Annotated in this window: 115 protein-coding genes and 3 tRNA genes (2 of these 118 only partly in view); 53 read left to right on the forward strand and 65 right to left on the reverse strand. The window is 72.9% G+C overall.

Translation table 11 applies throughout. The annotated features are described in order from the left end of the window. The 4 genes in view from HD595_RS13015 to HD595_RS13030 are tightly spaced (at most 52 nt apart) and all read right to left on the reverse strand, a layout consistent with a single transcriptional unit that may run on beyond the window. A protein-coding gene (locus HD595_RS13015; protein ID WP_253768763.1) for a heavy metal translocating P-type ATPase crosses the window boundary here: on the reverse strand, positions 1-627 show its start. Its footprint begins 1647 nt before the window's first position; only the first 627 of its 2274 coding nucleotides appear in the window; it begins with the start codon at positions 625-627; its stop codon lies beyond the left edge, outside the window. 27 nt (positions 628-654) lie between these two features. Beyond that, a complete protein-coding gene (locus HD595_RS13020) occupies positions 655-1680 on the reverse strand; it encodes a hypothetical protein (RefSeq protein WP_253768764.1) in 1026 nt (341 codons plus the stop codon). Beyond that, a complete protein-coding gene (locus HD595_RS13025; protein ID WP_253768766.1) occupies positions 1677-1892 on the reverse strand; it encodes a heavy-metal-associated domain-containing protein in 216 nt (71 codons plus the stop codon). The genes HD595_RS13020 and HD595_RS13025 overlap by 4 nt, the downstream gene beginning before the upstream one ends. A 52-nt stretch (positions 1893-1944) precedes the next feature. Further along, complete coding sequence (locus HD595_RS13030; RefSeq protein WP_175595108.1) at positions 1945-2226, reverse strand: metal-sensitive transcriptional regulator; 282 nt, start codon at positions 2224-2226, stop codon at positions 1945-1947. A 159-nt stretch (positions 2227-2385) separates the two neighbouring features. Between HD595_RS13030 and HD595_RS13035 the strand changes: the two genes are divergently transcribed. The 3 genes from HD595_RS13035 to crcB are packed head-to-tail and all read left to right on the forward strand — an operon-like array spanning position 2386 to position 3634. Beyond that, positions 2386-2892, forward strand: a complete 507-nt coding sequence (locus tag HD595_RS13035; protein ID WP_253768767.1) for a fluoride efflux transporter FluC — start codon at positions 2386-2388, stop codon at positions 2890-2892. Beyond that, complete coding sequence (locus tag HD595_RS13040) at positions 2889-3275, forward strand: DUF190 domain-containing protein (RefSeq protein ID WP_253768768.1); 387 nt, start codon at positions 2889-2891, stop codon at positions 3273-3275. Before HD595_RS13035 ends, HD595_RS13040 begins: the two co-directional genes overlap by 4 nt. Then, entirely contained in the window at positions 3272-3634 is a 363-nt protein-coding gene (gene crcB / locus HD595_RS13045; RefSeq protein WP_253768770.1) for a fluoride efflux transporter CrcB, read from the forward strand. The genes HD595_RS13040 and crcB overlap by 4 nt, the downstream gene beginning before the upstream one ends. Positions 3635-3643: 9 nt before the next feature. On the opposite strand, the gene HD595_RS13050 is transcribed toward crcB, so the two are convergent. The 3 genes from HD595_RS13050 to HD595_RS13060 all read right to left on the reverse strand — a co-directional run bounded on the left by HD595_RS13050 (position 3644) and on the right by HD595_RS13060 (position 5618). Then, positions 3644-4069 carry a hypothetical protein gene (locus tag HD595_RS13050; RefSeq protein ID WP_253768771.1) on the reverse strand — a complete coding sequence of 142 codons (426 nt, stop codon included), beginning with the start codon at positions 4067-4069 and terminating at the stop codon, positions 3644-3646. A 135-nt stretch (positions 4070-4204) separates the two neighbouring features. Continuing rightward, positions 4205-4801, reverse strand: coding sequence for a TetR/AcrR family transcriptional regulator (locus HD595_RS46710; protein WP_253768772.1), 597 nt, complete (start codon positions 4799-4801; stop codon positions 4205-4207). A gap of 1 nt (position 4802) precedes the next feature. Beyond that, on the reverse strand, positions 4803-5618 hold the full coding sequence (locus tag HD595_RS13060; RefSeq protein WP_253768774.1) for an oxidoreductase: 816 nt from the start codon (positions 5616-5618) through the stop codon (positions 4803-4805). A 69-nt stretch (positions 5619-5687) separates the two neighbouring features. Between HD595_RS13060 and rph the strand changes: the two genes are divergently transcribed. Both rph and HD595_RS13070 read left to right on the forward strand, forming a co-directional pair. Continuing rightward, positions 5688-8384 (forward strand): rifamycin-inactivating phosphotransferase, encoded by a 2697-nt coding sequence (gene rph / locus HD595_RS13065; protein WP_253768775.1) that lies wholly within the window; start codon positions 5688-5690, stop codon positions 8382-8384. Continuing rightward, entirely contained in the window at positions 8371-9318 is a 948-nt protein-coding gene (locus tag HD595_RS13070) for a DNA polymerase domain-containing protein (RefSeq protein ID WP_253768776.1), read from the forward strand. The genes rph and HD595_RS13070 overlap by 14 nt, the downstream gene beginning before the upstream one ends. Before the next feature lie 22 nt (positions 9319-9340). Here the strand turns inward: HD595_RS13070 and HD595_RS13075 are convergent, their stop codons facing one another. The 3 genes from HD595_RS13075 to HD595_RS13085 all read right to left on the reverse strand — a co-directional run bounded on the left by HD595_RS13075 (position 9341) and on the right by HD595_RS13085 (position 12980). Continuing rightward, entirely contained in the window at positions 9341-10480 is a 1140-nt protein-coding gene (locus HD595_RS13075) for a hypothetical protein (protein WP_253768778.1), read from the reverse strand. A 152-nt stretch (positions 10481-10632) separates the two neighbouring features. Then, positions 10633-11412 (reverse strand): MerR family transcriptional regulator, encoded by a 780-nt coding sequence (locus HD595_RS13080; protein ID WP_253768779.1) that lies wholly within the window; start codon positions 11410-11412, stop codon positions 10633-10635. A gap of 32 nt (positions 11413-11444) precedes the next feature. Continuing rightward, entirely contained in the window at positions 11445-12980 is a 1536-nt protein-coding gene (locus HD595_RS13085; protein ID WP_253768780.1) for a serine hydrolase domain-containing protein, read from the reverse strand. A 163-nt stretch (positions 12981-13143) separates the two neighbouring features. Between HD595_RS13085 and HD595_RS13090 the strand changes: the two genes are divergently transcribed. After that, positions 13144-13539, forward strand: coding sequence for a hypothetical protein (locus HD595_RS13090; RefSeq protein WP_253768782.1), 396 nt, complete (start codon positions 13144-13146; stop codon positions 13537-13539). A gap of 6 nt (positions 13540-13545) precedes the next feature. Here HD595_RS13090 and HD595_RS13095 read toward each other — a convergent pair whose 3' ends face one another. After that, complete coding sequence (locus HD595_RS13095; protein WP_253768783.1) at positions 13546-15402, reverse strand: alkyl/aryl-sulfatase; 1857 nt, start codon at positions 15400-15402, stop codon at positions 13546-13548. A 148-nt stretch (positions 15403-15550) separates the two neighbouring features. On the opposite strand from HD595_RS13095, the gene HD595_RS13100 reads away from it, so the two are divergent. From HD595_RS13100 to HD595_RS13115, 4 genes are all read left to right on the forward strand, one after another. Then, positions 15551-16180 carry an HAD family hydrolase gene (locus HD595_RS13100; protein ID WP_253768786.1) on the forward strand — a complete coding sequence of 210 codons (630 nt, stop codon included), beginning with the start codon at positions 15551-15553 and terminating at the stop codon, positions 16178-16180. Positions 16181-16379: 199 nt separating this feature from the next. Next, positions 16380-17702: a serine hydrolase gene (locus tag HD595_RS13105; protein WP_253768788.1), complete on the forward strand. Its 1323-nt coding sequence runs from the start codon at positions 16380-16382 to the stop codon at positions 17700-17702. Between the two features lie 126 nt (positions 17703-17828). Further along, a complete protein-coding gene (locus tag HD595_RS13110) occupies positions 17829-18332 on the forward strand; it encodes a GNAT family N-acetyltransferase (protein ID WP_253768790.1) in 504 nt (167 codons plus the stop codon). Between the two features lie 58 nt (positions 18333-18390). Continuing rightward, positions 18391-19326: a ribose-phosphate diphosphokinase gene (locus HD595_RS13115; RefSeq protein WP_253768792.1), complete on the forward strand. Its 936-nt coding sequence runs from the start codon at positions 18391-18393 to the stop codon at positions 19324-19326. Positions 19327-19354: 28 nt separating this feature from the next. On the opposite strand, the gene add is transcribed toward HD595_RS13115, so the two are convergent. Both add and HD595_RS13125 read right to left on the reverse strand, forming a co-directional pair. Next, a complete protein-coding gene (gene add / locus HD595_RS13120; RefSeq protein ID WP_253768794.1) occupies positions 19355-20329 on the reverse strand; it encodes an adenosine deaminase in 975 nt (324 codons plus the stop codon). After that, positions 20326-21288, reverse strand: coding sequence for a nucleoside hydrolase (locus HD595_RS13125; RefSeq protein ID WP_253768795.1), 963 nt, complete (start codon positions 21286-21288; stop codon positions 20326-20328). The genes add and HD595_RS13125 overlap by 4 nt, the downstream gene beginning before the upstream one ends. Before the next feature lie 79 nt (positions 21289-21367). Between HD595_RS13125 and HD595_RS13130 the strand changes: the two genes are divergently transcribed. Both HD595_RS13130 and HD595_RS45775 read left to right on the forward strand, forming a co-directional pair. Continuing rightward, entirely contained in the window at positions 21368-22405 is a 1038-nt protein-coding gene (locus HD595_RS13130; protein ID WP_253768797.1) for a LacI family DNA-binding transcriptional regulator, read from the forward strand. A gap of 130 nt (positions 22406-22535) precedes the next feature. Then, positions 22536-22724 (forward strand): SDR family NAD(P)-dependent oxidoreductase, encoded by a 189-nt coding sequence (locus HD595_RS45775; RefSeq protein ID WP_301309497.1) that lies wholly within the window; start codon positions 22536-22538, stop codon positions 22722-22724. Here HD595_RS45775 and HD595_RS13140 read toward each other — a convergent pair. Next, positions 22672-23040, reverse strand: a complete 369-nt coding sequence (locus tag HD595_RS13140; RefSeq protein WP_253768798.1) for a hypothetical protein — start codon at positions 23038-23040, stop codon at positions 22672-22674. The two genes, HD595_RS45775 and HD595_RS13140, sit on opposite strands and share 53 nt — an antisense overlap. 191 nt (positions 23041-23231) lie before the next feature. Here HD595_RS13140 and sigJ point away from each other — a divergent pair, with 191 nt between their 5' ends. Beyond that, positions 23232-24161 (forward strand): RNA polymerase sigma factor SigJ, encoded by a 930-nt coding sequence (gene sigJ, locus HD595_RS13145; protein ID WP_253768800.1) that lies wholly within the window; start codon positions 23232-23234, stop codon positions 24159-24161. Between the two features lie 86 nt (positions 24162-24247). Continuing rightward, the gene (locus HD595_RS13150) at positions 24248-24730 is read left to right on the forward strand and encodes a carboxymuconolactone decarboxylase family protein (protein WP_253768801.1); all 483 of its coding nucleotides are present in this window, start codon (positions 24248-24250) and stop codon (positions 24728-24730) included. A 61-nt stretch (positions 24731-24791) separates the two neighbouring features. On the opposite strand, the gene HD595_RS13155 is transcribed toward HD595_RS13150, so the two are convergent. Continuing rightward, a complete protein-coding gene (locus HD595_RS13155) occupies positions 24792-25337 on the reverse strand; it encodes a TetR/AcrR family transcriptional regulator (RefSeq protein ID WP_253768803.1) in 546 nt (181 codons plus the stop codon). 78 nt (positions 25338-25415) lie between these two features. Here HD595_RS13155 and HD595_RS13160 point away from each other — a divergent pair, with 78 nt between their 5' ends. Genes HD595_RS13160 through HD595_RS13170 form a run of 3 tightly spaced genes read left to right on the forward strand, consistent with a single transcriptional unit; the run spans position 25416 to position 27081 of the window. Beyond that, a complete protein-coding gene (locus tag HD595_RS13160) occupies positions 25416-26090 on the forward strand; it encodes an FMN-dependent NADH-azoreductase (protein ID WP_253768804.1) in 675 nt (224 codons plus the stop codon). Further along, the gene (locus tag HD595_RS13165; protein WP_253768805.1) at positions 26087-26401 is read left to right on the forward strand and encodes a DMT family transporter; all 315 of its coding nucleotides are present in this window, start codon (positions 26087-26089) and stop codon (positions 26399-26401) included. Before HD595_RS13160 ends, HD595_RS13165 begins: the two co-directional genes overlap by 4 nt. A gap of 20 nt (positions 26402-26421) precedes the next feature. Further along, positions 26422-27081, forward strand: coding sequence for a maleylpyruvate isomerase N-terminal domain-containing protein (locus HD595_RS13170; protein ID WP_253768806.1), 660 nt, complete (start codon positions 26422-26424; stop codon positions 27079-27081). Between the two features lie 92 nt (positions 27082-27173). On the opposite strand, the gene HD595_RS13175 is transcribed toward HD595_RS13170, so the two are convergent. Then, positions 27174-28010 carry an alpha/beta fold hydrolase gene (locus tag HD595_RS13175; protein ID WP_253768807.1) on the reverse strand — a complete coding sequence of 279 codons (837 nt, stop codon included), beginning with the start codon at positions 28008-28010 and terminating at the stop codon, positions 27174-27176. Between the two features lie 71 nt (positions 28011-28081). Between HD595_RS13175 and HD595_RS13180 the strand changes: the two genes are divergently transcribed. The 5 genes from HD595_RS13180 (at position 28082) to HD595_RS13200 (ending at position 32883) form a co-directional block, all read left to right on the forward strand. Beyond that, positions 28082-29047: an ArsR/SmtB family transcription factor gene (locus HD595_RS13180; RefSeq protein WP_253768808.1), complete on the forward strand. Its 966-nt coding sequence runs from the start codon at positions 28082-28084 to the stop codon at positions 29045-29047. Between the two features lie 85 nt (positions 29048-29132). Continuing rightward, positions 29133-29654, forward strand: coding sequence for an NUDIX domain-containing protein (locus tag HD595_RS13185; protein WP_253768809.1), 522 nt, complete (start codon positions 29133-29135; stop codon positions 29652-29654). A gap of 399 nt (positions 29655-30053) precedes the next feature. After that, on the forward strand, positions 30054-31160 hold the full coding sequence (locus HD595_RS13190; RefSeq protein ID WP_253781145.1) for a hypothetical protein: 1107 nt from the start codon (positions 30054-30056) through the stop codon (positions 31158-31160). Further along, on the forward strand, positions 31157-32491 hold the full coding sequence (locus HD595_RS13195) for a hypothetical protein (RefSeq protein WP_253768810.1): 1335 nt from the start codon (positions 31157-31159) through the stop codon (positions 32489-32491). Before HD595_RS13190 ends, HD595_RS13195 begins: the two co-directional genes overlap by 4 nt. 62 nt (positions 32492-32553) lie before the next feature. Beyond that, positions 32554-32883, forward strand: coding sequence for a hypothetical protein (locus HD595_RS13200; protein ID WP_253768811.1), 330 nt, complete (start codon positions 32554-32556; stop codon positions 32881-32883). A gap of 228 nt (positions 32884-33111) precedes the next feature. Here HD595_RS13200 and HD595_RS13205 read toward each other — a convergent pair whose 3' ends face one another. After that, a complete protein-coding gene (locus tag HD595_RS13205; RefSeq protein ID WP_253768812.1) occupies positions 33112-33678 on the reverse strand; it encodes a TetR/AcrR family transcriptional regulator in 567 nt (188 codons plus the stop codon). A gap of 73 nt (positions 33679-33751) precedes the next feature. Here HD595_RS13205 and HD595_RS13210 point away from each other — a divergent pair, with 73 nt between their 5' ends. Both HD595_RS13210 and HD595_RS13215 read left to right on the forward strand, forming a co-directional pair. Then, positions 33752-34945 carry an FAD-dependent monooxygenase gene (locus HD595_RS13210; RefSeq protein WP_253768814.1) on the forward strand — a complete coding sequence of 398 codons (1194 nt, stop codon included), beginning with the start codon at positions 33752-33754 and terminating at the stop codon, positions 34943-34945. A 69-nt stretch (positions 34946-35014) separates the two neighbouring features. Then, complete coding sequence (locus HD595_RS13215; RefSeq protein WP_253768815.1) at positions 35015-35845, forward strand: NmrA family NAD(P)-binding protein; 831 nt, start codon at positions 35015-35017, stop codon at positions 35843-35845. A 10-nt stretch (positions 35846-35855) separates the two neighbouring features. Here the strand turns inward: HD595_RS13215 and HD595_RS13220 are convergent, their stop codons facing one another. The 6 genes from HD595_RS13220 to HD595_RS13245 all read right to left on the reverse strand — a co-directional run bounded on the left by HD595_RS13220 (position 35856) and on the right by HD595_RS13245 (position 43373). Next, complete coding sequence (locus HD595_RS13220) at positions 35856-36860, reverse strand: ABC transporter ATP-binding protein (protein ID WP_420540703.1); 1005 nt, start codon at positions 36858-36860, stop codon at positions 35856-35858. Continuing rightward, the gene (locus tag HD595_RS13225) at positions 36857-37855 is read right to left on the reverse strand and encodes an ABC transporter ATP-binding protein (protein WP_253768816.1); all 999 of its coding nucleotides are present in this window, start codon (positions 37853-37855) and stop codon (positions 36857-36859) included. The genes HD595_RS13220 and HD595_RS13225 overlap by 4 nt, the downstream gene beginning before the upstream one ends. Next, the gene (locus tag HD595_RS13230; RefSeq protein ID WP_253768818.1) at positions 37855-38751 is read right to left on the reverse strand and encodes an ABC transporter permease; all 897 of its coding nucleotides are present in this window, start codon (positions 38749-38751) and stop codon (positions 37855-37857) included. Before HD595_RS13230 ends, HD595_RS13225 begins: the two co-directional genes overlap by 1 nt. Continuing rightward, entirely contained in the window at positions 38748-39803 is a 1056-nt protein-coding gene (locus HD595_RS13235) for an ABC transporter permease (RefSeq protein WP_253768819.1), read from the reverse strand. Before HD595_RS13235 ends, HD595_RS13230 begins: the two co-directional genes overlap by 4 nt. Next, on the reverse strand, positions 39800-41614 hold the full coding sequence (locus tag HD595_RS13240) for an ABC transporter substrate-binding protein (protein ID WP_253768821.1): 1815 nt from the start codon (positions 41612-41614) through the stop codon (positions 39800-39802). Before HD595_RS13240 ends, HD595_RS13235 begins: the two co-directional genes overlap by 4 nt. Positions 41615-41732: 118 nt before the next feature. Further along, positions 41733-43373, reverse strand: coding sequence for an ABC-F family ATP-binding cassette domain-containing protein (locus HD595_RS13245; protein ID WP_253768822.1), 1641 nt, complete (start codon positions 43371-43373; stop codon positions 41733-41735). Positions 43374-43419: 46 nt separating this feature from the next. On the opposite strand from HD595_RS13245, the gene HD595_RS13250 reads away from it, so the two are divergent. Both HD595_RS13250 and HD595_RS13255 read left to right on the forward strand, forming a co-directional pair. Further along, positions 43420-43788, forward strand: a complete 369-nt coding sequence (locus HD595_RS13250) for a ribosomal maturation YjgA family protein (protein ID WP_253768823.1) — start codon at positions 43420-43422, stop codon at positions 43786-43788. Between the two features lie 31 nt (positions 43789-43819). Beyond that, positions 43820-44362 (forward strand): type 1 glutamine amidotransferase domain-containing protein, encoded by a 543-nt coding sequence (locus HD595_RS13255; RefSeq protein ID WP_253768825.1) that lies wholly within the window; start codon positions 43820-43822, stop codon positions 44360-44362. 63 nt (positions 44363-44425) lie between these two features. Here HD595_RS13255 and HD595_RS13260 read toward each other — a convergent pair whose 3' ends face one another. After that, entirely contained in the window at positions 44426-45502 is a 1077-nt protein-coding gene (locus HD595_RS13260; protein ID WP_253768826.1) for a Gfo/Idh/MocA family protein, read from the reverse strand. A gap of 109 nt (positions 45503-45611) precedes the next feature. On the opposite strand from HD595_RS13260, the gene HD595_RS13265 reads away from it, so the two are divergent. Beyond that, positions 45612-46238 carry a TetR/AcrR family transcriptional regulator gene (locus HD595_RS13265; RefSeq protein WP_253768828.1) on the forward strand — a complete coding sequence of 209 codons (627 nt, stop codon included), beginning with the start codon at positions 45612-45614 and terminating at the stop codon, positions 46236-46238. Positions 46239-46252: 14 nt separating this feature from the next. Here HD595_RS13265 and HD595_RS13270 read toward each other — a convergent pair whose 3' ends face one another. Continuing rightward, entirely contained in the window at positions 46253-46837 is a 585-nt protein-coding gene (locus tag HD595_RS13270) for a TetR/AcrR family transcriptional regulator (RefSeq protein WP_253768830.1), read from the reverse strand. A 64-nt stretch (positions 46838-46901) separates the two neighbouring features. On the opposite strand from HD595_RS13270, the gene HD595_RS13275 reads away from it, so the two are divergent. Further along, positions 46902-47828, forward strand: a complete 927-nt coding sequence (locus tag HD595_RS13275; protein ID WP_253768832.1) for a zinc-binding dehydrogenase — start codon at positions 46902-46904, stop codon at positions 47826-47828. Positions 47829-47901: 73 nt separating this feature from the next. Next, a complete protein-coding gene (locus tag HD595_RS13280) occupies positions 47902-49428 on the forward strand; it encodes an amino acid permease (RefSeq protein WP_253768833.1) in 1527 nt (508 codons plus the stop codon). Positions 49429-49439: 11 nt separating this feature from the next. Here HD595_RS13280 and lipB read toward each other — a convergent pair whose 3' ends face one another. From lipB to HD595_RS13300, 4 genes are all read right to left on the reverse strand, one after another. Beyond that, the gene (gene lipB / locus HD595_RS13285; RefSeq protein ID WP_253768834.1) at positions 49440-50075 is read right to left on the reverse strand and encodes a lipoyl(octanoyl) transferase LipB; all 636 of its coding nucleotides are present in this window, start codon (positions 50073-50075) and stop codon (positions 49440-49442) included. A 26-nt stretch (positions 50076-50101) separates the two neighbouring features. Further along, a complete protein-coding gene (locus tag HD595_RS13290) occupies positions 50102-50284 on the reverse strand; it encodes a PspC domain-containing protein (protein ID WP_175595164.1) in 183 nt (60 codons plus the stop codon). Between the two features lie 62 nt (positions 50285-50346). Next, positions 50347-50853, reverse strand: a complete 507-nt coding sequence (locus HD595_RS13295; protein ID WP_253768836.1) for an HAD domain-containing protein — start codon at positions 50851-50853, stop codon at positions 50347-50349. Continuing rightward, positions 50850-51773, reverse strand: a complete 924-nt coding sequence (locus tag HD595_RS13300; protein WP_253768838.1) for an AraC family transcriptional regulator — start codon at positions 51771-51773, stop codon at positions 50850-50852. Before HD595_RS13300 ends, HD595_RS13295 begins: the two co-directional genes overlap by 4 nt. A gap of 74 nt (positions 51774-51847) precedes the next feature. Here HD595_RS13300 and HD595_RS13305 point away from each other — a divergent pair, with 74 nt between their 5' ends. From HD595_RS13305 to HD595_RS13315, 3 genes are all read left to right on the forward strand, one after another. Beyond that, entirely contained in the window at positions 51848-52657 is an 810-nt protein-coding gene (locus tag HD595_RS13305) for an NAD(P)H-binding protein (RefSeq protein ID WP_253768840.1), read from the forward strand. Between the two features lie 120 nt (positions 52658-52777). Further along, entirely contained in the window at positions 52778-53659 is an 882-nt protein-coding gene (locus HD595_RS13310) for a MurR/RpiR family transcriptional regulator (RefSeq protein WP_253768842.1), read from the forward strand. A gap of 40 nt (positions 53660-53699) precedes the next feature. Further along, entirely contained in the window at positions 53700-54530 is an 831-nt protein-coding gene (locus tag HD595_RS13315; RefSeq protein ID WP_253768844.1) for an undecaprenyl-diphosphate phosphatase, read from the forward strand. A 13-nt stretch (positions 54531-54543) separates the two neighbouring features. Here the strand turns inward: HD595_RS13315 and HD595_RS13320 are convergent, their stop codons facing one another. Together HD595_RS13320 and HD595_RS13325 are read right to left on the reverse strand one after the other, a co-directional pair. Then, the gene (locus HD595_RS13320; RefSeq protein ID WP_253768846.1) at positions 54544-54921 is read right to left on the reverse strand and encodes a hypothetical protein; all 378 of its coding nucleotides are present in this window, start codon (positions 54919-54921) and stop codon (positions 54544-54546) included. Further along, complete coding sequence (locus tag HD595_RS13325) at positions 54893-56056, reverse strand: MFS transporter (protein WP_253768848.1); 1164 nt, start codon at positions 56054-56056, stop codon at positions 54893-54895. The genes HD595_RS13320 and HD595_RS13325 overlap by 29 nt, the downstream gene beginning before the upstream one ends. Positions 56057-56147: 91 nt before the next feature. Here HD595_RS13325 and HD595_RS13330 point away from each other — a divergent pair, with 91 nt between their 5' ends. From HD595_RS13330 to HD595_RS13345, 4 genes are all read left to right on the forward strand, one after another. After that, a complete protein-coding gene (locus HD595_RS13330) occupies positions 56148-56531 on the forward strand; it encodes an ArsR/SmtB family transcription factor (RefSeq protein WP_253768849.1) in 384 nt (127 codons plus the stop codon). Then, positions 56521-59100, forward strand: a complete 2580-nt coding sequence (gene hrpB / locus HD595_RS13335; protein ID WP_253768851.1) for an ATP-dependent helicase HrpB — start codon at positions 56521-56523, stop codon at positions 59098-59100. Before HD595_RS13330 ends, hrpB begins: the two co-directional genes overlap by 11 nt. Positions 59101-59106: 6 nt before the next feature. Continuing rightward, positions 59107-59919: a hypothetical protein gene (locus HD595_RS13340; protein ID WP_253768853.1), complete on the forward strand. Its 813-nt coding sequence runs from the start codon at positions 59107-59109 to the stop codon at positions 59917-59919. A 291-nt stretch (positions 59920-60210) separates the two neighbouring features. Continuing rightward, positions 60211-61707 (forward strand): amidase, encoded by a 1497-nt coding sequence (locus tag HD595_RS13345; protein WP_253768855.1) that lies wholly within the window; start codon positions 60211-60213, stop codon positions 61705-61707. 70 nt (positions 61708-61777) lie between these two features. On the opposite strand, the gene HD595_RS13350 is transcribed toward HD595_RS13345, so the two are convergent. From HD595_RS13350 to HD595_RS13360, 3 genes are all read right to left on the reverse strand, one after another. Beyond that, on the reverse strand, positions 61778-62617 hold the full coding sequence (locus HD595_RS13350) for a hypothetical protein (RefSeq protein WP_253768857.1): 840 nt from the start codon (positions 62615-62617) through the stop codon (positions 61778-61780). Then, positions 62614-63150, reverse strand: a complete 537-nt coding sequence (locus HD595_RS13355) for an RNA polymerase sigma factor (protein ID WP_253768859.1) — start codon at positions 63148-63150, stop codon at positions 62614-62616. The genes HD595_RS13350 and HD595_RS13355 overlap by 4 nt, the downstream gene beginning before the upstream one ends. A gap of 75 nt (positions 63151-63225) precedes the next feature. Beyond that, on the reverse strand, positions 63226-64278 hold the full coding sequence (locus tag HD595_RS13360; RefSeq protein ID WP_253768861.1) for a YihY/virulence factor BrkB family protein: 1053 nt from the start codon (positions 64276-64278) through the stop codon (positions 63226-63228). A gap of 118 nt (positions 64279-64396) precedes the next feature. Between HD595_RS13360 and HD595_RS13365 the strand changes: the two genes are divergently transcribed. Continuing rightward, complete coding sequence (locus HD595_RS13365) at positions 64397-65824, forward strand: alpha/beta hydrolase (RefSeq protein ID WP_253768863.1); 1428 nt, start codon at positions 64397-64399, stop codon at positions 65822-65824. Here the strand turns inward: HD595_RS13365 and HD595_RS13370 are convergent. The 5 genes from HD595_RS13370 to deoC all read right to left on the reverse strand — a co-directional run bounded on the left by HD595_RS13370 (position 65821) and on the right by deoC (position 70213). Then, positions 65821-66717, reverse strand: a complete 897-nt coding sequence (locus tag HD595_RS13370; protein ID WP_253768865.1) for a LysR family transcriptional regulator — start codon at positions 66715-66717, stop codon at positions 65821-65823. The genes HD595_RS13365 and HD595_RS13370 overlap by 4 nt on opposite strands. 108 nt (positions 66718-66825) lie before the next feature. Next, positions 66826-67677, reverse strand: a complete 852-nt coding sequence (locus tag HD595_RS13375) for an aldehyde dehydrogenase family protein (protein ID WP_253768867.1) — start codon at positions 67675-67677, stop codon at positions 66826-66828. Continuing rightward, positions 67670-67867: a hypothetical protein gene (locus tag HD595_RS13380; RefSeq protein WP_175595187.1), complete on the reverse strand. Its 198-nt coding sequence runs from the start codon at positions 67865-67867 to the stop codon at positions 67670-67672. The genes HD595_RS13375 and HD595_RS13380 overlap by 8 nt, the downstream gene beginning before the upstream one ends. Beyond that, a complete protein-coding gene (locus tag HD595_RS13385; protein WP_253781147.1) occupies positions 67857-69275 on the reverse strand; it encodes an aldehyde dehydrogenase family protein in 1419 nt (472 codons plus the stop codon). The genes HD595_RS13380 and HD595_RS13385 overlap by 11 nt, the downstream gene beginning before the upstream one ends. An 8-nt stretch (positions 69276-69283) precedes the next feature. Further along, the gene (gene deoC, locus HD595_RS13390) at positions 69284-70213 is read right to left on the reverse strand and encodes a deoxyribose-phosphate aldolase (RefSeq protein WP_253768869.1); all 930 of its coding nucleotides are present in this window, start codon (positions 70211-70213) and stop codon (positions 69284-69286) included. 295 nt (positions 70214-70508) lie between these two features. Here deoC and HD595_RS13395 point away from each other — a divergent pair, with 295 nt between their 5' ends. Continuing rightward, complete coding sequence (locus HD595_RS13395; protein WP_253768871.1) at positions 70509-70655, forward strand: hypothetical protein; 147 nt, start codon at positions 70509-70511, stop codon at positions 70653-70655. 116 nt (positions 70656-70771) lie between these two features. After that, complete coding sequence (locus tag HD595_RS13400; RefSeq protein ID WP_301309500.1) at positions 70772-73642, forward strand: ATP-binding protein; 2871 nt, start codon at positions 70772-70774, stop codon at positions 73640-73642. 51 nt (positions 73643-73693) lie between these two features. On the opposite strand, the gene HD595_RS13410 is transcribed toward HD595_RS13400, so the two are convergent. From HD595_RS13410 to HD595_RS13475, 14 genes are all read right to left on the reverse strand, one after another. Beyond that, entirely contained in the window at positions 73694-74260 is a 567-nt protein-coding gene (locus tag HD595_RS13410; protein ID WP_253768873.1) for a TMEM165/GDT1 family protein, read from the reverse strand. Positions 74261-74516: 256 nt separating this feature from the next. Then, positions 74517-75557 carry a UDP-N-acetylmuramate dehydrogenase gene (locus HD595_RS13415; RefSeq protein WP_253781148.1) on the reverse strand — a complete coding sequence of 347 codons (1041 nt, stop codon included), beginning with the start codon at positions 75555-75557 and terminating at the stop codon, positions 74517-74519. Between the two features lie 227 nt (positions 75558-75784). After that, complete coding sequence (locus HD595_RS13420; protein WP_253768875.1) at positions 75785-76801, reverse strand: hypothetical protein; 1017 nt, start codon at positions 76799-76801, stop codon at positions 75785-75787. Positions 76802-76871: 70 nt separating this feature from the next. Continuing rightward, positions 76872-77300 carry a MaoC family dehydratase gene (locus HD595_RS13425; protein ID WP_253768877.1) on the reverse strand — a complete coding sequence of 143 codons (429 nt, stop codon included), beginning with the start codon at positions 77298-77300 and terminating at the stop codon, positions 76872-76874. Continuing rightward, positions 77300-77749, reverse strand: coding sequence for a MaoC family dehydratase N-terminal domain-containing protein (locus HD595_RS13430; RefSeq protein ID WP_253768879.1), 450 nt, complete (start codon positions 77747-77749; stop codon positions 77300-77302). Before HD595_RS13430 ends, HD595_RS13425 begins: the two co-directional genes overlap by 1 nt. A 234-nt stretch (positions 77750-77983) precedes the next feature. After that, entirely contained in the window at positions 77984-78148 is a 165-nt protein-coding gene (gene rpmG, locus HD595_RS13435) for a 50S ribosomal protein L33 (RefSeq protein ID WP_019632658.1), read from the reverse strand. 70 nt (positions 78149-78218) lie between these two features. Beyond that, positions 78219-78292: transfer RNA gene (locus HD595_RS13440), tRNA-Met, on the reverse strand. A gap of 248 nt (positions 78293-78540) precedes the next feature. After that, on the reverse strand, positions 78541-82074 hold the full coding sequence (locus HD595_RS13445; protein ID WP_253768881.1) for a protein kinase domain-containing protein: 3534 nt from the start codon (positions 82072-82074) through the stop codon (positions 78541-78543). 50 nt (positions 82075-82124) lie between these two features. Further along, the gene (locus tag HD595_RS13450) at positions 82125-82559 is read right to left on the reverse strand and encodes a DUF6196 family protein (RefSeq protein ID WP_253768883.1); all 435 of its coding nucleotides are present in this window, start codon (positions 82557-82559) and stop codon (positions 82125-82127) included. Between the two features lie 21 nt (positions 82560-82580). Then, positions 82581-82654: transfer RNA gene (locus tag HD595_RS13455), tRNA-Met, on the reverse strand. A gap of 130 nt (positions 82655-82784) precedes the next feature. Beyond that, positions 82785-82857: transfer RNA gene (locus HD595_RS13460), tRNA-Thr, on the reverse strand. A gap of 79 nt (positions 82858-82936) precedes the next feature. After that, entirely contained in the window at positions 82937-83140 is a 204-nt protein-coding gene (locus HD595_RS13465) for a transposase (protein WP_175595713.1), read from the reverse strand. 70 nt (positions 83141-83210) lie between these two features. Further along, positions 83211-83738 (reverse strand): C40 family peptidase, encoded by a 528-nt coding sequence (locus HD595_RS13470; RefSeq protein WP_253768885.1) that lies wholly within the window; start codon positions 83736-83738, stop codon positions 83211-83213. A gap of 56 nt (positions 83739-83794) precedes the next feature. Beyond that, positions 83795-84817 (reverse strand): lysozyme, encoded by a 1023-nt coding sequence (locus HD595_RS13475; RefSeq protein ID WP_253768887.1) that lies wholly within the window; start codon positions 84815-84817, stop codon positions 83795-83797. A 4-nt stretch (positions 84818-84821) separates the two neighbouring features. On the opposite strand from HD595_RS13475, the gene HD595_RS13480 reads away from it, so the two are divergent. The 3 genes from HD595_RS13480 to HD595_RS13490 all read left to right on the forward strand — a co-directional run bounded on the left by HD595_RS13480 (position 84822) and on the right by HD595_RS13490 (position 86862). After that, complete coding sequence (locus tag HD595_RS13480; RefSeq protein WP_253768889.1) at positions 84822-84992, forward strand: hypothetical protein; 171 nt, start codon at positions 84822-84824, stop codon at positions 84990-84992. Between the two features lie 108 nt (positions 84993-85100). Beyond that, positions 85101-86138, forward strand: coding sequence for an ATP-binding cassette domain-containing protein (locus HD595_RS13485; protein WP_253768892.1), 1038 nt, complete (start codon positions 85101-85103; stop codon positions 86136-86138). After that, positions 86119-86862, forward strand: a complete 744-nt coding sequence (locus tag HD595_RS13490; protein WP_253768894.1) for an ABC transporter permease — start codon at positions 86119-86121, stop codon at positions 86860-86862. Before HD595_RS13485 ends, HD595_RS13490 begins: the two co-directional genes overlap by 20 nt. A gap of 27 nt (positions 86863-86889) precedes the next feature. On the opposite strand, the gene HD595_RS13495 is transcribed toward HD595_RS13490, so the two are convergent. The 8 genes from HD595_RS13495 to HD595_RS13530 all read right to left on the reverse strand — a co-directional run bounded on the left by HD595_RS13495 (position 86890) and on the right by HD595_RS13530 (position 96506). After that, complete coding sequence (locus HD595_RS13495; RefSeq protein ID WP_253768896.1) at positions 86890-88005, reverse strand: calcium:cation antiporter; 1116 nt, start codon at positions 88003-88005, stop codon at positions 86890-86892. An 81-nt stretch (positions 88006-88086) separates the two neighbouring features. Continuing rightward, the gene (locus HD595_RS13500) at positions 88087-89436 is read right to left on the reverse strand and encodes a glucosidase family protein (protein ID WP_253768898.1); all 1350 of its coding nucleotides are present in this window, start codon (positions 89434-89436) and stop codon (positions 88087-88089) included. Further along, positions 89426-90466, reverse strand: a complete 1041-nt coding sequence (locus HD595_RS13505; protein WP_253768900.1) for a LacI family DNA-binding transcriptional regulator — start codon at positions 90464-90466, stop codon at positions 89426-89428. The genes HD595_RS13500 and HD595_RS13505 overlap by 11 nt, the downstream gene beginning before the upstream one ends. Then, positions 90467-92176, reverse strand: coding sequence for a glycoside hydrolase family 36 protein (locus tag HD595_RS13510; RefSeq protein ID WP_253768902.1), 1710 nt, complete (start codon positions 92174-92176; stop codon positions 90467-90469). Between the two features lie 2 nt (positions 92177-92178). After that, complete coding sequence (locus HD595_RS13515; RefSeq protein WP_253768904.1) at positions 92179-92988, reverse strand: carbohydrate ABC transporter permease; 810 nt, start codon at positions 92986-92988, stop codon at positions 92179-92181. Next, the gene (locus tag HD595_RS13520; protein WP_253768906.1) at positions 92985-93908 is read right to left on the reverse strand and encodes a carbohydrate ABC transporter permease; all 924 of its coding nucleotides are present in this window, start codon (positions 93906-93908) and stop codon (positions 92985-92987) included. Before HD595_RS13520 ends, HD595_RS13515 begins: the two co-directional genes overlap by 4 nt. Then, on the reverse strand, positions 93905-95215 hold the full coding sequence (locus HD595_RS13525) for an ABC transporter substrate-binding protein (RefSeq protein ID WP_253768908.1): 1311 nt from the start codon (positions 95213-95215) through the stop codon (positions 93905-93907). Before HD595_RS13525 ends, HD595_RS13520 begins: the two co-directional genes overlap by 4 nt. Positions 95216-95354: 139 nt before the next feature. Beyond that, positions 95355-96506, reverse strand: a complete 1152-nt coding sequence (locus tag HD595_RS13530) for an aminotransferase class V-fold PLP-dependent enzyme (protein ID WP_253768910.1) — start codon at positions 96504-96506, stop codon at positions 95355-95357. 124 nt (positions 96507-96630) lie between these two features. Here HD595_RS13530 and HD595_RS13535 point away from each other — a divergent pair, with 124 nt between their 5' ends. Both HD595_RS13535 and HD595_RS13540 read left to right on the forward strand, forming a co-directional pair. Further along, positions 96631-97653: a LacI family DNA-binding transcriptional regulator gene (locus HD595_RS13535; protein WP_253768912.1), complete on the forward strand. Its 1023-nt coding sequence runs from the start codon at positions 96631-96633 to the stop codon at positions 97651-97653. Between the two features lie 97 nt (positions 97654-97750). Continuing rightward, entirely contained in the window at positions 97751-98275 is a 525-nt protein-coding gene (locus tag HD595_RS13540; RefSeq protein WP_253768914.1) for an NUDIX domain-containing protein, read from the forward strand. Between the two features lie 60 nt (positions 98276-98335). Here the strand turns inward: HD595_RS13540 and HD595_RS13545 are convergent, their stop codons facing one another. Next, positions 98336-99784 carry an N-acetylmuramoyl-L-alanine amidase gene (locus HD595_RS13545; RefSeq protein WP_253768916.1) on the reverse strand — a complete coding sequence of 483 codons (1449 nt, stop codon included), beginning with the start codon at positions 99782-99784 and terminating at the stop codon, positions 98336-98338. Positions 99785-99993: 209 nt separating this feature from the next. On the opposite strand from HD595_RS13545, the gene HD595_RS13550 reads away from it, so the two are divergent. The 6 genes from HD595_RS13550 (at position 99994) to HD595_RS13580 (ending at position 104346) form a co-directional block, all read left to right on the forward strand. Further along, entirely contained in the window at positions 99994-100719 is a 726-nt protein-coding gene (locus HD595_RS13550) for a helix-turn-helix transcriptional regulator (RefSeq protein WP_253768918.1), read from the forward strand. Positions 100720-100798: 79 nt separating this feature from the next. Beyond that, on the forward strand, positions 100799-101326 hold the full coding sequence (locus HD595_RS13555; RefSeq protein WP_253768920.1) for a hypothetical protein: 528 nt from the start codon (positions 100799-100801) through the stop codon (positions 101324-101326). Positions 101327-101366: 40 nt separating this feature from the next. Next, positions 101367-101648 (forward strand): hypothetical protein, encoded by a 282-nt coding sequence (locus HD595_RS13560; RefSeq protein ID WP_253768922.1) that lies wholly within the window; start codon positions 101367-101369, stop codon positions 101646-101648. Between the two features lie 150 nt (positions 101649-101798). After that, positions 101799-102521: a hypothetical protein gene (locus HD595_RS13565; protein WP_253768924.1), complete on the forward strand. Its 723-nt coding sequence runs from the start codon at positions 101799-101801 to the stop codon at positions 102519-102521. 4 nt (positions 102522-102525) lie between these two features. Beyond that, entirely contained in the window at positions 102526-103509 is a 984-nt protein-coding gene (locus HD595_RS45785; protein ID WP_308211132.1) for an AfsR/SARP family transcriptional regulator, read from the forward strand. Between the two features lie 51 nt (positions 103510-103560). Continuing rightward, a complete protein-coding gene (locus HD595_RS13580) occupies positions 103561-104346 on the forward strand; it encodes an alpha/beta fold hydrolase (RefSeq protein ID WP_253768925.1) in 786 nt (261 codons plus the stop codon). Between the two features lie 719 nt (positions 104347-105065). Here HD595_RS13580 and HD595_RS13585 read toward each other — a convergent pair. Continuing rightward, the gene (locus HD595_RS13585) at positions 105066-106517 is read right to left on the reverse strand and encodes a hypothetical protein (protein ID WP_253768927.1); all 1452 of its coding nucleotides are present in this window, start codon (positions 106515-106517) and stop codon (positions 105066-105068) included. Between the two features lie 231 nt (positions 106518-106748). Between HD595_RS13585 and HD595_RS13590 the strand changes: the two genes are divergently transcribed. From HD595_RS13590 to HD595_RS13600, 3 genes are read left to right on the forward strand one after another with little or no spacing between them, the layout of a single operon-like run. Further along, positions 106749-107222 carry a DUF5946 family protein gene (locus HD595_RS13590; protein WP_253768929.1) on the forward strand — a complete coding sequence of 158 codons (474 nt, stop codon included), beginning with the start codon at positions 106749-106751 and terminating at the stop codon, positions 107220-107222. A gap of 10 nt (positions 107223-107232) precedes the next feature. After that, positions 107233-107421, forward strand: coding sequence for a hypothetical protein (locus HD595_RS13595; protein WP_253768931.1), 189 nt, complete (start codon positions 107233-107235; stop codon positions 107419-107421). A 59-nt stretch (positions 107422-107480) separates the two neighbouring features. After that, positions 107481-107777 carry a DUF3817 domain-containing protein gene (locus HD595_RS13600; protein WP_253768933.1) on the forward strand — a complete coding sequence of 99 codons (297 nt, stop codon included), beginning with the start codon at positions 107481-107483 and terminating at the stop codon, positions 107775-107777. On the opposite strand, the gene HD595_RS13605 is transcribed toward HD595_RS13600, so the two are convergent. Then, entirely contained in the window at positions 107765-108880 is a 1116-nt protein-coding gene (locus HD595_RS13605; protein WP_253768935.1) for an ARPP-2 domain-containing protein, read from the reverse strand. The genes HD595_RS13600 and HD595_RS13605 overlap by 13 nt on opposite strands. Continuing rightward, positions 108877-109650: the 3' portion of a hypothetical protein gene (locus HD595_RS13610; RefSeq protein ID WP_253768937.1), read on the reverse strand. It continues 744 nt past the right edge of the window; only the last 774 of its 1518 coding nucleotides appear in the window; the start codon falls outside the window, past its right edge; it ends in the stop codon at positions 108877-108879. Before HD595_RS13610 ends, HD595_RS13605 begins: the two co-directional genes overlap by 4 nt.

Raw genomic sequence — 109650 nt, forward strand, 5'->3', positions numbered from 1 at the left:
GCGGGCGATCGTCAGCTCGAACGGGTGCGTCATGCCGGGCATGCCGGCCGTGCCGAGGAACAGCGCCCACAGCGACCAGCCGAGCGCGGCGATCGTGCCGAGCGAGACCAGCGTGTCCATGGTGGCCGCGCCGTGGCGCAGGTTGGTCCAGGCGGCCTTGTGGAACGGCCATCCGGCGTAGACCACGACCGGCGCGGCCAGCGTGAGCGACAGCCACTGCCAGTACGTGAACTGCAGCGCCGGCACCATCGCCATCGCGATCACCGGGACGCTCAGCACCACGGCCGTGATCAGCCGGGAGCGCAGCGGCGCGAGCTCGTCCGGGCCCTCGCCGCGCTCGTCCCGCCCGGCGCCGGGCTCGTCCTCGGGGGCGGGCGGCTCGGGCAGGGCGGCGGTGTAGCCGGCCTTCTCGACCTCGCCGACCAGCACCCGCGGGTCGAGCCCCTCGGGGAAGGTGACCTTGGCCTTCTCCGTGGCGTAGTTGACGGTGGCCGTGACGCCGTCGAGCTTGTTCAGCTTGCGCTCGATGCGGTTGGCGCAGGACGCGCAGGTCATGCCGCCGATCGCCAGCTCGACCGCGCCGTGCGGACGCTCCCCGGTGACGGGGGTCTCCGTGATGGGGGACATCACCTCTCCTTTCGTCGCGTCCCGCGATCAGTGGCTGTGCGCGCCCTGATCGTCGTGGTCGGCCGGTCCGGCGCTCGGCGTGCCGGCGGGTGTGCCGCCCGGCTCGGGCGCCGCGCCGGGCGAGCCGGCGTGGACGGTGAAGGCGGCGGTGCGGACCTTGCCCTCGTGCTGGAAGTCCAGGAAGAGGCGGTAGTCGCCGCCGCTCGGCGCCTGCGCGTAGAAGACGATCTCGGGGCCGGGCTCGGTGACGCCGTCGCCGGGCTCGCCGTCCGGGTGGACGTGCAGGTAGGCCAGGTCGCCGCCGCGCAGGGCGACGAGGTGCCCGTACGCCCCAAGATACGGCTGCAGGTCGGTGACCGGCGCACCGCCCTTGGCGACCTTGAGCGTCAGGCGGCTCGACCGGCCGGGGACGAGGTCGCCGGCCAGCTCGACCGTGTAGCCGTCCACGCTCGCCGTGCGGGCGGCCGCGGGCAGCGGGCGGGGGGTGTAGCCGCCGGCGACGAACACGTCGGCCCCCAGCGTCAGCGCGGGCCCGCCGGTCGGCGCGAAGTCGGCGAAGGCCCGGTAGGGGCCGGCCTCGGGCAGCGTCAGCTTGACGGTCCAGACGCCGTCGGCGGACATCTCCGGGTGGACGTGCTGGAAGGTCGTCAGGTCGCGCGAGGTGACGATGAGGTGGAGCCGCTTGTCGTGGCGGGTCTCGAAGTCCGTGACGTTGCCCCCGCCGGGGCCGGTCACGGCGAAGCGGAAGTCGGCGGGCTCACCGGGCCTGATCTCGCCGGTGAGTGGGACGAGGGTGTAGCCGTTCTCTGACACTTGAAGCCCCCCGGGGGTATCTTCGGAGCCTGCCTGTGCCGCGTCACCGTGGCCCTGGGCGTTCTGCTGACCGTGAGCGTTCTGCTGACCGTGGGCGGCCGGCTCGCCGTGGGCGGCGGGGGCCTTCGCCCCCGCCGTCACCGCGCCGGTGTCGCCCAGCGCGTTGCCCGCGCCGAGCGCGCCGCCGAACACCACGGCCAGACCCAGGGCGTACAGCCCGAGCCTGCCTGCCGTGTTCACGACGCGCCCGCCACGGTGTAACCGGCCTCCTCGACGGCGGCCACGATCGCGGACTGCTCGACCGGCTGCTCACTGGCGACGGTCAGCAGGCCGCTCTGCAGGTCGACCTCGACGCCGGTGACGCCCGGCACCTCGCCGACCTCCTCCTTGACGGAGCTGACGCAGTGGCCGCAGGTCATGCCCTTGACGGTGTAGGTGGCGGTGGTGGCCATACCGATCACTCCTCGAAACAGCGATATCGAAAGACGGACGTCAACTCAGGGGTCACGAGCGCACGAGCCGCGCGATCGCGTCGGAGGCCTCCTTGACCTTGGCCTGCGCCTCGGGCCCGCCTTCGCGGGCGGCCTCGGCGACGCAGTGGGCCAGGTGCTCCTCCAGCAGGGACAGGGCGAACGACTGCAGGGCGCTGGTGGCCGCCGACACCTGGGTCAGGACGTCGATGCAGTACTTGTCGTCCTCGACCATGCGCTGGAGCCCGCGGACCTGCCCCTCGATCCGGCGCAGCCGCCGGCTGTGGTCGTCCTTGCGTGCGGAGTATCCCGCCATCGCCGACCCTCCTCTCCCTTGCCGTGCACCCACCCTAACACGGTACCCCCCTACGGTATTTCCGACCTGTCTGATTTTTTCGGACAACGGTCCCGGGCCGTGGCGATACCGCAGGCCGGAACGGAGTAGCGTCGCTGTCAGAGGCACTGGAGGAGGGACATGTCCGACGCCCGCGCGTCCGGCGCGCGCCGCCCGGCCGGCTCCGGCGGGGGCCCGCTCCCCGCGCGGCCACCCGAGCCGTGGGTGCGGCGCGTCCCCTGGTCCACGCTGGGCGCGATCTCCCTCGGCGGGGTGCTGGGCGCGCTGGCCCGCTTCGCCGTGACGCTGGCCCTGCCCCACCCGCCCGGCGGGTTCGCGTGGGCCACCTGGCTGATCAACGTGACGGGATGCCTGCTGATCGGGCTGCTCATGGTCGCCATCACCGAGGCGTGGCGGGTCCACCGGCTGGTGCGGCCCTTCCTGGGCATCGGCGTGCTCGGCGGCTACACCACGTTCTCGACGTACGTGGTGGACACGCAGAAGGCGCTGGAGGCCGGCGCGGCCCGCACGGCGCTGCTCTACCTGGGCGGCACCCTGGTCGCCGCGCTGCTCGCGACGCACGCGGGAGAGCGCCTGGGCCGCCTGGTGTTCGTCACCTGGCGCTCGCGAGGGGAGGAACGGCGATGAGACTCAAGGGCCCGGCGTTGCGCCTGACCGTCTACGTCGAGGAGGACGCCTCCTGGCACCACAAGCCGCTCTACCACGAGATCGTGCACCGCGCCCGGCAGGCGGGACTGGCGGGCGCCAGCGTGATCCGCGGCATCGAGGGCTACGGCGCCTCCAGCGAGCTGCACACCTCCCGGATCCTGTCGCTGTCGGAGGACCTGCCGCTGGCGATCGTGATCGTGGACACTCCCGAGCGGATCCGCGCCTTCCTGCCGCAGCTCGACGAGCTGGTCACCGAGGGGCTGGTGATGGTCGACGAGGTCGAGGTGATCCGCTACGCGGGCCGCGCCGCCGGGGGCGCCGGCGACTCCCGGCCGGTGGACACGGGCGGGCGCGACTCGTGACCGTGCTGCTCGTCGCGCTCGGAGCCGCCGTCGGGGCTCCGATGCGTTACCTGATCGACCGGGCCGTGCAGTCACGCCACGACACCGTGTTCCCCTGGGGCACCCTGACGGTCAACACGATCGGCTCGATGGTCCTGGGCTTCCTCGCCGCCGCGCCGGTGCCCGGGCCGGTCATGACGCTGCTGGGCACCGGCTTCTGCGGGGCGCTGAGCACGTACTCGACGTTCGGCTACGAGACCGTGCGGCTGGTCCGCGACGGCGCCACGACATACGCGCTGCTCAACGCGCTGGGCAGCGTGGCGGCCGGGCTGGGCGCGGCGTGGTGCGGCATGGCCGTGGCGCTGGCGCTGCACGCGTGACCACCCGCCTCAGAGGAAGGCGTAGCACTCCACCTCCGAGCGCCGGTAGGAGATGCCCTGGGCGACGGAGTTCCGGACGCAGGCGCGTTCGGAGGGGCTCAGCGTGAGCTTCCCGCACACCGTCACGCCCGAGTAGGTGCGGCAGTCGAGCGACGGGTTCGCCGCGCCGATGCGGTAGGTCTGCCTGACGTCGGCGCGGCAGCTCGTGCGCGCCGCCGCCGTGTTCGCGTACGAGCACTGGTGGAGCAGGATCTGGTACTGGCGCCTGCTCACGTCCTGGCCGTCGCCGTCGGCGCCCGCCGAGGTCAGGCCCCGGTTGTCGCCGTCGGCGCGCGCCGAGCCCAGATCGCGCAGGTCGCCGTCGGCCCGCGCCGAGGAGACGCACAGGCCCAGCATGACCACCACCCCGAGACCAGCGGCAACGATCTTGTTCATGGCTCCCCCCACAAGCGGGATACCGCCCGCAATCCCCCTCAAAACCCCACAATTCGCCTTCCCCGAGGGGGCTCGGCGTGTCGCGCCGCGCGCCCGCCCGCGGGCCGGAGACCCCAGGGGGCGACGGTGCTGCCGTTACTCCTGGGGCCGGTAGCCGGCCTGGCGGAGGAGGGCGACCAGGTACGCCTTGACCTCACCGGCGCTCACCTCGTCCGGCCAGGCCCCCAGGTGATGCAGGACGGCTCCCCCGAGGATCTGCTGGAGGGCGTCGAGGTCGGCGTCGGGAGGCAGCTCGCCGCGCTCGCGCGAGCGGGCCAGCGCCGTCCGCTCGGCCGCCGCCCGGCGCGCCCCGTGCGACTCCCGGTAGGCGCGCAGCAGCTCCGGATGGTCGTCCACGGCGGCGTAGAGGCGGCGGAGCATGCGGCGGTTGCGCGGCACGCTGAGGTAGAGGGCCCAGTCGTCCAGCATGCGGGCGATGCCCGGCCAGTCGATGGCGCCCGGGTCGTGGTCCTGGTGGACCGACTCGATGGCCTGGATGAGCAGCGCGGTCTTGCCGGGGAACCTGCGGTAGACGGTGGCGCGGGTCACCCCGGCCCGCTGGGCGACCTGCTCGATGCTCGTCTCGCTGGCGCCGCGCTCGATCAGCAGGTCGAGGGCGGCGGCGAGGACGGCCTCGTCCACCTGCTGGCTGCGCGGCCGCCCCGGCGGGCGCGGCACGCGGGTGGTGGACACGTCACCCGATCCTAGTCACCAGGCGGTCGAACAGGCGGTCCGGCGTGAGCGCGGCGAAGGCGAGCAGCGGCCGGGCCAGGTGACCGGTCGGGTAGCGCAGCCTCGGCCGCGGCGCCTCCACGGCCCTGCGGATGGTCCGCGCCACCCCCGCCGGGTCCGACATCCTGACCGTCGCCAGCCCCTCGCTCCTGCGGGCCATGGCCTCGGCCAGCCGGCGGTAGGCGCCGCCGCCGGAGAAGGCGCGCAGCTCGCGCGCCGCCTCCCGCTCGAACTCGGTCCTGACCAGGCCCGGCTCGACCACCACGACCTCGACGCCGAACGGCCGGACCTCCTGGCGCAGCGCGTCGGAGAACGCCTCCAGAGCGTGCTTCGAGGCGTGGTACCAGGCGACCATCGGCAGCGAGAACCGGCCGGCGATCGACGAGACGTTGACGATCCGGCCCGAGCGCCGCTCCCGCATGCCGGGCAGGACGAGCTGGGTGAGCCGGGCCGCGCCGAAGAGGTTGACCTCGAACAGCCGCCGGGCCCGCTCGACCGGGACGTCCTCGATCGCGCCGTGCAGCCCGGCGCCGGCGTTGTTGACGAGGACGTCGACGCGGCCCCGCTCGCCGAGGATCGTGCGCACGGCGCGCTCGGCGTCGGCCTCGCTCGTGACGTCCGTCTCCAGGACGTGCCCGCCGGCGGCGCGGACGGCCTCCATCCGCTCCACGCGGCGCGCGGCGCCGTAGACGACGTGGCCGGCGCGCAGCAGCTCCAGCGCGGTCGCGTGGCCGATGCCCGACGACGCGCCCGTGACGAGGCAGATCCTGGCCGCCATGGAAACCTCCCGCTCGAATTCAAATACAGAGGTGTACTGTATTTTAATCCAGCCAGAGATGGGAGCTCCATGAGTGCCTATGTGCTCGGTTTCCACGAGATCGACCGGACCGCACTCCCCCGGGTCGGCGGCAAGGGGGCGAACCTCGGCGAGCTGTCCTCGATCGAGGGCGTCCGCGTACCCGGCGGGTTCTGCGTCACCACCGAGGCGTACCGGGCGGTGGTGGAGCGCGACCCGGCCGTCGGCGGGCTGATCGACGACCTCGCGGGCCTGCGGGCCGGCGACCGCGCCGGCATCGCCCGCGCCGCCGGGCGGCTGCGCGACGCCATCGAGGCCCTGCCCGTGCCGGAGGAGATCGAGAAGGACGTCGCCCGCCGCCTCGCGGACCTCGCCGCCGAGACCGGGACCGCCGGAGAGGTGGCCTGCGCCGTGCGCTCCAGCGCCACCGCCGAGGACCTGCCGTCCAGCTCGTTCGCCGGCCAGCAGGACACCTACCTGAACGTGCGCGGCGAGCGGGCCGTCGTGGACGCCGTCCGGCGCTGCTGGGCCTCGCTGTTCACCGACCGGGCCGTCGCCTACCGCGTGCGGAACGGCTTCGACCACCGGGCGGTGCGGGCCGCGGTCGTCGTGCAGCGCATGGTCTTCCCCGACGCGGCGGGCATCATGTTCACCGCCGACCCGGTCACCTCCAACCGCCGGGTGGTCTCGATCGACGCCGGGTTCGGCCTCGGCGAGGCGTTCGTCTCCGGGCTCGTGGACGCCGACAACTACCGGGTGCGCGACGGCCGGATCATCGGCAGGCGCGTCGCCACCCAGACCAGGGAGCTGCGCGCCCGCGCCGGCGGCGGCACGGAGGAGCGGCCCGTGGAGGAGGCCCGCCGCCACGCCCAGACCCTCGACGACGCGCGGATCCTCCGGCTCGAACGCCTCGGCCGGCGGATCGAGGCGCACTTCGGCCGGCCCCAGGACATCGAGTGGGCGCTGGCGGACGGCGAGTTCCACGTGCTCCAGAGCCGCCCCGTCACCACGATCTACCCGGTGCCGCGGGCCGACGACGACCGCAACCACGTCTACATCTCCTACGGGCACCGGCAGATGATGACCGACGCGTTCACCCCGCTCGGCCTGTCGATGTTCGAGATGTTCCACCGCAAGCTCGGCCGCACCGCCGGGACCGTGGCCGGCAACCGGTTCTACAAGGACCTGTCGCCCGAGCTGTCGTCACCGCTGACGCGCGCCGCCACGCTCAAGAGCGTGGGCCAGGCCGACGTGCTGATGGCCGCCGCCCTGCGCGCCGTGCTGGCCAGGAAGGACTTCGCCAAGGACCTCGCCAGGAGGAGGACCTCGCTGACGGACGTCGGTCCGGGTGGCCCGCTGCCCCTGGTCCGGCAGTACCTCAAGCTGTCCCGCGAGGACGACCCCCGCGTCGTCCCCGACCTGATCGCCAGGACCGAGGCGACGGTCGAGGAGCTGCGCCGGAGCCTGGCCGGCGCGTCGGGTGACGCGCTGTTCGCGGCCATCGAGAAGGACCACGACGTCATCGCCGGCTTCACCTTCGACCCGCGCAGCGTGGCGGCGGCGCTCGTCGGCATCATGTCGGTGAACTGGGTCGACAAGCACCTGGCGCAGTGGCTGGGCGTCCGCGACGCCGCCGACGCCGTCTCGCAGTCCGCCGACCACAACGTCGTGGCCGCGATGGGCCTCGACCTGCTGGCGGTCTCCGACGTGGTCCGCGAGCACCCGGAGGCGGCCGCGTACCTGGAGACGGCCGAGCGCGACACGTTCTTCACCGGGCTCGCCGGGGTCGAGGGCGGCGAGGCGGTCCGCCGCTCCCTGGAGGAGTACCTGCGCGCGTACGGCATGCACGGCCAGGGCGGCATCGACATCACCCGCACGCGGTGGAGCGAGGACCCCACGCTGCTGGTCCCGCTGATCCTGTCCAACGTGCGCGCCCTCGCCCCCGGCGAGCGCGAGCGCAGGGCGGAGCGGGGCCGCGCCGAGGCCGAGCGGACGATGAACGACCTGCTGGAGCGGATCAGGAAGCTGCCCGGCGGCTCCCGCAAGGCCGCCCGGGCGGCCCGCAGGATGAGCCTCATCCGGCACTTCATCGGCTACCGCGAGTACTCCAAGCACGCCCTGCTCCAGCGCTACGAGCTGTACAAGCGGGCGCTGCTCGCCGAGGCCCGGCGGCTGGCCCTCCAGGGCGTGGTCGAGGAGCCCGAGGACGTGTACTTCCTGTCCTTCGAGGAGCTGCGGCAGGTCGTGAACACCGGGCGGCTCGACCGCACGCTCATCACCGAGCGACGCGCGGCGCACGAGACGTACCGGAAGCTGACGCCGCCCCGCGTGATCACCTCCGAGGGCGAGGTGATCGACGGCGCGTACGACACCGGGACGCTGCCCGAGGGCGCGCTGCCCGGCGTCGCCGTGTCCTCCGGTGTCGTCGAGGGCCGGGCCCGGGTCGTGCTCGACATGGCGGACGCCGAGGTCGAGGAGGGCGACATCCTCGTCACGGTCTTCACCGACCCGAGCTGGTCGCCGCTGTTCGTGTCGGTGAAGGGGGTGGTCATGGAGGTGGGCGGCGTGATGACGCACGGCGCCGTGGTCGCCCGGGAGTACGGGCTGCCGTCGGTCGTGGGCGTCGAGGGCGCGACGCGGCGCATCCGCGACGGGCAGCGCATCCGGGTCAACGGCTCCGAGGGATATGTCGAGGTGTTGCCTGACGAGGCGCGCGGCGGGCAGGGTGGAGCGCGTGAGCAGCGATGAGACGCGCGACGGGGTGCCGCTGACCAACCTGGACCAGCCGTTGTTCGACGGGTCCGGCACGACGAAGCGGCACCTGGTCGACTACCTCGACGCCGTGAGCGGGCGCATCCTGCCCGTCCTGCGCGAGCGCCCGCTGTCGGTCGTACGGGTCCGGCCGGGGCAGCCGGCCTTCATGCAGAAGAACGTCCCGAAGTACGCCCCGTCGTGGGTGCGCACGGTCTCCGTCTGGGCCGAGGCGTCGCACCGGCAGGTGTCGTACGCGCTGTGCGACGACCGGCGCACGCTGCTGTGGTTCGCCAACCAGAGAGCTGTCGAGTACCACCCGGCGCTGGGCCCGGCCGGCGGCGACCCCACCCACCTGGTGCTCGACCTCGACCCGCCGGAGGGCGGCCCGTTCGATGCCGCCGTGAAGGCGGCCCTGCTCGTCCGGCAGGCGCTCGCCGACGCGGGCCTGGCCGGCGCGGTCAAGACGAGCGGCGCCAAGGGCGCGCACGTGTTCGTGCCCGTGGAGGCGGGCGTCCCGGTGGAGGACCTGGCGGCGGCGACCCGCGCCCTCGGCGCCCGCGCCGCCCGCCTCGACCCCGGCCTCGCCACGACGGCGTTCATCCGGGAGGACCGCGAGGGCAAGGTGTTCATCGACTCCACCCGGGCGGGCGGGGCGACGGTGGTGGCCGCCTACAGCCCGCGGGTCCGGCCGGGCGTGCCGGTGTCGTTCCCCGTGGCGTGGGACGACCTCGGCGCGGTGAGCCCGGGCGACTTCACCGTGCACACCGTGCCGGCGCTGCTGGACGGCCGCGACCCGTGGGCAGAGCTGATGCCGCCGCCGCAGCGGCTGCCCGCCGACCTGGTCGAGGAGGGGCACACGATCCCGGTGGCGCGGGTGCAGGCGATGCACGAGGGAAAGCGCCGGGCCCGCGCCCGCCGCGGGGAGTGACCCGCGGCGGGCCGGACACGTCCTACTGGATCCGCTCGAACGGGGTCGGGGTCTGGCCGGTCCAGCGGTGGAGCTGGGCGACGCCGGTCTGCTTCGTCACGCCGCCATCGATGATCTTGCCGTCCTTGGCCAGGTAGAAGCGGCCGTCGTCCAGGGAGACCAGGCCGTACTGACCGCCCGACTCCCAGCCACGGATGCCGGTCTCGTCGTGGCGCAGGCCCTGGTCGAGCAGCGGCAGCAGGAGACCGCGCTCCGGCTTCGGCTGTCCCTCGATCGGGCCCTCGACCGGGCGGGCCGAGCCGTCCACGACGAACAGCGAGTAGTTCGGGAACTGCGGCTTGACGCCCTTGTAGACGGCCATCAGCCAGGTGCCCGACCGCTTGTCGTACTCCAGGTTCTGCACGCCGTAGGTGGTGTTGCCGGTGCGGACGAAGTACTTGCCGGCCGCCTGGTCCGGGCCGGCCGTGTGCGGCTGGGACTGGGTGAGGGGGCGCTCGTACGTGCGCCAGTCGCGGATGTCGTACTGGAGGAGCACCTGGTGGTCGTTGTCGGTGCGCGTGGTGTTGGCGTAGACGCCGTAGGCGACGGTCAGCTTCTGCTGCCCGCCGCGCCTTCCGAACTCGGGGCCGAAGGCGACGCCGTCGATGCCGCTGCAGCCGTAGCGGTGGTCAGGGGTGTCGGCGACGTTGCCGTCGAAGACGCCGTCGCCGTTCATGTCGGCGGCGTAGTCGTCCACCACGTCCTTGAGGTAGACGGCGGTCACCACGTCGGACCCCTCGGCGTTCATGTCGAGGCTGGTGATCCGGTCGACGTCGAAGATGGCGATGTAGAACGCCTTCGCGTCCTTGTACTCCAGCGAGCCGTAGACGCGGCCGTCCTTCTCGTTGAAGTCGAGGTCGCCCAGGTGGCCGGTGAAGCCGGTGACCGAGCCCACCGGGTTGCCCTTCAGGTCGGTCTTGACGAGGAGGTTGGTGAAGGAGAAGTACATGAACCCCTTCTTCCGGTCCAGGGCCATGCCCTGCACGTGGCCCGACGGCCAGGCGCCGCCGTTCACCTCCGCCGGGAACCGCGCCGGTCCCGCCTCCGCCGGCGCCGCCAGGGCGGGGGCGGAGCCGAGAGCGGTGGTGAGAGCTGCCGTCAGCAGTACGTGTGCGACCCGCATGTTCTTCCGTGTGCCTTCCGAGGGGGAAAAGTGCTCCGGAAGATCCTTACAGAGGTTGTCCGGCGCGTCCATGGACGAGAGTCAAACGCCGCGCGACGCGCGCCGGAACGATTCGGCCCTCTTCAGCGTCGCCGGGCCGGAGCACGGCGCGGTCAGGGGGACGGGCGGGGGATGCGGACGCCGGCGGCGCGGAGCCTGGCCTCGAAGAGCTCGACCAGCCGCGCCGCCGCCGGCGTCCGCTCCTCGCCGTGGTGGGCGATCAGCGAGTACCGGGTCGCGGCCTCGGTGCGGGCTTGCAGGCCGGTCACGGTCCCCAGCAGCGCGGGATCGGCGAGGTAGTGGTCGGCCGCCGCGGCGGCGAGCTCGGCGATGCGGGGGTCGTCCGGCTCCCAGGCCGCGGCTTCGGCCGCGCGCCGGCCCAGGGCGACGAGCTCCGGGTTCTGGAGGGCGTGCTCGAAGTGGGTGAGGTAGTCGTCGAAGCCCTCCGGGACCAGGGCCCTGGCCAGCACCCAGCCCTCCCTGATGGCCGCCACCTCGTCCGCGGCGAAGCCGAGGCGGGGCATCCGCTCCAGCAGCGCCACCGCGCGGTCGGGCAGCAGGGCCCGGTCGCCGTCGGTGAGCCGATGCAGCGTGTCGCGCCGCGCGGTCAGCTCCTCGATCTGCTCGGTGAGGCGCCGCTCGACGTCGGCGAGTCCGGCGGCGAACAGCCCGGCGTCGGCGTCGAGCAGGGGCCCGATCTCGGCCAGCGGCACTCCGGCGGCGGCCAGCGTCCGGGCCTGCACCAGCCGCAACAGCTCGGCCGATCCGTACCTGCGGTAGCCGGAGCTGTCGCGTTCCGGCTCCTGGACCAGGCCGAGCTTGTGGTAGTGCCGCACCGTCTTCACCGTGACGCCGACGAACGCCGCCGCCTGCCCGATCGTGACTCCGTTCATCCGCAGCATCCTGCCGTACGGGCCGCAGGTGCTCAGTCCGCCGGCTGGGCCGGGTCGGCCTGCCCGCCGCGGAACACCTCGCCGACGAGCCTCTGCTGGGCGTTCAGGAACGCCGCCGCGATGGACAGGCCGGCGTCGTCCACGCAGTTCAGCGCGGCGGTCAGGGTCCTGCTGCCGTCGGGCGTGCTGTACATCAGCGCCGCGTGGCCCGCGGCGGCGCCGTTGTGGGAGATGAGGGTGCCGCCCTCGGTGCTCACCACGAAGACCCCCAGGCCGTAGTCCATGTTCGGGATGCCTGTCGGGCGCGGGGCGCACATCTCGGCCAGCAGCGGGGCGGGCAGGAGCCCGCCGCCCAGCAGCGCCGAGACGAACGTGTGGAGGTCCTGGGTGGTGGAGATCATGTCGCCGCCCGTGGAGACCCAGGAGGGGTTCTGGCGGGTGATGTCGGTCGTCTCCTGCCGGCCGTCCTCCTCGTGGCGGTAGTAGGCGTGGGCGTACGGCGCGGGGATCTCCGGCGAGGTGTCCGGAACCACGGTGCCCGACAGCCCGAGCGGCCCGATGATCAGCCGCCGCATCTCCTCGGCGAACGAGCGGCCGGTGACCTTCTCGATCAGCAGCCTGGCCAGCACGTAGTTGGTGTTGGAGTAGCTCCAGCCCGTCCCCGGCTCGAACCGCGCCGGCTTGGACAGCGCCAGCTCCACCAGCTCCTGCGGCCGGTAGGACGCGAACCGGTTGTCCAGCCACTCCTTGCCCGTGGCGCCGTAGGGGATGGGGATGCCCGGCGTGATCGTCCCGTCGGCGTCGACCTCGCCGGTGTGGTTGAACACCCCGCTGGTGTGCTGCAGCAGCATCCGCACCGTGATCCGCCCGTCCAGCCCGAACTCGGGCAGGTGGTCCGCCACCGGGGCGTCCAGCGCGATCCTGCCTTCGGCCACCAGTCGCAGCACCAGGGCCGCGGTGAAGGTCTTGGTGCTGCTGCCGATCCGGACGTGCCCGTTCTCCGGCGGCTTCGCGGTCCCGCCCAGCTCGGCCGCCCCGGCGCTGCCGGTCCACTCGCCCCGCTCGTCGTGCACGCGCAGCGACACCCCGACGAATCCGGACTCGACGATCTCCTCCATCGCCTTGCGCAGCTCCGGGCGATCCGTCCCGGCAGGGGCCGCTCCGGCGGCGTCGAGAGCTTCGGTGATCTTGCGGGCCATCTCCGTCATGGTGGGGCTCGGCTCACCCTGACCGGGCCGGGCGGCCGCTTCGACGGCGACGAGGACGGTGCGGCGGAAGTCGCCCGCCTCGGCCGGGTCCCGCTCGGTCAGCAGGCTCATGGCCGCCGTCAGGGCCGGCAGCACCTGGTCGGCGAGTTCGGCGGTGGACTCGCCCTTGAGGGCGATGTCTTTCGCCTTCACGGCGAGCACATGCCCGACCAGGCCGGTCGCCGAGGCCAGGGCGACGGCGCCGTCGGTGGCGATCCGGTGGGGCCTGCCGGCGGCGCCGGCCGCGGCCATCAGCGAGACCGCGCCGTACGCGGCGATCCGCAGGGTGCTCTTGTCCTGGTCGGAAAGGGTGAGGGACATGGTGGTCCGCTCCTTCGGGGCTTCTGTGTCGGTCGGCGTCCTGCCGCTGCGAGGAGCTTTCACCCTGACCCGAGGTCAACCTCAACTGTGATCTGACTCACACAGGACTCACGGGGGCCGGTGAGTGCCCCGTGGGCTCGCGACGGTTACCGTGGGTGAGCGTATGAGTCGATTCCTGTTCATGGTGCGGCCGGGCGCGCTCCGGTGGGTGTCCCACGGCGCGTTCGGGCTGCTGCTGGTGTCCGCCCTGATCGCGACCGCCCGCGACGGCGGCACGGCCGTGGCCGCCGGCGGCGCGCTGCTCGGCGGCCTCTACGTCGCCTGGACCCTCCTCGAAGCCGAGCTGGTACCGGCCCGGCCCGGGCTCGCGCTGCTGTGCCTGCTCCCGGTCGTGCTGGCGTGGGCCGTGCTCGCGGTCGCCGCGCAGCCGTTCGTCTGGCTGGTGCTCCCGATCGCCCTGACCTGCGCCCGGGCGCTGCCCCCGTGGGCAGGGGCGTTCACCGCGAGCGTGCTGACCTGCGCCTGCGCCATGCTGCTCATCAGCCACGCCGGCCTGTGAGGTCGGTCAGGGTGTGACCACCGGGAAGTCCGGCATGGCGTCGTCCAGGAGCGCCACCAGGCGGCGCAGCGCCCCGACGTCGCCCTCCCGCTCGACCCCCTCCGCCCCCTTGCCGCAGAACAGCGCGATGAGCTGCTGCCTGGTCAGCCGCAGCGTGAGGTCCACCGGCCCGTCCGGCGGGTCCTGCTGCCGGATGAGCGCGCCGTTCGACAGCGTCGTGCGGTGGCGCTCCCCCAGGTCGGTCAGGTACCAGTCGATCGACAGGCTCTCGTTCCAGGCGCGCGGCCCGTGGAGCCGGATGGCGACCGAGTCGAAGATCCGTTCCACGGGGAGCGCCGCGAGCAGGTCCGGGCAAGGCGCGGCGGGCACCGCCGGCACGATCCCGTCGGCCAGCTCCAGCGCCCCCGTCAGGTAGACGTTGCGCCAGGTGGCGTTCTCCGCCCCGTGCCCGAGCCGGGTGTAGACCTCGGCGAGCAGGTCGCGCGCCTCCTTGTTGCCCTCGTCGGCGAAGACGGCGTGGTTGAGGAGCTGCGCCGCGAAGCGCAGGTCGCCCTGGCCGATGTAGCCACGCGCGAACTCCACCACGGCGCCCCCTCCGCCGAGGCACCTGACGTACCGGATGGCGCTCTCGCGCGGCGGGTGCTCCCACAGGTGCGCCGGGTTGCCGTCGAACCAGCCGAGGTAACGCTGGTAGACGGCTCTGACGTGCTGGCTGAGCGCGCCGTGGTAGCCGCGCGCGTGCCAGGGCTCCTCCAGGTCCGGCGGGAGCGGGAGCGCCTCGGCGATCTCGGACGCGGTGAGCCCCTTGTTCATCAGCCGCACGGTCTGGTCGTGCAGGTACGTGTGCAAGTCGCGCTGCCGGGTCAGCATCCGTACGACGGCGTCCGCCCCCCGGACGGGCCAGTGGTGCGAGGCGAGCGCGACCTCGGCCCGGCCGGCGAACAGCGTGATCGTCTCGGTCAGGCGGCGGGCCCACGCGCGGGGGTCGCGGACCGCCGCCCCGTGCAGCGGCAGCAGGTCGTGCTGGTCACGGGTGAGGCTCTCGGCCAGGAACAGGGCGCGGCGGCCGGGGAGGAGGAACGTCATCTGCGCGGGCTCACCCGGCCCGGCCATGAGCTGGAACTCCATCCGTACGCCGTCCACGACCTCCTCCTGACCCGTGCGCGTGACGTCCACCGTCGGCGGGATCAGCGAGATCGCGCCCGTGGAGGCGGCCGGGCCGAGGCCGGCGCCGATCTGGCCGAGCGGCGAGCGTTCGAGCGCCTGGCCGTAGGTGTAGACCGAGCGGCGCGTCACGGCGGCGCGGACGTGGACGCGCTCGGAGACCGCGTGCTCCATGAACCCGGCCGGGGCGAGGATCGGCACGCCGCCGCCCGTGACGCCGCGCACGCCGCCGAAGTGGTCCACGTGGGAGTGGGTGTGGACGACGCCGGTGACCGGGCGGTCGCCGCGGTGCGCCCGGTACAGGCCGAGCGCCGCCGCCGCGCACTCGACCGAGCCGAGCGGGTCGACGACGACGACGCCGGTGTCGCCCTCGACGAGGGTCATGTGCGACAGGTCGAGCCCGCGTACCTGGTAGACGCCCTCGGTCACCTCGTACAGCCCCTGGCGGGCGCGGATCCGGCCCTCGCGCCACAGGCCGGGATGGGCGGTGCCGGGGCACTCCTCCTGGAGGAAGGCGTAGGAGTCGCCGTCCCAGACGACCCGGCCGTCGGCGTTCCTGATCACCGCGGGGTCGAGCCGCCCGACGAACCCGTGCCCGGCGTCGTCGGGGTCGCTCGGCTCACCGGGGTGCCCGTGGTCGTCGGGGCGGGGGTCGGGGGTGTCGTGGTGGGTGTGATCGTGAAGTGGAAGGTTGGACATGCTCCCCTGCATGCCCGTCATCCGGTACGGACACGGTCAACAGAGTCTGGCAATACGGACAAACCCCTACCGGCGGGGAGGTCGCGCGGGGCGATGTGATTGGCTGGAGGCCGACTGATCGGCTGGGGGTTTCGCGGTGGAAGCGTGCGTGTTCGACCTCGACGGCGTGCTCGTCGACTCCGAACCGGTGTGGGAGGAGGTGCGTCGCGCGTACGTCGCCGACCACGGCGGCACCTGGCGCCCGGAGACGCAGTCCCGGCTCATGGGCATGAGCACCCAGGAGTGGGCCGCGTACCTGCACGAGCTCGGCGTCTCCCTGCCGCCGGAGGAGATCGCCAAGCAGGTGGTGGACGCCATGGCCGAGCGCTACCGCGAGGCCATCCCGTTCATGCCCGCCGCGCGTGAGACCGTCCGCCGGCTGGCCGAGCGCCACACCCTCGGGCTGGCCAGCTCCTCGCCCCGCAGGCTGATCGACGTCGTCCTGGACGCCGCCGGGCTGAACGACTGCTTCGCCGCCACGGTCTCCACCGAGGAGGTCCCCCGGGGCAAGCCCGCGCCGGACGGCTACCTGGAGGCGGCCTCGCGGCTCGGCGTCGATCCGCGCGCCTGCGTGGCCGTGGAGGACTCCAGCAACGGGCTGCGCTCGGCGCACGCGGCCGGGATGCGGGTCGTCGCGGTGCCGCACCCGCGCTACCCGCCCGCGCCCGACGCCCTCGAACTCGCCTGGCTCGTCCTCCACGACCTGGGCAAACTCACCCCGGAGACCTTGGAGCAGTAACCCGCCCGCGTCCAACCACCCGGGACAATTCCGCCATTCGGGTCTCACCGGAGATCATTCTTACTAGGATGACCCGGTGATTCTGACAAGATCCACAAATCGTAGGAAGCGCGTCCTCTCCGGGCTCACCGCCGCGGCCGTACTGCTCGGTGGCCTCGTGGCGTCGCCCCCGGCGAACGCGGAAACGGACAACGGCTCCGTGAGCCCGCTCGCGGACTTCCTGCGGCAGGCACTCGACGGTCAGCAGTTCGAGCAGGTCCTCGACACCAACCCGCCGACGAGCACGGCCGAGCTGAACGCGCTGCGGCAGGACGGCGCCGACAAGGAGGCGAAGCAGCTTCCGCGGAAGGCGGACCTGCGCGCGGCGGCGACCGCGGCGGCGCCGATCACGCAGCAGCCCCAGATCGACCTCACCGTGATCGAGCTGAACAGGCTCGGCCGCCCCGTCTCCTCCGGCACCGTGCTGATGAGCCCGCAGTACCCGGACGGCAAGGCCGTGCCGGTGGACCGCGACCTGCACACCACGGACGTCCGCTGGAGGCAGTGGGACGACGCCGGCTGGTACGCCAACCACGGCCAGGGCAGCATCGACATCGTGCCGGGCCGCGAGAACGCCCCCATCGACTTCATGAGCCCCTACCCCGCGTCCGTGCTGAAGCTGATGGTGGCCTTCGGGGTGCTGCGACTGGTGGACCAGGGCCAGATCTCGCTCGACGACACCTACGCCTACCAGCCGGTCACGGTCAGCTCGCTGTGCGGCCCGGCCAGCAGCGGCACGGTGCGCGACTACCTCGACGCCGCGCTCACCTGGTCCTCCAACGCCGGCGCCTGCGCCATGGTCAAGCTGCTGCACGACAAGGGCGCCGTCGACGGCCTCAACCAGACCTTCCAGGACCTCGGCCTGGAGACGCTGCAGCTCAAGAACACCAACCCTGCCAACGGCGCGCGGTGGGGCAACCCCGTCACCATGAGCTCGCTCGACACGGCCAAGCTGCTGATGCTGGTCAACGGCGGGAGGGGCACCCTCTGGAAGACCCCGGGCGGCACCAGGGTCACCGCCCACGTCCTGAGCGACGCCTCCCGCGCGTTCTTCAGGAGCCGGCTGGCCGACCAGGGCATGAACGTCACCCTCTCCACCACCAACTGGTGCGGCGCCGACTACCCCGCCCCCGGCATCCCGCAGCTCACGCCCTCGCGGTGGATCGGCGCCGACGGCACCGTGACGATTCCCGGCCACGGCATCTCGTACGGCCGCGACGTGCGACCCTGCAACCAGGAGGCCGAGGTGACGTACGCCCACAAGAACGGCTGGGTGAACAACTCCGGCGCCGACGCGGGCATCGTCCAGGCCCTGCCCGGCAAGGGCGGCCGCACCTACATCGTCGCCATGTTCTCCAACCTCGGCTACCAGTACGTCGACTCCAACCGGCCGCCGGCGGGCGCGGAGAACATGTGGTTCACCGAGCGGCTGGCGAAGCTCGGCAAGGTCATCGACGAGTACGAGAAGCGACGCTCTCACTGACCTCCGACGCTCCGGCGCCTCCCGCGCGGCTTCCCTCCCTGTCTGTGGCACAGTGTCCGGGGCCGGCCGCGCGTCCCGGCGTCGATCAGCGATGACCCGCCCCCGTCCCCGTGGAGGTTGCCGCCCATGACGCGTTCCCCGGCCCTGGTCCGTCCCAGGACCGACGACGACCTTCCCGCCTGCGTGCGGGCGCTGGCCGAGGTCCACGCCGCCGACCGCTATCCCGTGGACTGGCCCGCCGACCCCGCCGCCTGGCTCACGCCCGGCGACCTCGCCCGGGCGTGGGTGGCCGTGGACGACGACGGGCGGACCGTGCTCGGCCACGTCGGGCTGACCCGCCCGGACCCGCACGTCACGCGGCTCGTCGGCGTCACGGTCAGCGCCGTCGTGTCGCGCCTGTTCGTCGTCCCGCGCGCCCGCGGCCGGAGCGTCGCCGCGGGCCTGCTCGCCGCCGCCCGCGCCGCGTACCCCGCCGGCGGGCCGCCCCTGACGCTGGAGGTCTCCAGCGAGGGCCGCGCCGCGATCGCCTTCTACGAGCGGACCGGCTGGCGGCGCGTGACCAGCAGCCGGGGCGACTGGCTGAACGCCGCCGGCGAACCCGCCCTGCTCCACCACTACGTGAGCCCGTGACAGCTACCCGAGCCCCTGGGGACGGCCATGCGTACCCTGGGGATATCCTCTGGAAATCGTGCGTGACATCACGGTTTTCAGCGGCTCCGCCCACCCGCAGCTCGCCGAGGAGATCTGCGCCCACCTCGGGACGCCGCTCCACCCGGTGGCGATCAACCGCTTCGCGAACGACGTGCTGGAGGTCCAGCTCCAGGCGAACTGCCGCGAACGGGACGTCTTCCTCATCCAGCCGCTCGTGCCGCCGGTGCAGGAGCACCTGGTCGAGCTGCTGCTGATGCTCGACGCCGCCCGCGGCGCCTCGGCCGCCCGCACCACCGTGGTCCTCCCGCACTATGCATTTGCACGCAGCGACAAGAAGGACGCCCCGCGCATCTCGATCGGGGCGCGGCTCGTCGCCGACCTCATGGTGACGGCCGGCGCGAGCAGGGTGCTCGCCATGACGCTCCACTCGCCGCAGGTCCACGGCTTCTTCAGCGTGCCCGTCGACCACCTGCACGCGCTGCGGGAGCTGGCGACCCACTTCCGGCGGTACGACCTGTCCAACACCGTCGTCGTCTCCCCCGACCTGGGCAACGCCAAGGAGGCCGCGGCCTTCGCCCGGCTGCTCGGCACCGGGGTCGCGATGGGCGCCAAGCAGCGCTTCAGCGACGACCGCGTGGTGATCAGCTCGGTCATCGGCGACGTCGCCGGCAAGGACGTGATCATCCTGGACGACGAGATCGCCAAGGGCAGCACGGTCATCGAGCTGCTCGACCGGCTCCGGGAGCGCGGCGTCAACTCGGTGCGCGTGGCCTGCACGCACGGCCTGTTCTCGGGCGGGGCGATCGAGCGGCTGAGCGCGCTGCCCGAGGTCGCGGAGATCGTCTGCACCAACACCGTCCCGCCGCCCGGGCCGAGCGACAAGCTCACGGTCCTGTCGATCGCGCCGGCCCTGGCCGAGGCCATGCGCCGCATCCACGACGGCGAGTCGGTGAGCGCCCTGTTCAGCACCTGACGCGGGGGCCGTGACCGGGCGCGGTCGTTCATGGCGCCGGGTCGTGCGACCCCACGACTGTGTCGGCGAACGCCGCGGCGGCCGCGTGGGTCTGCGCCAGCCGTTCCTGCCCGGCGGACCAGCCCAGGCGGGTGAACTCCCGGGCGAGGGTGGTCGCCGAGGTGGTGCGGGTGTCGGTGCTGACGGTGACCGCGAGCCCCTCGGCCAGCAGCCGGGTGGCGGGGTGCGCCGCCAGGCTGCGGACCGCGCCGGTCTGGACGTTGCTGGTCGGGCACATCTCCAGGGCGATCGCGTCGCGCCGCAGCCGTTCCAGCAGCGCTCCGTCGCCCGCGCATCGGACGCCGTGGCCGATCCGGCGCGCCCCGAGCACGTCGAGCGCCTCCCACACGCCGGCCGGCCCCGCGGCCTCGCCGGCGTGGACGGTGCAGGGAAGGCCCGCCCGGTGGGCGAGGTCGAACGCGGGACGGTGCGGCCCGGCCCCGTGCAGCCGCTCGTCGCCGGCGAGGTCGAGCCCGGCCACCTCGCCGCGGTGCCGCAGCGCTGTCTCGGCCACGGCGAGGCTCTCGTCGGGAGTCTGGTGGCGTAGGCAGCACAGCAGCAGCCCGGTGCGCACGCCGGTGGCCCGCCGCCCCGCCGCGAGCCCGCCGGCGACCGCCCGGACCGCCTCGTCCAGGCTCATGCCCCGGCGGGTGTGGAGCTGGGGCGCGAAGCGGACCTCGCCGTACACGACGCCGTCGGCGCTCCAGTCCTCGACCAGCTCCCGGGCCGCCCGATGGAGGGCGTCGGGCGTCTGGAGCACCTGGAGCGGCACGTCGATGTAGGTGAGGAACCGGCCGAGGCTGCCGCAGCGGGGCGGCGCGGTGACCAGGCGCTCGACGGGGACGTCCAGGACGAGGCCCTGGTCGCGGGCCAGGTCGGCGACCGTGCCGGGGCGCATGGAGCCGTCGAGATGGCAGTGCAGCTCGTACCGCGGGACAGGAGAGGACGCGGGGCCGGGGCTCATCGCGCACTCCCGGGCGGGACGGTACGGGCGCAGGTGTCGAAGAGCAGCTCCTTGAAGCCGCTCTCGCTGACCCGCCGGACCAGCGTCAGATTGGGCGCCGGAGCCGAGCGCCGGCGGTCGATGACGAGCTGGCCGCGGGTCTCCTCGCCCAGGGTGACGTCCACGTGCGCCCGCTCCCGCTCGGTGACCAGGTCGGGGCGCAGCGCCACGGCCATGGCGACGGCGTCGGGCAGGTCGTACCCGGGCAGGCCGGTGACGTCGCGGGCCCAGTCGGCGACGGTCCGGTTGACGCGGTGGGCGAAGGTCGCCATGGGCGTGCCGATCCGCTCCAGCCGGAGCTGGTCCGCGGGCGTCATGACGGCGTCCTTGCGGGAGACGTCCCAGCCGATCCAGGTCACCCGGTCCGGAGTGGCCGCCCCGAGGACCACCCGGGCGGCCTCGGGGTCGGCCCAGACGTTGTACTCGGCGGTGGGCGAGATGTTGCCGCGCAGGTCCGCGGCTCCGGCCATGCAGTACACGTGCCGGTATCTGGTGAGCAGGTCACGGTCGCGGAGCAGGGCGGCGGCGACGTTGGTGAGGGGGCCCAGCGTGACCAGCGTCAGCTCGCCGGGCTCCCGGCGCGGCCGGGACAGCAGCACCTCGACCGCGTGCTCCGGCTCGGCGGCCCGTCGCGGGTCGGGCAGCCCGATGTCGCCCATCCCGTCCTGGCCGTGCACGTGCTGCGCGGTGGACGGCGTCCGCGTCATCGGCCGCTCGCACCCGGGATGGACCGGGACGTCGCCGCGCCCGGCGGTCTCCAGCGAGACGAGCGCGTTGCGGGTGGCGGTCGTCACGGGCACGTTGCCCGCCACCGTGGTCACGGCGCGCACGTCGGCGAGGTCGCCGGCGGCGGCCAGGAGCAGCGCCACCGCGTCGTCGGAACCGGTGTCGGTGTCGACGACCAGAGGAAGACCCGGCATGCCCACCTCCTCTCCTCCATCGGTCTAATCGTTTAGACAACTGCTATCTAAACGATTAGATGCGATGATGTAAACCGTCATGACGAAACGCGCGGACAAGCCGATCACGCTGACCGACGTGGCCCGCAGGGCGGGGACCTCCACGGCGGTGGTGAGCTACGTGATCAACAACGGGCCTCGTCCCGTCGCCGCCGCGACCCGCGAGCGCGTGCTCGCCGCGGCGGCCGAACTCGGCTACCGTCCCAACCGCATCGCCCGGGCGCTGCGCTCCCGCACCACCGGCGTGGTCGGGCTGGTGCTGGCCGACGCCTCCAACCCGTACTTCGCCGCCCTGGCGCGGCACGTCGAGCAGGCGCTGGAGAGGCGCGAGCGGCTCACGCTGATCGGCAACGCCGGCTACTCGGCGGACCGCCAGCGCGACCTCGTCGACCGCTTCCTCGCCGCCCAGGTCGACGGCCTGGTGATCGTCTCGGCGGAGGGCGGCGACGACGTGACGGATCTGGCGCAGGCCGCGGGCGTGCCCGCCGTGTACGTCCACCACGGCCCGTCCGACGGGCGCGCCCGGGTCGTCGCGGCCGACAACCACGACGCCGTACGCGAGGCCGTCGCCCACCTGCGCGGGCACGGGCACCGGCACGTCGCCTTCCTGGGCGGGCCGCACGACGAGGGTCCCGTGGCGGGGCGGCGGACGGCGTGGGAGGCGGCCGTCGCCGGCGACCCGTGGGCGGCGCTTCTGCGCTGCGACTACTCGCGCGCCGCCGCCGACTCGCTGACCCGCCGCCTCGCCGCCGGCGACGCCCTGCCGCGCGCCCTGGTCACCGCCACCGACGAGCAGGCCATCGGGGTCCTGTCGGGGGCGTGGGCGAGCGGGGTCGCCGTCCCCGGCCGGCTCGCCGTGATCAGCCTCGACGGCACCCCGGAGAGCGCCCACACCGCCCCGGCCCTGACCGTCACCCGGCAGCCGCTGGAGGCCATGGCGGAGCAGGCGGTGGAGCTGCTGTCCGGCCGCGATCCGGGGGTCCCCGCCGCGCGGGCGCCGCTGGTGGTCAGGCGGAGCTGCGGATGCGACGGCGACCAGCACCGACCGCCCACGCCCACTGACCGGCCACCCCCCTGACCGGCCACGCCCCTGACCGCCCACGCCCCTGACCGCCCACGCCGCGTCGTGCCCTCGTCGCGGCCGGGCCGGACGTCCCCACCCCGGCCCCGGCGCTCGCTCACGCGGGCGTCCCTGGCATGCTGGCGGGATGCTCGACACGGGACTCGCCGGCCAGGTCGTGCTGATCACGGGGGCCGGACGCGGCATCGGCGCGGCCACGGCCCGCGCCTTCGCGCGGGAGGGCGCCCGGGTGGCCGTCCACGCCGTCCGAGGCCCGCGGACGTTCAGGAAGGGTTGGACGCGACATGCGGACGGCGGCCGGCCGGGACCCGGCTGAGCTGGAGGAGGCTCAGGCCGAACAGCAGCACGCCCAGCGGGACGTGCACCGTCTTCACGTGCGCGATGCCCAGCGCCACCTGCGCCGACGTGAGCACGAACATCCCGGCCGCGGACAGGATGGGCCTGGGCGAGCCGCCGCCCGGCCGCCACGTCAGGATCGCGACGACGAGGTGCAGCAGCGTCACGGTCCACACGGTGTACGCCGAGGCGCTGTGGAGGATGTGCCCGTTGGGCGTGGACAGCAGCAGTCCGGCGGTGATCGGCGTGGCGAAGAGGGCCAGGGTTTGCAGGATGATCGCGACACGCAGGAACACGGTGACTCCTTCGACGGGTGGGAGAGGGTGAGGACCTCGGCGAAGAGGCCGTACGCCCGCGCCTGGATCGGCGTCTCGGACTCTGACGACACGACCGCCGGAAATGTGAGGCGACGTGGCCGACCTCACAGTCCGGCGCGTCGTCTCGTCGTTCCGGTGAGGGCAGTCGCATCGAGGGAGCCGACGACACCATGACCACACCGTCCGAGCGGGCAGCCGCCCGGCCCGAGCCGACCCTGACCGCGATCATGAGCGAGCGGCGTCATCTGATCAACCTCGCCTACCGGCTCCTCGGCACCCTGGCCGACGCCGAGGACGTCGTGCAGGAGACCTACGCCCGCTGGTACGCCATGTCCCCGGAGCAGCAGCGGGCCATCGACTCCCCCGGCGCCTGGCTGACGACGGTGGCCAGCCGCGTCTGCCTGGACATGCTCGGCTCGGCCCGCGCCCGGCGCGAGAGCTACGTGGGCGAGTGGATCCCCGAGCCGCTGCCCGACCGGACGGAGTGGGCCGGCGGGCGCCCCGGCGCGGACCCGGCCGACCGGGTCACGCTGGACGAGTCGATCAACATGGCGTTCCTCGTCGTGCTGGAGTCGATGACCCCGGCCGAGCGGGTGGCGTTCGTCCTGCACGACGTCTTCCGCTACTCCTTCGGCGAGGTGGCCGAGATCGTCGGCCGCAGCCCGGCGGCCTGCCGCCAGCTCGCCTCCTCGGCCCGCCGCCGCATCCGCGACGCGCGGACCCCGGCGACCTCCACGGCCCGGCGGGCCGGCGTCGTCAGGGACTTCAAGCAGGCGTGGGAGGCCAAGGACATCGACGCGCTCATCGGCCTGCTCGACCCCGGCGCCACGGTCGTCGCCGACGGCGGCGGCCTGGTCAACGCGCTGCTCCGCCCGATCGAGGGCCCCGAGCAGATCGCCCGTTACGCCATGACCATCGCCGCGATGGCGTCCGACCTGACGATCCTGGAGCGGACCGTCAACGGCCAGCCCGGCCTGGTGGCGCAGCGGGACGGCGTCATCGAAGCGGTGATGGCGTTCGAGGTCGCGGGCGACCGGATCACCCGCATCTGGGCCGTGCGCAACCCCGAGAAGCTGCGGCCCTGGACGGTGGAGCGGTAGCGGACCGGGGCGCCTCACATTCCGGGCGGTCGTGTCGTCGGATCGCTGACACAGCACCCGGCACACCGCCGAAACGGAGAACGTCCATGGAGAACCTGCAGTCGCGCCTGCCCGACCCCGCCCAGTTCTTCCCCGAGTTGGGGACGATCGCCACGGCCATCACCAAGGCCACCCACAACGGTGCGATCCCGCGCACCACCATCGGTCTGGTGCAGTTGCGCGCCGGGCAGATCGTGGGCAGCACGTACCACACCGTCCGGCAGACCGGCCTGCTGCGCGGCGCCGGGGAGACGGAGGAACGCATCACCGCCGTGGCGTCATGGCGGGACGCCCCGTACTTCACCGACGCCGAACGGGTGGCGCTGGAGCTGGTCGAGGCCGTCCTCACCGCCAACCCGTCCGGCGACCGCGTCCCCGACGAGCTGTACGCCAGGGCGGCGGCCCTCTACGACGAGAAGGAGCTCTGGACGCTGACGCTGGCGATCAGCCAGATCTGCTTCTTCGTCCCCGTCGCCCTCGTCGCCAGGCCGATCCCCGGCCGGCCCCTCGGCAAGAACTACAGCAAGTAACGCCCGGCAGGCCCGGGGGTGAGGCTCCGCACCTCCGGGCCCTGTTCCTGGGATCCGGGCGTCAGAGGACGCGGGTGAGCCTGGTCAGCGCCTCGATGATCTCGTCCATGCCGAGGCCCAGGTCGGAGCGCTGGTAGACGTACACCTCGGGGGCGAGCGGCGCGAGCAGCGTGTCGACGAGCGCGCCCGGCGCCGGCGTGCCGGCGGCCACCAGCAGCGAGCGGACGTGCGCCCGCCAGAAGCCGTACGCGCCGGTCTCGAACCGCGTGCGGCCGACCTCGCTGCCCAGCACCAGGTGGGCGTGATCCTCCAGCAGCCGCACCATGGCGGCGTAGAACGCGGCGAGCCGCTCGGCGGGCGGGGCTCCCGGGCCGAGGGGCGGGTCGCCGCGCAGCAGGCGTTCCTGCAGCTCCCGCTCGTGCTCGTCGAGCAGGGCGACCGCGATGGACGCGCGGTCGGGATAGCGGCGGTAGAGCGTGCCCCTGCCCACCCCAGCGGCCTTGGCGATGTCGTCCATCGTCACCTCGTGCGGCGGCCGGGCCGCGAACAGTTCGGCGGCCGCCTCCAGGATCCGGGCGCGGTTGCGCGCGGCGTCGGCTCTCTCCATGTGCACCAGTGTAGGTGGACACAGCGTCCGGATATGCTTAAATGGACAACGTGTCCGCTTAGTGATCGGAGATCCGTCATGCTGCTTCACCTCGACGCCAGTGCCCGCCGCTCCTCGTTCTCCCGCCGTCTGTCGAAGGCGTACGCCGACGCCTGGCGCGCCGCGCACCCCGGCGCCGGGTACGTGTACCGCGACCTGGCCGCCGACCCCGTCCCGCACATCGGCGAGGCGTGGACCGAGCTGTGCGACCACGTGCTGGAGAACGAGATCACCGACATCGCCCGCTACGAGGAGGCCGCCACCACCCCCGCCCGGCGGGCGGCGTGGGCGATCGTCAAGCCGCTGCTCGACGAGGTCGTGGCGGCCGACGTGGTGCTGATCGGCACGCCGATGTACAACTTCTCGATCCCGTCGTCGCTGAAGGCGTGGATCGACCAGATCACGTTCCCGAAGATGTCGCTCAAGGGGCGGTCGTTCGTGGTGACCGGCGCCCGGGGCGGGGCGTACGGGCCGGGCACCCCGCGCGAGCCGTACGACCACGAGGAGCGCTACCTGCGCGACTTCTTCAAGGGCCACTTCGCGGTCGAGGACGTGACGTTCGTCCACGCCGAGCTGGTCAACGCCCGGCTCGACCCGGCGCTGTTCCACCTGCGCGACCGGCACGAGGAGTCGCTGGCCGCGGCCCTGGAGACCGCGTCGTCCCTCGGCTCGGCTCTCGCCTCGCCCTCGTCGGGCGCGGAGATCCGGTCATGAGCTGGCTGACCCTGGTGCTGGCGGGGCTGGTGGAGGTGGCCTGGTCGCAGAGCATCAAGCCGACGCAGAACTTCACCCGCCCCATCCCCACCCTGATCAGCCTGCTCCTCATGGCCGCCGCCGTCTGGCTGCTGTCGCAGGCGATGAACACGCTGCCCGTCGGCACCGCGTACGCCGTCTTCACCGGCATCGGCGCGGTGGGCGCGATCACCCTCGGGATCGTGTTCGGCGGCGACCCCGTCTCGGTGGGCCGGATGGCGGCCTTGAGCCTGATCGTCGGAGGGATAGTCTTGGCCCGAATCACGACATAGACGGAAAGGGCGGGATCCTCATGGGGGAAAGGCGAGAGTCCTACCAGGAAGTCAGGACGTCGTATCTGACGGCCGCGGAGTCGGCGGTCGCCCTGCTGGGCGACCCCGCCGTCGCCGCCGCCTGGGACAAGCCGAGCGCGCTCACCGAGTTCAGCGTCGCGGGCCTGGCCGGACACCTCGGCCACCAGCTCGTACGGGTGGACGGCCTGCTGGCCGCCGAGCCCACGCCGGGCGTGGAGCCGATCGGCCTCCTGGAGCACTACGCCAGGTCCCCCTGGGTCGAGGCCGGCCTCGACCACGAGATCAACGTCGGCATCCGGCGCGCCGGCGAGCAGTCCGCCGCCGCGGGCCCGGCCGCACTGGCCGCCACGACCGCCGAGCTGCTGGAGCGCCAGCGCGCCACCCTGCCCGCCGCCCCGGCCGACCGCGTCCTGGACCTGCCCTCGGGCTGGTCGCTGCTGCTGGACGACTTCCTCATGACCCGCATGATGGAGCTCGTCGTCCACTCCGACGACCTGGCGGCGAGCGTGGGCGTGGAGACCCCGGCCCTGCCCGCGCGGGTCGTGGACCCGGTGGTGGACCTGCTGGCCCGGCTCGCCGTCCACCGGCACGGCGCGACGGCGGTCATCCGCACCCTCAGCCGCGCCGAACGCGCCCCCGCCACGATCAGCGCGTTCTAGGCGGTCCACCCCACTTCCACTCCCACGGCGCTGGCGCGGAACACGCGGAACAGCGGAACGCCCGGCGGCACGTGAGTGTCCGCTCCCCCTCCCTAACCCAGGAATCCCGCGACGGCGGACACGAACCGGTCGGCGTCGTCCAGCCATGGGAAGTGTCCGGCCCGGGCCTGGACCACGAGCTCGGCGTCCGGGAACAACCCGGCGAACTCGGCCATGGCGGGCGGCGGCGCGCCCAGATCGACCTCTCCCGCGAGCAGCAGCACGGGCGACGCGAACCGAGCGAGCGCGGCACGCGTGGCCTCCGGGTCGAAGGCCCCCTGGGCGCCGAAGGCCGCCGCGACCTCCGGGACCTGCCGCCCCGCGTCCGCCGCGTGGTGGGCCCGCGCCGCCTCATCCCACCGGCCGTAGGAGAACGGCGCGATGGCCTGCCAGTCGTCGTCCGTGGCCTCGCCCGCCACGATCGCTTCGAGCGCCGCGAACGCCGCCGGGAACCACGGCTCGTCCCGGCGCAGGAGAGCCGTCTCGCGCCGGAGGCCGCCGGTGATCGCGACGCCGACGGCTCGGACGCTCGGCGTGACCAACGCGAGCCTGCCGACGCGCCGGGGATGGCGGGCCGCGTACCGCACGGCCAGGTTCGCGCCGGCGCAGTGCGCGAGCAGGTCCATCCGGTCCAGGCCCAGGTGCGCGCGCAGGGCCTCGACGTCGGCGACGAGCCGGTCGCAGCGACAGGACGCGAGGTCCTGAGGCGTCGCGGACTGCCCGGTGCCCCGGAGATCCAGCATGATCAACTGGCGGTACGCGGACAGGCCGCCGAGGTCGCCGAGGTACGCGGAGGCCGCCGGCCCGCCGGGCAGGCACACCACCGGCGGCCCGTCCCCGGTCACGTGGTAGGCCAGCTTGACGCCGTCGTACGAGGTGAAGAACTCCATGCCCGGCAGTCTGAGGGGGCGGCGGCCGTGGAGGCTATCGTTCAGCCACGGCTACATGATGGGTGTCACGGATGGCGGTCGAGATCAGGTTCACCGCGGCGTCGGTCGCCAGGGTGCGCTTCGCCGTCTCGCCGCTCGGGGAGACGGTGCTCGCGCTGCGGATCCTGTTGGGCACGGGCGGGCACGCGGTGCACCAGCCCTGGGTGCGCGGGGCACGTCCGCTGATCGCCGACGAGCGCGAGCTGCCGCTGCTGCGGGCACTGATCGCCGGAGCCATGCCGTCCTTCCTGTTCCCGGTGCCGCGGGAGCGGCTGCCGTCGATGGCGACCGAGCTGGAGCTGCTGCGCGCCACCGAGGAACCCTTCTTCCGGCGCGAGTACGGAGCGGTTGTGGGCGTACCGGCCGAGGAGGTCCCCGAGCCGGCGGCGGTGCTGCCGCGGCTTGCGCAGGCGCTCCACCGCTGCCACGAGCTGCTGATCGCTCCCCAGTGGGGCCGGATGCGCGCGGTGCTGGACGCCGACATCGCCAAACGGGCGCTCACCCTGGTGGACGCCGGTGTGCACGGGCTGTTCGCCGAACTGCACCGGGACATCGCCTGGGACGGCGGCCAGCTCGTGGTGCACGGCCGGCGCACCTCGCACGCCGTCCACACGGTGGACGCCGGCGGGCATGGCCTGGTCCTGCTGCCCAGTGTCTTCAACTGGCCGAACGTGGGCGTCGACAAGTCCCCGGTCGCCGCCGCGTCGATCCGCTATCCGGCGGTGGGCGTCGGCCTGCTCTGGGAGCCGCCCCCGCCGGCCCTGTCGGGCCTGGCCCCGGTGCTCGGCCACACGAGGACGGCGCTGCTCGCGGCCCTGGCCGAACCCCGGACGACTGCGGCCCTGGCCACCCGCCTGGGCATCACCCCGAGCGCGGTCTCGCAGCATCTGGGCGCGCTGCGCGGGGCGGGACTGGTGTCGACGCACCGTACCGGCCGGACGGCGCTGCACCTGCGCACGGAACGAGCGGACCGCCTGCTGGGCATGCCCGCCTCATGAGCTTCCCCCGGCCGGGGCGCTGCCCGGCTCGGGCTTGTAGCGTGGTGGTGCCGAGATCAGCCGTCCACGCCGGGGGCGAACCGCGATGCGCTGGCAGATCCACTCCGAGGAACCGCTCTACTCGGACCACTGGCTCGACATACGCGTGGCGGACGTGGAGCTGCCCGACGGCAGGCACCTGGACCATCGGCTCATGCGCATGCCACCCGGAGCCGGAGCCGTCGTGCTCGACGGGCGGCGGCGCGTCCTGCTGATCTGGCGGCACCGGTTCATCACCGACACGTGGGCGTGGGAGATCCCCACCGGACGGATCGAGAGCGGCGAGGAGCCGCGCGAGGCGGCGGCCCGGGAGGTCGAGGAGGAGACCGGCTGGCGCCCCGGCCCGCTGCGCCCCCTCCTCGACGTCCAGCCCAGCAACGGCATCTCCGACTCGGTGCACCACATCTTCCGCGCCGACGAGGCCACCCACATCGGCCCGCCGACGGACACGTCCGAGGCCGAACGCGTCGCCTGGGTGCCGCTCTCGGACGTGCGCCGGTTGATCGGCGAGGGACGCATCGTCGGCGGCACCAGCATCGCCGCCCTCCTCTACGTCTCCACGACCTGACCGCGCCTCACTCCACGCCGATCTCTCACATCGCAGGTCCAGGAGATCGCCTGACGTAGCGCTTTGACACCTCGTGGAGATGATCGCTATCTATGGGCCGACCGTTAGGGGGTGAAGCGGGGCGCGGTACTGGCGATGCTCACCGAATAAGACGGCGGCTTCGAACCCTGACGCCCGTTGTATCGCGTTGACTGTCATAGGGACGGCAGGGCCCGCGGAGAAATCATCCGCCTCAGCAGCGTTCGCCAACGCAGACGCCCGGCCCACCGCCGTCCGAACAGGGAGATCCGGTCTGATGGAAAGGAAGCAGAAGTGGTAGCTGCCCCCGCCGGCGTTCGGCGATTATTGGTGGACACGGGCGAACCCCGCGAATGGGTTTCCCTCAGGACGGACCAGGTGATGGCGCTGCTCGGCATCTGGTTCGGGGTCGGACTGATGATCGACGCCTGGGCGCACACCAACCTGGCCGGGCTGGAGACCTTCTTCACCCCGTGGCACGCGGTGTTCTACTCCGGCTTCGCCGTGGTGTCCGGCTGGATCTTCTGGCAGGTGTGGCGGAACGTGCGCACCGGGCGCCAAGGACTGGCGGCCGTCCCCCACGGTTATCTCGCCGGGCTGATAGCGATTCCCGCGTTCGCCGCCTTCGGATTCGCCGACATGATGTGGCACACCATCCTCGGCATCGAGACGACCATCAACATCCTTTTCAGCCCGTCGCACCTCGGCCTCATCGTGACGATGATGCTCATCATCACGACACCGGTGCGCTCGGCGTGGAACGCCCCCGACGTCGGCGCCCGCCCCACGCTCGGCCGCCTGCTGCCCGCGCTGGTCGGGCTCGCGTTCGCCACCACGCTGGTGTCGCTGTTCCTGTCGTACGGCGACGCCATGCAGTACGGCCCCGAGTCGATCGTCCAGGCGTACTCCCTGCTGGAGCGCGGCGCAGGCCCCGGTCCCGTACTGGTGGGTCCGGGCGCCGACCGGGTGGCCGTCGCCATGGTGGTCACCAACGTCATCATGCTCAGCCCGGTGCTGCTCCTGGTGCGTCGCTGGGTGTTGCCGTTCGGCTCGGTGACCGTCATGTACACGATCATGGTGCTGATGCCGGGCGCCCAGACGCAGTTCCGCAACCTGCCGATCCTGCTGTCGTTCGTGGTCGCCGGGTTCGTGAGCGACCTGCTGATCCGCCGGCTGCGGCCCTCGGGTGAGCGGCGCGCCGCCTACTGGGCCTTCGCCGGGCTGTCGGCCTTCGCCACCTGGTCGCTGTACATCGGGATCGCCTCGGCCACGGGAGGCGGCCTGCCCGCCGTGCCCGAGCTGTGGACCGGAGCGCCGGTCATCGCCGGGCTGATCGGGCTGGCGCTCGGAGCACTGTTCCTGCCCAACGCGGTCAGGGCGGCCGAGCCGGTCCGACCCGGAGCGGTCACCGCCGAGCCGGTCCGGTCTGACGCGGTCACCGCCGAGCCGGTCCAGCCCAGCGCGGCGGCCGACGCCGAGCGGGCATGACCCGAGTCCTGTGCCTGGCCGCCGCCCTCGTGCTGGCGCTGGCCGCGCTGGCCGCCCCCGCCGCGGCGCACAACGTCACGGCGGGGGCGGACCTGCGGGTCGCCCAGACCATCGCCGGCGCCGAGGTCACAGTGGTGATCAAAGGAACGACCCGGGTGCCGGGGCCGCTGCGGATCGGCGTCGTCGCCTACCAGCCGGTGTCCGGCCCGCTCCTCAGCCTCGAAGTCCGTTCCGTCGAGGACGGCCACACGGTGACCGGCACCGCCCAGGCGGCGGCGGACCCGCAGTACACGCAGCTCCAGGTCGAGCGGACCGGACCCCACGAGCTGAAACTGAGCGCCGGGAACGAGACCGCCGTCATCCCGTTCCGCGTCCTCGTCGAACGCGCGCCGGGGGGCGACTTCCTCATCTACGGCGGCCTGTTCGTGGCCGCGCTCCTGCTGGCGGGCGGCCTGCTCACCGGGGCGACGGCCCGGCCCGGACGGGCGATGGCGCTGGCCGCGGGCGCCGCGGCCGGGGTGACGGTCGCCGCCATGGTCATCGTCTTCGAACCGCAGATGCCGGCGCCCGCGCCTGCCGGCGCCGCACCCACCCCCACGACGTCGAACGCGGCAGGGCGGCCGTACGCGCAGGCCCGCGTGGAGACGGTCCCGGCCCGGCCGCAAGCGGGAGAGGAGTTCACCCTGCGCGTCGATCTCATCGACGGCTCCACCGGGCGGCCCGTGGACGACCTCACCGCGCACCACGAGGCGCTGGCGCACGTGGTCGTCACCAGCGAGGACGGACGCTACTTCCGCCACGTGCACCCTCTGCGCACGGCTCCGGGGCGCCTTGAGGTCAGGCTGAGCGCCGACCGCCCCGGCCGGTACCTGGCGCACGCCGAGTTCGAACGCGAGGACTCGGGCGGGCAGCTCACCGCCGCCGATTTCCTCGTCGGAGGCACGGACAAGGCAGCCGTCGGAGAGACGACCAAGGCATCGGAGAAGGCCGGCACGGCCACGCCGCCCGGCGTACCCACGCGGGCCGATACGACCGTCACGCCGCGCCTGCAACCCGCCGTGCCCGTCGCGGGCCGCCCGACGATGATCGAGCTGGACACCCCCGCAGGCGTGCGGACCTGGCTCGGCATGACCGGCCACCTGCTCATACGCAGCCAGGACGGCGAGTTCTTCGGCCACGTGCACGAGATGGGCTCCCCGGGAGCCCGGGTGCGCTTCACCTTCAGCTTCCCCGAACCGGGCCGCTACCTCGCGTGGATCCAGTACGCCACCGCCGACCGCATCGTGACCGTACCGTTCACCGTGAACGTGACCACATCGGAGGCCCAGTGATGAAGAGGTGGCACGCGGTGGCCGCGGCCACACTCGTGGCCGCAGCGCTAACGCTGTACGTCGTGAGCAGGAGCACGGCCGCCGAACCGGTCGACCTGACCACCACGGGCACCCGCTACGCCGCCACCGTCCACATCGCGGACCCGGCTCCCGGCCGGGTCACCGTGGAGATCACGGTGAGCAGGGGCGACGCCGCGGCTGTGGCCGTGTCGGCGGTCATGGCCGAGATGGGACACTCCACCCCCGAGATCTCCGCCACCAAGCGCGCGCCCGGCCGCTTCGTGGCCGTGGGCGAGCTGTTCCCGATGGGCGGCGTCTGGGAGTTGTCGATCCGGATCGACGGCCCCGCGGGCGAGGAGCAACTCGCCGTCAAAACGCTGATCACGAACTAGCCGCTCGGGCTGCCCGGGTAGACCGGGTCGCCGAGCCGGACCCGTCGCTCTTCTTTCGCCACCGTGAGGCCGAAGCCGCCGGGAGGTACGGGCCGGGGCCTTTTTGAGGCGTGGGCGGCCCAGGCCGGGGGTCCGGGGGCTGGGAAGCCCCCGGTCAGGGGGTGTGGGGGAGCTCGGCTCCCCCACTGTCACAACCCGAGCCCTCTCGCGCGAAGGACAGGGCTCAGGTCAGGTTGTGGCCAGGCGGAGGGCCTGGGCGACCTCCGCGCCCTTGAGGGCCGTGGACGGGTCCAGGAGCCACTGGGACAGGAAGCCCGTCAGCATCGCCTGGTAGAGCGAGCCCACCACCCGCGCCCGTTCCGGGTCGCCGGCCGCGTCGATGCCCGCGAACAGCTCCGCCAGCCCGTCCCGGGCCGCGTGCAGCCCCTGGACGAGGTACTCGCGCACCTCCGGCAGGTGGTCGATCTGCCCGATCAGTTCGAACTGCGTGATCCAGAGGGGCCGGAGCCGGTCGAACGACTCGACGACCCGGTCCCAGGCCACCTCGAAGCGCCGCAGCGGTGTGGCGTCGGGCTCGACGGAGCCGCCGAGCGTGGCCGCCAGTTCCTCGCCCCATTCCCTCATCGCCTCGAACAGCGCCTCGTTCATCAGCGCGTCCTTCGAACGGAAGTGGTAGCCGATGCCCGCCAGGCTCACGCCCGAGGCGCTCGCGATGTCGCGGGCGGTGGTGCGGGAGTAGCCCTTCTCCATCAGGCAGCGCTTCGCCCCGGCCAGCAGGTCCTCACGATTTCCCATGCCCCCAAGCTAGCACATCTGTCTCACACAAGCGTTCTGGACAATCGTCTCAAACAGTTGTACCGTTCACGGCATGACGAACATCCTGATCTCCGGGGCGAGCATCGCCGGCACCACGACCGCCTACTGGCTGCGGCGTCACGGCTTCACGCCGACCGTCGTCGAGCGGGCGCCCGCCATCCGCAAGGGCGGCTACAAGGTGGACGTGCGCGGCGCCGCGCTCGACGTGATCGAGCGCATGGGCCTGCTGGACGCGGTCCTCGCCCGCGGCACGGACATGCGCCACGCGACCCACTACGACGCCGCGGGCCGCCCGGTCGCGACCATGGACGCCGACCTGTTCGGCGGGCGCACGGGCGACGACGCCGAGATCATGCGCGGCGACCTCAACGAGCTGCTGTACGACCTCACCCGTGACGACGTCGAGTACATCTTCGACGACACCGTCACCGGCATCGCCGAGGACGGCACCGTGACGTTCGAGCGCTCCGCGCCGCGCCGGTTCGACCTGGTCATCGGGGCCGACGGGGTCCACTCGGTCACCAGGCGGCTCGCGTTCGGCCCGGAGGAGCGTTTCCGGCGCGACCTCGGCGCGCACATCTCGATCTCCACCGTCCCCAACCACCTCGGCCTCGACCGCGAGGAGGCCGTGCACGCCGCCCCCGGCCGGACCGCGAACGTCTACAGCACCCGGCAGGATCCGACCGCCAAGGCGCTGTTCATGTGGTCGTCACCCTCTCAGACCCCCGGCCACCGCGACCCGGCCCGGCAGAAGGAACTGCTCGCCGAGGCCATGGCGGGGGTCGGCTGGGAGGTGCCCGCCCTGCTGGAAGCGGTGCGGCGCTCGGACGACTTCTACTTCGACTCGGTCAGCCAGATCCACATGGACCGCTGGTCGCGCGGCCGGGTGGTCCTGGTGGGCGACGCGGGCTACTGCGCCTCGCCGGCGTCCGGGCAGGGGACGAGCCTCGCGCTGGTCGGCGCGTACGTGCTCGCCGGCGAGCTCGCCCGCCACGGCGTCGAGGGCGGCGGGCTCGACCGGTACGAGAGCGTGATGCGGCCGTTCGTGGCGGCCAACCAGAAGCTCGGCCCGGCCAACCTCAAGGGCATGGTGATGGGCTCACGGCTCGCCATCCGCTTCCAGCTCTTCATGATCAGGCTGCTCCCGCACCTGCCCGGCCGCGACCGGATGATCGAGCGGGTGGCCGGCGCCATCCACCGCGCCGCCAACGCCATCTCGCTGGAGGACTACAAAGTTATGGAATGAACCGTTCCGTTCTGATAGACTTCCAATCACAAGAACGGAGCGTTCCGTTCCTGAGCTAAGGGAGTCCCCATGACGATCCTCGTGACCGGTGCCACCGGAACCGTCGGCCGCCTCGTCGTCGAAGAGCTCGTCCGCGCCGGCCGTCAGGTCCGCGCCCTCACCAGGGACCTCTCCCGCGCCTCGGCGCTCCTGCCCGCCGGCGTCGAGGTGGTGGCCGGCGATCTCGCGGACCCCGGCAGCCTCGTCCGGGCCTTCGACGGCGTCACCGCCGCCCACCTCATCACGTTCGCGGGAGACGACTACGCCCCGCTGAAGCGCGGCGACGAGATCGTGGAGCTGGCCGTCAAGGCCGGCGTGCGCAAGGTCAGCGTGCTGGGCGGCCGGGCCGACGGGCCGCTGGAGCAGGCCCTGGTGGCCACCGACATCGAGTGGACGCTGCTCAACCCCGTCGAGTTCATGTCCAACACGCTGCGCTGGTGGGCCGGCTCGGTGCAGGCGCACGGCGTGGTGCGCGAGCCGTTCGGCGACCGGCTGAGCGCCCTGGTCCACGAGGCGGACATCGCGGCCGTGGCGGCGGCCGTGCTGACCGGAGAGGGACACGGCGGCCGCACGTACACCCTCACCGGCCCCGAGGCGCTGACCACCAGGCAGAAGGTGCGCGTCCTCGCCGAGGCGACCGGCCTGGACATCACGTTCACCGAGCTCACCGAGCAGGAGGCCCGGGCGGAGTGGCGCTCCCACGGGATGGGCGAGGAGACGATCGAGTTCCTCGTCCGGGCGCTGGGCGACACGCCCGAGGTGGGCTACACCGTGGTGCCCACCGTCGAGCAGGTCACCGGGCGGCCGGCGCGCCCCTTCGCCCAGTGGGCCGCCGAGCACGCCGCCGCCTTCCGCCCCTGATCAGCGCGTCTCAGTCCACGGCGGCCGCGTAGTGGCAGGCCGCCTGGGCCGTGGGCACCGCCGGGAGCACCGCCAGCGGCTCCGCCCGGCACCTGCCGTCCACCCCCGCCTCCGCCGCGCGCCCCGAGGCGAGCACCTGGCAGCGGGCGTGGAAGCGGCACCCGCCCGGGATCCGCGTCGGGTCCGGCGGCTCGCCCGTGAGCACGACGCGTTCCGGCGACTCGGGCAGCACCGACAGCAGGGCCTGCGTGTACGGGTGCCGGGGCGCGGTGAGCACCTGCTCCACGGGCCCCGACTCGACGATCCGGCCCAGGTACATGACCGCCACCCGGTCCGCGATGTTCCAGGCGAGGCCCAGGTCGTGGGTGACGACCAGCGCCGACAGGCCCAGCTCGTCGCGCAGCCGGAGCAGCAGGGCCAGGATCTCGCCCCGCACCGAGGCGTCGAGCGAGGCCACCGGCTCGTCGGCGATCAGCACCTTCGGCTCCAGCGCCAGCGCCCCGGCGATGACCACGCGCTGGCGCTGGCCGCCGGACAGCTCGTGCGGGTAGCGCAGGAAGAACCGCTCCGGCGGCCGGAGCCCGGCCCGGGAGAGCGCCGAGGCCACGACCTCCTGCTCGCCGGGCAGGCCGTGGATGCGCGGCCCCTCGGCGACGGCCTCGTAGACCGTCTGGCGCGGGTTGAGCGAGCCCATCGGGTCCTGGAGGACGAGCTGCACCTCCCGGCGGTACGCCTTGAGCGCCTTGGAGCCGTACTCCAGGGCCGTGCCGCCGTACAGGACGGAGCCGGAGGTGGGGCGTTCGAGGCCGAGGAGCGTGCGGGCGAGGGTGGTCTTGCCGCAGCCGGACTCGCCGACGAGCGCCACGATCTCGCCCTCGCCGATCGCGAGGTCCACCCCGTCGACCGCGCGGGCGCGCCGCCCGCGCGAGGGGAACCCCACGTGCAGGTCGCGGGCCTCCAGCAGGGTGGGCCGGGCCGTGCCGACCGCCTCCACGGGAGTCTGGGTCTCGGTCACGACACCTCCAGGGTGGTCTCCGCGGGCTCGGCCTTCTCCGGCCGTACGTGCACGCACGCGGCGCGGCGCTCGGGACCGGCGGGCCACAGCTCCACGTCGAGCGTGGGGCACACGTCCAGCGCGACCGGGCAGCGCGGGTGGAAGGAGCAGCCGGGCGGCAGGTCCATGGGGTCGGGCGGGTCGCCGCCGAGGCCCTTGGGCGCCAGCCGCGAGACCGGGTCGCCCACGGTCGGGAACGCGGCGGCCAGCGCGGCGCTGTAGGGGTGCTTGGGGTCGTGGAACACCTCGCGTGAGGGTCCGTGCTCGACCACCCGCCCCGCGTACATGACCGCGAGCCGGTCGCAGACGTCGGCGAGCACCGACAGGTCGTGCGAGATCATGATCAGCGAGATGCCGCGCTCCGCGAGCAGCTCCTTGATCAGGGTCAGGACCTGGGCCTGGACCATCACGTCGAGGGCGGTCGTCGGCTCGTCGGCGATGATCAGCCGCGGCGAGCAGGCGAGCGCCATGGCGATCATGATGCGCTGCCGCTGCCCGCCGGACAGCTCGTGCGGGTAGCTGCGCGCCCGCCAGGCGGGCAGCCCGACCTGTTCCAGCAGCTCGGCGACGCGTCCGCGCGCGCTGTCGGGCTTGGCCAGGCCGTGGACGAGCAGCGGCTCGGCGATCTGGTCGCCGATGCGCTGCACCGGGTTGAGCCCGTGCTGGGCGCCCTGGAAGACGATCGACGCCTCGGCCCAGCGGACGGCGCGCAGCCGGCCCCACTTCATGGCCAGGACGTCCTCGCCGTCGAGCAGGATCCGGCCGCCGACGCGGGCGTCGCGCGGCAGCAGCCGCAGCAGCGCCATGGCCAGCGTCGACTTGCCGGACCCCGACTCGCCGGCGACCCCGAGCGCCGTGCCCGCGTCGAGCGTGAGCGACACCCCCCGTACGGCGGGCACCTCGCCGGCCGCGATGCGGTAGGTGACGGAGACGTCGTCCAGTTCGAGCAGAGCCATCAGCCCGCCTTCCTGAGTCGCGGGTTGAGCACGGCCTCCAGCGCCCGGCCGCACAGCGTGAACGCCATGACGACGGCCAGGATGCACAGGCCGGGGATGATGATGTACCACCAGGCGCCCGCCGTCGCCGCGCCGAAGTCGTAGGAGGCGCGCAGCATCGTGCCCCACGAGGTCTTGTTCGCGCTGACGCCCAGGAAGGCCAGCGTGGACTCGGTGACGATGGCGCTGGCGACCTCCAGCGTGGTGCTGGCCAGCAGCAGGGGCGCGACGTTCGGCAGCACGTGGCGGGTGGTGATGTGCCAGTGCCCGCCGCCGAGCGCCTTGGAGCGCTCGATGTACGGCCGGGCCTCCACGGCGAGGGTCTGCGCGCGGATGAGCCGGGCCGTGGTGGGCCAGGTGGTCACGCCGATCGCCACGATGATGGTGAACGTGCTGCCGCCCAGGATGGCCGCCAGCACCATGGCGGTGATCAGCGAGGGCAGCACCAGGAACCAGTCGGTGATCCGCATGAGCGTGGCGCCCAGCCAGCCGCGGAAGTGCCCGGCGGCGATGCCGACGACCATGCCGATCACGATGCTGAGCAGCGCGGCCAGGAAGCCGATGAGCAGCGAGGTGCGCGAGCCCCACCAGACCATGAGCAGGATGGAGCGGCCGGACTCGTCGGTGCCGAACGGCGCGGCGAGGCTGGGCGGCGCGAACTTGGCGCCGGTGCCGGACACCACGCTCGTCACGCTCTGGTCGATGAACAACGGCGCGACCAGCGCCAGCACCACGGCCACGACCAGCGCCAGGAGGCCGACCATGCCGCCCCGGTGCTGCCGGAAGTCCCGCCAGAACCGGCCGAACGCGAGCCGCCTGCGGCTCCAGGCCACGGATCCCGTCGCGACGGCGCTCACGCGGACCTCACCCTCGGGTCGAGCATCCGGTAGACCACGTCGGCCAGCGTGTTCATGAGGATCACCGCGACGGTGATGAGCATGAACGTGCCCTGCATGAGCGTGAAGTCCGGCACCCTGATCGCCTCGTAGAAGAGCTGCCCGAGCCCGGGCCAGCTGTAGATGGTCTCCACGGTGACCGCGCCGCCGACGACGAAGCCGATGCGCATGAACACCAGCGTCACCGTGGGCAGCAGCGCGTTGGGCACCGCGTGGCGGCGTCGTACCTCGTCGTCGCGCAGGCCCTTGGCGCGGGCCACCGTCACGTAGTCCTGGCTGACCTCCTCCAGCAGGGAGGAGCGCATGACCAGCAGGTACTGGGCGTAGACCACGGCCACCAGCGTGAGGCACGGCAGCACCATGTGCGAGGCCACGTCCAGCACGTACGCGAACCCGTCGGGCGCGTCCACGCTCTCGATGCCCCGGGTCGGGAAGATCCCCGGGATCGGCCCGATGCCGACGCCGAACACCATGAGCAGAAGCAGGCCGAGCCAGAACGTCGGCACCGACCACAGCACCAGCGAGACGCCGGTCGAGACCCGGTCGAAGCGGGAGTTGTGCCGCCAGCCGGCCCGCGTGCCCTGCCAGAGGCCGAGGCTGACCGCGATGACCAGGCCGACGCCGGCCAGCAGCAGGGTCGGCCCGAGCCGCTCGCCGATGAGGTCGAGGACGGGCCGCTTGTACTCGTACGAGGTGCCGAGGTCGAAGCGGAGCGTCTTGCCGACGAAGTCGGCGAACTGGTCGATCAGCGGCTTGTCCAGGCCCAGCCGGTGGCGTTCGAGGGCGAGCTGGGTCGGGGTCATGTTCCGGCCCTGCGCGAGGTTGCGCACGGGGTCGCCGGGCAGCAGCCGGAACACGAAGAACGTGCCGATGATCACCATGGCGATGCTGAACAAAGCCCCACCCGCCTTCGACAGCGCGTACTGCAGCGTGCCGCGGTGGGTGGGGCGTTCGTCACCGGGGCCCGCCGCCTGAGCGGCGGCGGGCTCGGCTGCTTCGAGCGGTGCGGTCATTCGCGCTCGTCCGCGGCGCTCTTGCGCCGCCTGGTCACGAGGAACGCGACCAGTCCGAGGACGACCACGCCGCCGACCACGCCGAGGATGAGGCCGGTGTTGGAGCCGCCGCCACCGGAGGCGGAGCCGCCGGCCGGGGCCGCGACCGTGTCCACGGTGTAGAACGGCCAGTAGCCGCTGCCGCCGTAGAGCAGGCCGTTCTCCTCGGGGATCGAGGTGATGCTGGTGATGCGGTCCTTGCGGTAGCCCTCAAGGTCGTTCGTGTAGTAGATCGCGATGATCGGGGCCTCGGTGTAGAGGCGCTCCTGCATCTGCTTGATCAGGTCGGCGCGCTTGGCCCGGTCGAGCTCCTTGAGCTGCTCCTGGTAGAGCTTCTCGTAGGTCGGGTCGCAGTAGAACGACTCCGTGCCGCCGCCCTCGCCCTTGGGGGTCGGCCGGCGGCTGCACAGGTGCGTCGCCAGGACCTCCTCGGGGTCGGGGTTGACCGACCAGCCGCTGATCGCGATGTCGTAGTTGCCGGTGACGCCGGTCTCCTCCGAGAACTTGCTGGAGTCGAGCTTCACGGTGGTCAGCGTGACGCCGATCTCCTTGAAGAAGCCGGTCAGGTACTCGCCGAGCTTGTCCTCGATCGGGGTGTCGGCGTGGATCGTGAAGCGGAACTCCAGCTTCTTCTTGCCGTCGGGCATCGTGCGGACGCCGTCGGCGCCCTTCTTGTAGCCCGCGTCGTCGAGGATCTTGTTGGCCTTGGCCGGGTCGTAGGTGACCTTGGTGTCGCCGCTGGCCTCCCAGAAGAAGTCCTTGTACATGGGCGGCACGATCGACCCGTCGGCGGGCTTGGCGAGGCCGCCCTGCACCTCGGCCGCGAGCTTCTGCTTGTCGATCGCGTAGTGCAGCGCCTGGCGGACCTTCACGTCCTTCAGGGCGGGGTGACCGTCGCCGACCGGCTTGTTGTCGGTCGTCGTGGCGCCGGGGTTGACCTCCAGGTACGCGGCGCGCCGGCCCTGGTTGTTCCAGGCCACGATGTTGGGGTCGTTCTGGATGGCCTGGAACTCCGGCGGCGCGAGGCGGCCGATCAGGTCGATGTCACCCTTCTTCAGGCCGGCGATGGCGGCCTGCGGGTTGTCGTAGAAGATGACCTGGAGCTCGTCGATCTTCGGCTTGCCCCGCCAGTAGTCGGGGTTGGCCTTCAGCTTGACGTACTGGTCCTTCTTGTGCTCGACCGCGATGTAGGGCCCGCTGGAGACCGTCGGGTAGGTGTCGGCCTCGTAGTTGGCGAGGTCGGTCACCTTCTCCCAGACGTGCTTGGGCATGATCGGGATCGGGTTGTCCAGGATGGAGGCCTGGGGCGCCTTCAGCTTGATGACGAGGTCCTGGCCGTTGGCCGTGACGCTCTGGAAGTTCTCGACGGCCGGGCCGTTGGCGGTCTTCGCGGCGTCGTCGGTCATGATCTTGTTGAACGTCCAGGCGGCGTCGTCGGCCGTGATCGGCTGGCCGTCGGACCACTTCGCCTGCCGGATCTTGAACGTCCAGGTGAGACCGTCGCTGGAGGAGGTCCAGGACTCGGCGAGGTCCGGGCTGGGCTGGAGGGTCTTGGAGTCGGGGACCGTCAGGAAGCCGTACATCCACCGGTGGATCGAGGTGGAGACGAGGCGGACCGCCAGGAAGGGGTTCATCGAGTCGACGGCCTGGGTGGCCCCGACTCGCAGGACCTTCTTCCCCGCCGCAGGCTCCTGGGCATGGGCCACCTGGCCCTGACCTGCCATTAACAGCGCTACGCCCAGCACAGCCAGGCGTGCGATCCATTTCCTCATATGTGCCTCACCTTCAGGCGGGGATTCCTGTGTAGAGAAAGGCACACCATACGAACATCGCGTGTCAACGAGTCGCGGAAAATTGTTTCATCTTCGTTTCCTGATCCGGTGTAAATTTTCAGTCGGTCTCGACGACCTTGCCCGCTTCGACCCGTAGCCGGCGATCCACGTGGACGGCGTCCAGCATCCGGCGGTCGTGCGTGACGAGCAGCAGCGTGCCGGGGTAGGAGGCGAGCGCCGACTCCAGTTGCTCGATCGCCGGCAGGTCGAGGTGGTTGGTCGGCTCGTCCAGCACCAGCAGGTTGACGCCACTGGCCTGGAGCAGCGCCAGCGCGGCGCGGGTGCGCTCGCCCGGCGACAGCGTCGAGGCCGGCCGCAGCACGTGCGCCGCCCGCAGCCCGAACTTGGCGAGCAACGTGCGCACGTCGGCCGGCGCCATGCCGGGAACGTGCCGGGAGAACGCGTCGAGCAGCGGCTCCTCCCCCTCGAACAGCCCCCTGGCCTGGTCCACCTCGCCGACCACCACACCCGGGCCGAGCGCGGCGTGGCCCTCGTCCAGCGGGACCCGGCCCAGCATCGCGCCGAGCAGCGTCGTCTTGCCCGAGCCGTTGGCGCCGGTGATCGCGATCCGCTCGGCCCAGCCGACCTCCAGGTCGACCGGCCCCAGCGTGAACGCGCCCCGCCGCGCCACCGCACCGCGCAACGTCGCCACGACCGCGCCCGACCGGGGCGCGGCGGCGATCTCCATGCGCAGCTCCCACTCCTTGCGCGGCTCCTCCACGACCTCCAGGCGCTCGATCAGCCGCTCGGTCTGGCGGGCCTTGGCGGCCTGCTTCTCCGTCGACTCGACCCGCATGTTGCGGCCGATCTTGTCGCCGTCGGTGGCCTTGCGGCGGGCGTTCTTGACGCCCTTCTCCATCCAGGCGCGCTGGGTGCGGGCGCGCGCCTCAAGCTGGGAGCGCGTGTCGGCGTACTCCTCGTAGTCCTCGCGGGCCTGCCGCCGGGCGACCTCGCGCTCCTCCAGGTACGCCTGGTAGCCGCCGCCGTAGAGGCGGATCCGCTGCTGGGCGAGGTCGAGCTCCAGGACCTTGGTGACGGTCCTGGCCAGGAACTCGCGGTCGTGGCTCACCAGCACCGTGCCGGCCCGCAGCCCGGTGACGAACCGCTCCAGCCGCTCCAGCCCGTCGAGGTCGAGGTCGTTGGTCGGCTCGTCCAGCAGGAACAGGTCGTACCGGCTGAGCAGCAGCGACGCGAGACCGGCGCGGGCCGCCTGGCCGCCGGACAGCGAGGTCATCGGCTGCTCCAGGCCCACGTCGAGCCCCAGGTCGGCGGCCACCTCCTGGGCGCGCTCCTCCAGGTCGGCGCCGCCGAGCGCGAGCCAGCGCTCCAGGGCCTCGCTGTAGGCGTCGTCGGCGCCGGGGGCCTGCTCGACCAGCGCCTGCGTGGCCGCGTCGAGGTCGCGCTGGGCCGCCGACACGCCGGTGCGCCGGGCGAGGAACGCGCCGACCGTCTCGCCGGGCCTGCGCTCGGGCTCCTGCGGGAGGTGGCCCACGGTCGCGGTGGCGGGGCTCAGGCGCACGCCGCCCTCCTCGGGGGCGTCGAGGCCGGCCAGCATGCGCAGCAGGGTGGACTTGCCCGCGCCGTTGGCGCCCACGAGCCCGATGACGTCGCCGGGGCTCACGACGACGTCGAGCCCCGAGAACAGCACCCGGTCGCCGTGTCCGGCCGCGAGGTCCTTCACCACCATGGTCGCGCTCATGTGGTCCGATGCTACCGAGACCGGTCAACCCGAATATCGTGGCCCGATGCCGCGTCTTCCCGTCCTGCTGGCCGCCGTCCTGACCGTCGCCGCGGGGCTGGGGGTGCGGGCGCTGACCGGCGGCGCCTTCGCCAAGTACGCGGGCGACGCGCTCTACACGGTGCTGATCTACGCGCTCGTCGTGCTCGCCGCCCCGCGCGTCCGGCCCGTGATGGCGGCGCTCGTGACGGCCGGGCTGAGCTGGGTGATCGAGTTCGCCCAGCTCGCCGAGATCCCGCCGGTCCTGCGGCCGGTGCTGGGCAGCACGTTCAACCCGCCCGACCTGCTCTGGTACGCCGTGGGGGCCGCCGCCGCGTGGGCCGTCCACGCGTACGCGCTGGGGCGCATACATCAGGACCGGCCGGATAGGGGGTGAGGACACCCACTCCAACGAAGGGACCCTGATCATGGACGGCAAGACGATCGCGTTCCTCGTCGCCCCTGAGGGTGTCGAGGAGGTGGAGCTGACCGAGCCGTGGAAGGCCGTCAAGCAGGCCGGCGGCACCCCGAAGCTGGTCTCGACCGACTCGGGGCGGATCCAGGCGTTCAACCACCTCGACAAGGCGGGCACCTACGCGGTGGACGCCACGGTGGACGAGGTCTCCGCATCCGACTTCGACGGCCTGGTGCTGCCGGGCGGCGTGGCCAACCCCGACTTCCTGCGGATGGACGAGCGGGCCGTGGGGTTCGTCCGCGGCTTCTTCGACGCGGGCAAGCCGGTGGCCGCGATCTGCCACGCGCCCTGGACGCTGGTCGAGGCCGACGTGGTGCGCGGCCGTACGATGACGTCCTGGCCGAGCCTGCGGACCGACCTGGGCAACGCGGGCGCCACCTGGGTGGACAAGGAGGTCGTGGTCGACACGCACAACGGCAGCGTGCTGGTCACCAGCCGCAAGCCGGACGACCTCAAGGCGTTCAACCAGGCGGCGGTCGACGCGTTCAGCTCCTGACGCTCACGCGACCTCTTCCGTGCCGCCCGACGCTCACGCGACCTCTTCCGTGCCGCCCGACGCTCAAGCGACCTCTTCCGTGCCGCCGCTCGCGGCGGCGCGCTCGACGGCCGCGAGCAGCCGGTGCAGGCGCGCGGCGGTCGGGAAGTCGGTCGCGGCCGGCCGGCCCTCGCTGATCGCCCGCCCGACCTCCTGGTAGAAGGCGGCGACGTTGGCGACGGGCCCGCCCGCCGGGTCGAAGGGGACGGTCCGGTAGGAAGCGGGTACCTCGACCGGCTCGCCGCCGAGCCGGATGTCCCAGTCGGTCCAGTGCAGGTACGCGCCGGGCCGGGTGGGCGCCACGGTCAGCGAGCCCTCGGAGCCGACGAGCTTGATCAGGAACCCGTCGGGGCTGCCGCTGCCGCCGTGGACCACGGCCGAGGCGGTGGCGCCGCCGTCCAGCGTGCCCTGGAGCAGGACCTGGCTCGGCACCCGGTTGGGGACGGTGCGGCCGGTGCCGGCGACGGTCACCTCGTCGTGGCGGCGGGGCAGTCGTGCCGACACCTCCACCAGCGGCCCGGTGATCCGGTCGAGTGTCGCGAGGAAGTGGCCGGCCATGATCGTCAGGACGGTGGTGCCGCCGGCGGGGTCGGTGCTCCACTCCATGCCGGCCGGGATGACGGCGCCGCCGAGCGGGTCGCCGGCGGCCACCAGCACGGCCGACTCCAGCCGGCCGATGCGCCCCGCCGCGAGCAGGTCGCGCACGAAGAGCGCGTCCGGCGAGTGACGTCCCTGCAGGCAGACGGCGTTGACCACGCCGGCCTCCGACGCGGCGCGGGCCAGCTCGTCCGCCTCGGCCGGGTCCACGGTGAGCGGCCATTCCGAGACCACGTGCTTGCCCGCCTCCAGGGCGGCCCTGATCACCGCGGCGTGCCCGGGGGCCTTCACCGACACCACGACCAGGTCCACGTCGGGGTGGGCGGCCAGCTCGCCGGCGTCGTCGAACGCCAGTCGCGCGTCGTGCTCGGCGGCGGCCTTGTGGGCGCTGGTCATGTTCGTGGTCGCGACGGCCGTCACCTCGTACCCGTCCAGCGCGGTCAGCGCGGGCAGGTGCGACCCGGCCGCCCAGCCGCTGGCCCCGACGACTCCGGCTCTGATCATCCTTACGACCTCTCCCAGTTATGTACCTATCGGTATGAAACTAAGGGATGGCCGGGCGCGCTGCCAAGGGGTAACGTACCGATAGGTAAAAAACTCCGAGGAGGAACGCATGCCGGGCGGCAGGCCGCGCGCCTTCGACCCCGACGTCGCGCTGGACCGGGCCCTGGAGGTGTTCTGGCGGCAGGGGTACGAGGGGACGTCGCTGTCGGACCTCACCGCCGCCATGGGCGTCAACCGGCCCAGCCTGTACGCGGCGTTCGGCAACAAGGAGGAGCTGTTCGCCAAGGCGCTCGACCGCTACGTCGCCGGCCCTGGCGCCTTCGCCGCCGAGGCGCTGACCGCGCCGACCGTCCGCGAGGTGATCGAGCGCCTGGTCGAGGGCGCTGTCGAGCTCACCACGGGCGAGCTCACCACGGGCGAGCTCACCACGGGCGAGCTCACCACGGGCCCCGACCGGCCGCACGGCTGCCTGAACGTCAACAGCGTGCACGCCTGCGGCCCCGACTCCGTCGCCGCCCGCGAGGCGGCGATCGCGTGCCGCAAGGCCGGCGAGACGGCGCTGCGGCGACGCTTCGAGGGCGCGCCCGACCTGCCGCCGGGCTGCGACCCCGGCGTGCTCGCCCGGCTCGTCCACACCGTCACCGACGGCATCGCGGTGCAGGCGGCGAGCGGCCGCACGCGCGAGGAGCTGCGCGAGGTGGCCGCCCTGGCCCTGCGCACCCTCTTCCCCGCCTGACCTTCCGGCGGGGATCAGCCCAGGAGCGCTTCGGCGAAGCCGCGGACCGAGGAGCGCAGCCGGGTCACGCCGCCCTCGGCCATGACCCGCCCGACCAGGTCGGCGTCGAAGAGGCCGAGCAGGGCGTGGGCCGCGAAGGAGGCGTCGAGGTCGGGCCGCGCCTCCCCCACCAGCGCGGTGACGTGCCCGTGCCAGCGCACGTACGTGGGGTCGGCGTACTTGTCGTCCGCGCACGCCCGCTCGTGCGCCGCGAACAGCGCGAGGTTGCGCTCGGCCAGCCCCGCCAGCTCGTCGAGGAAGGCGAGCAGCCGCGCGCGCGGCGGCGAGCCCGGCCCCAGCGGCGAGCCGGCCGTGTCGATGGCGCGCGCCAGCGCCTCCGCGCGCTCCGCCAGCAGCTCCTGGAACAGCCCGGTACGGCTGCCGAACCGGCGGAACACCGTGCCCTTGCCCACGCCCGCCGCGGCCGCCACGCGGTCCAGCGAGACGTGCTCGGCCCCGTGCGCGGCCAGTAGTTCCTCGGCCGCGCGCAGGATCGCCTCCCGGTTGCGCGTCGCGTCGGCTCGCACCTCGCCCCTCTCGCCGGCTTGCAAACGGACCAACGGTCCCCATACTATCCCGGCCAGACAACCGGACCGCCGGTCCGCATAGCCGAGGAGTTTCGTGATGCGTGCCCTGACCGTCTCCGGCGGGACCTTCCCCGCCGCGCCCGCCACCGTCCCCGACCCCGAGCCCCGCCCCGGCGAGGCGCTCGTCGAGATCCACCACGCCTCCGTCAACCCGTCCGAGGTGCACCACATCGGCCACTTCCCCGACGGCGCGATCCTCGGCTACGACGCGGCCGGCGTGGTGGTCGAGCCCGCCGTGGACGGCACCGGTCCGGCCGCCGGCGCCCGGGTGGTGGCCTTCGGGGCGGGCGCGTGGGCGGAGCGGGCGGCGTTCCCGGTGGACGCGCTGGCCGTGGTGCCGGACGGGGTCCACCTGGCCGACGCGGCCGCGCTGCCGATGGCCGGCATCGCCGCGGTGCGCGCCCTGCGGGCCGCCGGCCCGCTGCTGGGCTCTCGGGTGCTCGTGACGGGCGCCACCGGCGCGGTGGGGCGGCTGGCCGTCCAGCTCGCCCGGCGGGCCGGGGCACACGTGGTCGCGCACGTCCGGGACGCGGCCCGGGCGGACGACCTGGGAGTGGAGACGGTGACGGACCTCGCCGGCGTCGAGCCGGTGGACGCGGTCGTCGAGGTGCTCGGCGGGCCGTACCTGGTGGCGGCCTGGCGGCTGCTGAGGCCGGGCGGCAACCTGCAGAGCATCGGGTGGGCGGCCGGCGAGCCGGCGGTGTTCGAGCCGAACTCCACGTTCATGCCCGGCGCGGCGCGGACGCTCAGCTCCGTCGGCGACCCCAGCGCCCCGGCGCCCGACCTGGCGTTCCTCGTGGGACTGCTGGCGCGGGGCGAGCTGTCGGCCGGGGTGGGCGGGCGCTGGTCATGGGAGCGGCCCGGCGAGGCGGTAGCCGCGATCTTGGCTGGAAAGGTGCACGGCAAGGCAGTTATCGACATAAAGCCGACAAAAACCGATGACGCTGTCAAAAATCCCCTGTAACGCCTTGCCCTCATCTCCGAAATGGTCTACAGCTATACCAATCAGTGACTCCCCCCGCTTACAGGGAGACCTCATGACCACTGAAGAGGATTCCAGGCGGCTCGCCGAGCTCGGCTACAAGCAGGAGCTGGCCAGGACCTGGAGCGGTTTCTCCAACTTCGCGATCTCCTTCTCCATCATCTCGATCCTCGCCGGCTGCTTCACGACCTTCGGACAGGCATGGAACAACGGCGGCCCCATCGCCATCTCGTGGGGCTGGCCGCTGATCTCCGCGTTCATTCTCATCATCGGGTTCTGCCTGTCGGAGCTGGTCTCGGCCTATCCGACCGCGGGCGGGATCTACTGGTGGGCCGCCACGATGGGCAAGCCGGTGCACGGCTGGTTCACCGGGTGGCTCAACCTCATCGGGCTCATCGCGGTGACCGCCTCCGTGGACTACGGCTGCGCGACCTTCCTGAGCATCACCCTCAACCGGCTGACGGGAGGCGCCTGGGAGGCCACGCTGCCGCAGGCGTTCCTCCTCTTCGTGGTCATCCTCGTGCTCCACGCGCTGATCAACATCTACAGTCACCGCCTCATCTCGCTGCTGCAGAACATCTCGGTCTGGTGGCACGTGGCCGGCGCCGCGATCATCGTCGCGATCCTGATCTTCGCGCCGGACCACCACCAGTCCGCGGCGTTCGTCTTCACCGAGAAGCTCAACAACTCGGGCTTCGGCACCACGAACGGCTTCACGTTCTGGCTGTACGTGCTGCCGCTGGGCTTCCTGCTCACGCAGTACACGATCACCGGCTTCGACGCGTGCGCGCACGTGTCGGAGGAGACCCAGGGCGCCTCCACGACGGCGGCCCGCGGCCTCTGGCAGTCGATCTTCTACTCGGCGATCGGCGGCTGGATCCTGCTGCTGTCGTTCCTGTTCGCCGCGACGCACGTGGACGAGATCAACAAGCAGTCCGGCTTCGTCGGCGCCATCTTCGAGACCGCGCTCTCCTCGCCGCTGGCCACCGTGGTGTTCGCCATCTCCACGATCGGCCAGTTCTTCTGCGGGATGAGCTGCGTGACGTCGATGTCGCGGATGACGTACGCGTTCTCGCGCGACGGCGCGGTGCCGGGCTGGCGGCTGTGGTCCAAGGTGGACCGCAACCGCACGCCGGTCAACGCCATCATCGCGGGGTGCGCCGTGGCCGCCCTGATCACCCTGCCCGCCCTGTACGCGCCCGCCGGCACGACCACCCCGGTGGCGTTCTACGCCGTGGTGTCGATCGCGGTCATCGGGCTGTACCTGGCGTTCATCATCCCGATCTGGCTGCGGCTGAAGATGGGCGACCGGTTCAGGCCCGGACCCTGGACGCTGGGCCGGAAGTACCGGGTGATGGGCTGGATCGCCTGCGTGGAGATCGCCATCGTGTCGGTGTACTTCATCATGCCGCTCTCACCGGCGGGTGTTCCGGGCAATCCGGACTTCGCGTGGACCTCGGTCAACTACGCGCCGCTCGCGGTGGGGGGCGTGCTGCTGGCCATCGCCCTGTGGTGGGTCCTGTCGGCCCGCCACTGGTTCACCGGCCCCCGCCGCACCGTCGACGAGCTCCCGATCAGCTGACGAACGACCGGTCAGGCGGCCTCGAAGGAGGCCGCCACGGCCGCGCGGACCCGGTCCATGGAGGTCTCGCCCAGCTCGCGCTTGAGCGAGGTCATGTCCACGTCCGGCATGCCGCAGGCCACCGCCCAGTTCCAGGGCTCCAGGTCGCCGTCGACGTTGAGGGCGAAGCCGTGGCTGGTGACGCCGCGGCTCTGCCGCATGCCGATCGAGACGACCTTGCGCCCGGTGGTCGTCGTCCAGACGCCCGTCAGCAGCTCCGAGCCCGGCGGGGTGTCACGGCGCTCGGCGGGCAGGCCGAGCGCCCCCAGCGCCTCGACCAGCCGGAGCTCCACCTCGCGGACGTAGTCCACGATGCCCTCGCCCTCGGCCAGCTTGACGATGAGGTAGCCGACGAGCTGGCCGGGGCCGTGGTAGGTGAGCTGCCCCCCGCGGCCGGTCTCGACCACGGGGATGCCGCGCGACGGGTCGGGCAGGTGGGCCGCCGGGGTGCGGCGGCCGACGGTGTAGACCGACGGGTGGCTGAGCAGCCAGAGCGTGTCCGGCCGCTCGTCCCGCTGGCGCTCGGCGACCAGGTCGCCCATGCGCTCCATCGCCTTGTCGTAGTCGACCAGCTCGTCCTGGATGAGAGTCAGCGGCCTGGGCTTCATGGTTCGAGGATAGAACGCCCCGCCGGTCAGTACTTCCTCGGCTCCTCCGGGACGAGGATCCACATGGCGACGTACAGGACCCACATCGGGCCGGGAAGGAGCGACAGGATCAGCCACAGGATGCGAACCAGCGTGGGCGGCAGGCCCATCTTGTCGGCGAGACCGCCGCAGACGCCGGCCAGGATCCTGTGCTCTCGTGAGCGGTACATCTGTTTCCTCCGTGTGGTTGCACCTATCCCGAACAACGGACAACCAGACGTCCGCTCTCCCCTCAGGGACCCTGAGAAAACCCTGACAGGGTCAGCCACCGGCGGGCCGCGTCCAGATGCGCGCTGGTCAGGCCGTCTCTCGGGTTCACCGGAACGAGCAGGAAATCGTCCAGACCCCGGTGCCCCCTGAGGTAGTCCTCGTCCTCCGGGCGCACCTGGTCGTCGAACCAGACGAACGGCCTGCGCTCCACCCACTCGGCCACGTGCGGGGTCTTGAACATCTCCCCCGCCGTGCTGCCCAGCACCGGCCCCATGGGCACGACGGGCAGCTCGGGCAGGCCGATGCGCGGGCTGATCCACTCGTTGGCGTGGTGCTCCCAGGTGGTGGCCCAGGCCAGCTCCGCGCCCGTCGCGATGGCCAGCTCCAGCAGCCGGGCGCCGTGCCGGGGGTTGAGGTGGACGGTGTACACCTGGTCGCCGATCGCGCACTGGTAGCGCCGGTACCCGAGGTCGGGCCGCCGGAACGGGTTGAGCACCCCGTCCACGTCGAGCAGCAGCAGCGGCTTCATCGGCTGCCCGCCCCGGCCCGGTGCTCCTGCGGGCTGATCCCGCGCACGCGCTTGAAGGCGGCGCTGAGCGCGAACGAGCTGCCGTAGCCGACCTTGCGGGCGACGGAGCCGATCGTGGCGTCGGGCTCGCGCAGCAGGTCGGCGGCCAGTGCGAGCCGCCAGTCGGTGAGGAACGCCATCGGCGGCTCCCCCACCAGGTCGGTGAAACGCCTGGCCAGCGACGCCCGCGAGACTCCGACCGCGGCGGCGAGCGAGGCCACCGTCCACGGGTGTGCGGGGTTGTTGTGCATCATGCGCAGGGCCCTGCCCACCACGGGGTCGCTCTGCGCGCGGTACCAGGCGGGGGCGTCGTTGTCGTTCAGCCACGACCGGAGCGTGGAGATGAGCAGCAGGTCGAGCAGCCGGTCGAGCACCACCTCCTGGCCGGGGTCGTCCCGGACGATCTCGGCGCCGAGCAGCCCGATGACCGGGCCGCCGGGCTGGACCAGCAGCAGCGGCAGCGCGTCCAGCAGCCGCCGGCTGATCTCGCCGTCCATCTGGTACGTGCCGGTGATGAGCACGGTCGAGCCGTCGGGGTCGTTGCCCCAGGTCCGCACGCCCAGCTCCATCGACTGGTAGACCGCCTCGCCGTCCAGCGTCGTGCAGCGCTGGCCGGGGTGGATGACGATCTGCGGCGGGGTGCCGGGGTCGTCGGCGACGGTGTACGGGTGGGGGCCGCGCAGGAGGGCCACCTCGCCCGGGGAGAGCCGCACGGGGTCGCCGGTGTCCGGCACGACCCAGGCCATGCCCCGGACGAGCGCGGCGAGGGTCAGCGGCGCCTCGTCCTGCACGCGCAGCGACCAGGGCGGGTCGAGCAGCGAGCGGAGCAGGAAGGCGCCGCGGGCGCGGGGGCCGTCGAGCAGCGCGGCCAGATGATCCATGGGTTAGACGATCGCATATGGAAGTGCGCTTCTCAACCATGGAGAGTCCAGCGATCTCCGGGCTTACTGGAGTCATGACAACTTTGGTGCTGGGCGGCACCGGCAAGACCGGCCGCCGTGTGATCGACAGGCTCACCGCTCTCGACCGTCCCGTGCGCTCCGGGTCCCGCTCCTCCTCGCCGGCCTTCGACTGGGCCGACCTCGACGGCTGGCCGGCCGCCCTGGAGGGCGCCGAGTCGATGTACGTCACCTACTACCCCGACCTGGCCGTGCCCGGCTCGCAGGCCGACATCCGCGCGCTCACCGAGCTCGCGGTCGACAGCGGCGTCAAGCGGATGGTGCTGCTGTCCGGCCGGGGCGAGCCGGAGGCCCAGGCGTGCGAGCGCATCGTCCAGGAGTCCGGGCTGGAGTGGACGATCGTCCGCTGCGCCTGGTTCATGCAGAACTTCAACGAGGGTTACCTGCTGGACGCGGTCCAGGCGGGCGTCATCGCGCTGCCCGCCGGGGACGTGGCCGAGCCGTTCGTGGACGCCGACGACATCGCGGACGTGGCCGTGGCGGCGCTGACCGGGGACGGGCACGCCGGGCGGGTCTACGAGCTGACCGGGCCGCGGCTGCTGACCTTCGCCGATGTCGCCGCCGAGCTGTCGGCCGCACTGGGCAGGCCGGTGGAGTACGCGCCGGTCGAGCCCGAGGAGTTCGCCGCGGGCGCCGCCGAGGCCGGCGTGCCCGCCGAGGACATCGAGATGCTGAACGCGCTGTTCGCCGAGGTGCTGGACGGGCGTAACGCGTACGTGGCGGACGGGGTGCGGGAGGCGCTCGGCCGCCCCGCTCGCGACTTCGCCGCCTTCGCCCGGAACTGGGCCCGTGACCTGGTGAGGTGACGTCGCCTCAGGCCGGACAGGGCGATCCGGCGGCCCCCTCACGACTTGACGGTGCTCCTTGAACCGGCCAGGATCTTGTGACGTTCGGTAATGGGCACTACACGTGAGCCAGGGGCCGTAATGGAGAGTCCACAGAGTCCCGTCGAGCGGCTCAGGGCGTCGATCAGGCACCTGTGGGAGGACCTGTCACCGGCGGAGCGCGCCGTGTGCCGGTTCCTGGTCTCGGCCTCTCCCGACCAGATCCTGTTCTCCAGCGCCCAGGAGCTCGGCGCGGCCACCGGCACGAGCAACGCCACGGTGGTGCGCACCATGCAGCGCCTCGGCTTCGGCGGCCTGCCGGGGCTCAAGCGCGCGCTCGCGGCCGGGTTCACCTCGACGGCGGCTCCCGACGTGCGCCTGCGCACCAGCGCCGGCCACGTCGGCCACGACTTGTCCGAGATCTGGGAGCGGGTCTTCGACGAGGCGCGCGAGCGCGTCGACCACTGCCGCCGCCTGTGGGACCCCGAGTCGTTCCGGCGCGCGGTCGAGGTGATGGCGGGCGCGAGCGCGATCCTCGTCTACGGCACCGGGGCGTCCGACCCCTCCGCCCGCCACCTCGCGCTCAAGCTCGGCCGGCGCGGCCACCGCGCCCGCGCCACCTCCGCCACCGGCTTCGCGCTGGCCGACGACCTGCTGTCGCTGCGGCACGGCGAGGCCGTGGTGATGTTCCAGCCGGAACGCGAGCCGCGCGAGCTCACCGTGCTGGTCGAGCGGGCCCGCGCGGTCGGCGCGGGCGTCGTGCTCGTCTCCGGCGAGCCGGGCGGCGCGTTCGCCGGCAAGGTCGACGCCGTCCTGGCCGCGCCCCACTCCCAGACCGGCGTCACCGCCGGGCCCCTGACCGGCATCATGGTGGCCGACGCGCTGCTGCTGGCCCTCGACACGCTCGACGGGACCCGCCCGGTCGAGCACTCCCGCCAGCTCACCGCCCTACGTGAGCAACTGCTCGGTCCCCGCATCCGCTAGCCTCACACCGTCACTCTCACGGTTTCGGAAAGGTGCTCCGGTGATCGGCTGGTTCGAAGCGGTGGTGCTCGGCCTCCTCCAGGGGCTGACCGAGTTCCTGCCCATCTCCTCCAGCGCCCACATCCGGGTGGTGTCGGCGTTCTTCGGCTGGCAGGACCCGGGGGCCGCCTTCACGGCGGTGATCCAGCTCGGCACGGAGGCCGCCGTGCTGATCTACTTCCGGCACGAGATCTGGGAGATCGTCTCCATCTGGACGCGATCCCTGTTCAGGCCGGCGCTGCGCTCCCACCACGCGGCCCGCATGGGCTGGTACGTGATCGTGGGCAGCCTGCCCATCGGCGTGCTCGGCGTGCTGTTCAAGGACCAGATCGAGACGGTCTTCCGCGACCTGCGCATCGTGGGCACCACGCTGGTGGTCTTCGCGCTCATCCTGTGGTGGGCCGACCGCACCGCCCGCAACAAGCTGACGCTGCAGAAGCACCTCAGCTTCCCCCACGCGATCGTGTACGGCTTCGCCCAGGCGCTGGCGCTCATCCCGGGCGTCTCCCGCTCCGGCGGCACCATCACGGCCGGCCTCCTGCTCGACTACCGCCGCGAGGACGCCGCGAAGTACTCGTTCCTGCTCGCCATCCCGGCCGTGCTGTCGTCGGGCCTGCTGGAGCTGCGCGAGATCGGCGGCGGGCAGTCGCCGGCCTGGGGGCCGACGATCCTGGCGACGCTCATCTCGTTCGTCGTCGGTTACGCGGCGGTGGCGTGGTTCCTGCGGTACATCAGCAAGCACCGCTTCACCGGCTTCGTCGTCTACCGCATCGCGCTCGGCCTGTTCGTGATCCTCGCGGTCACGCTGAACTGGATCCCCGCCCAGGGCTGACGCCGCTGGGCCACTAGGCGCTCAGGGTGCGCGGATAGCGGCTGGCCAGGGCGAAGACGACGGCGAACAGGGCCCAGGACGCGACGTACGCGATCGGATGGGCCCACGAGTCGCCGACGACGTCGGCCAGCGCCTCGCGGCCCTCGAAGTACAGCGTCAGCCCCAGCACGGCTCCCGGCAGCGCGCCCCACCAGCGCTGCCACCACACCTCGTGGACCACCACCTCGAACACGACCAGCGCGATCGGCCCCAGCAGGAGTAATTTCAGGCCGGGCGCTTCGTCGATCAGGCTGGTGACGGCCATGACGGCCACGGCCGAGGCGACGGTCAGGAGGACGACGGCGCCGAAGGGGGCGGGCTCGTCACGCGGGTCGATCTGCTGTTCGGACACCCGCCCATTCTGGTGCATCCTTGACGGGCCGATAGGTCGCCAGCGTGAACAGCACCGCCACCAGGCCGATCGCGGTCGCCAGGATCTCGACGCCCGCCCGGCCGTACCAGCCGAGGGCCACCCCGCCCGTGACACCCGCCACGACCAGCCCGAAGTACTGCGCCGAGGCGAGCAGGCCGAGGCCGATCGACACGTTGCCGGGCACGGCGCCGACCGTCCGGTACTGCTGCGCGGGGGCGATCATCCAGCCGAGCACACCCCACAGGAACGCCCACACCAGCGCGACGGGCAGCGCGAGGTTGGCGACGGGGATGAGCCCGAGCGCCACGGTGGACGCGGCCAGGCCGATCAGCACCATGCGGCGCGGCCCGTACGTGTCGGTCAGCCGCCCGCCGAGCTGGTTGCCCACGACGCCGCCCACGCCCCACGCCCAGAGCACGGCGGGCAGCGGCAGGTCGAACAGCGAGCCGATGTAGACGTAGGCGGTGAAGCCGGCGGCGAAGAAGAGGAGCTGGGTGACCAGCACCGCGAGCATCCGCCGGTCGGCCAGCGGCGCGAACCGCTCGGCGAGCCGGCCCGAGGTGGGCACCTTCACGTCCGGCACCACGGCGGCCACGCCGACGAAGCCCACGACGCCGAGCCCGACGACCAGCCACATCGTGGCCCGCCAGCCCGCCACGCCACCCAGCCAGGTGCCGAGGGGCACGCCGATCGCCGAGGCGATGGTCAGCCCGCCCATCACCAGCGCCAGCGCGCGGCCCCGCCGCTCGGGCGAGCTCAGCGCCGTCGCCACGCCGGACGCCGTGGGCGTGAACATCGCCGCTCCGGCCGCCGCCACCACGCGCGTCGCCAGGACCAGCGGATACGTGGGCGCGAGGGCGGTCAGTACGTTGCCGACGACGAGGACGGCCAGCGCGACGAGCAGGAGCGCGCGACGCGACATGCGGGCCGTGGCGGCGGCGAGCAGGGGCGACAGCACGGCGTAGGCCAGGGCGAACACGGTCATGAGCTGGCCGGCGGCCGAGGGCGAGACGGCGAGGTCGCGGGAGATCGGCGGCAGCAGCCCGGCGGTCACGAACATGCCGGTGCCGGTGGCGAAATTGCCCAGCGCCAGGGGGTAGAGCCGGGATGTCACATCATCCTCCGTACACGTCAGTTGGACGTCCATCAAACTGTCGCATAGTTTTATGGTTGTCAAACGATTAGACGGAGATAGGGTTCGGACCATGCGCCTGCTACCGCATCCGGCGACGGAATCCATCCAGCTCACCGAGGTTCTGCGCGCGCTGGCCGACCCGGTGCGGCTGGAGATCGTCGTCCGGCTCTCCGTCCAGAAGGAGCAGACGTGCTCGGGCGTGGGCGAGGAGCTCGGCGTGCACAAGTCCACGGCCTCGCACCACTACCGCATGCTGCGCGAGTCCGGCGTGGTGATGACCCGGCAGGTGGGGCGGCTGAAGTTCATGCGCCTGCGCCGCGACGACCTCGACGCCCGCTTCCCGGGCCTCCTCGACTCCGTCCTCGCCGCCGCGCGCGCCGACGACGCCGTCCTCGCGACCGCGCGGGCCGAGGGTGTCCGTGCCGTCGAAAGCGTCCCGGCGCATGGCGGGTGAGCTGCCCGTACGTCACGCGCTGCCCGAGCTGCTGAGCGCGCTCGACGCGCACGGCACGGCGGTGCTGACCGCGCCGCCGGGCAGCGGCAAGACCACCGTCGTGCCCCTCGCCCTGGCCGACGCCGGGCTGCGCGTGCTGGTGGCCGAGCCACGGCGGCTCGCCGTCCGCGCCGCGGCCCGCCGCATGGGCGTGAGCTACGCGATCCGCGGCGAGCGGCACACCGGCGCCGACCCGAGGGTCGAGGTCGTCACCACCGGCCTGCTCCTCCAGCGCCTCCAGCACGACCCCGAACTGCCCGGCGCCGACGTCGTCGTGCTGGACGAGTGCCACGAGCGTCACCTGGACGCCGACACCGCGCTCGCCTTCCTCCTCGACGTACGCGAGACGCTCCGGCCCGACCTGCGCCTGCTGGCCACCTCCGCCACGGCCGACGCCGCGCCGTGGTCCCGGCTGCTCGGCGGCGCGCCGGTCGTGGCGGCGTCCGGCACGCCCCACCCGGTGGAGACCGTGTGGGCTCCGCCGGCCCGCCCGCTCCCGCCGCCGCACGGGATGCGCGTCGATCCGGCGCTGCTCGCCCACGTGGCCCAGGTCGTCCGGCGGGCCCTGGCCGAACGCCAGGGCGACGTGCTGTGCTTCCTCCCCGGCACGGCCGAGATCGCCAGGGTGGCGGGCCTGTTGCGGGACGTCACGAACGACATGAACGGCGGGAACGGCGGGAACGGCGGGAACGGCGAGGGCGGCGGGGACGGCGTGGAGGTCCTCCAGGTGCACGGGCAGGCGCCGGCCCGCGTGCAGGACGCCGTCCTGTCGCCGGGGACCCGGCGCCGGGTGGTGCTGGCCACGTCGGTCGCCGAGTCGAGCCTGACCGTGCCGGGCGTCCGCGTGGTCGTGGACTCCGGGCTGGCCCGCGAGCCGCGCACCGACCACGCCCGCGGCCTCGGCTCGCTCACGACCGTCCGCGTCTCCAGGGCCGGCGCCGTCCAGCGCGCCGGACGGGCGGGCCGCGAGGCCCCCGGCACCGTGTACCGCTGCTGGACCGAGGCCGAGCACGAGCGGCTGGCCGAGCATCCGCGACCCGAGATCGCGCTCGCCGACCTGACGGGGTTCGCCCTCCAGGCGGCCTGCTGGGGCGTGCCGGACGCGGCGGCGCTGGCGCTGCTCGACCCGCCGCCCGACGCGGCGATGGCCGCCGCCACCGCGACGCTGACCGACCTCGGCGCCCTGGACGGCGGCCGGGTGACTGCCCGGGGCCGGCGGATGGCGGGGCTCGGCCTGCACCCCCGGCTGGCGCGGGCGCTCATCGACGCCGGCCCGCGCGCCGCCGAGGTGGTCGCCCTGCTGTCGGAGCAGCTTCCGCGCGACGCGGGCGACGACCTCGTGGAGGTCTGGCGCTCGGCCCGGCGCGGCGGCGACGCCTTCGCGTCCCGCTGGCGCCAGGAGGTCAGGCGCCTGTCGAGGTCACTCGCGCCGGGCGGTGGCGGCGCGGCCGGGAACGGTGGCGCCGCCGGACGTGCGGGCACCTTTCAGAGCGGCGACACCTCCGAGGGCGTCGGCGCCTCCCGAAGCCATCGCGACACCGGGAGCCGTGGCGGTGGGGGCTTGGGTGATGACGCGTTCGCGGGGCTGGTGGTCGCTCTGGCGTTCCCCGAGCGGGTGGCCAGGCGGCGCGGCGGCGGCTACCTGATGGCCTCCGGCACGGCCGCCGCGCTCGGCGAGGGTTCGAGGCTCGCGGGCGCCCCGTGGCTGGCGGTGGCGGTGGCGGACCGTCCCACCGGCTCGGCGTCGGCGCGCGTACGGCAGGCCGTGGAGATCGACGAGGCGACCGCGCGGCTCGCCCATCCCGTCACGGCTGAGGAGGAGGTCGCCTGGCGCGTGCCCCCGGGCGAGCGGCGCGGCGACGTCTCGGCGCGGGTCGTCGAGCGGCTGGGCGCGATCGAGCTGTCGTCCGCGCCGCTGCCCGACGCGGACGTGCGCGCGGCGCTGCTGCACGGCCTGCGCACCGAGGACGTCCTGACCTGGACGAGGGACGCGCTGGCGGTACGCGCCCGGCTGGCGTTCTGTCACCGCGCCGTCGGGGAGCCGTGGCCGGACGTGGGCGGCGCCGGGCCCGGCATGGAAGCCTTGGCGGATCTGGCCGACCGGTGGCTGGAGCCCGAACTGTCCAGGGCCCGCCGCCGCGCCGATCTGGAGCGGATCGACGTGGCCGCGGCCCTGCTGTGCCTGGTCCCGTGGAGCGAGCGGCTGGAGGCGGTCGCGCCGGAGCGCGTCCAGGTGCCCAGCGGCTCACGCGTCCGGATCGACTACTCGCAGGAGCGGCCGGTGCTCGCGGTGAAGCTCCAGGAGCTGTTCGGATGGGACGGCGCGCCGTCCATCGCGGGGGTGCCGCTGCTCGTTCACCTGCTCTCCCCGGCTGGGCGTCCGGTGGCGGTGACGGCCGATCTGGCGTCGTTCTGGCGAGACGGCTATCGCGCGGTACGGGCGGAGCTGCGCGGCCGCTACCCCCGGCACCCCTGGCCGGAGGACCCGCTGACGGCGACCCCCACGAGCCGCACGAACAGGAGAACGTGACCCCGCATGCGCGCCGACCAGCCGCCCCCACAGGAGACCGCGACCCATGTGCGCGCCGACCAGCCGCCCCGACTGGAGACCCCGAGCCGCGTGCGCGCCGACCAGCCGAGCCCGTCGAAGACCCCGGCGCACGTGAGTCCCGCCGCCGTGGTGCTCGAAGCGGCTCGGGACAACGCCGCGTGGTGTGACGCGATGTGCCGCGCGCACGGCCTGCCCGGCCGCTTCACCGCGCACGCCTGGACCAACCCGCGCCGCACCCCGCCCTACTACCCCGACGCCGTCACCCTCTCCCCCTCCGCCACCGAGGCCGGCGTGCTCGGCGGCATCGACGCGGGGCCGGGCGCCTCGGTCAAGGACTCCTTCGCCGCCCTGGACCTGACCCCGTACGGCTTCCACGTGCTGTTCGAGGCGCGCTGGCTGCACCGGCCGGCCGCCCCGGCGCCCGATCCCGCCGGGGACGTGGTCTGGGGGCGGGTGCGCTCCGCGTCCGAGCTGCGGGAGTGGGAGCGGTCCTGCTTCGGCGGCGAGGCGGACGGGCTCTTCCCGCCGTCACTGCTGGAGGAGACCGCCGTCCTGTACGGCCGGCGTGACGGCGCGGTCGTGTGCGGCTGCGTGCTGACCCTCACAGGGGAGGCGGTGGGCGTCTCCAACGTCTTCGCGTCCGGCTGCGACGACGACACGGCGTGGGCCGGGACCGTCGCACAGGCGGCGCGCCTGTTCCCGGGCCGCGACCTGGTGGGCTACGAGGCGGACACGGCCCCGGCCGAACGCCACGGCTTCACCCCGACCGGCCCCCTCAGGGTCTGGCTCACAAGCTGACGCGAACCGTCAGCGCCAGGACGCGGGCGAAGCGACCCGCCGGGTGCGTCAAGGCACGGGACGCGTCAGGCGTCCCGCAGCAGGCCGTCCACCACCTCGACCAGGTAGGCGATCTCCGCCGTGCTGGTCTCGGGGCAGCCCCGCAGGTGCGGCGGTCAGAGCGGGAAGGTGACGGACGGGTCGCCCAGCGAGCGCCGGCCGACGGCGAGGGAGGCTCCGTTCATTACGCCGAGACTGATAACCCGGAATGGGGCCTCGCCACCGGAGTCCGGACGTTGCACACTTCTAGGCATGTCGTGGGCCGGAAGATCCGCTGTCGAGATCGCCGCCGCCGTGCGCCGCGGCGAGGTGAGCGCCGAGGCGGTCGTCGAGGAGCATCTCGGCGTGATCGCCAGGCGCGACCCGCAGGTGGGCGCGTTCCGGCTGGTCAGGAAGCGGGCCGTGGAGGAGGCGCGGGCGCTGGGCGAGCGCCGCGACCTCGCCGAGCTGCCGCTCGCCGGGGTGCCGGTGGCGGTCAAGGACAACCTGGAGGTGGCGGGCGAGGCCATGCGGGCCGGCTCGGCCGCGACGGGCGTGACCCCCGAGCCGCGCGACCACGAGACCGTCGCCCGCCTGCGCGCGGCCGGCGCGATCGTGGTCGGCCTGACGAACCTGCCCGAGCTGGGTCTCGTCGGCTTCGGCGACAGCGTCCACGGCGTCGTGCGCAACCCGTGGAACCTCTCCCGTACGGCGGGCGGCTCCTCCTCGGGCAGCGCCGCGGCCGTGGCGGCGGGGATGGTGCCGATCGCCCTGGGCAACGACGGCATGGGGTCGCTGCGGATCCCGGCGGCGGCCTGCGGGGTGTTCGCCGTGAAGCCGGGCGCGGGGCTGGTGCCGCCGCCCGGCGACGACTGGGACGGGCTGAGCGAGAACGGACCCCTGGCCGCGCACGTCGCCGATCTGGCGCTGGCCCTGTCGGTGCTGGCGGCCGACCCGGCGCTGGCCGAGTCGTGGCGCGGGGGCAGGCGGCGGGAGCCGGCGCCACGGATGCTGCGCTCGGTGTGGGCGGGCGAGGACGAGGTGTGGGACCCGCCGGCGCCGCCGGCCGAGGAGGAGCCGTTCGACCTGCGGATCGCGTACGCGCCGCAGCCGCTGCCCGCGGGGCTGCCGATGGACCGGGAGTTCCGGGCGGCGGTGCGCGGGGCGGCCGAGACGCTGCGCGTGGCCGGGCACACGGTCGTGGAGCGCGAGGGCCGGCTGCCGTTCTGGCTCGGGCCGTCCACCGTGGCCGCGTGGCTGTCGCGCGCCGCCGAGGCCGTGGACGTGCTCTCCCGTCCGGCGGCGGGCAACGGGACGGGGCGCGGAAGCCAGGGGCTCGCGAAGGACGGACCGGGGCTGGACCGGCGGAGCCGGGCCCTCGCTCGCGGCGGGCGGCTGCTGAGGGCGCTGAGCCTGGACGGGGCGCGCGGGCGGGCGCGCTGGCAGGCGTACGCGGCCGACCAGTGGTTCGGCGACGCGGACGTGCTCATCACGCCGGTCCTGGCCACCGTGCCGCCCGCGGCCGGCGGCTGGCGCGAGCGCGGGTTCGCGCGCAACGCGCTGGCCAACATCCGCTTCGCCCCGGCGACCGGGCCGTGGAACATGTGCGGCTGGCCCGCCCTGGCCGTGCCGATCGCGACGCATTCGAGCGGCCTGCCGATCGGGGTGCAGCTCGTCGCGCCGCCGGGCGGCGAGCCGCAGCTCCTTGGCCTGGCCGCGCAGCTCGAAGCCGCCCACCCGCTGGTCCGCCCGCCCGGCATGTCGGCGTGAAGCGACCCCGCCCGCCCGGCATCTCCGCGTGAAGCGACCCCGTCCGCCCGGCCTGTCCGCGTGACGGAGGTCACCCCTTGGGGCAGCCGGCCATCTTCTTGTTCACCAGCTCGGCGGCCTCGGGGCTGCGCCGCACCTGATCCGGTTGCGCCCAGACGAGCACCTGCCCCGGGGCCGTCGGCACGGCGTCCTCGACGAACCAGTTCCCCGGCACCTGCGAGGCGCGCTCCGACTTCTTCCCCACCCTGAACTCCTCGATCGAGCCGCCCCGCTCGGCGAGCGCGGCACGCACCTCGTCCACGGTCATGCCTCGGAACGGCACGCAGTGCAGCAGCTCGCCGGTGGCGTCGGCGTCACCGGCCGACTGGTACCGCTCGCCGGGCCGGGCCGCGCGGGCGAAGGAGATGGTGGCGCTGCCCGTGAAGTCCGCGGGGATGCGGAACGCCACCGCGCACCTGCCGCCCGGGGACTCGCACTCCACCGACTCCTCCTCTATGCGGGCCTCCTCGGAGGACTCGCCACCCGTGACCTGGCCGACCGTGCTCGGCGAGCCTGGGGCGATCGTCAGGTGGATGTCGAACCCGCGCGCCCTGAACTCCGACTCGAAGCGCTCGGGCGCGGCGTAGAGGTCCTTGACCGTGACGATCCAGTCGTCGCCCGAGCGCGTGAACGCCAGCGCGGCGGGCGGCGCGATGGCGCGCGGCGCCTCGGCGGGCAGGAAGGCCACGCCCATGACGACCGCCGCCGCCAGCAGCGCGGCGACGGGGACCAGCACGGGCCAGCGCGTCCGGCGGCGCGCCGGCACCGGCGTCGCGACGATCTCGTGGAACAGCTCCCGCGCGCCCTGCCCCTGTCCGGGCGCGTCAGGCGCGGGGTCGATGGCGGCCACCATCCGCTCGATCCTGCTCACAGGCTTTCTCCCTTCAGCTCCGCGATCGTCCGGTCTTCCTCCGTCAGCCCCAGCGTCCTGGCCAGCCGCTTGCGCGCGCGGTGCAGCCTGATGCGGGCCGCCGTCGCCGTGCAGCCGAGCACCTTGCCGATCTCCGGGCCGGTCAGGCCCTCCCAGCAGGCCAGCGCGAGCACCTCGCGGTCACGGGCGGGCAGACCGTCGAACGCCTCGCGCACGTGGTCGAGCTCGTCCGGGCGGGACGGCCGCGCGGCGGACAGCTCGTCCTTGAGACGTTCCGCCAGCCCCGCCCTGCGGGCGTGGCCACGCCGCTGGTTGGCCAGGACGCGCCGGGCCACCCCGTACAGCCACAGCCGGGCGGCGTCTCCCTCGGGCACGTCGGCGATGCGCCGCCACGCGGTGAGGAACGTCTCGGAGATCACGTCCGCCGTGTCGTCGGGCGCGTCCGTCCGGCGGGCGGCGTACTGGTGGACGGCCGGGTAGTGCGCGTCGTAGATCGCCTCGAAGCGGTCTCGCGCTCCCGGTGGATGGGTCACGGGTCATTCTCCTCGCGCCGAAGTGCCGGACATCTGGATAGGTGTCCGGCACCTTCGCCGAGTGTTTCGCCCGGGCTATGAGGTCCGGCCGGGCCGCTTCCTGCCCAGCAGGGCGACCACGCGGCGGACGGCCGCGATCACGGCGGAGCCGACCGCCCCGACCAGCGGCTCCCGCTCCTCCTCCGCCGTGGGCCCGGTGTCGGGATGCGCGGGCGGGACGCAGCCGGCCCGGCAGGCTTCGAGCTGCGCCGCGAACGCGACCCCCAGGAAGAGCGCGATCGAGCTGAGGAACGACCACAGCAGAAGCGCCATCACCGCCGTCAGCGGGCCGTACGTGGCGCCGAAGGTGCTGTTGTGGGCCGTGTAGAGGGCCAGGGCCAGCGTGAACAGGGTCCACAGGACCAGCGCCACCAGCGCGCCGAAGGCGAGCCAGCTGTGTCCGGGCTGCCTGCGCCGCGGCGAGGCCCTGAACAGGGTGACCGTGGCCACCAGCGCGAGCAGGAAGCCGAGCGGCCACCGGACGAGCGCGAACGCCTGCCGCGTCCCGCCGCCCCAGCCGAACACCTCGGTCATCGCCTCGCCGATGGCCCCGCCGCCGACCATGACCGTGAACCCCGTGATCATGATGACACCGGCGACCAGCGCGAGCACGGCGGCCCGGGCGTACTTGCGGTGGAACGGCCGGTCGCGCTCCACGCCGTAGATCCGGTTGGCGCCCCGCTCGAACTGCGCCATCGCCGTGGTCAGCGCCACCATCGTGGTCGCCAGGCCCAGCCACAGGGCGAGCGCGTCACGGACGTGATGCCCGCTGCCCAGGGCCTGCCTGACCGCCTCGCCGTCGCCGGGGGCCAGGCGGCGCAGGGTGAGTTCGAGCACCTGGCCGAGCTCCTCCTGGTGGGTGACGGAGCTGAGGCCGACCAGGGCGATGGCGCCGGGGATGATGGCCAGGCAGACCTGGAAGGCGAGCGCGCGCGAGTGGCTCATGCCGTCGCCGTACCTGAACCGGACCAGCGAGTCGCGCGTCAGCTGCCATCCGCCGTACTTGCGCAGAGTCGCCCACGCGTCGTCGGCGGACAGCTCGTCGCCCCTCATGGTGCGCGTCTGGGGGACGGACACGGTAGATCCCACGGCGAAGACGTTATACCCCTTTTCTGGAGGTATGCGTAGAAAGCCCGGCCGTCCGGCCGAGACGGGTCGGCCGGACGGCCGATGTCCGTGATCCGGCGCGCGAAGAGCATGGCCTGTCGTGAAACACGTTCTCCTGGCACTGCTCCTCGCCTCGCCCCCGACGCCCCCGACCCCCGCCCCACCGCCCGTCTCCTGGCAGCCCTGCGGCACGCGGCAGGCGGAGTGCGGCACCGTGGAGGTCCCGCTCGACTGGGACGCCCCGTCGGGCCGCACGATCAAGCTGTCCGTCGTCCGACGCAAGGCCACCGGCGAACGCCTCGGCACGCTCTTCTTCAACCCCGGCGGCCCCGGCGGCCAGGCCGCCATGCTGCTGCGCGACTACCCCCAGTACGCCGTCAGCGACGAGCTGCTGCGCCGGTTCGACGTGGTCGGCGTCGACCCGCGGGGCGTCGGCGAGAGCTCGGCCGTGACGTGCGGGCGGCCGGTCCACGACCCGGCCGTGACGCAGTTCCCCGGCACCCTCGCCGAGTACCGCGAGCTGGTCGCGCACAACCGGGCCGTCGGCCTGAGCTGCCTGTCGGCCACCGGCCCCCTGCTGCGCGAGGTCGACACCACGAGCGTCGCCCGCGACTTCGACGCGGTCAGAGCCGCCCTGGGCGAGTCGCGGATCAGCTTCCTCGGCAAGTCGTACGGCACCATGCTGGGCGCCGAGTACGCCCGGCTGTTCCCGGGCAGGGTGCGCACGATGGCGCTCGACGGCGCGGTGGACCACAGCCTGCCCTCGGAGCGGCTCGTCGCCGACGCCTCCGTCGCCGTCGAGGACTCCTTCGAGCGCTTCGTCCGCTGGTGCGCCGAGACGCCGGACTGCGCGCTGCACGGCCGCGACGTGGCGCGGGTGTGGGACGACCTGGTGGCCAGGGCCGGACGTGCGCCCATACCGGTCCAGGGCGGCCGCCCCCTGACCGCCGAGGAGCTGCGCTACGTCGCCTACGTCTTCCTCAACCAGCTTCCCGAGTACGGCAAGGGCCTGGCCAACGCCATCGCCCAGGCCGAGAAGGGCGACGCCGCGATCTTCGCCTCCGTCCGGGCGTCCGCGCTGGACGACCCGGCGAGCACGGCGGCCTACCGGTCGATCCTGTGCCTCGACATCGCCCACGGCATCGGCGGCTACCGCGACCTGCGCGCCCGGCTCGACCGGGTCGGGCAGCTCGCGCCGCACATGAAGGGCACCTCGGAGTTCTGGGACATGACGGCGGGCTGCGTCGGCTGGCCGATCCGGCCGACGAACCCGCAGCGCCCGCTGGACGTCCGCGGGGTCCCGCCGGTGCTCGTGGTCGGCAACACCCACGACCCCGCGACGCCTCTGGCGTGGGCGCGCAGCCTGTCGTCCCGCATCCAGGGCTCCGGGCTGCTGGTGAACGACGAGAACGGCGGCGACGGGCACAGCGCGTACCTCAGGGCGGCCTGCGCCACGGCCCGCATCGACGCCTATCTGACGTCGGGGACGCTTCCTCCGGCCGGGACCGTCTGCCGGCAGGCGCCCTAGTCCAGGCCCAGGTCGGGCAGCGTCCTCCTGGCGTGCGCGATGAGCGCCCGGGCCGCCGGGCTCGCCTCGCCCTCCGACCGCCACGCGATCGCCATCCGCCCGCGCAGCCGCGGCCGGGTGAGCTCCATGACGTGCAGCAGGTCCTCGGCCACGCTCACCGCCGACTCCGGCAGCACGGCCACCCCGAGGCCGCGGGCGGCGAGCCGGGCGAGCACCGGCGGCTCGCTGGCCTCCAGCGAGACCCGGGGCCGGAATCCCGCCGCCGCGCACGCCTCCTCCAGGGCCGCCCGCAGCCCGGTGCCCGGCGGCAGGCAGAGCAGCGCCCGCCCCTCCAGCTCGGCCAGCCCGATCCCGGGCCGCCCGGCCAGCTCGTGGTCGCGGCTCACGGCCGCGACGAGCGGCTGGCTCACCACGATCTGCGCGTCGAGCCCGGGCGGCACGCCGGGCCCGAGCCCGAACAGCCCGAGGTCCATCCGCCCGGAGCGCACCTCCTGGACCACGGTCTCCGGGTCGGCCTCCTTGAGGGTGATCTCGACGGCCGGGTGGGCGTCGTGGAAGTCGGCCAGCAGCCCCGGCACGTCGAGCGCGCCGGGCAGGGAGACGGCGCCCATCACCACGTGCCCGCGCAGCAGCCCGGTCAGCTCGTCCACCACCTGCCGGGCGCCGGCCACGGCCTTGAGCGCGGCCCGCGCGTAGGGCAGCACGGCCTCGCCCGCCGCGGTCAGCCGCACGGCGCGCGCCGACCGGTCGAACAGCGGCTGGCCCAGCTCCCGTTCGAGCTGCCGGATCTGCGCGCTGACCCCGGGCTGGGCGACGTGCAGCGAGGCGGCGGCCCGGGTGAAGCTCGCCTCCTCGGCGACGGCCACGAAGTACGCGAGCTGCCGGAGTTCCATAGCCCGCGATCATAGACAACGGGCCGGCCGTCTTCTCGGCTCATCAGCCCAGGTAGGGGCCGCGTGCTCACCGTCCTGCATGGCGAGCACGCGACCCCCGGGAAGGGATCAGACGCCCAGCGGGTGCCAGACGGTCTTGGTCTCCAGGAAGCGGGTCATGCGGGTCAGGCCCGGGTCGGCGGTCCAGTCCGCGGGCTCCGGCACGGGCCGCAGGACCCGCTTGAGGTTGCCCGCCGCCTCCTGCTCGCAGCGCAGCGCCAGGTCCGCGTCCGTCACGCCGGTCAGGTCCAGCGCGTTGACGTCCATGTGGGCCGCCAGCCAGGGCGCCAGCTCCGCCTGCCGCCCGGTGAGGACGTTGACCACCCCGCCCGGCAGGTCGGAGGTCGCCAGCACCTCGGCGAACGTGATCGCCGCGAGCGGCGACGGCTCGGAGGCGACGACGACGCACGTGTTGCCCGTGACGATGACGGGCGCCACGACCGACACCAGCCCCAGCAGCGGGTCGGCGGGCGCGACGAGCGCGACCACGCCGGTCGGCTCCGGCGACGACAGGTTGAAGTACGGCCCCGCGACCGGGTTGGCCGTGCCGTGCACGGCGGCGATCTTGTCGGACCAGCCCGCGTACCAGACCAGCCGGTCCACGGCGGCGTCCACCGAGGCGAGCGCCTCGGCCCGGCCGAGCCCCAGCTCGCCGGCGAGCTGGGCGCGGCGGCCCTCCAGCATCTCGGCGACCCGGTAGAGGATCTGCCCCCGGTTGTAGGCGGTGGCGCCGGACCAGCCGGGGAACGCCTTGCGCGCGGCCACCACGGCGTCGCGGGCGTCCTTGCGGGAGGCGCGCGCGGCGTTGGCCAGGAAGTCGCCGTCGGGCGAGGTCACGGCGTAGGACCTCCCACTCTCGGAGCGGGGGAAGGCCCCGCCGATGAACAGCTTGTAGGTCTTGCGCACGGCCAACCTACTCATCGCCGCGTCCCCTCCACGTGATCTCCTGCGACATCTCGACCGGCACGAACACCTGGCCGCACCGGCTCACGCCGCAGCGGTGGGCGTACCAGCCGGTGCGTACGGGCCGTCCGGCGCGGGCGTAGGCGTGGTCCCGGGTGGCCTGGGCGCGGCGCGCCCGGCGGCGGGCGCGGCGATGGTCACACGTCAAGGTACGCCTCCAGCCCGTGCAGGCCGCCCTCACGGCCGTAACCGGACTCCTTGTAACCACCGAACGGCGAGGCCGGGTCGAACTTGTTGAACGTGTTGGCCCACACCACCCCGGCCCGCAACCGCTCGGCCATCCACAGGATCCGCGAACCCTTCTCGGTCCACACCCCCGCCGACAACCCGTACGGCGTGTTGTTGGCCTTCTCCACCGCCTCGGCCGGAGTACGGAACGTCAGCACCGACAGCACCGGCCCGAAGATCTCCTCCCGCGCGATCGTGTGCGACTGCGCCACCCCGGTGAACAGCGTCGGCGGGAACCAGAACCCCCGCTCGGGCAGCTCACACGCCGGCGACCACCGCTCGGCGCCCTCACTCTCCCCGGCCTCGCTCAGCGAACGGATCCTGGCCAGCTGCTCGGCCGAGTTGATCGCGCCGATGTCGGTGTTCTTGTCCAGCGGATCACCCAGCCGCAGCGTGCCCAACCGCCGCTTCAACGCGGCCAGCAGCTCCTCCTGCACCGACTCCTGCACCAGCAGCCGCGACCCGGCGCAGCACACGTGCCCCTGGTTGAAGAAGATCCCGTTGACGATCCCCTCCACCGCCTGGTCGATCGGCGCGTCGTCGAAGACGATGTTGGCGGCCTTGCCGCCCAGCTCCAGCGTCACCTTCTTGCCGGTGCCCGCCACCGTGCGCGCGATCAGCCGGCCCACCTCGGTGGAGCCGGTGAAGGCCACCTTGTCCACCTCCGGATGCGCCACCACCGCCGCGCCGGTCTCGCCCGCGCCGGTCACGATGTTGACCACCCCCGGCGGCAGCTCGGCCTGCCGGCTGATCTCGGCGAACAGCAACGCCGTCAGCGGCGTCGTCTCGGCCGGCTTCAGCACCACCGTGTTGCCGCACGCCAGCGCCGGAGCCACCTTCCAGGCCAGCATCAGCAGCGGGAAGTTCCACGGGATGACCTGACCCGCCACCCCGAGCGGCTTGGTGCCGAACCCGGCGTACTGCAGCTTGTCGGCCCAGCCCGCGTAGTAGAAGAAGTGCGCCGCCACCAGCGGCAGGTCCACATCCCGCGACTCGCGGATCGGCTTGCCGTTGTCCAGCGACTCCAGCACCGCCAGCTCACGCGCGCGCTCCTGGATGATCCGCGCGATCCGGAACAGGTACTTGGCCCGCTCGGAGCCGGGCAGGCCGCTCCAGCCGCCGAACGCCTTGCGCGCGGCCCGCACCGCGCGGTCCACGTCGTCGGCCGAGGCGCAGGCCACCTCGGCGAGCGTCTCCTCGGTGGCGGGGTTGACGGTCTTGAAGGCGGGGCCGGAGCCCTCGGTGAACTCGCCGTCGATGAACAGCCCGTAGGACGGCCGCAGGTCGACGATCTCGCGCGACTCGGGGGCCGGCGCGTACTCGAACATCGTCATCCTCAGTCCAGGGTGAAGTAGTCGGGGCCGGCGTAACGGCCGGTGGCCAGCTTCTCGCGCTGCATCAGCAGATCGTTGAGCAGCGAGGACGCGCCCAGCCGGAACCAGTCGGGCGTCAGCCAGTCCGCACCGGCCGTCTCCTGCACGAGCACCAGGTTCTTGATCGCGTCCTTGGTGGTGCGGATGCCGCCCGCGGGCTTGACGCCGACCTGACGGCCGGTCCGGTCGCGGAAGTCGCGCACCGCCTCCAGCATGATCAGCGTCACCGGGAGCGTCGCCGCGGGCGACACCTTGCCGGTGGAGGTCTTGATGAAGTCGGCGCCGGCCAGCATCGCCAGCCACGACGCCCGCCGCACGTTGTCGTAGGTGACCAGCTCGCCGGTCTCCAGGATGACCTTGAGGTGCGCCTCGCCGCACGCCGCCTTGACCGCGACGATCTCCTCGTACACCTTCAGGTAGTCGCCCGACAGGAACGCGCCCCGGTCGATCACCATGTCGATCTCGTCGGCGCCCGCGGCCACCGCGAACGCGGTGTCGGCCACCTTGACGTCGAGCGAGGAACGGCCGCTGGGGAACGCGGTGGCCACGGAGGCCACCTTCACCCCCGAGCCGGCCACGGCCTCCACGGCCACGGGCACCAGGTCGGGGTAGACGCAGACGGCCGCCACGCGGGGGGCCCCGCCGCCGGGGCGGACGGCCTTGACGCACATGGCCCGCACCTTGCCGCGCGTGTCGGCCCCTTCGAGAGTGGTCAGGTCGACCATCGAGATGGCCAGATCGATCGCCCGGGCCTTGGCCGTCGTCTTGATCGAACGGGTGCCCAGCATCGCCGCCCGCTGGTCGGCGCCGACCCGGTCGACACCGGGCAGGCCGTGCAGGAACGCTCTGAGCGTCGCGCCGGAAGCGGCCACGTCCGCGAGCGAAGTAGTCATAGTTGACACCTCCACAGCATCGCCGACCACGCGGGCCAGCTCCAAACCGGATCTTTCCCCTCGTGTCCGATGGCCGCGCGCGTGGTCGCGGCGAAGCCCTCCCCAGAGGGCGTAAGGCGGCTCTGAGGTGCGGACGGGGCCGGTCTAAGGCGGCCTAAGGCGGTACGGGACCCCGGCCTAGGTACGCCGGGACGAAAGTCCGACAGGAGATAGGGAATCCGCCCGATGCCGCGGGGTGGGCCTTAGCCGGAAAGTAGAGGGTGTCAGAAAGAAACGGGTTACCTCAGGAGACACCATGAACCCCGAGATCGACTACCAGCTCATGAAGAGCCAGGCGAGGGAGCTGCGCGCCGCCGCGGCCCGGCACCGCCAGGTACGCGAGGCACAGGAGGGCAACAAGTCCGAGCGCCGCTCGGTCTTCGGCAAGCGTCGTCCCTCATGAGCACGTCACGAGAGCCCGGCCGCACCCTCCCTCGCGGCCGGGCCTCTACGCCTACCTGAACCATCGCCGTCCGCAATCCCTCATAAATACGGCGAAAGCTCACCAAAGGGCATGACATGCTGGAAGACATGCTGGGCCGGTCGGTGAGTCCCGTCTTCGTCGGACGGGCCGAGGAGTTGGCGTCCCTTTCGCAGGCGCTCGAAGAGGCCCGGCGAGGCGCCGCGACGGCCGTTCTCCTCGGCGGCGAGGCCGGCGTCGGCAAGACGAGACTCGTACAGCGCTTCGCCGAGCAGGCGGCCCGCGACGGCTCCCTCGTCCTGTACGGCGGCTGCGTCGAGCTGTCGGCCGAGGGCCTGGCGTACGCGCCGTTCACCGCCGCGCTGCGGCAGCTCGTCCGCGAGCACGGCCGCGCCCGGGTGGCCGCGTTACTTCCCGAAGGCGCCGAGCGCGACCTGGCCCGGCTGCTCCCCGAGTTCGGCGAGCCCAGCGGCGACGGCGAGACCGACAGCGGCCGCGCCCGCCTGTTCGAGCAGATCCTCACGCTTCTGGAGCGACTGGCCGAGAGCCGCCCGGTCGTCCTGCTCATCGAGGACATCCACTGGGCCGACCGGTCCAGCCGCGACCTGATCGCGTTCCTGTGCCGCAACCTGAGCGGCCCGCAGGTCCTCATCGTCATGACGTACCGCTCCGACGACCTGCACCGCCAGCACCCCCTGCGCCCGGTGCTGGCCGAGCTGGGGCGGGTCGGCGGCGTGCTCCGGCTCGACCTGCCGCGCCTGTCGAAGGACGAGGTGGCCCAGCAGATGGCCGGCATCCTCGGCAGGTCGCCCGCCTACCACAAGGTGGAGAAGGTCTACGACCGCAGCGAGGGCATCCCCCTGTTCGTGGAGGCGCTGGTCGACTCGGGCGTGGACTGCGCGTTCCCGTCCTCGATGCAGGACCTCATCCTCGGCGCGGTCGAGCGGCTGCCCGACGAGACGCAGCGGGTGCTGCGCATCGCCGCCGCCGGCGGCATCCGCGTCGGCCACGCCCTGCTCGCCGCCGTGAGCGGCCTGTCCGACCTGGAGCTGGAGAGCGCGCTGCGCCCCGCCATCGCCGGCAACGTGCTCCAGATCGCCGACGGCCGCGCCTACCTGTTCCGCCACTCCCTCATCCGCGAGGCCGTCCACGACGAGCTGCTGCCCGGCGAGCACCAGCGCCTGCACGCCCGCTACGCCGAGGAGATCTCGCGCGACCGCGCGCTCGTGCCGCCCGGCCGGGCCAAGGTCGAGCTGGCCCACCACTGGTACGGCGCCCGCAACGACGAGTGGGCGCTGGCCTCCGCCTGGGACGCGGCCCGCGCCTCGTTCCACGCGTTCGCCTACACCGAGGCCATCCCGCTGCTCGAACGCGTGCTCATGCTGTGGGACCGGGTGCCCGACGCGGCCGAGCGCATCGGCGCCGACCACACCGCGGTGCTGGAGAAGGCCAGCGATTGTGCGCGCGCCAGCGGCGACATCGACCGGGGCCTGAAGTTCATCAAGGCGGCGCTGGCCGAGCTGGACGAGACCCGCGAACCGGCCCGGGTGGCCAAGCTGCTCGTGCGCTGGGGCCAGCTCAAGGTCTACAAGGAGAAGACCGACGTGGTGGAGCAGCTCCGCCACGCGCTCAGCCTCGTGCCCGAGCCCGACCTGGCCCGCGTCGAGGTCATCACGCTGATGTCGCAGCACCTCATGCTGCGCGGCGACACCGAGGAGGGCACCGCGCTCGCCGAGGAGGGCCTGGCCCTGGCCAGGCAGCTCGGCGACCGGTGCCAGGAGGCCGAGCTGCTGCTCAACCTGTCGCTCGGCCACTCGCTCGCCGGCGACACCGAGGCCACGCTGGCCACCAACCTGCGCGCCCTGGAGATCGGCCGCGAGGAGGGCTCCGGCCGGGTGATCACCCGCGCGATCGGCAACAACGTCGACACGCTCAACGACCTTGGCCGCTGGCAGGAGGCGCTGGAGCTCGGCGAGGAGGGCTGGCGGCTGGCCAAGAAGTACGGCCGGGTCCGGCTGTCCGGGCTGTTCACCCTGAACAACATCGCCGAGACGCTGGAGGCGATCGGCCGCTGGGACGAGGCCCTCGACACCATCGAGCGGGCGCTCAACCTCGGCCCCGTGCTGCGCAACCGCCACCACCTGCTGCGGGTGCGGGCCGACGTGGCCATCGGCCGCGGCGAGGTGGACGTCGTGGAGGGCATCCTGCGCGAGACGGGCGTGCTGTCGGAGCGGCCCGAGGACTTCGTCCAGGACATCACCAACAGCATGCGGCTGCGCATCGGCTGGCACATGCTCAGGGGCGAGCCGGACGCCGCGCTGGCGGTCGCCGAGCGCACGCTCGCGCGGCCCGCCCAGTCGCCGAAGGCCATGCTCGGCTGGCGGCTGCTCGCGCTGCTGACCGTGGTGTGCGACGCGATGGAGGAGGCCGAGCCGGCCCGGGCCCGCGCGGTGTCCGAGCAGGCCGCGGAGATCGCCGCCGGGCTCGTGGTGAGCGGGCCGGTCGCCGAGGCGTACCGGCTGTCGTACTCACGCGACTTCGACGCCGCCGCGGCGGCGTGGGAGCGGCTCAACCGGCCGCACAACCAGGCCAAGGCCCTGCTGCGGGCCGCGAAGATCGCGGCCCGGTCCGGCGACCGCGAGGGCGCCGCGTCGCGGCTGGCGCTGGCCCGGCCGCTCGCGGACGGGCTGCGGGCCGCGCCGCTGCTGGAGGAGATCGACGCGCTGGGCCGCCGCGTCGGCGCGCCGCAGCAGCCCGACCAGGCGCCGCCCGAGCTGCTCACGCCGCGCGAGCTGGAGGTGCTGCGGCTGGTCGCCCTCGGGCGCACCAACCGCGACATCGCCAAGGAGCTGTTCATCTCGGCCAAGACCGTCAGCGTCCACGTGTCGAACATCCTGGCCAAGCTGGGGGTCACGACGCGCGGGGAGGCCGCCGCCGCGGCCCACCGCCTCTCGCTGCTGTCGCACTAGCCGCCGCGCGAGCCGGGCCGCCCTGGGGCCGGGCCGCCCTGGGCCGGGCCGTCAGACGAACGGCTCGACCAGCAGGATGACGCCGAACACCGCGAACGCGGCGGCGGCGCCGTACCTGATGGCCTTCTCCGGCAGGTGCTTGCCCAGCATGCGGCCCACCACGATGGCCAGCGCGTCGGCGGCGACCATGCCCACCGTGGAGCCGATCCAGGTGCCCAGCCAGCCGTGCTGCGTGGCCAGCGTGATCGTGGCCAGCATGGTCTTGTCGCCCAGCTCGCTCAGGAAGAACGCGACGGTGACGGCGATGATCGCGTTGCGGGTGGTGCGCTGCGCCTTCCGCGACTCCTCCTCGCTCAGCTCGTCACCCCTGAGCGTCCACAGGGCGAACCCGAGGAACGCGATCCCGGCCACGATCGAGATGGCCGTCATCGGCAGCACCTCGCCCAGCAGCCCTCCGACGGCCACGCTGACGAGGTGGACGACGGCCGTCGCCAGGGTGATGCCCGCCAGCACCGGCCAGGGCTTGAATCGGGTGGCGAACGTCATCGCCATGAGCTGGCTCTTGTCGCCCAGCTCCGCCACGAAGATGACGGCGAGACTGATCCAGAAAGCTTCCAACGGTCCTCTTCCGCGCGGCCGGACCGTGAGCGGCCGCCCGGGGGAGATCCGGGCACGACTCCGGCCCGGCAGCGTCTTGGTGCATGACGTACATGTCCACGACTGCCAGGCCGAAGGTCTCGTCCGCCCGTCTCAGGCCCGCGCGACCGGGCGCCGGAGCGCCAGTGTGTCGATCACGCGATTGGGACTACTCCCCCTCGGTGTGTTTCCGGAGAACTCTAACAAGCCTCCGGGCATGCCTTATTCCGGGCCCGCGTCACTCGGGGTCCGCGTCGAGGGCGCAGCCGACCAGCACCGGCTCGTTGACCAGCGTCACCCCGAACTTCTCGCGCACCCCGTCGCGCACCTCCCGGGCCAGCGCCAGCAGGTCGGCGGCGGTGGCCTCGCCCGTGGGGTTGGTCAGAGCCAGTGTGTGCTTGGTGGAGATGCGGGCCGGGCCGCGGGTGTAGCCCTTGGGGAAGCCCGCCTGCTCGATCAGCCAGGCCGCGGGCACCTTGACGGAGCCGCCGGGCAGCTCCCAGCGCGGGTGGCCGGGCGCGCGCGCCTCCAGCCGCTCGGCCTCCTCGGAGCCCAGCACCGGGTTGGTGAAGAACGAGCCGGCGCTGCGGGTGTCGGGGTCGGCCGGGTCGATCACCATGCCCTTGGAGCGCCGCAGCTCCAGCACGGCCTCACGGGCGCGCGCCAGCGGCACCCGCTCGCCGGGCTCGACGCCGAGCCGCCCGGCCAGCTCCTTGTACGCGACGGGCGCCGACAGGCCGGACACGTCCAGCGCGTACGTCACCGCGAGCACCACGTGCCGGCCGGGGTCGCGCTTGAACGCGCTGTCGCGGTAGGAGAAGCCGCACTGCCGCGCCTCCAGGTCGACCACGTGCCGGGTGCGCCGGTCGTAGGCGCGCACGCACCTGATGGTCTGCGCGACCTCCTGGCCGTACGCGCCGACGTTCTGGATGGGGGTGGCGCCGACCAGGCCGGGGATGCCGGACAGGCATTCGAGCCCGGACCAGCCCTCCGCCACGGCGCGGGCGACCAGCGGCTCCCAGCTCTCGCCCGCCTCGACGGTGACGATCACCTGTTCGCCGTCGCGCGAGACCGACACGCCCTCGGAGGCCAGCCTGACGACCAGGCCGTCGAAGCCGTCGTCGGCCACCACGACGTTGCTGCCGCCGCCGAGCACCAGGACCCGCTCGCCCGTCCGGTCGGCCTCGGCGAGCTCGGAGACCACCTGCTCCGCGGTGGCGGCCTCGACGAAACGGCGGGCGGGGCCGCCCAGGCCCAGCGTGGTGTACGGCGCGAGCATCTCCATGGGCCACAAGCTTAGGAGATGCCGGGCCCCGCGACAGAGGGTCTGTCCCGGACGAGGCGTCCGGGACAGACCCTCTGTCCCGGACGAGGCGTCCGCCCTCGGCCCGGGGCGGCCGGCCGGCGGTGCGGCGGCCGGGTCAGGCGGCGCGCTGACGCGGACGGACAGGCGGCCGGCCGGGTCAGGTGGCACGCTGACGGCGCACGGACAGGCGGCCGGCCGGGTCAGGCGGCGCGCTGACGGCGGACGGGCAGGCGGTCGGCCGGGACGACTCTGACGCCGCGCAGGTTCCGGGACAGCTCCGTGCCGTCACGCGTCTGCTCCGGGTCGTCGCCGAGGGCGGCCGACCTCCGTACCGCCAGCAGCTCTCCCCCGAGCGCGGAGACGTCCCTGGCGCCCTCCCCCGGGTCGGTCTCGCGCCACGTCCGGCCGTCGGGCTCCTGCCCCGTCCACCCGGCGGCCACGGCGCCGTCGTCGATCGCCGCGACGAGCGGCGTGATCGCGTCGCCCTCCAGCACGACGGAGCCCTCCATGAGGACGAACACCTCCGCCGTGTCCAGGTGCAGCAGCTTGGCCAGGCACTCGCCCCACGTGGCCGTGCCGCCCCGCCACTCCGGCTGCTCCTCGACGTACCAGGCCGTGACGCGCTCCGGGTGGCGCGCGGCCAGCTCGCGCAGCACCGTGCCCGCGCCGTCCACGTCGCCCAGGTCCAGGGCCAGGATGTGCGCGGCGGTGTGGTCGATGACCGACTGGAGGGCCCGCCGGGTGTCCTCGGGATGGCCGTCCACCAGGAAGCCGACGGTCGTCGCGATGTCCTCGGTGCGCACGCGCTGGCGCTCGGCGTTGACGCCGAGGGCGTCGAGGCGGTTGGTGGCCAGGGTGCCGTCCCAGACGCGCTGGGCGTGGAGGAGGTCGTCGTCGGGGACGCCGTGCTGCGCGGGGTCGCCGGAGAAGCCGAACTCGGCGGCGGGGTTGCCGCGCGCGCCCGTGCCCGCCTCGCCGGCGCCGGAGCCCGCGCCACCGGAGCCGCCGCCCGCGCCGGGCCCGGCGGGCTGCGCCCGCCCGGTGCCCACGCCGGTGGCGACGGAGCCTGAGGTGTCGCGGCCGGTGCCGGTGCCGCCGGCGATGTCCTGCGGCCTCGGGGGACGCAGGCGTCGCGACGGGGCGCCGTCGGTCACGGCGGACACGGGGATCGAACGGACCGTGGGCCAGACTGTGACGTGGTGCGGAGCTTCGGTCATGGTCACACGGCTACCCCGAAGCCGCCCGCCCTATCATCGCGCCCGCAGGTCAACGGGCCGCGGCGGTCGCTCAGGCGAGCTGGACGACGGCACGGGCCCGCGACAGCACCTTGGCGTCGTCCGCGCGGGCGGTCAGGCCGACGACCACCCGCTTGTCGCCGAGCTTCTCCTCCACCACGCCGCTGACCGTGATCGTGGTCCCCTCGTCGTCGTCCGGGACCACCACCATCGACGAGAACCGCACCCCGTAGTCCACCACCGCGGCCGGGTCGCCGGCCCAGTCGGTGACGAAGCGGCCGCCCTGCGCCATCGTGTACATGCCGTGCGCGATGACGTCGGGCAGCCCGACGGCCTTGGCGAAGCGCTCGTTCCAGTGGATGGGGTTGAAGTCACCCGACGCGCCCGCGTACATGACCAGGTTGACCCGCCGCACCCGGTACTCCGCGGCCGGGATCTCCTGCCCCGCCTCCACCTCGTCGTACTTCACCGTCGCGGTCATCAGGCCGCACCTCCGCGCTCGACGATCGTGTTGTAGGTGGTGCAGACCGGCTCGCCGGACACGGTGGTGACCTCGCTGCGGATGGTCATCAGCTCGTTGCGGCCGGCGCTGCGGATCTCGGTGATGGTGGCGCTGGTGACCAGCTCGTCGCCGGCGTGGACGGGGCGGTGGTACTCGAAGCGCTGCTCGCCGTGGACGACCATCGCGATGTTCAGGCCGAGGTCGGGGTCGACCAGCGCCTCGCTGCCGCCCTGGAGGCTGAAGACGATGGGGAACGTCGGCGGCGCGACCACGTCGGGGTGCCCGGCCGCGCGGGCGGCCTCCTTGTCCCGGTAGATGGGGTTGGCGTCGCCGATGGCGGCCGCGAACTCCCTGATCTTCACCCGGCTGACCTCGTACGGGGCGCTGGACGCGTAGGTGCGTCCGACGAAGTCACGGTTCAAGGCCATCTGCGCTCCCTCGCATGTGCTGCGCCGTCGAGGCAGACGCTAACAGAACAACGTTCGGCTGTCGCCGTCGCTTTTCCGGGTTTTTGCCGACGGGATCGGCCTGTGCCGTCCCCTCCACGACACAGGCGCGAACCACGTCGGCACACGACAAACCGGCGCCTCGATCCGGGGCGCCGGTTGTGTGGTGCGTGTGGCCAGGTGGTACTGCCTGGCGAGCCGCGCTCGGGGGAGGAGCTAGCGGGTCTCGCGGTGCGCGCGGTGGCAGCGGCAGTTGGGGCAGTACTTCTTCAGCTCAAGCCGATCCGGGTCGTTGCGCCGGTTCTTCCGCGTGATGTAGTTGCGGTGCTTGCACTCCTGGCAGGCCAGCGTGATCTTCGGCCTAACGTCGGTGGCAGCCACGTGGGAGTGCCTTTCTACGTTTGGGACTAGGACATACCACTGCCCAGGTCGGTGACCTGGGGAGGGGCAGTAGCGGAGGCCGGACTTGAACCGGCGACACAACGATTATGAGCCGTTTGCTCTGCCTGACTGAGCTACTCCGCCTTTGAGCCGGATGAAACGACCCGGCCCGTAGAGGATACCCGACCTGTGAAGCACATATGTACTTCACCTGATCGGGTAGGTGCTCCCAGTATGCCTCAGGAGCACCACTCTGACGAATTCAACGTCAGCAGCCCGTTCCCGCATTCCGGGAACCGGCCGATCACTCCGAGCGGGCCTGGAGGGGCGGCGGCTCACGGATCCGCGCCGGAGTGCGCGCCAGCGTAGCAGCGGGGCCAGGAGCACGCCACCTACGAGGCCGGGCACACGTCGCGGTAGGACACGCCCTTCAGGTACTGGCTCCACTCCTCCTGGCTCATGGTGCGACCCGCGCGCTTGCACACCAGCTCGGCGACGCGGTTGCCGTCGACCGGTATCGCGGTCACGGTCCCGGAGCTGTTGCCCGACACGTACAGCGTGTGGTCGTCGGCGCTGAACGCCAGCAGGTCGAGGATCTCGATGGGGAAGGACCCGAGCCTCTGCCGCGAGCCGACGTCCCAGACCTGGGCGGTGTACACGTCGTCGAACGTCTCACCGATGGACCTGCTGATCAGGGCGAGGAGGGCGCCGTCGTGGCTGAAGAGCACGGCCTCGACCTGGGCGTCGTTCGCCACGCGCAAGGCGGGCGGCCTCTCCTCGCCCTGCGCGCTGTCCCACAGCTCGACGGTGCCGGCGCCGAGGGCGAGGAGCGGCGCCGTGGGGCTGACCGCGATGGCCTCCCCGGCACCGTTGAACCCGCGGCCGACGACCTTGCCGGTGCTCAGGTCGAACACCTTGCCGATGTTGCTCACCACCGCCTTGCCGTCGCGGGTCGCGACGATGGTGCCCGTGGTGGTGTCGAGCTTGTGCCGGGCGAGCACGCGGCCGGTGTCGGCGGCCAGCACGACCAGTTCGTTGCGCGCGTCCCGCTCGCTCTCCTCCGCGAGCGACAGCACCAGCTCGCCGCCGTCGGGGGTGAACGTCCTCGACAGCACGAACTGCCCCTGGGGAACGGGATGGCGCCAGCGGCGCGCGCCCGTGGCCACGTCCCAGAGGGACACTGCCCGGTCCTCACCGGCGGCGGCCAGCCGCCTGCCCGCCGGATCGAACAGCGGGCTGCCGGCGCCCTCGCTGCCGGCCATCGGCGCGCCCAGGCGGTGCGTGTCCCAGACGCGCATGGGGTGGGCGTCCTTCGTGGCGGCGATCAGGCGGCCGTCCTGGCTGAACGCGCTGACCTGGTACCCGTCCGGCAGCCTGCTGGAGGAGACGCGGGAGCCGAGGTCGACGGTGACGATCGAGCTGTCGAGCAGATAGCGGATGGTCCTGCCGGCGGGGTCCAGCCAGGCGTCGCCGAGCGGGCCCTCGGCCTGGTAGGTGTAGAGCTCGCCACCCTTCTCGGCGTCCCACAGGTGGATCGTCCTCCCGTCGACGCCGAGCAGCCTGCGGCCGTCCCGGCTGACCCGCAGACGCCCGTTCACGAAGTCGTCCGAGGCCGACTCCTGCCAGAACGGCCGGTCCTCGTCGGTCACCTTCGTGGCGGTGTCCAGGTTCCACTCCTCGACGTCGCCGTTCGCGCACAGCAGGCGCCGGCTGTCCGGGGTGAACGCCACCACGGTGCCGCACTTCTTCGGCATCCGGGTGTCCACCGTGAGGTCGGAGAGGCGGATCACCTTCAGCCCGCCCTGGTTGACCCCGATGCCCGCGACGTAGGCGCCGGACGCCGCGATCGCCGGGGCGGCGGAGTCCGACTCCAGCATCGGGGAGGGCGCGTAGGACCTGCCCGTCCTGGTGTTCCACAGGTACTCCAGCGTGCTCTCCCGCATCACCGCGACCAGGCTCTCGTGCGCGTCGAAGACGACGTGGACGCCCGGGGAGTCCTCGCTCACGTCGTGCTCGTGCAGCTTGCGGCCCGTCATGGTGTCCCAGGAGTACGCCCTGTTCCTGCTGACGATCACCAGCGTCCTGCCGCTCGGGCTGAGCGCGGCGGCCGTCGGCAGCGCGGCGAACCCGCTCGGCCACTTCCAGAACGCCGTCTGCCGCCGCGAGGGGACGTCGTAGACCCGCACGCCGTCCTCGCCGGCGATGACCCGCGTCCGCCCGTCGGCCGCCGCCGCCGTCGCGGAGACCCCCTTCGCGCCCGGGTCGCGGAAGACCGCGCTCTCCGGCATGGTCAGCGAGGTCGTCAGGCTCCGCCTGGTGTCGGTGTCCGGGGCCAGCCGCCAGCCCGCCACGCTGAGCAGCATCGCCTTGACCGGGTCGGTGGTGCGCCACCTGTCGGCCTCGGCCGCGACCTGCCGGCCCACGGCCTGGTCGCGCTGCCGGGCGACCACGGCGCTCTGCTCGGCCACCTGCCTGCCCTGCAGCACCGCGAGACCGCCCGCCGCCAGCGCCACCGCCAGCAGCCCGGCCAGCGCGATCGTGGTCAGCCGCCTGCGGCGGATGCGTCTCCTGGTCAGCTCGGTGCCCGCGGCGAGGAAGTCACGTTCCTGCGGGGTCAGCGTGATGTGCCTGCGCCCGGTGGCGGCCCAGGTGAGCGCGTGGTCGAGGCGGCTGCCCTGCAGCAGGTCGCCGTCCTTGCGCCCGTTGTCGGCCCATTGGCGGGCCGCGCTGCTGATCTGGCTCAGGACGGCCAGGCCGTCACGGTCGCCGTCCACCCACACCCGCAGCCGCGGCCAGGCGCGCAGCAGGGCGGGACGCGACAGCGCCACCGCGTCGTCCTTCTGCGTCACCAGGTAGGAGAAGACCTGCAGGATGCGCTCGATGGCCTGGGCCTCCCGCTCGGAGCGGCCGGCGAGCAGTTCCTCCTTCAGCGCCCAGCGCACGGCCTCGTACCCGTCGTCGGTGACCGCCACCATGCGGAGGAAGACCTCGGCGGCCAGTTCCCGCTCGTCGGGCGCGAGCGCGCCGTACGCGTCCTCGGCGATCGTGCCCAGCGCCGGGTCGGCCGCGTCGGGCACGTACACGCCCCTGGCCGCGCGGCTGCCCGCGGTCAGCAGCCCGCGCGTGTCCGCGGCGTTGCCGCTGACCAGCGCGAGCAGCAGGTCGCGGGCCGTGGGACGGGCCGAAGGGTCCTTCTCCATCGCGGCGGCCACCAGCGAGGCCAACCGGGGCGGCAGGCCGCTCAGGTCGGGCTGCGCCGACAGCACCCGGTGCATGACCCCGCCCAGGTTGTCGGCCCTGAACGGGTCCTGACCCGTGGAGGCGAACACCATGATCGACCCCCAGGCGAACACGTCGGCGGGCGCGCCCGCCCGCTGCCCGGTGAACACCTCGGGCGCCATGTAGCTGGGCGTGCCGGACACCTCGCCGGTCTTGGTCAGCGACATGTCCAGGGTCCGCGCGATGCCGAAGTCGATCACCCGCGGGCCGTCCGCGTCGAGCAGCACGTTGTCCGGCTTGAGGTCCCGGTGGATCACGCCCGCGTCGTGCACGGCGGTCAGCGCGGTGGCGATCGCGGTGGCCAGCCGGTGCAGGTCGTCCCCGGTGAAGCGGCGCCCCCGGTCGACCGCCTGGCGCAGGGTCGGCCCCGCCACGTACTCGCTGACGATGTACGGCCTGCTGCCCGACAGGTCGGAGGCCAGCACCCTGGCCGTGCAGAAGGAGGCCACCCGGCCGGCGGCCGCCACCTCTTTCGCGAACCGGTCGCGGCCCGCCTCGTTGTCGGCCGCATGGAGCATCTTGAGCGCGACCCTGCGCCCGTCGCGGTCGTAGGCGTCGTAGACGACTCCCTGACCGCCGGAGCCGAGCCGGCCCGCAAGCCAGTACTCCCCGATGTGCTGCGGGTCTCCGGCGATCAGCGCTTCCACGGCGAGTTAGATGCCGGGCCCGCCGACAAAGTTCCGGCCGCCGGAAGGGCTCAGCCGGCGCGCAGCGCCTCGACGACGGCGACGGCCTCGTCGAACAGGTCGATCGGACAGCCCCAGTAGTCGTAGATGCCGCCACGGGCGCGGTTGCTCCCGCAGACGACGAACACCCCGGTGCCCAGCCTCGTCTTGAGCAGGCCGGCCAGCCAGCCGACGAAGCCGCTGTTGTCGAGCTCGGCGGGGAAGTGGAAGGAGAAGATGCCGAAGCGTTCGACGTGCTCGTGCTCCCGCGCGAGGGGGACCAGGCGGCTCCAGCTCTGGTCGTCGCGGACCACGGCCAGCGTGTCGGCGGTGAGCGCCGGCGGCCGGTCGATCGGGGACTCCTCGAAGCACCAGACGCCCTCGTGCACGACAAGATCGGCCTGGGCGATCACCCGGCGCAGACGCGCCTCGGTCCGCTCCGGCGTCTCCCTGCTGACGCTGACCATCGATGATCATCTCCCTGGGGGTACCTGCACCGGGACTCGAACCTGGGACCTCCGCATTATGAGTGCGGCGCTCTCACCGACTGAGCTATGCAGGCATCGGCGAACGATCTCGACTATCGCAGCCGCGGCGGGCCGGCCGCCACCGCTTTATCCGGTACGTCTATCCGGAACGCGAAACGCCCGACTCCGCGATGCGGGTCGGGCGTCATGCCTGTTCAGAGCGAGAGCCCCCAAACGGAATCGAACCGTTGACCTTCTCCTTACCATGGAGACGCTCTGCCGACTGAGCTATAGGGGCCTGTCCGGCGCTGCGGACAGGTGTAACCATACACGGCCCTCAGCGATGATGCGAACTGGACGAGACCGCGCAGGTCGCGTCAGCCGACGGCCTCGAAGCCGCGCCGCGGCCGCAGGGTGACCACCTCGCACAGGTCGGCCAGATCGACGAGCGCGGCGACCTCCGCGACCGAGAAGCAGTCGGCGACGACCCGCCCGTCACGGCGCACCCGCAGCACCTGCCGGCCGTCGCGCAGCCCCGGAACGATCTCGAAACCGTCAGGCCCGACCCATCGACTGTCCATAGCGGCACAGATTAGCCCTCGGGTCTCTCATTTTCCGGAAGGCGACACGCGTCACACGCTACCGGGAGCGTCAGAGCCGGTAGAAGCCGGCGAAGTCCTTGAGCCGGGAGATCGGGTCCACCCGGACGAACGCCCCGGTCTCCGGCGCGTTGATCATCTTGCCGTCACCGAGATAGATCCCGACGTGGTGGGTGTCGAGGCCCTTCGCGGTGGTCCGGCCGAAGAAGACGAGGTCGCCGGGCAGCGCCGAGACGACCCGGCGCATCCTGCGCACCTGGTCGTTCGTGGTGCCCGGGCCGAGCACGTCCTGGCCGTGCGCCTGCGCGTACACCCAGCGGGACAGGCCCGAGCAGTCGAGCCCGCGCGTCCGCTCGGCCGGGCACGGCAGGATCCTCCCCCGGTAGCCGGCGCAGGTGCCCTTCGACGGCCCCGGGTCGCTGCCGTGCCCGCCGCCCCACGAGTACGCGATCCGCTGCCCCTCGATCCGCAGGGCGATCCGCACGATCTCGGGCTGCACGTACGGCATGAGCGGCACCGACGCGGTGGCGGTCACCAGCAGGAGCGCCGTCACCAGCGCGATCCGCCGCCTGATGGACACCCGGCGCTCCCCTCGGTAGGTCAGGGTCTCCTCTGTGGAGATCCTGCCTCATCACCTCACGAGGCGCTCAGGGTCAGCCGTACGGACCCGACCGTGAACCGCAGACCCACGGTGCCCTTGGCCCGGCGCGGCCTGGTGGTGAAGGACAGGGTGGTCTTCTGGCCGCGCCCCAGTTCGGCGATCTCGCAGCGCACCGCCGTGCCGCTGAACGAGCAGCCGGGCGCCGCCACCACGCGCTGCCCGCCGTACGCGCGGCCGGAGACCTTGATCTGCGTCACCGGGTGCGGCCCGGTGTTTGACACCGTGACCGTGTAGCGGGTGCGGCTCCTGGCCTGGCCCGCCACGGTGATCTCGGCGGGCGGGTTGGCCAGCTCCTCCAGCTCGTCCTGGGTGCCGTTGAAGGTGTTCTGCCCTCCGGGCAGCGTGCCCTTCTCGGCCGACTGCCAGAACGTGTGGCGCTTCCAGCCCTTGGGCAGCTCGCCGGGGTCGGCTCCCCAGCGCGCCAGCCACAGCGGGTTGGCCTTGAACGCGGCGGAGTCGCCCGTGCAGGTGCGCCACCAGCTCGTGGTCGTGTAGATGACCGCCCGCCGGCCGGTCTCCTGCCGGTACCTGTCAGTGAACCCCTTGATCCAGCTCACCATGTCGGCGGGCGACAGGCCGTAGCAGGCGTTCTTGCCGTTGCGGTCCTTGTACGGGTTGTCCTCCAGGTCGAGCACGCCGGGCAGCGTCCAGCCGTCGGACTTCCAGGCGCCGCCGTTGAGCAGGAAGAACTCCGCCTGCGCCGCGCCGTCGGACTCGTGCGGCTGGGCGAAGTGGTACGCGCCGCGGACGAGCCCGGCCGCCAGGGCGCCGCCGTACTGCTCCTCGAAGCGCGGGTTGCGGTAGTCGACGCCCTCGGTCGCCTGGACGTAGGCGAACCTGCCGCCGCCGGAGGTCACCGCGCCCCAGTCGACCGCGCCGGTCCAGTTGCTGACGTCCACCCCGGCGATCGCACCGTCCGCCGCCGCGCCGGACCCGCCGGACACGGCCACGGCGGCGGCCGTCACGGCCGCGACGGCGGCCCCCCAGAGACGATTCACGGCGGTGATCATCGCGGAGCCCTCACCTGGCCGCAAGCCGAATGAGTCGGCCGTTATCGAAGCGCTTTCTCCAAAAAATCGCCTTGTTTCCGAAAAGCGCAGCTCGGGGTCGGAAAAAAACCTCCGGCAGCCCTTTGCCGATGACGTCGTTTTCGCAGGTCAGCGCCGTATGTGAACACAACGTTCGCGTTTGCCCGGAAGGGATATGCGGTCGCAGGATGGCCTGGATTCCCAAGAACGACCCCGGCCGGGGTCTCCTCGCCATGCCCTGAGGAGCCACAGCATGATCCACGCCCGGGCGCTGACCCGAGTGTTCACCGTCAAGAAGGAGACCGTCCACGCCGTACGCGGCATCGACCTCGACGTCGAGGCCGGCAGCCTCGTCGCCCTCCTCGGCCCCAACGGGGCCGGAAAGTCCACCACGCTGCGCATGCTCACCACGCTGCTCCCGCCCAGCTCCGGCACCGCGACGGTCGCCGGCCACGACGTCGCCCGCGAGCCCGCCCGGGTGCGCGCCCGCATCGGCTACGTCGGCCAGAAGAGCAGCGCCGGCGAGAACTTCCAGGTCCGCGACGAGCTCGTCAGCCAGGGCCGCTGCTACGGCATGACGACCGCGGCGGCGGCCGGGCGCGCCGACGAGCTGCTGGACCTGCTCGGCCTGCGCGCGCAGGCAAGCCGCAAGCCGGGCACGCTGTCGGGCGGCCAGCGCCGCCGCCTCGACATCGCCCTCGGCCTCGTCCACCGGCCCGACCTGCTCTTCCTGGACGAGCCGTCCACCGGCCTCGACCCCAGGAGCCGCGCCGACATCTGGGAGCACATCACGCGGCTGCGCGAGGTGTACGGCACGACCCTGTTCATGACCACGCACTACCTGGAGGAGGCCGACACCATGGCCGAGCGGGTGGTGATCGTGGACGGCGGCCGGATCATCGCCGACGGCACGGCCGGCCGGCTGAAGAACGAGCTGGCCGGCGACCACATCACGATCACCACCAGGACGGAGGCCGAGGCGGCGACGGCCGCCGCCGTGGCCCGCGCGACGACCGAGGCGCCGGCCCGAGTCACGAGGGAGGCGCCGGACGACGCGGCGACCGAGGCGCCGGCCCGCGTGACGACGGAGGCGCCGGACGGCGTCACCGTGGACGGGACGACCGTGCGGGTGCGGGTCGCCCGCGCCCCCGCCGCCCTGCCCGCCTACCTGCGCGCGCTTGAGGAGGCCGGCGTCAAGGCCGCCACCGCCGAGACCAGTCGCCCCACCCTCGACGACGTGTTCCTCACCCTCACCGGGAGAAGCCTCACCGATGACGACCTTCCTGCGTGACACCGCCATCGTCTTCAGCCGCGAGATCACCCCGTCGCTGCGCGCGCCGGTCGGGCTGGTGCTGGAGATGGGGCAGCCGCTGGTGTTCCTGTTCCTGTACGGGGCGCTGCTGGACGGGGCGGTCGGCTCGTCCTGGCAGTGGTTCGTGCCCGGCATCCTCGTCATGATGTGCCTGACCGGCTCGATGGGCGCCGGCCACACGATGCTGGTGGAGCTGATCGGCGGCTCCCTGGAGCGCCTCCTGGTCACCCCGATCGACCGCACGGCCATGCTCGTCGGCCGGACCATGAAGGTCACCGCGGTGCTGCTCTGCCAGGCCGTGCTCATCGTCGTGCTGGCGCTCCCGCTCGGGTTCCGGCTGTATCCCGTCGGGGCGCTGGCCGGGATCGCGATGCTGCTGCTGTTCGCGACGGGGCTGGGCGCGCTGTCCTTCGTGCTGGCCATCAGGTCGGCGCCGGACGGCACCCTATTCTGGCTCGTCACGCAGGCGCTGATGTTCCCGCTGCTGCTCCTGTCCGGCGTCTTCCTGCCGGTGGACGGCGGGCCGGCCTGGCTGCGGGCGGTGGGGGAGGTCAACCCCGTCACGCACGTCGTGGACGCGCAGCGCGCGCTCTTCTCCGGCGACCTCACCCACCCGTCGGTCCTGTACGGCACGGCCGCCGCGGCGCTGATCGCCGTGGCCGGGCTCGTCGCCGGCAACCGCGCCCTGCGCAAGGGCGTCTAGCGCGGGAGGGGCCGACCGCCCGGAGCCCTAGGGGCTGATCGCCAGGAACAGGAACGCGGCGAACAGCCCCAGGTGCACCCCGCTCTGGAGCAGCGTGGCGCGCCCCGGCACGACGGTGAGCGTGGAGACCGCCACGGTCAGCGCCAGCAGCACCATGTGCGTGCCGCCGAGGCCGAGCACCAGCGGCCCCTCCAGCCAGATGGACACGACCGCGATGGCCGGGATCGTCAGCCCGATGCTGGCCATCGCGGAGCCCAGCGCCAGGTTCAGGCTGATCTGGATCTGGTCGCGCCGGGCCGCCCGCACCGCGGCGATGGTCTCGGGGAGCAGCACCAGCAGCGCGATGACCACGCCGACGACGGCCTGGGGCAGCCCGGCGTTCGCCACGGCCAGCTCGATGATCGGCGACTCGACCTTGGCCAGGCCGACGACCGACACGAGGGCCACGAGCAGCAGCCCGAGACTGGCCAGCGCCGTCCGCCCGGACGGTCTCGGGGCGTGCTCCTCCGCACCGTCCTCCGCGGCCTTCCGTGCGGCGGCCTCCGTGTGCGGGGTGGCCACGGGGAGGAAGTAGTCGCGGTGCCGTACGGTCTGGGTGAGGACGAACAGCCCGTACATCCCCAGCGACACCACGGCCGCGAAGCCGAGCTGGGCCGGCGAGAAGGCGGGCCCGCGGGCGCTCGTCGTGAACGACGGCAGGACCAGGCTGAGCGTGCTCAGCGTGGCCACCGTCGCCAGCGCCCCGCCGGTGCCCTCGGCGTTGAAGACCGCGACGCGCCGCCGCAGCGTGCCGCTGAGCAACGAGAGCCCGACGATGCCGTTGCACGTGATCATCACGGCGGCGAAGACGGTGTCGCGGGCCAGCGACGCCGTCTTCTCCCCTCCCGTCAGCATCAGGCTGACGATCAGCGCGACCTCGATCACGGTCACGGCCACCGCCAGCACCAGCGACCCGAACGGTTCGCCCACCCGGTGCGCGATCACCTCCGCGTGGTGGACGGCGGCCAGCACGGCTCCGGCCAGCAGCAGGGCCAGCAGGCCCCCCGTGAGCGCGGAGACGCTCCTCCCCCAGGTGAGCGCCAGCGCGACCAGCGCCAGCGCCGGAACGGCCACGGTCCACCAACGAGCGATGTGACGACGCATATAGGGTTTTACGCCCTTCTTTCGCAGAAGCAACGGCAATCACACTCATCATGCCCGTTTCATGCGAGATGTCGCCCGAGGTCAGTCACGCACCGCGGTCACCGTGGCGCCCGGAGGGACCTCCAGAGTCGTGGCGGAGCCGTCGGGGAAGGCGGCGGTCCACGTGTACGTCACCTGGCCCGACAGGTTGGTGAGCGTCGTGGACTCCCCGCCGTCGTGACGCACCGCGACGGTGCCCCGCCCGATCGGGATGCCGCTCACGGCGGCCCAGCCGATCTCCGCGGGCAGCCGCGAGAGCGTGGTCAGCGCGTTCGCCGGCGCGTCCGGCCGGACCCCGAGCAGGCCCGCCACGACCTGGCTGACCAGCGTGAACGAGACCTCCGGATAGTCGCCGTTGAGCCCGCCCGCCACGTGCCCGCCGGTGCGCGCGTGGAAGATCTCCCGCATCCACCGCCAGGCCGTCTCCGTCCGCCCGTGGCGGAAGAAGACGTCGGGCAGGTACGTCCACGCCTCGACGTTGGCGGGCCGGCCGGGGCCGCTCGCCTGCGCGTCCACGTAGTCGAGGTAGGCGGGGTCGTCGCGCAGGCCCTTCAACGGCATGAAGAAGCTGTTCTCGGCGCCCCAGCCGGTGACCGGCCGGCCGTCGAGGGTGAAGCCGCGGGCGCCCTTCCAGTCCTCCTCGTAGTGGCGGCGCAGCTCCGCGGCCCGCGCCTCGAACCGGTCACCGTCCTCGCCGCGCGCCCTGGCCAGCTCGGCCATGGCCAGGTGGGCGGCGTACTGCGTGGCCAGGCCGTCGCCGGCCACCGCCAGCGGCTCGCCGCCCAGCTCGTTGTAGCTGGCGACGCCCTCGAAGATGCTCGTCCCGCGCGCGGTGGCGGGCAGGGCGATCGCGTTCGCGCAGTAGTCGCGCAGCACGGGGTCGCGGACGTAGACGGGGTCCCCGGTCCAGCGATGGAGCTGCGCCACGCACTCCACCAGCTCGAAGACCGCCGGCACCTCACGGACGAAGTCGCCGGGCCCGCGGTAGTCGATCGACAGGTACGAGCCGTCGAAGTTGAACGCCCACACCGGGCGACGGCCGTGCTCGGCGGTGGCCGACGCGGCGAAGCGGCGCAGCATCGTCAGGTTGGCCTCGGCCAGGCCGAGCAGGTGCGCGCCCGCCGCCTGGTGGACGAAGTCGCGCAGGTAGAAGCCGCTGCGGTGGGCGTACCCGGCCCAGTAGGACGGCAGATAGACGCCCTCGCCGGTGCCCCGCGGGCGGTGTTCGTCGACGTTGACGGGACCGCGCGTCCCGCCGGGGTGGGCCCAGCGCAGCGCGCGGTCACGCGCCCACGAGAACATCTCCACGAGCTCGTCGTGGCCGGAGGCCACCATCAGATCATCGTGGCCGGAGGCCATCGTCAGATCGTCGTGGCCGGAGTCACAGTGCATGAGGGGGTCCCAGGCTCGGGCGGATCACCGGCTCGCCGGGGAGGACGAGGCCGGCCCGCGGGGTGACGCCGTCCTCGATGATCTGGAGGAGGCGGCTGATCAGGGCCTTCGCTATGCCGTGCAGCGGCAGCCGCACGGTGGTCAGCGCCGGCTGGAGCCACGCGGTGACCGGCAGGTCGTCGAAGGCGGTCACGGCCAGGTCGGTGCCGATCTCCAGCCCCTCCGCGCGCGCCACGGTGTAGACGCCGAGGGCGAGCCAGTCGCCCCCGGCCACGATCGCGGTGGGCCGGTCGCGGCCCGTGAGCAGCTCGCGGGTGGCCTTGATGATCTCGCCGGGGTCGTCGCCCGGCACGGAGTAGACCTGCCCGGCCAGGCCGTGGCGCCGCACCCCGGCCAGGAAGCCGTCGCGCCGGTCGTCCATCCACGGCAGACCGGAGGAGGAGGCCAGGAAGGCGACCCGCCGGTGTCCTCTGGCCGCCACCAGGCCGACCATGTCGATCACCGCCTGCGCGCTGTCGACGTCCACCCAGGACTGCGGCTGGTCGGGCGCGGTCCGGCCGAAGGCGGCGAACGGGAAGCCCGCCTGGGTCAGGTGGGCCAGGCGCGGGTCGTCGCGCAGCACGTCCGACAGCAGGAAGCCGTCCACGGTCCGCGCCGCGATCAGCTCGTCGAGCGCCTGCTCCTGGCTCTGGCCGGGGCGCGGGCGCACGAGCAGGACGCGGTATCCCGCCTCGCCCGAGGCCGCCACGACCGCTTCGAGGAAGCCGCCCATGAGCGCGTTGGGGTTGGCCGGGTCGTCGACGGGCGCCGGGTAGGCGATGATCCGCCTGGTGCCCGATCTGAGGCTGCGGGCCGACTGGTCGGGCCGGTAGCCGAGCTCCTCGATGACCGCGCTGACCCGTTCCAGGGTCTCCGGTTTCAGCCGGTGCGGGGCGTTGAGGGCGTTGGAGATGGTCTGGCGGGACACGCCGGCCACCCGTGCGACGTCCTCGACGGTGACCCCGCGCTCGCGTGGCCGGCGTGCCGCCACTCAGTCTCTCCTCAGCGTGAGCAGGCCGCCCGTGGGCACTTCGACGACGCTCGCCCCGGAGTCCAGCGGCAGGTCGGTCGTCCGGACCAGGCTCCCGCGGCAGTCGCGGACCTCCACGCGCGCGGGACCCGCGCCGAAGAGGACCACGCGCGGGTCGGTGGCGGCGTTGGCGACGAGCAGGTCGCCGGTCTCCGGCACCTCGACGGGCAGCGGCGCGTAGCGGGCGACGATCGTGGCCCGCTCGTCGCGGGCCCGCACCAGCGGGTAGCCGTGCTCGGGCTGCTCGGGCTCCAGCGTGCCCGACTGCAGCGTCCCCAGGTGGTCGCGGAAGATCCCCAGCCAGAACCGGAGCGTGGCGAGCTGGTCGGGCCGCTGCGCCGCCAGGTCCACCGAGATCTGCGGCACCGAGAACAGCACGTTGATCAGGTGGACGGCCACCTGCTCCGCGGGCTCGTCCGGATGCCACAGGAGCATGTCGGAGTGGACGGCCACGGGCCCGGCCGCGAGCCGCAGGTCCACGGTCCGCTGCCGGTTCTCCTGGGGGCTGAGCGGGCAGTCCGTCGCCCTGACCATGTTCGCGTACGGCCACAGGCCGGGGCTCGTGTACGGCTGGCGGTGCTCGACGAGCAGGTCCGGCCGGACCCGGCGCAGCCGCGCGTCCAGGTCGCGCAGCAGCCGCCTGACCCCCTCGTCCACCTCGGCGCAGTCGGCCCCCTCGGACGGGGCCGGGTCGCCGCCCGGCGTCGCGAAGCGGTCCACGAAGTCGATCTTCAGGCCGTCCATGCCCCACGCCTCGACCGCCTGGGCGAGCCGGTCGATGAGGAACTCCCGCACCTCCGCGTGGCGCGGGTCCAGCACGGCGGCGTCCATGTGGTCGAGGTAGCGCAGGCACCTGCCCTCGAAGCGCTCGAAGGCGGCGTTGTGCTTGCCGACGAACGGCAGGGCGTACCAGAGCATGTACGCCATCCCGAGCTCGCGCACCCGCGCCACGTGCCCGGACATGTCGGGAAACGCGGTGGTGTTCGGCTCCCAGTCGCCGCAGAAGGCGTACCCGCGGGCCCGGTCGGCGGTCTGCCAGCCGTCGTCCACGATGATCGTCTCGCAGCCCAGCTCCTTGGCCAGCCTCGCCTGGAGCTCGACGGACGCGGCGCCGACCTCCTGGTGCATGCTGTACCACGTCGAGTAGACCGGCAGCCGGGCCTGCTCCGGAGTGGAGGGCAGGTCGCCCGCCTCCGCCTGCCACCAGGCCGCCATCCCGGACACCGCCGCCGAGAACGGCCGCCCCGACAGGTCCAGCCGGAACCGCAGCCCGTCCCCGTGCAGGGTGAACGCGAACTCACCCGTCTCCTCGATCACCCCGCCCGTGAAACTCACCGGCGCCACCGGCTCGGCGACGCCCACCGTGCAGACGTTGGCCCCGGCGGTCCCGACGAGCGAGACCACCGGCGCGCCCGCGGTCAGCCGGGACGTCAGCGGCGCGTTCCAGATCGGGGGCACCCAGCGGGCGCCGCCGATCGGCGTCCAGAACGCGCTGACGCCCACGCACGGCACCCGCCACTGCGCGGCCGTGGCGCCCGGCGCGTCGACCAGCCACACGCCGTCGGCGACCTCCCTCACCTCCGCCCCGGCCGCTCCGGCCAGGGCCAGTTCGATGGCGCCGGCCCGTACCGTGCTCGTCTCGCCGAGCGCGTAGGGCTCCCAGACCTGCATGCTTATCCCTTCGTGGCACCGGCCAGCAGGCCGGAGATGAACTGTTTCTGGAGGACGAGGAAGAGGACCATCATCGGCAGCGAGGAGATCGCGGTGCCCACCATGACCTGGCCGAAGTCGGTCCTGGCCAGCCCTTGGAGGGTGGCCAGCGCGACGGGCAGCGTGTACATCTCGGGCGTGCGCAGCGCGATCAGCGGCCACAGGAAGTCGTTCCACGCCCCGAGGAAGAGGAAGACGCCCAGCGCCGCCAGCACCGGGCGCATGACCGGGACCACCACCCGCCACAGCACGCGCAGCTCGCCCGCCCCGTCCACCCGGGCGGCGTCCAGGAGCTCGTCCGGGATGGCGAGCAGGGACTGCCGCATGAGGAAGATGCCGAACGGGACCGTCAGGTTGGGCAGGATCAGCGCCGGGAAGCTGTCGATCAGATCGAGGTCGTTCATCATCTCGAAGATCGGGATGATCGTGACGCCGCCGGGAATCACCAGCGTGGACAGCAGCAGCACGAAGAACGCGTTCCTGCCGCGGAACTCGAACTTGGCGAAGGCGTACCCGGCCAGCAGCGCCACGACGATCGCGATCGAGGTCTGCACGATCGCGACGAACAGCGTGTTGCCCAGCACGTGGACCAGGCCGATCGACTCCTCCAGCTTGGCCGTGTTCGCCCCGAGCTGGTCGCCCGGATAGAACTTCGGCGTCTCGGCGAAGATCTCCGAGTTGGCGTGGGTGGCGGCCATCGCCAGCCAGTAGAACGGCCCGACGCACAGCGCGAACACCGCGGCCAGCACGAACGTCAGCGCCCAGCCCTTCACTTCTTGCCTCCGGTGAGCTTGAGCTGGAGCAGTCCGAACCCAGCGACGATCAGCGTAAGCGCGTAGGCGATCGCCGCGGCGTAGCCGAAGTCGAAGTAGCGGAATCCGTTCTCGTAGAGGTACAGCGAGATGGTGAGGGTGGAGTTGTCCGGGCCGCCACCGGTGATCACGAACGGTTCGTCGAACAGTTGCAGCGTGCCGATCGTGGACAGCACGACCGTCAGCAGCAGGATCGGCCGCAGCTGCGGAACGGTGATCGACCAGAACCGGCGGACCGCCCCGGCGCCGTCGACCATCGCCGCCTCGTAGAGCTCCTTGGGGATGCTCTGCAGCCCGGCGAGGTAGATCACCGCGTTGTAGCCGGTGTAGTGCCAGGTGAGCGCGATGACGATGGCGATGCGGGCCCAGAAGGGGCTGCCCAGCCAGTCGATCGCGTCGACGCCGAAGAAGCCGAGCACCCAGTTGAGCAGGCCGGAGTCCTTGCTCAGGATCACCGAGAACATCACGCCGTAGGCGACCAGGCCGGTCAGTGACGGCATGAAGACGCCCAGCCGCCACAGGCCGCGCAGCCGTAGGAGCGGGGAGTTGAGCCCGAGCGCCAGCACCAGCGCGAGCAGCAGCATGATCGGCACCTGGACGACGAGGATCAACGCGGTGTTCCACAACGCGGTCCAGAACAGCGGGTCGTTCACCAGCCGGACGTAGTTGTCCAGCCCGACGAAGGTGCGAGCCGCGCCCGCGCCGGAGGTCAGGCTGATGTACAGCGCGGCGAGGATCGGATACGCCTTGAAGGACACGAAGCCGAGCAGCGCGGGCAGGATCAGCAGGTAGGGGATGTTCCTCTTGGTGATCAGCGGCCGATGCGGGCGGGGCGAGCCGCCACCCCTGGTGGCGGCATCCCGGGTCATCGTGAGCGTCATCCCGCGAGCTTCCTGCCGGTCTGCTGCGCGAGCTGCTGGGCGGCGGTGGCCAGGGTCGCCGCCGGGTCGGCGCCCTTGGTCAGAACCTGCGTCTGGGCGTCGCTGGCGATCTTCAGGGCCCTGGCGTAGTCACTGGAGTAGAAGGTGGCGTCGGCCCCCTCGGTCAGCGAGTCCACGAACGTCTTGAGCGCGGGCTGCCCGCCGAAGTACTCCGTCGGGGCGGAGAACATCGGGTCGGAGTAGGCCGCGGTCAGGGCGGGGAAGACGCCGCCCTCCTTGAAGACCTTGTTGATGACCTCGGGCTTGGTCAGCGCGTACTCGATGAACTTGAACGCCTCGGCCTTGTGCTCGCTGGTGCCGGAGATGGCCAGATGGGTGGAGTTGACGATCGCGGTCCGCTTGCCGCCCGAGGTGACCGCCGGCGGCTGCATGACCCGCCACAGACCCTTCTGCTCCGGGCGCATCTCCGGGATGTAGCTCGCCGCCCAGGCCGCCCACGGCAGCACGGCCAGCTTGCCACTGCTGATCAGCTTCTTGGCGGTGCCCTCGCCGGAGGTGTCGGCGACGATCCCGGCGTCGTTCATCTTCTTGATCAGGGTCATCGCCTGTACGGCGGGCGCCGAGCCGAGCGTGACGTCGCCCTGCTGGTTGAAGTAGAAGGCGCCCTGCTGCTGCAGGAGCGACTGGTAGAAGTCCATGTCCATGCTGCCGGCGGCCGGCTTGTTCAGGCCGATGAGGGACGCCCCGGTCTTCTCCTTGAGCTTCTTGCCCGCTTCGATGGCGTCGTCCCAGGTCTGGATCGCGGCCGCGTCGATCCCGGCCTTCTCGAAGAGGTCGGAGCGGTAGAAGAAGCCGATCGGGTTGACCTCCCAGGGCATCGCGTAGACGCCGCCGTCCTTGCCGGTGACCGTGGGCCACAGCCCCTTGGCGAAGGCGTCCTTGTACTTGCCGGCGCCCAGCTTGTTGAGGTCGGCCAGGCCGCCGGGGAACTTGTCCACGTAGCTGGGCAGGTAGTCGATGCCGATGTGCAGGATGTCGCCGAGGCCCTTGCCGCCCGCCGCCATGCCGACGGTGATCTTCTCCCAGATGGCCGGGTTGCCGATCACCTGGACGTCGACCTTGATGTTCGGGTTCGCCTTCTCGAAGTCCTTGGCGACGGCGGCCAGGCCGTCCGAGGCGGGCTTCCAGCTCCACACGGTGATCTTGACCGGCCCGCCGCTCTCCGCCTTCTCCCCACCGCCGCCACAGGCGGCGAGGGTGAGGGTACCGGCGAGGGTGAGCGCGAGGACTCCACGACGGTTGATCATGCGCGTGCTTCCTTTCGGGGGATGAGCGCCGCGTCGGATATGAACGTTCAAACGATCTTCTGCCTGGCTTTTCAGGGCAGGCGAGGGGATGTTTGCCGACCAATCGGCGGGCGACTTGGGGGTTAAGGTATTTGATCGTTCATATTGCGCGCAAGAGCCCGCGTCGAGAACGGAGGATGTCCGGCAGTCCGGCGGCGAGGCGGTCGTAGTCCCCGGGCGTGTTGTAGATCTGCGCCGACAGGCGGAGCAGCCCCACCGGCTCGATCTTGATCTGGCAGCCGAGGCGGTCCAGGATCTCCGCGCAGAGCGCGTCGGCCTCCGCCTTGGTCGAGCCCAGCCCGGACGCCAGCCGCACCACGCGCATCGGCACGCCTGGGTAGCCGGTCGTCTGCGGGGCGTCCGCGCACAGGCCGGCCTCGCGCAGGGCCTCCGCCACGACCCGCTGCCCGTAGGCCGCCAGCGCCGCGTTGTGCGCGCGCACCCGGTCGAGCCCGAGCCGTTCCAGGACGTCCAGCCCGTACGGCGCGGCCAGCAGGGCGGTGTAGTCACGCGTGCCCTGGAACTCCACCGCGTCCGGGAACCCCTCGCCGTAGGAGACGACCAGCGGCCTGACCCGGCCCCGCCAGCGCGGCGCGACGTGCAGCAGCGCCGCCGGACGCGGCGCGAACGCCCACTTGTGCAGGTTGCCGACCCAGAAGTCGGCGTTCACCGCGTCGAGGTCCACCGGCAGCATCCCCGGTGCGTGGGCGCCGTCCACCACCGTGACGACGTCCCGGGCGGCCAGTTCGCCGGCCAGCCGGGCGACCGGCAGGAGGCGGGCCCCGGCCGAGCTGACGTGGTCGAGGACCGCGATCCGGGTCCGCGCGGTGACCCCGCCGAGCACCGCCGCCACCGGATCGTCGCCCAGCGCCACCCTGACCAGCCGCGCCCCGCTCTCCCCGGCCCGGCGGCGCAGCGCCCGCTCCACGGCCGCGTACCCGTGGTCGGTGTGGAGGATCTCGTCGCCCGCCGCGAGCGGCACGGACTCCAGCGCGACGGCGACCCCCTCCGTGGCGTTGGCGACGAAGGCCGCTCCGGAGCTGTTGAGGAAGGCGGCCACCCGCTCCCGCGCCACGGCCAGGCGCGCGGGCAGGCGGGCGAAGAACCGGTCGGGCATCCGCTCCATCTCGGCACGCAGCTCCGCCTGGCGCTCCTGCACCTCGACCGGCACCGCGCCGTACGAACCGTGGTTGAGCTGGATCACCTCCGGGTCCAGCGAGAACATCTCCCTCGCCCCCGGAATCGGCGTCATGTCCACAGGACCTCCCAGGTCGTCATATGTGACATCGCGCGTGATATGAACGTTCACAGGACCTAGGATGGCCCGGGCCAGGGCAAGGGCGGCACCCTGAGGACCCGAGGAGGAGAACCCGAACATGCCGGCGCAACGGCCCCGCGGGGTCAGCATCCAGGACGTCGCGCGCGCCGCGGGTGTGTCCCGGCAGACCATCTCCAACGCGATCAACGCCCCGCACAAGCTGCGCCCCGACACCCTCGAACGGGTCACCGCGCTGATCGAGGAGATGGGCTACCGCCCCGACCAGTCGGCGCGCAGCCTGCGCTCCGGCACGCGCCGGATCATCGCCTACACCACCCCGGAGACCGACCCGGACAACCCCAACGCGCTCATGAGCGGCTTCCTGGAGGCGATGGTCGCCGCCGCCGGCGAGGCCGGCTACCGCATCCTGCTCGTGCGCCCCCGCCCCGGCCAGAGCAGGGCGCGGGCGCTGGAGGACGTCATCGCCGCGCGCACCGCCGACGCCATCCTGCTCTCCGACGTGCTGGAGGACGACCCGTGCGTGGACTACCTGCACGAGACGGGCTTCCCCTTCGCGGTCTTCGGCCGCACCGGGCCCGGCCGGCCCCAGGCGTGGGTGGACGTCGACTCGGCCCAGGCGATGATCGACCTGGTCGGCCTGCTGTCGTCCCACGGCCATCGGCGGGTGGCCTACCTCGGCACGTCGGCGGCGCTGCCCTGGCTGCGGCACCGGGAGGCCGGGTTCCGCATCGGGATGCGCCGCTTCGGCCTGGCCGGCCACGAGGCGTTCGTCGACGGCCTGGACGAGGTGGTGGCCGTGGCGCGTGACCTGCTGAACCGCTCGCCCCGCCCCACCGCGCTGGTCCTGGACGACGACTGGCTGGCGCCCGGCGCCTACGCCGCCGCCCAGGCCGAGGGGCTGACCGTCGGCGCCGACCTCGCGGTGACCGGGTTCAACGACATGCCGTACACCCGGCTGCTCCAGCCGCCGCTGACGACCGTCCGGCTGCCGCTGCGGCGCATCGCGGACGCCCTGGTGAGCCGGCTCCTCCAGAGCGTCGAGGAGGGGGAGCCGCCCGAGGCCGGGCTGCTGCTCGCCGGCGACCCGGTGCTCCGGCCGAGCATGACAACGGTCGAGTAGGCCGCCGGCGATCGAGCGTGGTGCCGCCGCGTCGCGTGTGGTGCGTCTCGTCGCGTGTGGTGCGCCGGGAACGGGGCTCCCGGTGGACAATGAGGCAATGACCCGTGTCCTCGCGTCCGTCACCGTGCCGTGGATCCCCGCACCGCACCGCCTGGAGATCGCGCTGACCAGCAGGCTGCCGCCGGTGGAGCAGACCACCTCCGCCTTCGCGTTCGTCCTCGACGCCGCCGGCCGCACGCTGCTGACCCGCGTCGCCCGCGAGGGGCGCGGCTGGGACATCCCGGGCGGCCACCTCGACCCGGGCGAGCGGGCCGCCGAGGCCGCCTCCCGCGAGCTGGCCGAGGAGACCGGCCTCGCGCTGCCGCCGGAACGGCTGTCGGTGTTCGCCTGGCAGCGCATCGAGCTGACCGGTCCAGCCCCGGCCGGCTACCGGTACGCGGCGCTGACGTACATGGTGCTGTTCGAGGCCCGCCTCGCCGAGCCGGGGCCGCCCACCACGCCGCCCGCCGGTACGGAGAGCACGGGCGCCGAGTGGCTGACGCCCGAGGAGGTCGAGCGGCGCTGCACCGGCCAGGTCTGGCTCACCGCCCACCGCGCCCTGCTGGCCCGCGACGCCCCCTGAACGCGGAAGGGCGCCGCCCGGTCGAACCGGTCGGCGCCCTCCACCGTCAGGCAGCGAGGGTCACGAGCAGTGCTCGAACCCGCTGTCGTAGGTGTAAGCGCCCGCCTTGCCGCCCCACTTGACGCACTTGTCGGCGGCGGCGGCGATCACCGGCCCCGCGTAGTACGCGAAGTTGCCGCTGTCGGTGACGCGGGTCTGGCCCTGCACCTCCAGGTAGGCGCTGGTGGCCGTGGCCTGGCCGAGCGAGGTGGTCTTCAGCGTGGCCACGCAGTTCTTGCCGCTGGTGGAGTTGTAGAGCAGGTAGACGTTGCCCGCCGTGCCGAGGGGCGCGGAGTCGATGACCTTGTAGCCGCTGCCGCAGACCGACTCGGGCGTGTGCGGGTTGCTGGGCCCGCCGGTGCCCTTGACGTAGTTCATGTACGTCGTCCAGTTCCAGTAGGGACCGGGGTCGGTGTGGTCGGCGGTGGGCACCTCGCTGTGCCCGATGATGTGGGTGCGGTCCTTCGGGATGCCGTAGCGGTCGGCGATGTTGCGGGTCAGCGCGGCCGAGGAGCGGTACATCGCGTCGGTGAACCAGGACGCCTGGTCCACCCAGCCCTCGTGCTCGATGCCGACCGAACGGCGGTTGTAGTCGCCGGCGTGGAAGGCCCGGTCCTTCTCCCTGACCATCTGCGTGATGGCGCCGTCGGAGGAGCGGATGACGTAGTGCGCGGAGGTCGGGTTCGGCCGCGGGCCGGTCTGGAACCAGTCGATCGTCCCGGCGTACGAGCCCTGTGTGACATGGATGACGATCCGGTCGATGACGTCGCTGTTGGGCCGGTCGGAGACGGCGTAGTTGGAGCTGTGGGCGGCCGCCCAGGTGGCCCCGGGGTAGTCGACCGCGGCCGCGGCCAGCGTGTCGTTCTCGCCGAGCTCCTTGACCTTGGCGTACGCGCCGCGGTCGGGCTCGACGGCGCGGGCCGCCACCTTCACGGTCTCGCCGTCGGGGGTGGCGGCGCTGACGCCGCCGCCGAGCAGGTCGTACACGGTGTCGGCGTACAGCCTGGCCACCTCGGGCCGGGAGGCGTTGCCGTACTTGGCGACCACGGAGTACCACTTCGCCGGGTCCTTGCGCGCGTCGGCGCCCAGCCCCAGCTCGTCGGCCAGGGCGCGCAGCACGGCGGCGCCGCCGGTGATGTTGGCCGTGGTGTCGGTCTTGAGGGAGGCCACGGGCAGCTTGGTCAGCTTGGCGGCCTGCTCCAGCGAGTGCGTCTTGGGGTTGCTGACGAGGTGCATCACGCCGTAGCCGCCGGAGGCGCTGGGCTTGCCGTCGTGTCCGTCGAGGTGGGTCTCGGCGTAGGCGACCGACACCAGCAGGTCGCGCGGCACCTCGTACGCGGCGGAGGCCCGCGCGAAGGCGTCGGCGACGGGACCGGCGCCGGCGGCGTCGGCCGGCTGCCCGATGAGAAGCGAGAGGGGGATGATGGCGCCCGCTAACAGCGCGGCCGGACGGCGGAGACGAGCCTTCACGTGTTTCTCCTCAACGTTACGTCGGAGGACTCGCGCGACCGCCGTCTCCGGCCTCGGGCCGGCTCCGCGTCAGCCGAGCCCCCGAAACGCTCCTGCTGGCGACAAGCGTGATCGCGGTCCGCATAAAGATCGTCCAGAAAACGCACGACTCCTGTCGGCCTTTCCGGGCCCCGTACGATCACTTCCGAGAACCGGCTCGGGGGGACCGTGTGGAGGAGAGTGTGTCGCTGGCCCAGCTCACCCGTCGCCTCGAAGAGGTGGTGGGCGTGCTGAGCGGCGTGCCCGTCGAGGTCGAGCGGGTGGAGGACAACGAGCGCGTCCGGCGGCAGATCCTCGACCTGGCCGGATCGTCCCGGGAGCTGCGCGCCCTGCAGCCGGTCGGCTCGCGGGAGGAGGGCCGCGAGGAGCAGCGCAGCCGGCTCGACGTGCTCGGCGCCCTGCGGCGCGGCATGAGGATGCGCACGGTCGTCCACTCCAGCGTCCTGGACGACGCCCTCAAGACGGCCCGGATCAGGGAGCTGCACGCCGCCGGCGACCTGCACCGGGTCACCGACGAGCAGGTGCAGCAGCTCCTCGTCTTCGACCACGCCGTGGCGTTCCTGCGCATCACCCCGGTCGCGTACTCGCCCGGAGCCCTGGTGATCAGGCAGCAGAGCCTCATCACGGCCCTCATCGACCTGTTCGAGCTGACCTGGGCCCGAGCCAGGGACGTCACCGAGCCGACGCATCGGCTGACCCCGCGCGAGCGCGAGGTGCTCGCCCTGATGGCCGAGGGACGCTCCAACGGCTCCATCGCCCGCGCCCTGTCCATCACGGAGGCGGCCGTCGGCAAGCACGTGGCGGGCCTGTTCGCCAAGCTGGAGCTGCCGGCGACCCAGGACGACAACCGGCGGGTGCTGGCCGTGCTCGCCCATCTTCGCGGGACGGCGAGGTAGGGCCAGGCCGACCCCGCCCTCGTCCCACCCCCCGCGCGGCCGGGATCCGGCGGCCGATTCAATGGCCGTCATGCAAAGAATGACTGGATTGCTGGTGGGCGCCGTCTTCGGCGCGGTCTTCGTGGTCCTCAACGCGCAGAGCCCGCTGAACACCGTGGCCGTCAACGTCCTGCGGGTCGCCGCCTGCCTGGGGGCCGCGGCCGTGGTGGCCATGTGGTTCGCCACGGCCCGTAAGGAACGGCCGGCTCCGGAGGCGGCGCGGAAGGGCATGTTCGGCCGCGGATACCTGATCGTCGTGGCCGCCGAGGTGCTGCTGCTCTTCGGCGGGCTGCGGGTGCTGGCCGCCCTGGACCGGCCCGAACAGGGCAACGTGGCATGGGTGGCGTTCGTGGTGGGCGTGCACTTCGTCGCGCTGGCGCCGGTGTGGAAGGACTGGAGCATCGCCGTGCCCGGCGCCGTCCTGACCGTGCTGGGGGTGGCGGGCCTCGTCATGGCCTCGACGTCGGCCGTCACGTGGGTGCCGCTGCTCAGCGGTGTGCTGTCCGGGGTGGTGCTGCTGGCGGGCTCCGTCACCTTCGGGTGGCGCTCTCTTGTCGGTGCCTCCTGATTGTGTGGTCGCCACTGATCACACGACCGTAGGAGAACGGATGGAGCGGCGGTTCCCGGCGGAGGACGAGGAGCGTCTCTGGAGCCTGCTGGAGGCGGCGTGGGCGCCCCTGGGCGCCGAGGTCGGTCACGCGCGATGGGCGCTGGCGAACCGGGCGGCCGGTGACGACGCCGGTGGCCGGCCGCCGTTCACGGTGGTGGAGGAGGCCCTCGACGACTTCCTGAGCAACCTGCGCTTCATCAGCGAGAAGGTGCCGTCGGACGAGCTCACGAGCCTCGACCGGGTGGTCGAGGCCAACGCGGCGGGCTGGCGCGACTCCTAGCCACCGACGCCCGTGCTCGTCCCGCTGCTTGTCCCGGGACAAGCAGGGGGCGTCCGGGACCTGATCAGGGACGCGCGCCCCTGCCGGCCCGGGACGGCGAACGCCGATCGTGGACACCGTCACGCCCCGACGGCCCCACAGGAGGCACTCATGGACGCCCGCATCACCGACGAACCGGCCAAGGCCCGCACGGATCTCCCCCCGGCTTCTCCCCCGGGCGGCGCCACCGGATCGCGACCGACCGACGGATCCCGATCGGCAGGTGCGTCCCGACCGGTAGGTGCGTCCCGGTCGATCGGCGCCGACGCCGTCCGGCGCGCCGGTGCCGGGCTCACGGCCGGGGCCCTCACCTGGGCGGCGGCCATCTCCGTCTTCGGCTCGACCGGCGTCGGCGTGGGCGAGCGCGTCGTGGACCTGACCGGCCTGTGCTTCCAGCTCGGCGTGTTCTGCCTGCTGTGGGTGCAGATGCGGACCCGGGCCCTCGGCACCTCCCGCGCCGCCGCCGTCGCGCTCCGCGTCGAGGCGGTCGTGCTCGGCGTGGCCTCCGTCTGGTCGCTGCTGCACGGCGTCCTGCCCGACGACCTCAAGAACGGGGCCTGGCTGGCCCCGCTGGACATGTGCTGGCCGCTGTCGATGCTCGGCATGGCCGCCATCAGCGTGAAGCTCGCCGCCGCCGGCCGATGGAGGGGGCTGCTGCGCTGGTGGCCGCTGGTCGCCGAGAGCTGGGCGGTCGTCACCGTCCCCAGCTTCCTGCTGGTGGGCGAGGACCTCTCCCGCTGGGTGGGCGCCGGCCACCTGGTCATCGGGTACGCGGCGCTCGGCCTGCTGCTCGTCACCCGGCCGGACGACGTCCTGAACTCCGGAAAGGGCTGAGCCGGTGGAGTTCCGAGTCCTCGGACCGCTGGAGGCGCGCGACGACACGGGCCGGGCCGCCGCGCTCGGCGGCCCCCGCCCGCGCACCGTGCTGGCCCGGCTGCTGGCCGCGCCGGGCGCGACGGTCTCCACCGACGCCCTGATCCACGCCCTGTACGGGGACCGGCCGCCGCCCAGCGCCCTGCCGTCGCTGCACGCGTACGTGTCCCATCTGCGCCGCGCGCTCGAACCCGGGCGCCGGCCGCGCTCCCGGCAGGCCCTGCTGGTCAGCCGCCCGCCCGGCTACCTGCTGGAGACCGGCCGAGTGGACGCGATCCGCTTCACCGAGCTCGTGGACCAGGCGGGACGGCGACCGCCCGGCGCGGCCCTGGCCTGCCTGGAGGAGGCGCTGGGGCTGTGGCGGGGGCAGCCGTACGCCGAGTTCGACGACCAGCCGTGGGCGGTCGCGGAGGTCAGGCGGCTGAACGAGGCGCGGCTGGTCGCCGTGGAGCGGCACGCCCGGGCACTGCTCGCGCTGCGCCGTCCCGACGCCGTGATCGCGACGCTGGAGGCCGAGACGACGGCCGGCCCGCTGCGCGAGCGGCTGTGGTGCCTGCTCGCGCTCTCGCTGTACCGTACGGGCCGGCAGGCGGAGGCGCTGGGCGTGCTCCGCCGGGCGGGACGGCTGCTGGCCGACCAGCTCGGCCTCGACCCCGGCCCTGAGCTGCGCGCCCTGGAACGCGACATCCTCCACCACGCGCCCTCCCTCGACGCGGCTCCAGCCCCCGGCCCGGGCCCGGGCCCGGATCCGAGCCGGGAGCTGAGCCGGGATCGGAGCCCGGATCGGAGCCCGGATCGGAGCCCGGATCCAGGCCCTGCCCTCGGCCCGGCCGCTCCCCCGCGCCGCGAATGCGCCCGCCGCAGGTCGGCGGCCCCGCGCCGGGCAGGGGAGGCGGGACCGGAAATGTCGGTCCGGGCCCGTACCCTGTGCCGATGGCGGCACCCGTGAACCGGCCCGCCACCCCCTCACACGTCGAACGGCACGAATCGAGGCACGATCTTGAGCACGGTCATCTCCCAGGACGGCACGGTCATCGACTACGACCGCCACGGTGACGGGCCCGCGATCATCTTCATCGGCGGCGCCACCCAGTACCGCGCCATCGACCCGAACACCGCGGAGGTCGCCCGGCGGCTCGCCGGCGAGGGCTTCACGGCGATCGACTACGACCGGCGCGGACGCGGCCGGTCCGGCGACACCGCGCCGTGGGCGCTGGAGCGGGAGGTCGAGGACGTCGCGGCGCTGGTCAAGGCGGCCGGCGGCACCGCGACCCTCTACAGCAGCTCGTCCGGGGCGACCGTGGCGCTGGCCGCCGCGCAGGCCGGCGTCGGCGTCACCGCGCTCGCCCTCTACGAGCCGCCGCTGTTCGCCGGCCTCGACCACGGCGAGCACCTGACGACGATGCGCGCCCTGCTGGCCGAGGGCAAGCATGACGAGGCGATGCGCTACGAGATGACCGCGGTGTTCGGCGTGCCGGCCGAGGCCGTCGAGGGCATGGCCCAGGGCCCCGGCTGGGCCGACCTGGTGGCGGTCGCGCCCACGCTCGTCTACGACCTCGCGGCCGTCCACGACGTCAACACCGACCCCGACTGGGCCGGCCGCTGGTCCGCGGTCACGGTGCCGACGATCGTGTACTCGGGCGACCAGACGTTCCCCGGCATGCCGGAGGCCGCCGACGCGGTGGCGGCCGCCCTGCCCGACGCCACCCGCCGCGTCCTCCCGGGCCAGGGTCACGGCCCGTCCCCCGACGCCATCGTCCCGGCGCTCCTGGAGTTCCTCCGCTAGGGACAACGTGCGATCATCGTGGCCATGACATCGACCAGAAAGGGCCATGCCGCGTAGGCGCCCTTCCGAGGTCCGTACGCGCAGGTCGTCGTGCGGCACCCACAGAGACCTGGTCCACCATGTCCCGGGGCTCGGCCGTCGCCCCATGGTCGCGGTGGTCGCCCTCGAACACACCCGGATGTGGCCGGGGGCCGTGGCGGACGCCCTGGTGGCCTGGCAGCACGCGGCCCTCCTCGGCAGCGCCGACCGTCTCCTCCATAGGTGCCTCTGCGACGAGTGCACCGGCTACGCGCCCCGCCTGCGGCTGGACCAGGCTCTCCTCGCCCTGCCGCCGTGGCCGCACGACATCTGTACGCCCTGGTGCTCCCGATCGACCGCTACTACATCGCCCGCCGGTGAGGCGCTACCTGCGGCTGCGCAGCAGCGTCACGGTGAGCCAGATGACAGTGGGCAGCAGGAGGAGCACCACGGGCACGACCAGGGCGCCGACGATGAGTTCGTCGTCGTAAGGGGTGCTCATGAAGGCGTCGTCGTCCACGGCGCGACCCTACCGGCCGGAGTCCCGGCGCGGAGCCGGGTCTGAGAAGCCGGACGGGACAACCACACCGTCAGCTCGGCGCACCACGTCTCTTCACCGTTCACGCTGAACCACGGGATCGAGTTCGCCAGGAGGTCGCGCCGACCGAAGGTCGTCACGTTAGTCAGCCGCGGACGAGCGATCAACCCCCGCCTCGGTTACCGCGCCGGGTCGTACCGAGAACCGCGGCGATGGCGGCGACGAGGACGGGCAGACCGGCGACGAGCACGGCGATCGCCGGCCACGGGGGCTCGAAGGGCACCCGTGGCGGCGATTCCCACTCGCCCGGGGCCGTCAGCGGCCACGCCAGTTGCAGGCCCATGACACATCCGGCGGCCGCGCCCGTCACCGTTCCGCAGGCCGCCACGAGCCCCGCGTGGCAGGCGGCGAACCACCGCAGGCTCGGACCGCCGCCGACGCGCAGCAGCACGCGCATCGGGCGGGAGTCGGCGGGTGTCCGGCGGGTCATGGTCAACGCCGCCCCGAGGGCGAGGGCGATCGCCGCCCCGGCGAAGACCTTCCAGCCGTCCTGGGCCTGGAACCCCTGCTCGACGAAGGTGGTCCCCGAGGCGCCGAGCCGGCGGTCGAGCCGCTCCTGCTCGATCGCCGTGGTGCGGTGAACGGAGGGGTCGATGAGCAGTTCCTCCGGCTCCGGTCGGCAGCCGAGCTCCCGCACGGCCGGCGCCGGGAGGAAGATCTTCTCCTCCTGCGGGGCGGCGGGTCTGGCGGCGGTCGCGGAGAGGATCTTGGTCGTGGACGACGTGTCGCCGTTCCCGCAGGCTTCGTAGTCGACCGTCACCTTGTCGACGTCCGTGCCATCAGCCGTGACGATCACGGCCGTCTGCTCGTCGTACGGCGTCGAGGGGTCTCCGGTGAGATAGCGGAGCAGCCCCTCGTCACCGATCACCACGGCCGAGACATCGCTCTCCCGCTCCCCGTCCACCTTGTGGACGTTCAGGCTCAGGTATCCGAGCACCGGCCGGCGGTAGCTCTGCACGATCGGCACCCCCGGCAGCTCCTGCTGGACGGCCGCGCGTACGGCCGCCGCCTGTTCCGCCGAGGGCCAGGTCACCACGAGGGCGCCGGAGCGGGCCTGCGGACTGTACGCGGCCCTCTCCTGCGCCGTCTGGGCCGTACCGACGATCATGAAGGTGAGCGCGAGCGCCGTCGCACTCGCCGTCGTCGCCGCCACCGCGGCCGCCCGGGGGCCGGCCGCGCCCTGAGCCGCCAGGCGGACCGGCGCCGCCAGCCGTACCGCCCGCCTCCCGAGCAGCGCCGCCAGCCATGGGACGAACGGGCCGATGCCGAGGAGGAGCAGCGCCGCACCCGCCAGAGCCGCGAGAAGAATGAAGGCCAGCGCGGGGTCGTGGGGCACGACCACGCGCGAGGACCGCGCAGTGACCACCAGCAGCGCGACACCGGCGGCCGTCAGAACCACTCCCCAGACCAGGTGGGGCCGGCTCAGGCGAGCATGGCGGCTGATCGGGGCGGTGCGGGCCGCGAGCATCACGGAGCCGTACACGGGCGCGATGACGACGCACAGGATCGTCACCATCAGCGCGGCGTCGAGCACCGCCAAGATCACTTCCTCCACAGGCAGATCGTACGCATCGCCGTCCGGTCGAGGACGTGGAGCCGCCAGAGCGGGATCTGCGGGTGCTGGCGTACTCGCAGAAGTACGCCAGCACCACCCCGCGCGACCAGGTCCACGCCCGCTCGGCCCGGGGAGATCGCCTCACCAGGGCACGCACCGGCCATGCACCGGCCGTTCGGCGCCGGGAAATGCGATCGACAAGGCCGTCGCCGTCCGCCTATGGTGCGGGCCATGACGGATCAGTGCGAGTGCGGGGCGACGGCCGGCCCGCTCGGCGTGTGCGTGGACTACTACCACGGCATCCTGGCCGAGGAGCAGGCCGATCCGCAGATGTATGCCTGGCACGCGCCCGTGGTCTGCGCGTACCTCCTGCAGCACCCGTCCCGGGCTCGCGAGAAGTACCTGGACGGCCAGTTCCGGCAGTTGCAGCTCTACGTGGACCAGGGCCTCGACGCGCTGCTGCGCGTGGCGGCTCACCAGGTGGCGCGCAACGGGCACGGCGCACGGTCCGGCTACGACATGGAGCCTTTGGCGCCGTACGAGCCGCTTCCGGTGGGCGGGCCTCCCGAGCGGTTCCGCGCCGCGTTCTCGGGCCTGCCGTTCAGGGAGGGCAGCTTCGTGGCCGACGGGCACGCCGCGTACGGCCGCCACATCCAGCTCATCGCCGAAGCGACGGTGGAGGGCTGGCGCTCCCTCCGGAGCTGAGGCCCTGGCGATGAGCAGGAGACGCTACGCCGCCCGAGGCGTACCCGGCGGCTACCGGATCTGGGACAACAGGTCTCGCCGATGGTGGGGCGAGCTCTACGAGCTGTGCCCCGACGATCTGCTCAGCGAGCTGAACGGCGCCCGCGACCACGCGAAGATCACCGACCTGCTCCGGCGTCACCGCGCCATGAAGCGATGACCGCCCGTTGCTCTACAGCCTGTAGAGTGTGCGCGATCGTCCGAGTGGGAAGGTGAGGCATGCTGCGCTGGTTCCGGGTCGTGGCGGTGGCCGAGGCGTGCTCCTGGGCGGGCCTGCTGGTCGGGATGTTCTTCAAGTACGTGGCCGCCACCGGCGAGCTCGGCGTGAAGATCTTCGGGCCGATCCACGGAGCGCTGTTCGTGCTGTACGCGGCCGGCGTGATCCTCTCGGCGCGGGAGGCCGGCTGGAGCCGGGGCGCGGTGGTGCTCGGCCTGGCGTGCGCGGTCCCGCCGTTCACCTCCGTGTGGTTCGAACGCCGGATGGCGGCGCGCGAACCGGCCGGTCAGCCCGCCTGACCCCGGCGACCGGCTCGGTAGTGGTCCAGGACGTGCCGGCGCAGCAGGTGGCCGAAGCCGGCGCGTTCGAGGCGTGATCCGAGATCCTCCGGGGTGGTCCCGAGGGCGGCGGCCGTGCGCCCGATGTGCCAGTCGTGCTCGGCCAGCCTGGTCAGCAGGTAGCCGCGCCTGATCTGCGCCTGCGACAGGCGGAAGGTCTTCAAGTAGGCGACCTGCCCGTCGTCGGAGGTGATCGTCTCCCCGATGTGGTTCTCCCGCCGCGGCTCGAAGCGCGGCAGGAAGCGGGAGAGGCGGAACGGCCCGAACCGGTAGACCTCCTCCACCCGGCCGGGCGACGACAGCATCCCCGCCGCCATGGTCGTGTCGTGGAAGGACGCCCACTCCCGTTCGTGCCGCTCGGCCGCCGCGCGCAGGTCGCCCAGCGACGCCACGCGCGAGGCGTCCACCACGGCGGGGACGTCGCGCACCGGGTGGTACAGGGCGTACTCGTGGATCAGCTCGCCGTACAGGTCGTGGATGAGCGTCGGGTGCAGCGCCCGGTAGTCGTCCGGGTGCGGCACCACGGTCGCGGCGGCGAGCGCGTCGGCCACGTAGATCATCAGCCCGCACTGGCCGGGATAGATCTCGAAGATCCGCAGGGCGTCCGCCAGCCCGCTGATCTCGCCGCCGCTGTAGACGACCTCCACCCGCGGCGACAGGTCGCGGCGTGACCACTCCTCCCAGACGATCTCGGGCCCGTTGAAGTGCAGCGCCAGGTAGCCCTCGACGGCCAGGTGCATCGGCAGGAAGCGCAGCCGGTTCTTGTCGACGCGCCGCGCCATGCGGCGCCGCGTCCTGATGCCGATGTGGCGGACCGGCTCGTCGATCTGGGTCCCGTACGCGGCGGCGGGGGTCCCGTCGCGGGTCCAGGAGGCGACGAAGGCGTGCGGGATGTAGGCCCGGTAGCTCGTCCTGTCGGTCAGCGACACCACGGACGGCTCGTCGCCGTAGATCGTGGCGTGCAGCCGCAGGTCCAGGATGGGCTCGCGGCGGACCAGCGGCACCAGGCGCACCGACCCCCAGGTCTGCGCGGGCCGCGTCTCCAGCCCGGTCAGGTCGATCATCGCCCCGCCATCCTCTCCGCCACCCCCGCCGCCCGCTCCCCCATCCGCTCTGCCACTCCCGGCGCCCGCTCCCCCATCCGCTCTGCCACTCCCGGCGCCCGCTCCCCCATCCGCTCCGCCGCCCCCGGCGCCCGCTCCGCCATTCGCTCCGCGGCCCGCTCGGCCAGGTAGGCGCGCAGCTCGGCCGGGCCGGTCCGGCCCTCGGCGAACTGGGCCAGCTCCACCAGCGCCGGGAGGTCCTCCGCGTCGCGGATGCCCGCGGTGGGCACGCCCGGCGCCAGCCGGCGCACCTCGAAGCCGCCGGCGTCGTACACCGGGTTGACGTGCACGATGCTGACCCTCCGGTCCGGGTCCAGGCGGGCGCGCCAGACGCGCAGCACCTCCGCGGCCAGCCCCGGCGGGGCGTTGTCCCAGCCGTCCGAGACGATGACGAGCCGTTCCGGGGCCGTCTCCAGCCCGTCGACGATCCGCCGCCCGAGCGGCGTGGGCCCGGTCGGGCGCGCCATCAGCGGGTCGTCGCCGCCCGACAGCCAGAGCCCGCGGTAGTCGCCCGCCAGCGCCTCCAGCAGGTGGTGGCAGGCCACGGCGACCGCGAGCGGCCGGTGCCGCTTGGTGACCGAGCCGAAGGCGGAGAAGCTGTCGTCGAGGACCGCGGTGACGCGCCCCCAGGTGCCCGCGCGCGTTCCGGCCGCGCGCGCCGCCGCCGCGCGCAAGGCCGCGGTGAGCTCGGTACGGCGGCGCGCCCGGGTCTGGAAGGGGAGGGAGAGCGC

Origin of the sequence: Nonomuraea roseoviolacea subsp. carminata (genome assembly GCF_024172185.1) — a bacterium.
GTDB lineage: Bacteria > Actinomycetota > Actinomycetes > Streptosporangiales > Streptosporangiaceae > Nonomuraea > Nonomuraea roseoviolacea.

What these genes read in the sequence shown, in the direction of transcription:
- HD595_RS13500 (WP_253768898.1), bottom strand. Translation starts at nt 89,436, where the DNA reads ATGCACTGTGACTCCGGCCACGACGATCTGACGATGGCCTCCGGCCAC.
- HD595_RS13430 (WP_253768879.1), bottom strand. Translation starts at nt 77,749, where the DNA reads ATGGCCTTGAACCGTGACTTCGTCGGACGCACCTACGCGTCCAGCGCC.
- HD595_RS13275 (WP_253768832.1), top strand. Translation starts at nt 46,902, where the DNA reads ATGCGTGCCCTGACCGTCTCCGGCGGGACCTTCCCCGCCGCGCCCGCC.
- HD595_RS13280 (WP_253768833.1), top strand. Translation starts at nt 47,902, where the DNA reads ATGACCACTGAAGAGGATTCCAGGCGGCTCGCCGAGCTCGGCTACAAG.
- HD595_RS13375 (WP_253768867.1), bottom strand. Translation starts at nt 67,677, where the DNA reads ATGAGTAGGTTGGCCGTGCGCAAGACCTACAAGCTGTTCATCGGCGGG.
- HD595_RS13170 (WP_253768806.1), top strand. Translation starts at nt 26,422, where the DNA reads ATGGGGGAAAGGCGAGAGTCCTACCAGGAAGTCAGGACGTCGTATCTG.
- HD595_RS13250 (WP_253768823.1), top strand. Translation starts at nt 43,420, where the DNA reads ATGCCGCGTCTTCCCGTCCTGCTGGCCGCCGTCCTGACCGTCGCCGCG.
- HD595_RS13310 (WP_253768842.1), top strand. Translation starts at nt 52,778, where the DNA reads ATGGAGAGTCCACAGAGTCCCGTCGAGCGGCTCAGGGCGTCGATCAGG.
- HD595_RS13240 (WP_253768821.1), bottom strand. Translation starts at nt 41,614, where the DNA reads ATGAGGAAATGGATCGCACGCCTGGCTGTGCTGGGCGTAGCGCTGTTA.
- HD595_RS13025 (WP_253768766.1), bottom strand. Translation starts at nt 1,892, where the DNA reads ATGGCCACCACCGCCACCTACACCGTCAAGGGCATGACCTGCGGCCAC.
- HD595_RS13385 (WP_253781147.1), bottom strand. Translation starts at nt 69,275, where the DNA reads ATGTTCGAGTACGCGCCGGCCCCCGAGTCGCGCGAGATCGTCGACCTG.
- HD595_RS13485 (WP_253768892.1), top strand. Translation starts at nt 85,101, where the DNA reads ATGATCCACGCCCGGGCGCTGACCCGAGTGTTCACCGTCAAGAAGGAG.
- HD595_RS13060 (WP_253768774.1), bottom strand. Translation starts at nt 5,618, where the DNA reads ATGGCGGCCAGGATCTGCCTCGTCACGGGCGCGTCGTCGGGCATCGGC.
- HD595_RS13205 (WP_253768812.1), bottom strand. Translation starts at nt 33,678, where the DNA reads ATGGGAAATCGTGAGGACCTGCTGGCCGGGGCGAAGCGCTGCCTGATG.
- rph (WP_253768775.1), top strand. Translation starts at nt 5,688, where the DNA reads ATGAGTGCCTATGTGCTCGGTTTCCACGAGATCGACCGGACCGCACTC.
- HD595_RS13130 (WP_253768797.1), top strand. Translation starts at nt 21,368, where the DNA reads ATGACGAAACGCGCGGACAAGCCGATCACGCTGACCGACGTGGCCCGC.
- HD595_RS13160 (WP_253768804.1), top strand. Translation starts at nt 25,416, where the DNA reads ATGCTGCTTCACCTCGACGCCAGTGCCCGCCGCTCCTCGTTCTCCCGC.
- HD595_RS13125 (WP_253768795.1), bottom strand. Translation starts at nt 21,288, where the DNA reads ATGCCGGGTCTTCCTCTGGTCGTCGACACCGACACCGGTTCCGACGAC.
- HD595_RS13185 (WP_253768809.1), top strand. Translation starts at nt 29,133, where the DNA reads ATGCGCTGGCAGATCCACTCCGAGGAACCGCTCTACTCGGACCACTGG.
- HD595_RS45775 (WP_301309497.1), top strand. Translation starts at nt 22,536, where the DNA reads ATGCTCGACACGGGACTCGCCGGCCAGGTCGTGCTGATCACGGGGGCC.
- HD595_RS13190 (WP_253781145.1), top strand. Translation starts at nt 30,054, where the DNA reads ATGGCGCTGCTCGGCATCTGGTTCGGGGTCGGACTGATGATCGACGCC.
- HD595_RS13030 (WP_175595108.1), bottom strand. Translation starts at nt 2,226, where the DNA reads ATGGCGGGATACTCCGCACGCAAGGACGACCACAGCCGGCGGCTGCGC.
- HD595_RS13085 (WP_253768780.1), bottom strand. Translation starts at nt 12,980, where the DNA reads ATGTCCCTCACCCTTTCCGACCAGGACAAGAGCACCCTGCGGATCGCC.
- HD595_RS13305 (WP_253768840.1), top strand. Translation starts at nt 51,848, where the DNA reads ATGACAACTTTGGTGCTGGGCGGCACCGGCAAGACCGGCCGCCGTGTG.
- HD595_RS13525 (WP_253768908.1), bottom strand. Translation starts at nt 95,215, where the DNA reads ATGATCAACCGTCGTGGAGTCCTCGCGCTCACCCTCGCCGGTACCCTC.
- HD595_RS13560 (WP_253768922.1), top strand. Translation starts at nt 101,367, where the DNA reads ATGGAGCGGCGGTTCCCGGCGGAGGACGAGGAGCGTCTCTGGAGCCTG.
- HD595_RS13510 (WP_253768902.1), bottom strand. Translation starts at nt 92,176, where the DNA reads ATGCAGGTCTGGGAGCCCTACGCGCTCGGCGAGACGAGCACGGTACGG.
- HD595_RS13235 (WP_253768819.1), bottom strand. Translation starts at nt 39,803, where the DNA reads ATGACCGCACCGCTCGAAGCAGCCGAGCCCGCCGCCGCTCAGGCGGCG.
- HD595_RS13555 (WP_253768920.1), top strand. Translation starts at nt 100,799, where the DNA reads ATGACTGGATTGCTGGTGGGCGCCGTCTTCGGCGCGGTCTTCGTGGTC.
- HD595_RS13180 (WP_253768808.1), top strand. Translation starts at nt 28,082, where the DNA reads ATGGCGGTCGAGATCAGGTTCACCGCGGCGTCGGTCGCCAGGGTGCGC.
- HD595_RS13425 (WP_253768877.1), bottom strand. Translation starts at nt 77,300, where the DNA reads ATGACCGCGACGGTGAAGTACGACGAGGTGGAGGCGGGGCAGGAGATC.
- HD595_RS13340 (WP_253768853.1), top strand. Translation starts at nt 59,107, where the DNA reads ATGCGCGCCGACCAGCCGCCCCCACAGGAGACCGCGACCCATGTGCGC.
- HD595_RS13210 (WP_253768814.1), top strand. Translation starts at nt 33,752, where the DNA reads ATGACGAACATCCTGATCTCCGGGGCGAGCATCGCCGGCACCACGACC.
- HD595_RS13465 (WP_175595713.1), bottom strand. Translation starts at nt 83,140, where the DNA reads ATGGACAGTCGATGGGTCGGGCCTGACGGTTTCGAGATCGTTCCGGGG.
- HD595_RS13150 (WP_253768801.1), top strand. Translation starts at nt 24,248, where the DNA reads ATGGAGAACCTGCAGTCGCGCCTGCCCGACCCCGCCCAGTTCTTCCCC.
- HD595_RS13520 (WP_253768906.1), bottom strand. Translation starts at nt 93,908, where the DNA reads ATGACGCTCACGATGACCCGGGATGCCGCCACCAGGGGTGGCGGCTCG.
- HD595_RS13090 (WP_253768782.1), top strand. Translation starts at nt 13,144, where the DNA reads ATGAGTCGATTCCTGTTCATGGTGCGGCCGGGCGCGCTCCGGTGGGTG.
- HD595_RS13155 (WP_253768803.1), bottom strand. Translation starts at nt 25,337, where the DNA reads ATGGAGAGAGCCGACGCCGCGCGCAACCGCGCCCGGATCCTGGAGGCG.
- HD595_RS13565 (WP_253768924.1), top strand. Translation starts at nt 101,799, where the DNA reads ATGGACGCCCGCATCACCGACGAACCGGCCAAGGCCCGCACGGATCTC.
- HD595_RS13245 (WP_253768822.1), bottom strand. Translation starts at nt 43,373, where the DNA reads ATGAGCGCGACCATGGTGGTGAAGGACCTCGCGGCCGGACACGGCGAC.
- HD595_RS13450 (WP_253768883.1), bottom strand. Translation starts at nt 82,559, where the DNA reads ATGGTCAGCGTCAGCAGGGAGACGCCGGAGCGGACCGAGGCGCGTCTG.
- HD595_RS13370 (WP_253768865.1), bottom strand. Translation starts at nt 66,717, where the DNA reads ATGGAACTCCGGCAGCTCGCGTACTTCGTGGCCGTCGCCGAGGAGGCG.
- HD595_RS13330 (WP_253768849.1), top strand. Translation starts at nt 56,148, where the DNA reads ATGCGCCTGCTACCGCATCCGGCGACGGAATCCATCCAGCTCACCGAG.
- HD595_RS13075 (WP_253768778.1), bottom strand. Translation starts at nt 10,480, where the DNA reads ATGCGGGTCGCACACGTACTGCTGACGGCAGCTCTCACCACCGCTCTC.
- HD595_RS13395 (WP_253768871.1), top strand. Translation starts at nt 70,509, where the DNA reads ATGAACCCCGAGATCGACTACCAGCTCATGAAGAGCCAGGCGAGGGAG.
- HD595_RS13530 (WP_253768910.1), bottom strand. Translation starts at nt 96,506, where the DNA reads ATGACGCCGATTCCGGGGGCGAGGGAGATGTTCTCGCTGGACCCGGAG.
- HD595_RS13265 (WP_253768828.1), top strand. Translation starts at nt 45,612, where the DNA reads ATGCCGGGCGGCAGGCCGCGCGCCTTCGACCCCGACGTCGCGCTGGAC.
- HD595_RS13420 (WP_253768875.1), bottom strand. Translation starts at nt 76,801, where the DNA reads ATGACCGAAGCTCCGCACCACGTCACAGTCTGGCCCACGGTCCGTTCG.
- HD595_RS13535 (WP_253768912.1), top strand. Translation starts at nt 96,631, where the DNA reads ATGCCGGCGCAACGGCCCCGCGGGGTCAGCATCCAGGACGTCGCGCGC.
- add (WP_253768794.1), bottom strand. Translation starts at nt 20,329, where the DNA reads ATGAGCCCCGGCCCCGCGTCCTCTCCTGTCCCGCGGTACGAGCTGCAC.
- HD595_RS13600 (WP_253768933.1), top strand. Translation starts at nt 107,481, where the DNA reads ATGCTGCGCTGGTTCCGGGTCGTGGCGGTGGCCGAGGCGTGCTCCTGG.
- HD595_RS13290 (WP_175595164.1), bottom strand. Translation starts at nt 50,284, where the DNA reads ATGTACCGCTCACGAGAGCACAGGATCCTGGCCGGCGTCTGCGGCGGT.
- HD595_RS13415 (WP_253781148.1), bottom strand. Translation starts at nt 75,557, where the DNA reads ATGCTCGCGCCGTACACCACGCTGGGCCTGGGCGGCCCCGCCCGCCGT.
- HD595_RS13080 (WP_253768779.1), bottom strand. Translation starts at nt 11,412, where the DNA reads ATGAACGGAGTCACGATCGGGCAGGCGGCGGCGTTCGTCGGCGTCACG.
- HD595_RS13110 (WP_253768790.1), top strand. Translation starts at nt 17,829, where the DNA reads ATGACGCGTTCCCCGGCCCTGGTCCGTCCCAGGACCGACGACGACCTT.
- HD595_RS13605 (WP_253768935.1), bottom strand. Translation starts at nt 108,880, where the DNA reads ATGATCGACCTGACCGGGCTGGAGACGCGGCCCGCGCAGACCTGGGGG.
- HD595_RS13165 (WP_253768805.1), top strand. Translation starts at nt 26,087, where the DNA reads ATGAGCTGGCTGACCCTGGTGCTGGCGGGGCTGGTGGAGGTGGCCTGG.
- HD595_RS13215 (WP_253768815.1), top strand. Translation starts at nt 35,015, where the DNA reads ATGACGATCCTCGTGACCGGTGCCACCGGAACCGTCGGCCGCCTCGTC.
- HD595_RS13595 (WP_253768931.1), top strand. Translation starts at nt 107,233, where the DNA reads ATGAGCAGGAGACGCTACGCCGCCCGAGGCGTACCCGGCGGCTACCGG.
- HD595_RS13540 (WP_253768914.1), top strand. Translation starts at nt 97,751, where the DNA reads ATGACCCGTGTCCTCGCGTCCGTCACCGTGCCGTGGATCCCCGCACCG.
- HD595_RS13255 (WP_253768825.1), top strand. Translation starts at nt 43,820, where the DNA reads ATGGACGGCAAGACGATCGCGTTCCTCGTCGCCCCTGAGGGTGTCGAG.
- HD595_RS13345 (WP_253768855.1), top strand. Translation starts at nt 60,211, where the DNA reads ATGTCGTGGGCCGGAAGATCCGCTGTCGAGATCGCCGCCGCCGTGCGC.
- sigJ (WP_253768800.1), top strand. Translation starts at nt 23,232, where the DNA reads ATGACCACACCGTCCGAGCGGGCAGCCGCCCGGCCCGAGCCGACCCTG.
- HD595_RS13590 (WP_253768929.1), top strand. Translation starts at nt 106,749, where the DNA reads ATGACGGATCAGTGCGAGTGCGGGGCGACGGCCGGCCCGCTCGGCGTG.
- hrpB (WP_253768851.1), top strand. Translation starts at nt 56,521, where the DNA reads ATGGCGGGTGAGCTGCCCGTACGTCACGCGCTGCCCGAGCTGCTGAGC.
- HD595_RS13035 (WP_253768767.1), top strand. Translation starts at nt 2,386, where the DNA reads ATGTCCGACGCCCGCGCGTCCGGCGCGCGCCGCCCGGCCGGCTCCGGC.
- HD595_RS13300 (WP_253768838.1), bottom strand. Translation starts at nt 51,773, where the DNA reads ATGGATCATCTGGCCGCGCTGCTCGACGGCCCCCGCGCCCGCGGCGCC.
- HD595_RS13495 (WP_253768896.1), bottom strand. Translation starts at nt 88,005, where the DNA reads ATGCGTCGTCACATCGCTCGTTGGTGGACCGTGGCCGTTCCGGCGCTG.
- HD595_RS13295 (WP_253768836.1), bottom strand. Translation starts at nt 50,853, where the DNA reads ATGAAGCCGCTGCTGCTGCTCGACGTGGACGGGGTGCTCAACCCGTTC.
- HD595_RS13050 (WP_253768771.1), bottom strand. Translation starts at nt 4,069, where the DNA reads ATGAACAAGATCGTTGCCGCTGGTCTCGGGGTGGTGGTCATGCTGGGC.
- HD595_RS13095 (WP_253768783.1), bottom strand. Translation starts at nt 15,402, where the DNA reads ATGTCCAACCTTCCACTTCACGATCACACCCACCACGACACCCCCGAC.
- deoC (WP_253768869.1), bottom strand. Translation starts at nt 70,213, where the DNA reads ATGACTACTTCGCTCGCGGACGTGGCCGCTTCCGGCGCGACGCTCAGA.
- HD595_RS13260 (WP_253768826.1), bottom strand. Translation starts at nt 45,502, where the DNA reads ATGATCAGAGCCGGAGTCGTCGGGGCCAGCGGCTGGGCGGCCGGGTCG.
- HD595_RS13175 (WP_253768807.1), bottom strand. Translation starts at nt 28,010, where the DNA reads ATGGAGTTCTTCACCTCGTACGACGGCGTCAAGCTGGCCTACCACGTG.
- lipB (WP_253768834.1), bottom strand. Translation starts at nt 50,075, where the DNA reads ATGAAGCCCAGGCCGCTGACTCTCATCCAGGACGAGCTGGTCGACTAC.
- HD595_RS13400 (WP_301309500.1), top strand. Translation starts at nt 70,772, where the DNA reads ATGCTGGAAGACATGCTGGGCCGGTCGGTGAGTCCCGTCTTCGTCGGA.
- HD595_RS13040 (WP_253768768.1), top strand. Translation starts at nt 2,889, where the DNA reads ATGAGACTCAAGGGCCCGGCGTTGCGCCTGACCGTCTACGTCGAGGAG.
- HD595_RS13225 (WP_253768816.1), bottom strand. Translation starts at nt 37,855, where the DNA reads ATGGCTCTGCTCGAACTGGACGACGTCTCCGTCACCTACCGCATCGCG.
- HD595_RS13490 (WP_253768894.1), top strand. Translation starts at nt 86,119, where the DNA reads ATGACGACCTTCCTGCGTGACACCGCCATCGTCTTCAGCCGCGAGATC.
- HD595_RS13195 (WP_253768810.1), top strand. Translation starts at nt 31,157, where the DNA reads ATGACCCGAGTCCTGTGCCTGGCCGCCGCCCTCGTGCTGGCGCTGGCC.